The organism is Telmatospirillum siberiense (assembly GCF_002845745.1).
In the GTDB taxonomy this organism is placed as follows: domain Bacteria; phylum Pseudomonadota; class Alphaproteobacteria; order Rhodospirillales; family Magnetospirillaceae; genus Telmatospirillum; species Telmatospirillum siberiense.
On the sequence record NZ_PIUM01000004.1, the window covers coordinates 1 to 115,343 of the forward strand.

Below are 115,343 nucleotides of genomic sequence, written 5' to 3' on the forward strand. Positions count from 1 at the left end.
GATGCGACGACGGATCGCCGTCGCTCTGGCCAGACGACTGGCACGATGTCCCTGCTGTGCCAGGCCAATCAAGCCGACGAATCAACCAATTTTATGACGCAGTAAGACTAGCGGGCGGTATCCGCGCTTGACGTCTCGGCCGGCATTTCCCGATCCCAATAGGCCGGTTTGCCGAAGCGTTCCTCGATGAAGTCGAGAAAGGCGCGGACCTTGGGGGAGACGACTTTTTTCGGCGGATAGACGCCCCATATGGCGCGGTCGCCGGGGGCCAGTCGGGCTTGCCAGTCGGGCAGGGCCGCCGTGAGACGTCCGGCGGTCATGTCTTTTCCGGCGATCCAGGTGGGCAACAGCGCCAGCCCCAGGCCGGCCAGCGCCATTTCGAGCAGGGCTTCGCTGTCATTGGCCCGGAAGGGGCCGTCGACTGTTGTCGCCAGATCCTCGCCGGCCCGATGGAATTGCCAGCGGTCCGATGGTTTCAGCAGCGAAAAGCACAGGCAGGCATGGTCCTTCAATTCGTCGGGGTGGGTGAGTGGCGGATGGGCGGCCAGATAGGCGGGGCTCGCGCACAGCACGCGCCGGTGCGGCGCCAGTTTCTTGCCCACCAAAGTCGAGTTGCCCAGGGCGCCGATACGGATGGCCACGTCGGCGCCGGCCTCGATCAGATCGACCGTCTGATCGGTCAGGGTGGCGTCGACCCGGATGTCCGGATAGCGGGCCAGGAACTCGGGCAGCAGGGGCACCACATGGAGCCGCCCGAAGGCGCCGGGGATATTGATCTTGAGCAAGCCTTGCGGATGTTCGTTCAGTGAGGCGAAATGTTCACGCGCCTGTTCGACCTCGGCCAGGATGCGCTGGGCGCGTTCCAGGAAGTCCCGGCCGGCTTCGGTGGGATGGAGGCGCCGCGTCGAGCGGTTGAGCAGGGCGACGCCGAGATCCGCCTCAATCGCCGAGATCGCCCGCGATACCGAGGAAACCTTGACGGCGCGGTCACGCGCCGCCTTGGAAAAGCTGCCGAGTTCCACGGCCCTGACGAACAGCCGCATGGCACTGAGATAGTCCAAGGGAAAAATTTCCTTCCAGCGTGCCCCGATTTGCAAAAGACCATTATCGAGATGGGGCCTTCCGTGGACAAGGCGATCCTTATAACGTTGACCGGTTTATCATTCGCGGGAAGTGTCATGTCTGAAGCAAAAGCGAAAATCGGGTGGATCGGGTTGGGCCATATGGGTCTGCCGATGGTCCGCAATCTGTTGTCGGCCGGCTATCCGGTCAGTGTCTACAATCGCACTCCCGCCAAAGCCGACGCTCTCGGCTGTCCGGTGGCGGCGACGCCCGCGGCGTTGGCGGCGGCCTCCGACATCGTCATCACCATGGTCTCCGACGACGCCAGCCAGGAGGCCGTGCTTTTCGGCGCCGACGGAGTCGAACAGGGGCTGGCGGCCGGGCGGACGGTGATCAATATGGGCACCATCTCGCCGGATGCCAGTCGCGCCCATGCGAAGCGCTTCGCCGCCAAGGGCATCGATGTCCTCGACGCTCCCGTATCGGGATCGGTCAAGCCGGCCACCGATGGCACGCTGTTGATCCTGGTCGGTGGCGAGGCGGCCGTCTTCGAACGCTGCAAGCCGATTTTCGACCTGCTTGGCAAGCGCTCCTTTCATTTCGGCGGACATGGGCAGGGGGCCAATGCCAAGCTTGCCGTCAACATGATGCTGGGGCTCACCCTGCAGGCCTTGGGCGAGGCGGTGGTGCTGGGCACCAAGACGGGTCTGGATACCGCCATGCTGCTCGACATGATCGGCGATGCGGCGGTCGCGTCCCCGATCATCGCCATGAAGACGCCCTCCATCAAGGCGGGCAGCTTCCCGGCGGCCTTTCCCCTGAAGCATATGGCCAAGGATTTCCGGCTGGCCTCCGCCGCCGCGGCCAAGGCCGGCGCCGATCTGCCGATCACCCGGGCCGCCACCGAGACCTTCGGCGAGGCCGAGGACAGCGGTCTGGGCGACAGCGACATCATGGCGGTGCTTGCCCAATTGCGGAAGGCCAGCGGCCTGGTCTGACGGCGAATGCGCTTATCCGGTGCTTTTCTGGGCTGCCGGATAAGCGCATCTTAAATTTCGTAGTTTTATCAGTGCATTGTCTGCCACAAAACAGTGGCACCGGCCTCCGTGCCGGTGATCCGCCGACAGGCGGACCCTTTCCGGCTCCCGCCGGAACACCGGCAGGGACGCCCATATGCGCTAGCTGAAGCCCCAAATAAGCCCTAGCGGGAGGGGGGGGATCGGGCAAGATCCGAAGCGAAAACCAGAGGGAGAACACTGTCTCCCAACGCCTTTCCAGAGAAACACAGATGAACAAGATGAACACGGATGGGCACCGATAAAGAAAAAGCTCATCTGTGCTTATCTGTGTTCATCCCGTTCATCTGTGTTCCCGATAATGGCGCCACGGATCCGGCAAGATGCGGGATGCGGCCACCCCCTCTCTCCCGCTTGTCCGCGGGAGAGAGGCCTTAAGTTAGCGCCTATGGGCAGGGACGCCGGTGCCACTCGTAGGAGTGCTTCGTCTTTGGCTCGCGAACGGCAGATTTTTCTCCACCGAAAAAGATGTGTGAATGCCGTAGCCTTCCCCGGAAGAGGGATATCCGGTGGCCGTTCAGGCCGCCTTGACGTTTTCCAGGAAACTCTTCACCACGCCGTTCAACTTGCCGGCCTCGTTGGCCAGCAGATTGGACGACGACAGGACCTGGACGGCGGCGCTGCCGGTTTCCGCCGAGGCATCGGTGACGCCGACGATATTGGCTTCGACCTCCCGGGTGCCGGCGGCGGCCTGTTGGACATTACGGGCGATTTCGGCGGTGGCGGCGGTCTGTTCCTCGACGGCCGAGGCGATGGCGGTGGCGATCTGGTTGATCTCCTCAATGCGTCGGACGATGCCGCCGATGGCGGTGACCGCCTCCTGCGTGGCCGTCTGCACGCCGCCGATCTGGGAACTGATTTCCTCGGTGGCCCGGGCGGTCTGGTTGGCCAGGCTTTTCACTTCGTTGGCGACCACGGCGAAACCCTTGCCGGCGTCTCCGGCCCGCGCCGCCTCGATGGTGGCGTTCAAGGCCAGCAGATTGGTCTGGCTGGCGATATCGGTGATCAGGCTGACCACTTCGCCGATCCGGGACGAACTTTCAGCCAGGCCGCGCACGGTCCGGCTGGTCCGGTCGGCTTCGTCGGCGGCGTTGTGCGCCGTCAGGCTCGATTGTTCGACCTGGCGTCCGATTTCGCCGATCGACGAGGACAGTTGCTCGGCCGCCGCCGCGACCGTCTGAACGTTGTTGGAGGCCTCGGTGGTCGCCTCCGCCACCGTCGCCGCCTGCCGGCGGGTCTGTTCCGCGTTGGCCGACATGGCCTGGGCGGTGGAGCCGAGTTGCGTGGTGGTCTCGCTCAGGGTTGCCAGCACATGCACGACGGAACGGTCGAAATCGGCGGTCAGGGTTTCGATCTGCCGGGCGCGGGCGGTTCTCGCCTCCCTTTCCCTGGCCTGTTCGGCGTCCAGGCGTTCGGCCCTCATGCCGTTGTCCTTGAAGACCTGGACGGACTTGGCCATTTCACCGATTTCGTCCCGGCGCGACGATTCGTCGATCTCCACCGACCAGTCGCCGGTGGCCAGGTTGTCCATGGTGGACTTCAGATGTCCGAGCGCGAGCGTGATATTGCGCCCGATGGCCACGGACAATGCTCCCGCCACCGCCAGCAGAGCCAGGCAGCACAGGCCGAGGCGAAGCAGCGCCTGCTGGAAGGAGGCTTCGATGTCGTCGACATAGACGCCGGTACCGACGTAGATTCCCCAGGGCGCGAATAGCCTGACGAAGGCCAGCTTGGGCTGGGGTTGGGTTTCGCCCGGTCTGGGAAAGACGTAATCGACCACGCCCTGTCCCTGGCGCTTCACGAGATCGATCTGCACGACGGTGACTTTCTTGCCGTTCGCATCCGTCACCCCAAGATTGCTTCCGCCCTCCGAAGACGGATTGCCGCCGTTGACGACGCCGGTACCGGATAGATCGTTGGCGAACAAGTAGCCGCTGTCGCCGTCGTAACGGAAGCTGCGGACGGCGTGTCTCCAGACGTTGATGGCTTCGTCGCGACTGATCTTGCCGGCGGCGACGTCCTTTTCCTCGGTATCGGCGAGGCTGTAAGCGGCATCGACGATGCTGTGCAGCTTGGCGACGCGTTCATCCATGATCTTGTGATATTGGAGGGCCGCCGCGATCCAGCAGGCGATAACGAGGGACAGCGCGGTTACCCCGAGAAGCAGCCACAGTTTCGTCTTGATGCGGAAACGGTCCAGAAGCGGCATGTGACTCTCCTTGCCCTTGGCATTTCCAAAAACCGAAATGAAAAGCCCAGCATGGGGGGGAGTAGCCCGATATGCAAAATACCTAATAGGCATCGGCATGTGCCTCGGAGGATTGGATGGCGGCCGTTCCGTCCGGGCACGATCACCGGTGCGCGGGGACCGGAGGCGCCATCCGGTCAGGGAGCGTCTCGATTCCCTGACCGGACTTTCCCGGTTCTTCCCCGGAAGAGGGATATCCGGTGGCCGTTCAGGCCGCCTTGACGTTTTCCAGGAAACTCTTCACCACGCCGTTCAACTTGCCGGCCTCGTTGGCCAGCAGATTGGACGACGACAGGACTTGGACGGCGGCGCTGCCGGTTTCCGCCGAGGCATCGGTGACGCCGACGATATTGGCTTCGACCTCCCGGGTGCCGGCGGCGGCCTGTTGGACATTACGGGCGATTTCGGCGGTGGCGGCGGTCTGTTCCTCGACGGCCGAGGCGATGGCGGTGGCGATCTGGTTGATCTCCTCAATGCGTCGGACGATGCCGCCGATGGCGGTGACCGCCTCCTGCGTGGCCGTCTGCACGCCGCCGATCTGGGAACTGATTTCCTCGGTGGCCCGGGCGGTCTGGTTGGCCAGGCTTTTCACTTCGTTGGCGACCACGGCGAAACCCTTGCCGGCGTCTCCGGCCCGCGCCGCCTCGATGGTGGCGTTCAAGGCCAGCAGATTGGTCTGGCTGGCGATATCGGTGATCAGGCTGACCACTTCGCCGATCCGGGACGAACTTTCAGCCAGGCCGCGCACGGTCCGGCTGGTCCGGTCGGCTTCGTCGGCGGCGTTGTGCGCCGTCAGGCTCGATTGTTCGACCTGGCGTCCGATTTCGCCGATCGACGAGGACAGTTGCTCGGCCGCCGCCGCGACCGTCTGAACGTTGTTGGAGGCCTCGGTGGTCGCCTCCGCCACCGTCGCCGCCTGCCGGCGGGTCTGTTCCGCGTTGGCCGACATGGCCTGGGCGGTGGAGCCGAGTTGCGTGGTGGTCTCGCTCAGGGTTGCCAGCACATGCACGACGGAACGGTCGAAATCGGCGGTCAGGGTTTCGATCTGCCGGGCGCGGGCGGTTCTCGCCTCCCTTTCCCTGGCCTGTTCGGCGTCCAGGCGTTCGGCCCTCATGCCGTTGTCCTTGAAGACCTGGACGGACTTGGCCATTTCACCGATTTCGTCCCGGCGCGACAATTCGTCGATCTCCACCGACCAGTCGCCGGTGGCCAGGCTATCCATGGTGGACTTCAGATGCCCGAGCGCGAGCGTGATATTGCGCCCGATGGCCACGGACAATGCCCCCGCCACCGCCAGCAGCGCCAGGCAACACAGGCCGAGGCGAAGCAGCGCCTGGAAGAAAGCGTCATCGATGTCGTCGATATAGACACCGGTGGCGACATAAAGTCCCCAGGGCTCGAAAAGCTTGACGAAGGTGATTTTGGGTTTGGGTTGGGTTTCGCCCGGTTTGGGAAAGACGTAATCGATCACACCCTGTCCCTGGCGCTTGACCAGGGCGATCTGTTCTACGGTGATGCTTTTGCCGTTCGCGTCCTTCGAGCCCAGAACGTTGGCTCCTTCCGAGGAGGGGTTGCCGCCGTTGACCACTCCGATGCCGGACAGGGTGTTGGCGAACAGATAGCCGTTCCCTTCATCGTAACGCAGGTGGCGAACGGCGTCGCTCCAGATACTGATGGCTTCGTCGCGGCTGATCTTGCCGGCGGCGGCGTCTTTTTCCCCGGCTTCGGCAAGGCTGTAGGCGGCATCGACGATGTTGTGCAGCTTGGCGACGCGTTCATCCATGATCCGGTGATATTGGAGGGCTGCCGCGATCCAGCAGGCGAGGACGAGGGACAGCGCCGTCACACCGAGAAGCAGCCACAGTTTCGTTTTGATACTGAAACTGTCCAGAAACCGCATGAAATTTCTCCTTATGGTTTTGTATTTTTTCCCATTCAAGGAGGAAATACCTACCACAGGGGTGGGTGTGTCCCGCATACAAAATAACGCTTTGTCGTCCCGGGAGCGGGCGGAGGCGGTCGCCAAAACCGGCTCGGCGAAGTGGTCCCCGCTTTTGTTGCTTGCGGGGTCAGGGCTGCGGGGTTATCGGCAACAGGATGCGGACCAGCAGCCCGTGCGGTTCGGCGTCGAGCAGGAATAGCCGGGCGTCGTGCCGCCGCACCACGTCGCGAACGATGGAAAGGCCAAGGCCCAGCCCGCCGTCGGACGCCCTGGCGGAATCGAGCCGGGCGAACGGTTCGAGGACGGCGTCGCGCATTCCGGCGGGAATGCCCGGCCCGTCGTCTTGTATTTCGATCACGGCATGCCCGTCGTCGCGTCGGACGTCGGCCGAAACGTGGCGGCCGTAACGGCAGGCGTTTTCGACGAGGTTGTTCACCGCCCGTGTCAGGCCGGTCGGCTGGCAGGGGCAGATCAGGCCATAGGCGCCGACATAGGCGACGCTTTTTCCCGAATCGGCGAATTCGATGCAGATGCTCTCCACCAGGGCGCCCAGATCCACCTCCTCGAACGCCTCCTTGCTTTGCCGGTCGTTCAGGAACGACAGGGCGCCGTCGATCATCCGGTGCATCAGGTCGAGTTCGCGCAGCAGGACATGGCGCGGGGCCTGCTCGTCGTCCAGTTCGATCCGCAGTTTCAGGCGGGTGAGGGGGGTGCGCAAATCATGGCTGACCGCCATCAGCATCTGGGAGCGTTCGGTGACCAGTTGGGCGATGCGCCGTTGCATCCGATTGAAAGCCTGGGCCAGCCGGCGGAATTCCCGCAGCCCGGTTTCCGGGAGGGGGGCCACGGCGGCGTCCACACCGAATCGCTCGACGGTTCTCGCTATGCGCCGCAGGGGTTGGTTGACCCGCCACAGGGTCCATAAGGACAGAACGACCAGCAGAATCAGCAGAAAGCCCCCTCCGACGGCCAAAGGCAGGACGACGATGATGTTTTGGGCAAATCCCTCGTGGACGTTTATCCGCATGTTTACGGTTATCGCATCACTGGGGAATTCGACTTGAGTGATGAGCATTCCCGAAGGGGCTGCACAATTGCGGTGGACGAAAGGTTCCGGTCGGTCGGCCAGCAAAATGTCCAGAACCAGCCGCTGGCCGCGCGAATGGAGGGTTTCCGGTATCTCCGAACAGGGCGCCGGTGCGCCGACGAGGATCCGCATCTCCTCGTCCGACAGCGCGGTGCCGATCGTCGGCCGGGCGTCAGGGGGGGCGGCGTGCAACGCTTTCGCCGCCATGGCGACGCGAAGCGCGCCCGGCCATGGTCCCGGCGGCATCGGCGGAACCTCGGGTCTCAACAGATCCAGCACGACGGCGACAAAGACGAGGGTCGCCAACAGCGCTCCCACCAGGATGACCACGATCTGTCCTTGGACCGTATCGGGAAACCAGCGTTTCACGACGGCTTCTCCTCGCCGCCCGCAATGGTGGTGTCGAAGAGATAGCCGTCCCCGCGTATGGTGCGGATCAATTCGAGCTGGCGTCCGCCTTGTGCGAGTTTTCGCCGCAGGCGGCTGACCAGAAGGTCGATGGTGCGTTCGTCGATGGCGTCCTCGTCGCCGCGGGTCAGGACGATCAATTGACGCCGGCTGACCACCTGTCCCGCATGCCGGTAGAGCACCAGCAAGAGATCGGTTTCCGCGCCCGTCAGGGCCATTCTGACGCCCGTTTTCGTATAAAGGAGTCGGCGTTCCGGTTCGAAGCGCCAGCCGGAAAAATGCAAGCTATCGTGGATGACCTCGGGCGTTCCCGCTGTCTCGCTCTTTCTGGGCGCCCCCCGGCGCAGCACCGCTTTGATGCGCGCCGCCAGTTCGATCAGTTCGAACGGTTTGCCGATGTAATCATCCGCTCCCAGTTCCAGTCCGGCCACCCGGTCGGTCACTTCGGCCAGGGCCGTCACCATGATGACGCGGGCATCGCTCGTCGCGCGGATGCGCCGGCAGAGATCCAATCCCGTCTCGCCGGGCAGCATCAGGTCGAGAAGGACGAGGTCGAAGGGGTGCTTGGCCATCGCGACGTCCATCTCGCGGCCGTTGGCCACGCCCTCCGCCTGGTAGCCGGACTTCTTGAGGAAACGAGTGATCAGCGCATTGATATCGGGATCATCCTCAACGATCAGGATATGAATCGTCTGATCCGCCACGGAATTGCCTGAAGTCATCATTCCCATCCAGCTCGGCTCGATTGATTTTCAGTGGAAAAATACTGGGTTGTTGATCTCTCGTGAAGAGATATATCGCATATTTTTTCCAGTATATTTAAATAATAAGTGTTTTTGTCAAAATTGACATATTTGAAATGCCGGATTGAAGAAAATTGATTTTTAGTGTTTATATGTGGTCTGTGATTTTTTGTGTTGTGGCATTGTTTTGGAATATATGTTTTCTGAAATATGACCGTGACAAAGTTGAAACCGGCTGGTTACATTGATGAGCATGACTCCCGATTCGGTTCCGTCTTTCAATAAGAAGCGGCCGGTGCGACAGACGCGCCGCCGCCTGGTCATTTATGGCGCGGTTCTGATCGCGGCGGGTGTCGCGACGCTCCTCGTCACGACGCATCGCCCGGCGGCGCAAATGGGCGGGCCCGGCGCGATGAGGCCGGGCGGTGTCGAAAGCGTGGCGGTCGCCTCCGCCGAAACGCGCGACATTCCCATCATCCTCTCCGGTCTCGGAACCGTCACCCCGCTGGCGACGGTGACGGTGAAATCGCAGATCAGCGGTTATCTCACCAGACTGGCCTTCACCGAGGGGCAGATGGTCCGCAAGGGCGATCTGCTGGCCGAGATCGATCCCCGGCCCTACCAGGCGCTACTGGAGCAATATGAGGGGACCCAGGCCAAGGATCAGGCGTTGCTCGACAATGCGCGCCTCGACCTCAAGCGCTATCGGACGCTGGCCGAGCAGGATTCCGTCGCGGCGCAGACCGTCGATACCCAGGCCGCCACCGTGCGCCAGTATGAAGGGACGGTCCGCGCCGATCAGGGGCAGGTCAATACCGAAAAGCTGAACCTCATCTACTGCCGCATCACCTCGCCGATCGACGGCCGGGTGGGGCTGCGGCAGGTCGACATCGGCAATTACGTCACGGCATCCGACAGTTCGGGCGTCGTCGTGGTCACCGAAGTGGCGCCGATTTCGGTGCTCTTCGTGTTGCCCGAGGACAAGGTGCCGCAGGTCCGGGCCCGGCTGCGGGCCGGGGCCACCTTGCCGGTGATCGCCTATGACCGTTCCAATAGCACCAAGCTTGCCGAAGGTGTCTTGAGCACTCTCGACAACCAGCTTGATACCACCACCGGGACGCTGAAGTTGCGGGCGCTCTTTCCCAACAAGGACGACAGTCTGTTTCCGAACCAGTTCGTCAATGCCCGCCTGATGCTCGATACGGTCAAGGGGGCGCTCACCATTCCCCAGGCCGCCGTGCAGAACGGCGCCGACGGCCGATCCGTCTATGTGGTCGACGCAGAGAGCAAGGTGCATTTGCGAAAGATCGAAACCGGCGTTTCGGGATCCGGATTCGTCGCCGTCACCTCGGGCCTGGCGGCGGGCGACCGGGTGGTCACGGACGGGGTGGACCGCCTGCAGGACGGGGCTCAGGTCTCGATCACGGGCGATCGGTCCTGATGCGATGAATCCTTCGCGTATTTTCATCGAGCGGCCGGTCGCCACGACCCTGCTGATGATCGCCGTGATGCTGCTCGGCATGGTCGCCTACAGCTATCTGCCGTTGTCGGCCCTGCCGGCCGTGGATTATCCGACCATCCAGGTGCAGACCTTCTATCCGGGCGCCAGTCCCGACGTGATGGGTTCCGCCGTCACCGCCCCCCTGGAAAAGCAATTGGGGCAGATGGCCAATCTGCGCCAGATGTCGTCGCGCAGCGCCAGCGGCGTTTCGGTCATCACCTTGCAGTTCGATCTCGCGCTGGCCCTGGACGTCGCCGAACAGGAAGTGCAGGCGGCGATCAATGCGGCCAACAGCCTGCTGCCGTCCGATCTGCCGTCGCCGCCGGTCTATGCCAAGGTCAATCCCGCCGATACGGCCATCCTGACCCTGGCGCTGACATCCAATTCCATGCCGCTCACCGAGTTGCGGCGTATCGCGGAAACGCGCCTGGGGCAGAAGATCTCGCAGGTTCCCGGCGTCGGCCTGGTCAGCATCGCCGGCGGCAACCGGCCGGCCATTCGCGTCCGCTTCGATCCCCGCAAGCTCGCCGCCTATGGACTGGCCATCGACGACCTGCGGACCCAGATCGGCAATCTCAACGTCAATACCGCCAAGGGAACGCTGGACGGCCCGCACCGTTCCTGGACCATCGACAGCAACGACCAGATCCAGAGCGCCGACGAGTATCTTTCCTCGGTCATTGCCTACAAGAGCGGGCGCGCCGTGCTGCTTTCCGATGTCGCCGACGCCGTCGAGGGGCCCGAGGACACGCAACTCGGCGCCTGGATGGACAAGACGCCGGCGATTCTGCTCAATGTCCAGCGCCAGCCGGGCGCCAACGTCATCCAGGTGGTGGACGCCATCAAGGCGGTGTTGCCGAACCTGCAATCCTCCCTGCCGAAATCGGTGGTCATCACGCCTTTGACTGACCGCACCACCACCATCCGCGCCTCGGTCTCCGACGTGGAGATCGAGCTGTCGCTCGCCGTCGGCCTGGTCGTCGTCGTGCTGTTCCTGTTCCTGAGCGATCTCAGGGCGACGCTGATTCCCAGCCTGTCCGTGCCGCTTTCCCTGATCGGCGCGCTGGCCGTCATGTATCTCTGGGGCTTCAGCCTCGACAATCTGTCGCTGATGGCGCTGACCATCGCCGCCGGATTCGTCGTCGACGACGCCATCGTGGTGATCGAAAATATCGCCCGCTACGTGGAGAAGGGCGAGCCGCCGTTCCAGGCTGCGCTGAAAGGCGCCGGCGAAATCGTCTTCACCATCATCTCGCTGACCATTTCCCTGCTGGCGGTGCTGATTCCGCTGCTGTTCATGGCCGATGTGGTGGGCCGCCTGTTCCACGAGTTCGCCATCACCCTGGCGGCCACCATCGTGGTCTCCGCCATCGTCTCGCTGACCCTGGTGCCGATGATGAGCGCCCGGCTCCTGCGCTCGCCGGAGCAGCGGAAGGCCGGACCGCTGGCCCGCGCGATGGAAGGGACGATCTCGCGGAGCATTGCCGGCTACGGTCGCCTGCTGGACGTGGTCTTGGAACATCGGACGGCGACGCTGATGGTCGCCATCGGCACCTTCGCCCTGACGGTCCTTCTCGTGGTGACCGCGCCCACCGGCTTCTTTCCGACCCAGGACGTCGGCATTCTGCAAGGCGTCACCGTGGCGCCGGCGGGCGTCTCCCGCGCCGCGATGGCCGAACGTCAGCGAAAGGTGGCCGAGGTGCTGCTGGCCGACAAGGACGTCGTCAGCCTGTCCTCCTTCATCGGAGTGGATGGAACCAACGCCACGCTCAACAACGGCAGGCTGGTGGTCAATTTGAAGGGCAAGGGCGAGCGCGGCCCGCTTGGCTCGACCATCGCCCGTCTGCAGGCGGCGGCGGGCGCCGTTCCGGGAATCCATCTCACCTTGCAGCCGGTGCAGGATCTGACCATCGACACCAATGTCAGCGCCGCGCGCTATCAAATGATCGTGCAGACCACCGACCGGACGCTTCTCAATGTCTGGGTGCCCCGTCTGGTCGAGCGGCTGCGCGCCTTGCCCCAGCTCACCGACGTCGCCAGCGACGAGCAGGCCGATGGTCCGGCCCTTTATATCAGCATCGATCGCCAGACGGCCGGGCGCTACGGCATCACTCCGGCCAGCGTCGACAACGCCCTTTACGATTCCTTCGGTCAGCGCATCATTTCGACCATTTTCACCCAGTCGAACCAGTATCGGGTGATCATGGAGGCGGATAATTCGGTGGCGCGGGATGCCAGCGCCCTCGATTCCATCTATCTGCCGTCCTCCACCGCGACCACCGGCCAGGTGCCGTTGTCGTCCATCGTGCATGTCGAGGAAAGAAGAATGCCGCTGGTCTCCTCGCGGCTCAACCAGGCGCCGGCGGCCACCGTTTCGTTCAACCTGGCCTCGGGCGTGGCCTTGAGCGACGGCGTCCAGGCCGTCGAGCAGGCCAAGGCCCAGCTTCAGGCGCCGGAAAGCGTCCAGTTCATCTATCAGGGCACGGCCTCGGCCTATCGCTCCTCGCTGTCCAACGAACTGGCGCTGGTGCTGGCCGCGGTGGTCACCATGTACATCGTCCTGGGCGTTCTCTATGAAAGCTTCATCCATCCGTTGACGATCCTCTCGACGCTTCCCTCCGCCGCGGTCGGCGCCCTGCTGGCGCTGCGCCTGGCCGGAGCCAGCCTCGATATCGTCGCGGTCATCGGCATCGTGCTCCTGATCGGCATCGTCAAGAAGAACGCCATCATGATGATCGACTTCGCCCTGGCCGCCGAGCGGGGCGAGGGCCTGTCGCCGCTGGAGGCCATCCGCCATGCCTGCCTGCTGCGGTTCCGGCCCATCATGATGACGACCCTGGCCGCCCTGTTCGCTGCCTTGCCGCTGATGCTGGGCAGTGGCGTCGGCTCCGAGTTGCGCCGTCCGCTGGGCCTGGCCATCGTCGGCGGGTTGCTGGTCAGCCAGTTGCTGACGCTGTTCACCACGCCGGTGATCTATCTGGCCTTCGATTCCCTGGGCCGGCGCCTGCGCGGACGGGACGGATCGGCATGAGCATTACCGAACTGTTCATCCGCCGGCCGGTGGCGACCACGCTGCTGACCATCGGAATCGTCCTGGCCGGCGGCTTCGCCTTCTCCCATCTGCGGGTCGCCCCGCTGCCGCGTGTCGATTATCCGGTCATGCGGGTCCAGGCGCAGATGGCCGGCGGTAGTCCGGAGACGATGGCGGCGACCGTCGCGGCTCCGCTCGAACGCCATCTCGGCCAGATCGCCGGCCTGGTCACGATGACCTCGCAGAGCAGTTCGGCCAATACGCAGATCATTTTGCAGTTCGACACGGACCGCGATATCGACGGAGCCGCCCGCGACGTGCAGGCGGCGCTGAACGCCGCCCATGCCGATTTGCCGACAAGCCTCAAAAGCAATCCGACCTACGACAAGTTCAATCCGGCCGACGCGCCGATCCTGATCGTCGGACTGACCTCGAAGCGCTATACGCCGGGCCAGCTTTACGACATCGCCAACAGCATGATCTCCCAGCGCCTGGCCCAGCTCAAGGGGGTGGGCAATGTGCAGATCGGCGGCAGTTCGCTGCCGGCGGTCCGCGTCGATCTCAATGCCGACGCGCTCTTCAAATACGGCATCGCGCTGGAGGATGTGCGGGCCGCCCTGTCGGGGGCCAATGCCAACAGTCCGAAGGGGATCATCGAGGAGGGGGACAAGCGCTGGCAGCTCTACGCCAACGACCAGGTGCTCAAGTCCGACGATTACAGCGGTCTCGTCGTCGCCTATCGCAATGGCCGGGCGATCCAGTTGAGCGACGTGGCCACCTTGAGCGATTCGGTGGAAACCATCCGGGCTCAGGGTCTGGCCAACGGCGAGCCGGCGGTGGTGATGATCATCTTCAAACAGCCCAACGCCAACATCGTCGAAACGGTGGATGCCGCCAAGGCGCTGTTGCCGCAGTTGCAGGCCGGTTTGCCCGACGGCGTCAAAATGATCGTCGCCGCGGACCGCAGCGTCACCATCCGCGCCTCGCTCGCCGATACCGAGCGAACGCTGGTTCTGTCGGTCCTGCTGGTCATCCTGGTGGTCTTCGTCTTTTTGCGCAACGCCCGGGCTACCCTGGTTCCCAGCATCGCCCTGCCGGTCTCGCTGATCGGCACTTTCGCCGCGATGTATCTGCTGGACTACAGCCTGGATAATCTGTCGCTGATGGCGCTCACCGTCGCCACCGGTTTCGTCGTCGACGACGCCATCGTCGTACTGGAGAACGTGACGAGGCTGATCGAGGCCGGCAAGCCCCGCCTTCAGGCGGCCATCGAAGGGGCCCGGCAGGTTTCCTTCACCGTCATTTCCATGAGCGTGTCGCTGATCGCGGTCTTTCTGCCCATCATGCTGATGACCGGGCTGGTGGGGAAAATCTTCCGCGAATTCGCCGCCGTCATGTCGCTGGCCATCCTGATCTCCTTGGTGGTTTCGCTGACCACGACGGCCACCCTGTCGGCTTACGTCCTGCCGCCCGCGGCCGGCAAGCAACCCGGCCGTCTCTCGCGCCGGGTGGAAAGCGCCTTCATCGCGGTGCAGGATCTTTATGTCAGGTCGCTGGCGCATGCCATGCACCATAAACTGCTGGTGACTTTGTCCCTGCTGGTCACCATCGGGCTCAATGTCGTGCTGTTCGTCATCGTGCCGAAGGGATTGTTTCCCCAACAGGACGCCGGACTGCTGATGGGCGGCATCCAGGCCGATCAGGCCATCTCCTTTCAGGCGATGCGCGACAAGTTGAAGACGGCGGCGGCCATCGTTCAGGCCGATCCGGCCGTCGAAGCGACGATCGGCTTCACCGGCGGGCGCAGCACCAATTCCGCCAATGTGTTCGTCAGCCTGAAGCCCCGGTCCGAGCGGGATGGCGTCCAGCAGGTGATGGACCGGTTGCGCCCCCAGCTTTCCGCCATCGCGGGCGCTCGTCTGACGATGTTTCCCATGCAGGATCTGTTCATCGGCGGGCGCCAGAGCTTCTCCCAGTTCCAATATACCCTGCAATCGGACAGCACGGCGCTTCTCTACACCTGGACGCCCAAGCTTCTGGCCGAACTGAAGAACGATCCGATCTTCACCGATCTGCAAACGGACCAGCAGATAGGGGGCGTGCAGAGCAGGGTGGTGATCGACCGGCCGACCGCGGCGCGTTTCAACCTGACCCCCGAGATCGTCGACGCGACCCTTTACGACGCCTTCGGGGAGCGGCAGGTCTCGACGATCTACAAGGAGATCAATCAGTATCACGTGGTGATGGGGCTGGCCCCGCAGGACCTGGAAGATCCCTCGAGTCTGTCGAAAATCTATGTAAGCACGTCGGGGCTGTCGGCCAGCGGCTCGTCCTCGACCAATTTCGCCGGCGGGACCGCCACCAGCGGTTCATCGAGCAGCGGCACTTCGTCTTCCAGTGCCAAGAATCAATCGACCAATTCGATCGCCACCAGCAGTTCCAGCGCTTCCAGCGGCAGCGCTATTTCGACCTCGTCCGAGACGATGATCCCGTTGGGAGCCTTCGCCCGCTTCGAGGAAGGAGCGACCCCCGTCCAGGTCAACCATCAGGATGGTTTCGCCGCCAGCACCATTTCCTTCAATCTGGCCACCGGCCATACCCTGGACGAGGCGGTCACCGCCATAGCCCGGGCCGAGCAGACGATCCATCTGCCGACCTCCGTGCATGGCGCTTTCGCGGGGACGGCGTCGTCGTTTCAGCAAGCCCTGCGCGCCGAAGTGATCCTGATCATCGTCGCACTGTTTACCGTCTATGCCGTCCTCGGTATTCTCTACGAAAGCTGGATCCATCCGCTGACCATCCTTTCGACGCTGCCGTCGGCCGGCGTCGGCGCCGTGCTGGCCCTCCTGATCTCGGGTACGGAATTTTCGATCATCGCCTTGATCGGGGTGATTCTTCTGATCGGCATCGTCAAAAAGAACGCCATCATGATGATCGACTTCGCCCTGACGGCCACCCGCACCGAGGTCATGTCCGCCGAGGAGGCCATCTTGAAGGCCTGCCGCCTGCGCTTCCGCCCCATCATGATGACGACGTTTTCCGCCGTTCTCGGCGCCGTTCCGCTGTTGCTCGACAGCGGTGAGGGGTCCGAGCTGCGCCGGCCCCTCGGCATCGCCATCATCGGCGGGTTGCTCGTCAGCCAAGTATTGACTCTTTACACGACCCCGGTCGTCTATGTCCTGCTTGATCGTTTTCATCTGCGCGGCCGGTCGCCCCTGCCGCAAGCTCTTCCAAAGGCGGAATGATGATTCGCATTTCTCCCTACCTGCTGCCCCTGCTTCTGGCCGGTTGCGTGGTCGGTCCCGACTATGTTCCCCCGTCCGCTCCGACACCGGCCGTCTATAAGGAACTGCAGGGCTGGACGCCGGCCCGCCCGTCCGACGATATCGATCGCGGCGCCTGGTGGAGCGTTTATCAGGATCCGCTGCTCGACGAGCTTGAGCGCCAGATCGATATCGGGAACCAGAATCTCCGGGCCTATGAGGCGGCTTATCGCAGCGCCCGCGCGGTGGTTGACGAGGCCCGCGCCAACTATTTCCCGACCGTTTCGGCGAGCGGGTCGGGCCAGCGCCAGCGGACCAGCAGCCTCATCGCGTCGTCCAAGTCGGTGCAGGCGAGCGCGAGCTGGGATTTGGATCTGTGGGGCAAGGTGCGCCGCCAGGTGGAAAGCGACCAGTCGGCCGCCGAGGCCAGCGCCGCCGAACTGGCCTCCATCCGCCTGTCGGCCCAGGGCGAGCTGGCGACCTATTATTTCGAGCTTCGCTACCAGGACTCGCTGGCCCGGCTGCTGACCGAGACCGTCGACGCCTATCAGCGGTCGCTTTCCATCACGCGAAACCAGTACACGGCCGGCGTGGCGTCGCGTTCCGACGTCATCACCGCCGAGACGCAGTTGAAGTCGACGCAAGCCAGTCTGATCGTCACCGGCGTGCTGCGCGCGCAATACGAACACGCCATCGCCATCCTGATCGGCAAGCCGCCGGCCGAGCTGACCATTTCGGCGGGATCGCTGACCGCCGCAGTGCCGGATGTTCCGGTTCAGCTGCCGGCCACCCTGCTGCAGCGCCGTCCCGACATCGCCCAGGCCGAGCGGACCATGCAGCAGGAAAATGCGCTGATCGGCGTCAAGACCGCCGCCTATTATCCGGACATCAGCCTGTCGGCGGATTTCGGCTATTCCAGCGCCACCACCGCCTTGTTCAAGACGTCGAAACAGATCTGGTCGCTGGCCGCCAGCGGGTCCGAAACGCTGTTCGACGCGGGCGCGCGCGGCGCCGCGGTGGAACAGGCGGAAGCCACCTACGATCAGGCCGTGGCCAATTACCGCCAGACCGTTCTGACGGCCTTCCAGGATGTCGAGGATGGGCTGTCGGGCCTGCGCGTCCTGTCCGACCAGGCGAAGATGCAGGCCGAGGCGGTGGCCGCCGCGCGCGAGGCGCAGCGGATCGCCCTTAACGAATACAAGGCCGGCACCGCCAACTATACGACGGTGGTGACCGCCCAGGCGACCGCGCTGACCAACGAGCAGACGGCCCTGCAGATCCAGCAGAACCTGATGACCACCAGCGTCTCCCTGATCAAGGCCCTGGGGGGCGGCTGGTCGGTGGACTCGCTGCGGGAGGCGGCGCGCTGAGGCGCGAATATTATTGTATTATCAGCGTATTAAGTGTCATTGCAGTAAGAGGGGTAAAAGGGCGGGCTTCATAGTCTTCTCCCTCGCCCCTTGTGGGATCGATGCCGTCCGGACGTCCGCTGGACGTCCGGCGCGAACGCGCCAGTGGCGCGTTCGTCGGCAATCGATGGCGGGGCCCGCTCTCGCGGGAGGGTGAGGGGGGAAGTCGCACGACGCCTGAGAGTTTTCTTCCGCCTGTCGGCGGAATGCCCCTCATCCCAACCCTTCTCCCGCGAGGGGAGAAGGGCTTTTTCCCGACCTTTTGCCCCAATTACTCATTGCGAGGAGTAAGGCGACGCGGTAATCCAGGACTGCCCTGGACTGCTTCGCTTTGCTCGCAGTGACGGCATTATCTCCGCGACAAAGTCGCAAGCTACCGCAGGATATTCAGAAAACGGCGCTGCGAAAATTGCGGATGTTCAATAACGCAAGAGTGCTGAACGATCTCAAGGTGCCCCCGAACAATCACCTTGAGGGGTGAAGGATGATCTCGCCGGACATCACGGCATCCGGCGACAGGATGGGTGGCGTCCGGCCTTGCCTGACCGGTCAGCGGGTATCCGCATCGCCGCGTTTCCGGTGGCGATGTCCGCGTTTTCCTTCGATTACGGTTTGTCCCTGCCTGTTTCGCGGTCGATGAAGGCGATCTGGTTCGGATTGGTGATCGGGAAGCCGGCCTCGGCCGCGGTGGCCAGTGCCGCGTCCCTGTCCTTGACACCCAATGCCACGAGCGCCACCGCCGTGGCCCGGGGACCACCGGCGCAATGAAGGAAGACCGGACCTTTGGCTTCGTCCAATAGCTTCTTGAGCGCCGCCGCCTGCTCCGGCTGGAGGTCGTTTGGATCGACCGGGATATGGTGGTAGTCCATCCCGGCGGCCTGCGCCACTTGCCCCTCTTCAGCGGGGGAAAGCGGTTGGTCGGCCTCGCCATCGCGGCGCATGTTGATCACCGTGGTGAAGCCTTCGGCCTTGAGTCCCGTGACCTCGTCGGCGGTCGGTTGTCCAGCCACCTCGATTTTGTCAGTCAACTTGCCGCGTCTCATGGCCATTCTCCTTGGTTATGCCCCGCTTCGAGGTAGCACGAAATGACCTCCGCCGCCAGGAAGGCTAGCTAGGGCATGTGGAGATTCAGCAATTGGCCGGATGGAGTTCGTCCTCTTGATCGTTCCTGTGCGCTCCGGCTTTTGATGAACCACCAAGGCACCAAGGCACCAAGGTGGCGGAGTATACCACTGGCATTTTCCCGTCCTGTCATCGACTGTCGGCCGAATGCCTGCGGCGCAGATTAGCCGCCGCCGACTGATCCGAAAGACGCCTTGGTGTCTTGGTGCCTTGGTGGTTCAAAATATCCGGGGTTTCCTTTCATGCAATCGGGGAACCAGAGGCAACGGGAGCCCCCCTCAAGGGGGTATGGCCGTCTGAATGTCCACGCGCCCTAGTTGTGACTCGAGGTTTCTTTATTCCGGTCGGCCGACCGGTCGGGAAGCTGCCGGCTGGTCCGGAAATTGATCCCGATCCCGTTTCCCAACCCGGTCATAGCGCCCCCGGCCTGACAAGGCGGGCGAATTTCCTTGCCTCGCCGACATCGGCGGCATAGTCTGTCGAAACTACGACACTACTAGTCGGAGTTATGATGTCATTCATTAGTACCGGCGTCGAATATGGGTTGCACTGCCTCCTTTATTTGACGGCCCCGACACCTAACGCTCCGGCTCCGGGCGTTCGTGATCTTGCCGACCTGCAAGGCGTTCCCGCCGAGTATCTGGCCAAGGTCTTCACCAAACTGTCCAAGGCCGGCCTGGTGGTGGCCACCGAGGGGGCGAGGGGGGGCTTCGCTCTGGCGCGGCCGGCGGATGAAATCAGCTTCCTGGATGTCGTTCGTGCGATCGACGGAGACAAGGCGCTCTTCGAGTGCCGGGAAATTCGCGATCGTTGCGCCGTCTTCAATTCCGAGGCGCCGGCTTGGGCGACCAGGGGAGTTTGCTCGATCCACGCCATCATGCTGGCCGCCGAAAAGCGGATGAGGGACGAACTGGCCAGTCACTCATTGCAGGAACTTGCCATGCAGGTTGCCGCCAAGGTGCCGTCCAGCTTCAGCCTCCAAATCGCCAACTGGCTGGAGGAGAGAACCTTAAACCGTCGTGGCGATCACGATGCTCACCATTTGGAGAACCAATCATGACTCAACGGCTTGACCTGACGAAAATTTCTCCCGACGGCTACAAGGCGATGCTGGGAGTGCATTCATATGTGCAGAACAGCGGCCTGTCACTCGGGCTGCTGGAACTGGTGAAGATACGTGCGTCACAGATCAACGGCTGCGCCTTTTGTATCGCCATGCATGTTCCCTTGGCCCGCAAGCATGGGGTCAGCGACGATCAATTGCATCTTCTCGCCGCTTGGCGCGAAGCGCCGATCTATAGCCCGAAGGAACGCGCCGCCCTGGCCTGGTCGGAAGCCCTGACCCACCTTACCGGAGGCGACGTTCCCGACGCGGTATATGCCGAGATTCGCCAGCATTTCTCGGAGAAGGAAGTGGCCGATCTGTCTTTTGCGATCGCTGAAATCAACGCCTGGAATCGCCTGATGATTTGCACCCGGACCCCGCCCCAGTTTGGAAGCCCGGCGGCCTGAATCCTCTATGCCGGGAGGGAAATAGCTGCCGTCATCTGCGCTCGGCGCGTGCCATTCCGTTCATCAACCATCGTCTCATGCGGTGCTCTCACCGGTCAGGCGCCGCCAGTTTCCATGTGCAAATCCGGCCTTTGCCGGCTCGGCGAGTCCACAATTCTCCAGAAACCGCCTCGCATCCCCGCCGGGACGATATTGGTAAGGGAAGTCGGTGGAAAAGAGCAGGCGATCCGTGCCGACAACGGCGGCGGCGCGCTCCAGGTAATGAGGAAGGAACATACCGCTGGCCGTAACATAGAGATTCCGGCGCAGGTACGTCGCGATCGGATGGGCCAGCCCGGACACGCGGTCCATTGCCGCGAGACGCTCGGCATAGAACAGCACCAGCTCGCCCCAATGGCCCAGGATCACCTGGAGATTTGGCATGCGATCGAACGTGCCGGCGAGGACAAGGCGAAGGAACTGGATGCCCGCATCATAGTGCCAACCTAGGCCGTAGGTGGCGAATGCGGCATCGACCTCCGGCTTGAAGCCCGAATAATAGGCCGCCCTGACGGCCATGTCGGGTGCCCGGGGATGGAGGAATACCGGCGCGCCCAAGGCCTCCGCACTCTGGAAAATGGGCGAGAGGGTTGGATGGTCAAGGTTGCGCGCGCCGACCCTGCCGCACAGCATCGCTCCCTTGAAGCCGAGCGTCTTGACACAGCGTTCGAGTTCCAGCGCGGCTTCCTCAGGCATCGCCACCGGCAGCGTGGCCAGAGCCTGGAAGCGCGTTGGATGGCGGGCGATCGCCGCCGCCAGGGCGTCGTTGGCCCGCCGGGCCATGTCGACGCTTTCCGGCCCGAGGTCATGAAGCGCGGGCGTCGTCAGCGACAGGACCTGAACGTCAAGGCCCGTTTCGTCCATCAGGGCGAGCCGGTCCTCGGCGAGGTCGAGCAGTCGGCCCTCGATCGGGCCGGAATGGAAGGCCACGCTCGGGTCGACCGCGTCCAGCCCAATGGCCTTCCACGCGTCGCGTATCTCGGCGGTCAGGAAATGCTCTTCGATACCGATCAATGTCATGAATCACCTCGGTCACCAGGGGTGCGGTTTGCAGAGCCGTCTGGGGGAAGGAGGATCGTGCCGGCAGGGTAGCGTGACGTCGTTGGGTCCATGGGGATGCCTTTCACGAAGGGGGCGGCAACCAACATGATCGATCCATTCGGCTGGCACCAGACGCACAGGATACATAATATAGTTGCATAAGACGCCATGTTATAAGCGGTGAATGAGATAAGGCCTGGCCATGGACGATGTGGATCTGAATCTTCTTCCGGCGCTGGATGCGCTACTCACCGAAGGCAGCGTGACCGGCGCGGCCGGCCGTCTTGGCTTGAGTGTTTCCGCCATGAGCCGGACACTTGCGCGGCTGCGGTCCGCAACGGGCGACCCGCTGCTCGTGCGCGCCGGGCGCGGGCTTGTGCCGACTCCCCGGGCGGCCGAACTGCGCGAGCAGGTTCATAGGCTTGCTCGTGACGCGAGGATGGTTCTGAGCCCGCAGACCAGCCATCTGGACATCGGAACGCTTGAGCGGACTTTTACGATTTGCGCCAACGAGGGGTTCGTTGAACGGTTCTCAGCCTCCCTGGTGGTTGCCGTTACGAAAGCGGCTCCCGGGGTCAGGCTGCGTTTCGTGCCCAAGCCCGTCAAGAGCGCTCGTCCGCTCCGGGAGGGACGGATCGATCTCGAAATCGGGGTGCTCGGAGCATTCGCGCCGGAAGTGCGGGCACAGTCCATCTTTCGGGACAAATTCGTTGGCGCGGTGCGGGTGGGCCATCCGTTGCTGACCGGCCCCATGACCCCCGAACGCTATGCCGCTTGCAAACATGTCGTGGCATCGCGCAAGGAGACCTTTACGGGACCGGTTGACGAAGCCTTGGAGGTGTTCGGCCTTAGGCGGGAGATCGCGGCCGTCGTCCCCGGATTCCCCGATGCCCTGCGCATCACGCGCCAGTCGGACCTGGTTGCGCTGGTGCCGCGCTCCTGTCTCGGCGGCGCCCTGACGAGCGTGGAAGGGCTTGTCGGCTTTGAGCTTCCCGTCCGCACGCCTGAGATCACGATATCAGCCATGTGGCATCCTCGAATGGACGCCGACCCGGCACATCGCTGGCTGCGTGACACGGTGATGGGACTGTGCCGTGCGGCGACGCCACCACATTAAAGAAGAGAGCCGGCAGGCTTTGCCGGCGACCCGAGGCCACTCAATGAGGGTCCTTTTGTCTTTCAGCCCGCAATGCGAAACGGATTGACGATTCGCAAGCCCTCGTCGAACTCCATGCCGTGCTGCATATCCTCCGACCATAACCCATCGCAATCGGCTTGGAGGGCCGAAGCGACGATCATCGCGTCGTAGGTGGAGAGAGTGTAGCGCTTGGCGAGCGCGAGCCCGGTCTCGTGGGTCTCGACGGTGATCGGTTGGACGGTCAGCAGGCGGCGCAACACAGACAGAAAGCTGCGGGTGTCCGGCCACGTCAGGCGCATCTTGCGGCGCGCGACATTGGTCAGTTCGTTCAGGACCTGGACGCTGATCACGCCGCCGTTGCCGATGATCGCCTCCGCACGATCCGCCTTCACGGAATCGCCGGACGCGATATGGACAAGGACATTGGTATCGAAGAAGCTACCGGGCATTTACCTCATCCCGGTCGAACTTGAAATCGGGCGGTAGGCGACCACGGAAAGCGCGAAGCCGCTTCAGCAATTCATCGCGGCCCGGCTTGCGCGCGACGCCGAGATCCCGCAGGTCGGCGACATGGATTTCGATCTCGTCGCCTTCCTTCAGTTCAAGCGCTTCGACCACGGCGGCGGGGAGGCGAACCGCGAGACTGTTGCCCCATTTGGCGACCTGCAAGGCATTCACCATTCTATGGATAGACATTAGAGAAAATGTATATCTTGCAAGAACTCGGATCAAGGGCCGAGCATCGAGCGCTTTGCGCCCATACTTGTCATTCGAGACGATCGTTGGCATACCGCGAAAACAGACATACACCGCAGGTCAAAATCCTGCCCCTGGCCGCCTCATAATCTGCTGGCAACGAATATGCGCAGTTTTGGTCCGGCAAACTCGCTGAGTGCACCCTGATAGATCTGTACCTGCCGTTGGTCGCGACAAGAAATCAGCAAGCTCTTACCAGCCTGAAGCAGCGAAATGAGTTCAGGATGGACAGATTGTTTCTTCGAGCATGTGTAAACATCACCCGCCTCATAAAATAGCGTTTCGCAATCCGCATTAAATGCGAAAGCGGGCGCCGCAGCCCCCCCTTTAAAGCCGGAAGGAACGAGCATACAATTTCTTTTTGCGTTGCGAATTTCCGTGTCCAATAAGGCGAGAACAAATTTGTAAATATTTCCACGATGTTTCGTGCTAGACTGCGAGAGCGTAATCTTTCCCTGCTGAAGAAAGATTTGGTCTAGTTCCTTCCAGGCAGATGCGCCGCCGCGCGTCCCGGCCAGATCCAGCGGGCTATAGGCCGTCCCGTCGTCGGTGAGTGTGACGCACGTCTCGGTGAACGAGCAATTCGCGTAACTCGCGTCGCCATGAATGAAGGCATTTTGCGCTAACTCGGCGATCGCGACTGCTAATACCTCGGCTAAAATGCCATCCGCATCGCGATCCGACGCATAGCCTGAGAGTCGCTGAATGAGTTGTGGCACCTGAGCATTCATGGCGTCCATTATGGCGTTGCGTTCACCCGCCGGCCGCGAGATGCGAATTGCTTGACCGATCAACGCGTCAGTAAGGCGATCTGCCGCGGGATCATGTCGCGGCTCCGCGAGTTGGTATTCCTGTGTAAGAGCATCAAGCACAGGGGCAATAAGACTCGCAGCAGCCTGTGCTGCGTTCGATTGGCGCTCTCTTCCCACCTCATGGCCGCCATCGTCAGAAATCGCCTTGACGAGAAGCCAGGGTATCTCAAGATCACGGACAACATCGAATGCTTCCATCTCGCCGCCCAGGATTTCTGGTAGCTGAGCGATGATGTCGTCGCGCTCGTCGTCGTCTGCAAGGTAGAGCTCAGCAGAGGCAAGAGCTCCTGTTAATATTTTTCCACCATTCGTTAGGTCTGGCAACAGGACTATACAATTATCAATAGAAGACAGCGGGCTTTTGCAAGGAACGGCTCGCCTGCTTCGTTCTCCCTGCTTCACGCTTAGATAATTGATATTTTGAATTTGAGAAGAGACAAGGATATCGTTCGCCTCCACTCTTTCAGGATTACCCCAAGCGAACCCAACTATGATGACGAGTTGGGGCTGCGGCCTTGGCGGCTGCGTAATCCACCGGCAAATCGATCCGATCGAATCCCGGCCTTGCGCGCCGGCTGAACCGTTAAGATGAATACAGAAACGGCTACCGATCCTTCCGATCCGCGCTCCCCTGCAATCATGATAAATGATTGCTGGAGCATCATCAGCCAGGACGGCGCGCACAGCGTCTTGCTCAACGCTATTAGTCGTGAGCAGAAGCACGTAGTTATTATCGAGCGCAACCTTGCTGCAGATTATGTCGATCGGTTGCTTGGACATACAATATCCTATGAAAAAATAACTCCGGCTATGCTCTTCTTTGTCGGGGGAGCAGCGCGATTAGAGGCTTCGTATTAACGGCGGGGCCCGGACGGCGGAGCCGGTTGTATCAGTCATGCCGGCATCTTGCCATCAGTCAGAGCCCCAGGATAGGGGATCAGTGACCAAAAAGGGCCGTTTGTAATGGGATGTAAGTCATAATCCACCACGACAGCGCGCATTCAATGGGATGGTGCGCGCTTGCTCACCAGAATGAGGCTGCGTTACACCTCGAGTTGGTTGGTTGCGGGCACCCGATTGGAACTTACGCGAATATGCCTGCCTCGCGCCGATCACGGTCGTTCTGGAGCAAGATCGCGGCGTCCGGAAGCGGTCATTGATATTTCCGGTATTATGTAGCAAGCGCCACAAGCGCTACCTCCATACCCGCACTGCGGCGGCACGTCGACGCTGACTCATCGTAAGCGTAGTCGCCGCAATTGTATTTCTGATCGGCATCCCGATCGAAACCTTAATCGGCATATCCCCCTCCTATTGCTGCGGGATCAAATCCGAAATTTCGTTTATCGATGTCGCCAAGCCATTTTCCTTTAATGAGTATACGGGGAGTCGCCTCGACAGCGGGATTTTTAATCCGCAAGTAATACGATTCCGCGGTGCAATGGATAGTTGCGTCTCTGGCGGACTGATAGGTCACATGGAGAACGAGCATGCCACCGGTGAAGAGAGGTTCTTTAGCGCTACCGATATGTATTTCCTCCACGTTAGGAAATTTGGATGTCAGAGCAGTTTCAACGTCCTTTGGGTCGTTGGGGAACAACGTATTTCCAATGGATTTGGCGGAATCAGCATCGGGCAGCCTGGCAGTCAGACAACTCTTCTGAGCAATATTTGGCTCTTTAATCATGTTCATGAAAGCGTCAAATGTCATTGGTGTGTAGTCATAGTATGGGGAGATAACATTTGTAGCAGGAATGGTGCCGATATTAACTATCTTATAGCGGACCGGGAGAATAACATTTCCGCTTCTAACGTCTGTGGCCATGGGGTTGTTAGGAACAACTGGATTGCTAATTTTAATCCATGGGCGTTGTTCGTCTCTCATTTCGTCAATTTGACTTCTCATTACTGAGAGTTGCGCATTCATTGCGGTGATGGTTTTTTTAGTGGATTCGCTCGCCTCACGAATAGTTTTCTTCGTGTCGATATGCGCGACGCGCATGGAGGCGAAGGCAACGATGGCAGCGACGAAGAGGCCGATGATAGTCAGCCATTCCCGAAAGCATTTTTGCTTGTCGTCGGAACGCTGCTTCTTTGTGTAGGCGCTTATATGGTGGCGAAGGCGGTCAAGCGCAGAGACTATTGGTACATAGTGCTCGTACTGCTTGCGGTCCCAATATTTGGATTGGACCTTCTGTTGCTTTTTGAGGTTTCCGGACTGCCGGTGATGTGGTGGCATTAGCATCCACGGAGAATGCAGGAATCACCTACACTTCGTCTATTCGAATATGCTCCCGTACCAATAGCCTTCATTGCCGCCAAAAAGAACCACATTGGGAAGGCTCCATGGCTGATTTTCAAAGTTATTGACGGGGCAGTCTCGAAAATCCCCATCTCGGTTGGCCACCGCGCCAGCTCATCATAACCGCCCATCCATTTTCAGCACGGCGTCAATGTGGAACAACTCGGCGGTAAGCCGGTCGATCTGGCTTTGCGCCTCGATGATCTGCCCAGCAACGGTGCTGCGGTTCTCGTGGAGTCCCAATATGATGAAGGTGTTGCTCATACTGGATATTTTAGGAAGCCCAGGGGTTAGCCAGCAATATCCTGCTGGTGGCGCTTGCTACATAATACCGGATATTTCTGGTTCCTCGGCTCGGTATTCTCGACCGGCTGGCCAGCGGGAACGCACTCCGACCCCTTAAATTCCAGCAGCCGTCACTGGAGGCACATGACGAACCTGCCGTATGTGCTTCGTTGAATGACTGGATGTTCATTGCTTGAAGCAGTTTTCCCGATGCCATGCCAGAAACTGCGGATGAGGGCGATCTTTTAGATTGATCGGCGGCGCCGCATAACCCGACCGGTTGATGAAGGTGCGAACGCCATCAGGATCATTGGCTTGGCGTGAGATCAGAATTTGCAGATCATCGCCAAGGCTGATCAGACCCCGGTCAAACATCCAGTGGGCTGTTCCCGAAAGGGCCAGACCGTTGTGAACCGTATCGGGGCCATCAGCCTCTACCGGCCGGATATGTGCTGCATTCACTTCGGCGCGACCGCCACCATTGATCAGCTTGAGGCCAGTCACGGCACAGCGCTCGTCATAGGCCCGCAGCACGATCCTGCGGAAGACGCGATCCCGCACTGCGCGCGAAGTTAGTTGTAGAACTCGATCGCGCTGCGTTTCGAACACAAATGGCGCTTGGCTTTCCTCCAAGCCAGCCGGCTGGTCGAGGTCTCCCTCACGCGGTAGGAGTGGGGCGCGATCCTCAAGACCGCGATTAACGATCCGATTGAAGTCGGCATCAGAGATTGGCCGTACCGCCGATTGGGTACGACCTGAAAGCCTACCCCCATCATTCAGCAGGCCGCGCTCGATCGGTCCTTCAACGTCGTTAAATGGAACGGGGTTAGCAAAATCGAGATAGGTATTGGGTTCAATCAGCGCGAGATACATCTCCGGCGCTTTCGGATCGGGAATGATCTGTTGCACGCGGGCGACCGCGAAATAGCCGCGTGATGCCGGTACTTTCCTTGGTTCGAGATAAATAATCCAATCACCGGCGCTCTGTTTGGCCCGATCGAGATATTGCTTCGGAAATTGGTATTGCACGGCCGGGCTGTCGTCGTAGATCGAATCCGAACGATGCATGAAAACACTATGAGGCATAACGCGAGTATAACCCCGCCGCGAAGCCATCACCATAGCCCATCAATTCTTCACGATAGGAGTTCCGGTGGCACTGCACTGAATTTAGAGGTCCGATGTGACGCCACCATCTCCCAAACCCGCCCTTCCGCAATCGGCGCAACCCGGCCGTTAAACGACGCGTGCGACTCCGCTCACCCCTCAGAATCCCGCTTCCTTTGTGTGTCGCACGGCCAGGACGATGACATCCCGCCCATCATAATGATAACGCGCGACGTAACCGCCTTCGCCAAACTCGACGAGCCAATCACGGAATTCCGGCTCCATGTCGTCGACGGGCCGGCCGATTTCGGGATGCGCCGCCAAGGTCTTCACGCCATCGCGGATCGCCCGCACGGCGCGCGACGCGGCCTCCCGGCTTTTCGGCCTCAGAAACGCGTGGAGCCGCGCGATGTCTCGCAACGCCTGCGGCGACCAGATCAGCCGTGGCATTCAGGGGGAGGGGGATCGACGTCCTCGCCATCTTCAAGCCTGGCGAGCCAGGCGTCGGCTTCGGTGGCCGTGACATGCAAGCCGGTCGCCTGATAGTCGTTCCAGGCCGCGATGGCCGACTGTCGAAACTGTTCACGCTTTTCTTCGCGGTCCACATATTGTTCGATGGCTTCGCGCATGATCCAATGTGCCGAACGGCGCCTTGCCTCGGCAAGCCGCCGTATCTTGCCCTTTATTTCTTCGTCGAGTTTCAGGCTTGTCGTCGATGCGGCCACAATGCGGTGCTCCCAGGTGTTACCTTGGATCACTATATTGATTTTCCCAGGCTGATTTCAACGTTGCCGGGCCTCAAATCTTCCGTCCGGACGACGCCTTTTCTTTCACACCACCTGCCGGCCGCCCACCCAGACTTTCGCGATGTTGGCCTTCGACGCCGTATAGACGATCTTCTGGAGCAGATCCTCTCCCTGATCCAGGCCGTCCCACAGACGGATGGCGCCGGCTGGGGCTTCGGTGTCGATGGCCAGGGCGTCGAAGTGCTGGCCGGCGGTGAAGTTGCCGACGGGCAGGTCGAGGGCGATGCCGCCGCCGGTGGTGGCCAGATAGAAGGCGTCGCGGAAATCGATGCGCATCCCGTTTCGCCGGCCGCGCGTTCCGGCCGGCAGGTCGGGGTCGGTTCCGCTGTCGATCATGCGCGAGACCATCACCGCGCCCCGCATGGCCTCGAACAGCGAGGCGCCGGGGCCGCCCGAGATATCGGTGCCCAGGCCGACATGCAGGCCCTTTTCCAAGGCCGCCCGCAGGGGAAACACCGCGTCGGCGAAATAGGCGTTGGACAGTGGACAATGGGCGACGGCGGCGTGGCGGGCGCGGATGGTGTCCATGTCCGCCGCCGTCAGGAAGACGGAATGGGCGAGCACGCTGCGCCGTCCCAGAAGGCCGAAGCGGTCGAGGCTTTCGGTGTCGGTCACGCCATGCCGCGCCAGCACATGGGCGTGTTCCCAGTCGCTTTCGGAACAGTGGGTCTGCACATGCAGATCCGAACCATGGGCCAGGGATCCCAGGGCCGCCAGGGTTTCGTCGGTGCAGGCGGGGATGAAGCGCGGCGTGATCACCGGATGGACCAGGCGCTCGGCATTGTCCGGATGGGCACGGATATAGCCGATCAGGTCCTCGGTGCCGCGCAGGGCGGCGTCCGGCGAGGCGTCGCGGTAGGTCTCGGGACAAAGGCCGGGATGATCCATCGCCACCTTGCCGATCAGGGCGCGCTGGCCGCGTTCGAGGCAGATGTCGGCCAGAAGGCGGCTGGCCGGTTGATGGATCGTCGCGTAATAGAGCGCCGTGGTGGTGCCGTTGGCCAACAGGTCCTCGACCAGCAGCCCGTAGCCGCGCCGGGCGAAGGCAAGATCGGCGTATCGGGATTCCAGCGGAAAGGTGTAGCGGGTGAGCCAGGTCTCCAGGGGCACGTCCAGGGCCTGCCCCAGTTGCGGATATTGGGGGGCGTGCACATGCAGATCGATCATGCCGGGCAGCAGCAGGACGCCGGCGGGCAGGCGGTCGAGCCGGCCCGCCTCGTCGGCGGCCCGACGCCGCTCAAGATAGCCGTCGTCTTCGGGCCGGGTCAGCGCGGCGATCCGTCCGTCGGCGCCGATGCGGATCAAGGCGTCACGGAATTCCTCCACCCCGGTCCGTTCCGGCATGTGAAAGCCGGAGGCGAGAAGGGTTCTGTCCCGCAGGCCGCTCATGCCGCTTGCAGGGTCGTGCCGTAGCGCAATCCCTTCTCCTTCAGCCAGCGGCGGTAGGTGGCCGAGGTGGCGTCGGCGCGGGCGGGCATTTCGGCGCGGGGTCCCAAGGGCAGCAGCAAGGGGCGCTGATTTTCCAGAATGATGCGGTCCTGCAGGAAAATAAGCTGCTGGAAATGGATGAGGTCGGCCAGCGGCGAGGCGTCGTCGATCAGGAACATCACCGGATGGGCCCGGCAGCGGTCTTCTTCCAGCGGCTGGACGAACAGGCAGATGATATCCTGGCGGTCGGCGGCGTTGGGGCAGGTCTTGTAGAGGATGACCGCGAAGGGGTTGAGCACCCGGTAGACATAGTGGGTCATGATGCCGTCCTTGGCGGAAAGCGCCGCCTGCGGCTGGTAGAACCGGCAATCGGTCGCCCACACCTCGTCGACGTCCCGGCGGATTTCCGCCGTGTAATGGTCCACCTCGGTATGGGGCTCGACGCCCAGGATGTTGGTATGCACGAAGGGAAAATGCGCCAGATCGAGGAAGTTCTCGACGATGCGCGGACCCGACGACCTGACCGACACCGCGCCGCAGACGACGGAGCGGCGATCGGCCTCGAAGGCCTCGGGGATCGACGACAGATCCGCCGCCGGGGTTCCCAGCGTCGTCCACAGATAGCCGTAACGCTCGCGGGTGGGAAGGGGGGCCGGGCGGCCTTCGGCGGTGACGGCGATGCGTCCCGCCTCATCGCGGGCGATCGTGAGATCGACGCCCAGCAGGCGATTGGGCATGGCGCCGGGGCCGATGTCCTGCAGGGCCTCGAGGCAATACCATTGGTCGAGGGCCGTCCTGTCCGCCGTTTCGCTCATCGTTTGTCTCCGTCGCCGGTCATGGGGTGTAAAGCCGTTTCATCACCTTGCGGTGCGCCGCCAGGGCGCCGTCCAGGTCGAAGTCGCGGAAGGCGCCCCGGGCGATGATTTCGCGGCCGTTGATGAAGGAATAGTCGACCCGGAACGGTCCGCACATCACCAGCGCCGCCAGCGGATCGCGTTCGGTGCCGGACAGTCCCAGTTGGTTGAGCCGGACGGCGATGAAATCGGCGCTCATGCCCGGCGCCAGGGCGCCGATGTCGTCGCGGCCGAGCAGGCCGGCGCCGCCGCGCGTGGCCAGCCTCAGCGCCTCGCGGGCGGAAAGCGCGCTCGGCGTGCCGCCGAAGCCGCCGCGTCCGCCCGGCGCCTCGGACAGATAGCGCTGCGGCGCGACCCGCTGGAGCATCATGGCCTGCCTGGCCTCCATGAAGATGTTGGAGGTGTCGTTGGACGCCGAGCCGTCGACGCCGAGGCCGACCTTGACGCCGCCGTCCAGCATCTCGCGAACCTTGGCGATGCCCATGCCGCAGCGCATGTTGGCGGTCGGACAATGGGCGACGCCGGTGCCGGTTTCGGCGAAGCGGCGGATTTCGTCGCTGGACAGGAAGATCGCATGGGCGAACCAGACGTCGTCGCCCAGCCAGTCGACCGACTGGGCGAAATCGACCGAGCGCATGCCGTAGATTTGTTGGCAGTAGGTTTCCTCGAACAGATCCTCGGCCAGATGGGAGTGCAGGGTGACGCCGGGATGCCGGCGGGCGAGGGCCGCCGCGTTCCGCATCAGCTCGGGCGTGACCGAGAACGGCGAGCAGGGGGCCAGCACGATGCGGCTCATCGCATGGCGCGAGGCGTCGTGATAGCGGCCGATCAGCCGTTCGGCGTCGGCGAGGATGGCGTCTTCCGTCTCGACGCAGGCGTCCGGCGGCAGGCCGCCCTGGCTTTCGCCCCGCGACATGGCTCCACGGGCGGCGTGAAAGCGCAGGCCGATATCGCGGGCCGCCTCGATGGTGGCGTCCAAGGTGCAATTGTTGGGCAGGATGTAGAGGTGATCCGAACTGGTGGTGCAGCCCGAGGCGATCAGTTCGGCCATGGCGACGCGGGCCGAGACGCCGATGGCCTCGTCGTCCAGCGCCGACCAGATCGGATAGAGGGTTTTCAGCCAGACCAGCAGCTCCTCGTCCTGGACCATCACCCGGGTGAGGTTCTGATACATGTGGTGATGGGTGTTGATCAGCCCCGGCAATACCACATGGTCGGACAGATCGAGCACGCGGTCGGCCGCGCGGCCGGCCAGTTCGTCGGTGGTTCCCACCGCCTCGACGACATTGTCGCGGACGAGGATCGCCCCGTCGGCGATCTCGCGCCCCTCGTCGTCGAAGGTCGCCAGCCGGGCGATGTTCTTCACCAGCAGCGTCGGCATGGGAGTCCCTCCAGTGTACCGGCGTCCCTGCCCATAGACGCTAGCATAAGAAAAATCTTCCCTCGCCCGCTTTGCGGGAGAGGGGGCGAGCGAAGCGCGTGGGGCGAGGGGACTTACGCGCGTCGAGCGCGGAAAAAGTGTGCAGAAACAAACAAGTCCTTATGTCGCGCCGACGCGCGCACCCCTCACCCGCTCGCTCACGCTCGCCGCCCTCTCCCGCAAGGGGCGAGGGCTTTATGGGAGGTCGGCGCCACTGCACGTCCATCGGGTTAACGCACATCGCGGAAATAGGGCAGGCCGAGGGACGCCGGGGCGGCCATCAGCCGGCGCATCTTGTGCCAGGCCAGCACCGGCACGATGATCAGGGCGATGGTGCCGAGATAGGGCAGCATGGAAAGGATCGGCGCGGCGATCGGCCAGTTGCGGGCCTGTCCGACGAAACCCAGCGAGGTGATCAGGCCGAACAGCAAGGCCACCATGACGGCGTTCAGCGGGCGATAGCCGCCGAAGATGACCAGCGCCACGGCGATCCATCCGCGTCCGGCGATGACGCCCTCGGACCAGGAGGGGACAAAGGCCAGCGTCAGATAGGCCCCGGCGCCGCTGGCCAGGGCCGAGCCGGCGGCCACATACCAGAAGCGGATCCGTTGCACCGGGATGCCGGCGGCGTCGGCGGCGGCGGGATCCTCGCCGACGGCCCGCAGATTGAGGCCGTGTCGGGTGCGGAACATCAGGTAATGCAGGGCGAGCGGCAGAATGATGTAGATCAGATAGATCAGCACGTTTTGCGAGAAGACGGCGGGGCCGATGACGGGGATCTTGCTCAAATAGGGCACGGCGACGGGGGCGAAGGTGGCCGGCGCCGGCATGCCGGAATAGGCCTTGCCGATGGTGGCCGACAGCCCGGTGCCCATCAGGGTCAGGGCCAGGCCGCACAAGACCTGGTTGGCCCGGATATAGACGGTGGCCACGGCGAAGATCATGCCGGCGAACAGGCCGACGCCCAGCGCCAGGGCGAAGCCCAGGGCCGGATTGGGGTGGGCCACGACGGTGGCGATGGCGGTGATGGCGCCCAGCGACATCAGCCCCTCGACGCCGAGATTGACCACGCCGACCCGTTCGGCGAGCACCTCGCCCAGGGCGGCCAGGGCCAGCACGCCGCCGGCGAGCAGGGATGTTTGAAGAAGGCCGGTGATCAGATCCATGTGGGGACAATCCTCAAACGCTGGCCGTTTCGTTGCGGACGAAACGGTAATGGGAAAGCTCGTCGCCGATCGCCGTGAAGAACAGGATCAGTCCGGTGATGGCGAGAACGGTCGAGACGTTCAGGCCTTGCGTCTGCAAGATGATGCCGGAATTGAGGATGATGCCCATCAGGGCGGCGCCGGCCAGAACGCCTAGCGCCGACCCCCGGGCCAGCACGGCGACCATGATGCCCAGATAGCCGAAGTTGTTGGAGATGCCGCCCTGCAGCCGGTGCACGGTGCCGACCACCTCGAACATGCCGGCGATGCCGGCGATGGCGCCCGAAAGCAGCATGACCAGGATGAGATGGCGCCGGAAGGGCATGCCGGCATATCTGGCGGCCTGGGGATTGGACCCGCTGACGCGCACCTCGTAGCCCCAGCGGGTGAAGCTCAGGCCGGCCGCCACCAGGACCGTCAGCAGCACGGCCAGGGGGAAGCCCCAATGCACGGCGCCCCAGAATTCCGGCAGTTCGCAGGGCAGCCGCGCGGTGGTGGCCAGGGCATGTCCGTCGGGATCGAGCCAGGGACCGGTCGAGACGTAATAGACCAGCAGGACGGCTACGAAATTGAGCAGCAGGGTGGTGATCAGCTCGCTGACGTCGGCATAGGCCCGCGCCAGCGTCGGCACCAGGATCCAGGCCATTCCGCCCAGCCCGCCGGCGACGAAGGCGAGCGGCAGCAGGACGAAATCGGGGGCGGGAACGAACAGGGCGACGCCGGTGGCGGCGAAGGCGCCGGCATAGAATTGTCCCTCGGCGCCGATGTTCCAGGCGCCGATGCGCAAGCCCACGGCGACCGACAGTCCGGTCAGGATCAGGGGGGTGACGAGAAGCCCGACATCCTCCAGTCCGAAGCGCGATCCGAAGGTCGATTTGACCACCTGGGCGACCAGCTTCAAAGGGTCGGCGCCATTGGCGGCGAGGATGACGCCGGCGGTCAGCAGCGCCAGCAGGATGGCCGCGGCGCGGGCGAGCAGGGCGACGGTGGGATGGGCCGACGGCAGGCGTTGGATGCGACCGCTCACGATGTGATCTCCCGGGATGTTTGGGCAAGGGCGCCGGCCGGCCGGCCCCCCATCATCAGGCCGATGTCCTCGATGGCGCTTTCGGCGGTGTCGAGCACACCCATGATCTCGCCGTGGAACATCACGGCGATGCGGTCCGAAAGATTGAGCAGCTCCTCCAGCTCCTCGGAAATCAGGATGACGCCGACGCCCTGGTCCCGAAGCTCGACGAAATAGCGCATCATGGTGTTGATCGCGCCGACGTCGAGACCCCGGCTCGGATAGGCGGCGATCAGCACCTTCGTGGCGATGCGCATCTCGCGGCGCGCCACCAGCCGCTGCTGGTTGCCGCCCGACAGATTGCGCACCGGCATGGAAAAATCGGGAACCGTGACCGCCGCCGCCGCCGCGATGGACTGGGCCAGGGCGGTGGCCGCTCCGGGGCGGAACCAGCTTCCGATGGAGACCGGCGGCTTCTTATATTCGCGGATGACCGTGTTGTCGGTAATGCTCAAGGCCGGCGCCAGACCGCTTTTCAGACGATCCTCGGGAATGTGGCCGATGCCGGAGCGGGCGATCTCGGCGCCGCCGGCGGCGGAAAAATCCCGGCCGTCGACGAGGATTTTTCCCGACAGCGGCTTCTTCATGCCAGTCAGCACCTCGCTCAATTCCTTCTGGCCGTTGCCGGCCACGCCGGCGATACCCAGGATCTCTCCGGCGTGGATATCGAGGGACACCTTGTTGAGCGCGACATTGCCGAAATCGTCGCGGACGGTAACCTCGCGCAGGCTGAGCACCGGTTCGGCCGAGATGGGGGCCGCCTCCGCCTTCCGCGCGCGCAGATCGCTGAGCACGATCTCATGTCCGACCATCAGATTGGCCAGCATCGCCTGGTTGCAGTCGGCGGTGGCTTCCGTGGTCACCCGCCGCCCGCCCCTGAGGACGGTGATGCGGTCCGAGATCTCCAGGACCTCGTCCAGCTTGTGGCTGATGAAGATCACCGCGTTGCCGCGCGAGACGAACTCCCTCAACGCCCTGAACAACTCGCGCGCCTCGGCCGGGGTGAGGACCGCCGTCGGTTCGTCGAGGATGAGCACGCGGGCGTTGCGGGCCAGCACGCGCAATATTTCCACCCGCTGCTGCTCGCCGGTGGACAGATCGCCGACGCGGGCTTCGGGGCGCACCGCCAGATTGAGCGCGGCGGCCAGTTCGGCCGTCCGCGCCTCCAGCGCCTGGGCGCTGATCCGCTTCGGCGTCTCCGCCCAGCCGAGATGGATGTTCTCGGCGACGCTGAAGGCTTTGACCAGCTTGAAATGCTGATGGACCATGCCGATGCCGGCGGCGATGGCGTCGACCGGAGAGGCGAAGATCTTCGCATAGCCGTCGATGATGATCTCACCGGCATCCGGCTGGTAGATGCCGGTGAGAATGTTCATCAAGGTGGATTTTCCGGCCCCGTTCTCGCCAAGAAGCGCATGGATCTCCCCCGGCATCACCTCGATATCGACGTCCTGATTGGCGATGACGCCGGGGAAATATTTGGCGATCCCCTTGAGATAGACGATAGGCGGGGTGCCGGGCGCGACCTTGGCGCGCCCGGTTTCGAAAGATCGTCCGGTTTCGGAAAATCCATGCATCGGCGTTGCATCTCCGGAAGAGGCCAAGGCGATCAGAGTCCCTTCACCCCTTCGATCGACCAGTTCCAGTTGTAAAGCTCCTCCTCGGTCATGGTCTTGCCGGCGGCAACGCGCACCGCGCCCTTGGAATCCTTGATCTCGCCGGTGAACGGGCTCCATCCGCCCAGGATCTTGTCGCGGGCCGCGTCGGCCTGCTTGCGGACCTCCTCGGGCACCGTCTCGCCCCAGGCGTCGCGGTCGACGCCGGCCCCCATCGCCAGGATCGGCGTCGAGGGAACCCAGGTGCCGGCCAGCCGCTGACGGACCTGTTCGACGTAGAATTTCTTGAAGTCGACGACGATGGAGCTGATGTAGCCCTTCGGTCCGTAGCGGCGGATGTCGGTATTCCACATGACCGCCTTGGCGCCGCGCTTCTCGGCGACCTGGAGATAGCCGGCCTCGTCCATGATGCCGAACAGCAGGTCACAGCCGTTGTCGAGCAGCGCCGTGCCGGCCTGCGTCGCCGCCTGGGGATCGAACCAGGAATTGATGGCGATGGCCTGCAGCGTGGCATTGGGATTGACCGAGCGGGCCCCCATCAGGAAGGCGTTGGTGCCGGAATAGACCGACGGCACGGGGAAGGAGGCGACATAGCCCAGCTTGCCGGTCTTGCTCATCAGGCCGGCGGCGATGCCGGTCACGTAGGTCGGATACCAGTGGGCGACGTAATAGGTCCCCAGATTGTCCATCGGATGGCGGCCGTCGCATTCGAAGAAGGCGACGTTGGGCGAGCGCTTGGCCACGTCATAGAGGAAGTCGCCGTAGTTCGAGGTGGCGAAGACCATGTTGGCGCCCTCGGAGACGAACTGGCGGAAGGTGCGCGAGGCGTCGGCCGAATAGGGGATGCTTTCGACGAAGATCGTCTTCAGCTTGGGGAAGGCCTGTTGGACGGCCTTCATTCCCTGGTCGTGGCTCCAGGTCCAGCCTTCGTCGGTGACCGGGCCGGTGTGGCCGAAGGCGATGACGGCGTCCTTCTCCGCCACCGGGGCCAGCGGTTTGGCCGCCGCCAGGGCCGGACGGATGAGCCCGCCCGGCATCATCAGGCCGGCGCCGGCCGCGACCCCCAGATTGAGAAAACCCCGGCGGGAGAGGTTGCGCAAATCGATCATTGATATCCCCTCTGACTGTTGACGTTGGCGGTGACCGGTTTTGACCTCGCGTTCGACTCCGCCCCTATTCTGGAATGGTTCTAGCAAAAGCCGCGCCACACGGAGGAGCGGTGCGGGGAGGCGGCGATGGACCGGACCTCCCTCCGGCGGTTCAAAGCGGGTGTCCCGAACATCCGGGCTCCGGTCGACGTTATCGCCCGGCATGCGGTGCCGCCGCGATGGGCGTGAAGCCTCAGTTTGTTCCTCGGCAACGAACTGTTCCAGAGATGCGATGTCCCGAATAGGGCAAAATATATGACGATGTTGTTGCGTCTTGTGCAACGCTTGACGCCCCCGGTGCCGTGGGCTAAGAAGCTTATATGCACAAAAAGAGTGCATGCTTAAATTTTAAGCATTTGCCTTGTTGGGCGGCAGGAGAGTTCGGCTCGAACGGGAGTTACCGATGGATATGCAAGGTCACTGGTATCCGGTCTCATTGGCTCATTCGGTCGAGCCGGGAAGCGCCGCGGGCGTCCGTCTGGATGGGCGGGAATTGGTGGTCTGGCGCGACGGGGAGGGGGGCGCCCATGTCTGGGAGGATCGCTGTCCGCATCGCGGCATGCGCCTCAGCCTGGGGTTCGTCCGCGAGGGCCGGCTGGGGTGTCTCTATCACGGTTGGGAGTTCGGCGCGGATGGGCAGTGCTCCCACATTCCGGCCCACCCCGACAGCCAGGTGCCGAAGGCGATCCGGACCCGGCCCTATCCGAAGGAGGTGCGTTTCGGCATGATCTGGACGGCACTGTCCGCCGAGCCTCCGCCGCCGCTGCCGGAGGACGCCGCCGAGATCACCCCGGTGGCGAGCCTTTATCTCGATTGCGCCGCCGCCGCCGCGCTGTCGGCTTTGCGGGCGAGCCGCCTTCCGCCGTTCCGGGCGGGGGATCATGACGCCGGGACCGTTTTCGAAACCGTGGCCCCCACCTTGTTCCGTCTGTCCGCCGGGAGCGAGAGCATTCTCGTCGGCCTGCAGGCCGTCGCCGCCGAACGGACGGCCCTGCATATCGTTATCGAGGGGCCCGGCGTCGTCTATGCGGGGCAGGGACAGTCCCATTTCCTGCGCTGGGCGCAGGAGTTGCGCCATCGCATCGAAACACCGTCCTTGAATTCCGCCAACCGCCCCGGGGAGGCGCCGTGATGCCCGATCTCACCCTCTACAACTACGATCTCGACGAAAGCTGTTACAAGGCCCGCCTGCTTCTGTCCTTCCTGGGGCTCGACTGCAAGATCGTCGCCGTCGATGTCTTTCCCGGCCGGGAGCAGACGACGCCGCCCTTCCTGGCGCTCAATCCCCTGGGGCGCCTCCCCATCCTGACGGACGGCGATTTCGTCCTGACCGGGACCGAGGCCATCCTCGCGCATCTGGCGCGCGCCCATGATCCGTCGGAGCGGTGGCTGCCGATGGAGGGCGAGGCTTTCGCCCGGGTGATGTCCTGGCTCACATTCTCGGCCCGCGATCTCGACGTGACCATCACCGCCCGGCAACGCTCCCTGTTCGGCCCGCCGGGCGATGAAACATCCCTGGTCGCGGCCTCGCGCCGGCTGTTGCGGATCATGGACGAGCATCTGCTGGCCCGTGGGTACACGGGTGAGGAGTGGTTCGCCGCGCCGCATCCCACCATTGCCGATATCGCCCTGTTCCCGGCTTTCGCCCTGAGCCGGGACGTCGGCATCGACCACGACGAATATCCGGCATTGCGCCGGTGGAGCCGCCGTTTCCGGGGGCTTTCCGGTTTTCGCGTCATGCCGGGCATTCCCGAATATTTCTGAAGGAAGGCCCCGCCATGGATCCTTACCGACTGGGACTGGTTTCGCCCCGCATCCATTATTTCCAGCTCGTCGCGCGGCTGGGCTCCATCCGGCAGGTGGCGCAGATGCTGAACGTCGCGCCGTCGTCGATCAGCCGGGTCATCAAGAGCCTGGAGGAGGAACTCGGCACCCGTCTGTTCGAACGGGTCCGCCAGCGGCTGAAACTGACCAGCGCCGGCGAGTTGCTGCTCTATCATGCGCGGGCCAGCAGCGCCGAGTTGAACCGCGCCTGGTCCGAGATCAACGAACTGCACGGGCTGCATCGCGGCACCGTGTCGGTCGCCGTCATCGAGAGCGTGGCGCGGGGACTGATCCCGGCCGTCTTGCAGGAATTCTGGGCCCGCCATCCGCATATCACGGTCGACGTCAAGGTCGCCGGGTCGCAGCAGGTCTGCGATCTGGTGACGGCGGGCGATTGCGATCTGGCGGTGGCCTTCGACGTCCGCGTGCCGCGCAATGTGCGCAAGGCGGCCACCGCGCAATTGCCGTTGGGCGTGCTCGCCCGTCCCGACAGCCGTTTCGCCGGCAAGAAGGAATTGAAACTGTTCGATCTGTCGGGTGAGCGGGTCATCGTTTCGGACAGCAGTCTGACGCTGGGGATTTCCGTCGAGGATGCCTTCAGCCGCTCGCTGATCGATCTGGCCCGGCGCTCCAGGACCAATTCCATCGGCCTGATGGTCGACATGGCCAAGATGAACCTGGGCACCGTCCTGCAAACCCGAGTGGGGATCGAAAACGAGATCGCCGAGGGGTCGCTCACCTTCATTCCCCTGCGCGATCCGAAGATCAGTCCCCGGCGATTGATGCTGCTGGCCCGGTCGGAAAAGGAAATGTCCGACGCCGCCTCGGCCTTCGCCGCCCTGCTGGCCCAGGCGATCGAGAGGCTGAAGCGTTAGGGCATGTGGACGGGGTTATCACGGTCGCCTTCTTGATGGGGGTCCCTTTGCCTCTGGTTGCCCAATGGCATGAAGGAACCCCCTGATATTTTGAACCACCAAGACACCAAGGCACCAAGGCGTTTCGGGAAATGTCGGGCGACAGTTATGGGCATCAGCGCCGCAGGCCCCGTTTGCCCAATACCGAATCGGTGCCGGGACGGTGAATGCCTGCGGCGCCACCGCTCCCTTGGTGTCTTGGTGTCTTGGTGGTTCAAAAGTCCGGATGGTTCCCCGCCACTCATCCGGGGTGACGACATCGCATGCGCAACCAGGTTGTTGCATTAGACGCATCAAGTTCATCGGAAATAAGCGTCTATGCAGAACATCTGCACTTTGGGAACCTGTTCCTGCAACGGAGGACCCGGATGAAGCAAAGCGCAGTGGACGCCGTGATTCGCGGCTTGAAGAGGGCTGGGGTGAGCCTGGTGTGTTATCTGCCAGATTCGCTGTTCAAGGAGCTGTATCCGGCGCTGGACGCCGATCCGGACATCCGGACCGTCCGCGTCACCAACGAAGGGGAGGGGGCGGCCATTTGCGGCGGCGTCTTCCTGTCGGGCAAGCGTGCCGCGCTGGTCATGGAGAATTCCGGTTTGCGGGCGTCGGTCGAACCGCTGGCCCGCATGGGGCTGGGGGCCGGCATCCCGGTGGTCATGCTGATGAGCTATCGCGGCGAGACGGGGGAAAACAACTGGTGGGCCATTCCCCACGGCATCACCATGGAGCCGGTTCTCGACGCCCTGCGCATTCCCTATCAGGTGGTGCGGGACGAGGAAAAGATCGAGCGGGCGATCGTCGATGCCTATAGCTGGTCCTACGCGGCCTATTACCATTCGGCGGTGGCCCTGGGCGGCGAGGTGGTGCGATGAAGCGGTTCGACTGCATGAAGGCCCTGGCCGGCCGTCTCAAGGACGAACTGGTCATCCTGTCCCTGGGCGGCAGCGTCGACGAATGGTACAACGCGGCGCCCCACATGCGCGAAGCCAGCCTGTTCCAGCAGCAACTGGGCTGCGTGACGGCGCAGGCCTTCGGACTGTCCATGGGCTTGCCGCATCGCCGCGTCGTCTCGCTCGATACCGACGGCGGCATGCTGTTCAACCTCGGCATCCTGGCCACGCTGGGCAACGAACAGCCGAAAAATCTGTTCGTCGTCGTCTGGGACAACGAATGCTATCAGTCGATCGGCGGGCCGCCGACCCACACCGCCTTCGGCCGGGTCGATCTGGCGGCCATCGCCCGCGGCGCCGGCATCGAACAGGCCTACACCGTCCGCGATCTCGACGATTTCGACGCCCATTGCGCCAGGGGGCTGGCCGCCGCCGCCCCTTATGTGATCGTCGCCAAGGTCTCGGGTACCGTGCAGCCGGGCATCCGGCGCAAGCACAGCGACGGGCGCGAGGATAAATACATCTTCGTCCGTCATGTCGAAGCTTCGGAAGGGATCGTCATCATGGGCCCCAGCGAGCACAATTGATCATGACCGCGCCGACCGTTCCCCTACGCCCGCTGCGGCCCTCCTACGACCATATCGTCGTCGGCGCGGGCTCCGGCGGCGCGGCGGTGACCCGCCGCCTGGTCGATGCCGGGGCCGACGTCCTGCTGATCGAAGCCGGTCCGTCGGGCATCGGCGTCGCCGATATCGAGGAGCCGGCGCGCTGGGTCGCGCTTCCGCGCGGGCCCTACGACTGGGGATATGATTACGCGCCGGGTCCGCAGATCGACGGCCGCGTCATCGGCATTCCGCGCGGACGGGTGCTCGGCGGATCGTCGGCCATCAACGCGCTGATGTGGTATCGCGGCCATCCCCTCGATTACGATGCCTGGGAGGCGGACGGGGCGGAAGGATGGGCCTTCCGCGACGTTTTGCCCTATTTCAAGCGCTGCGAGGATTGGGAAGGGGGCGAGACGGCCTATCGCGGGGCCGGCGGTCCCTTGCGGATCGAGCGCAGTCACGATCCCCATCCCCTGGCCGACGCCCTGATCGCCGGGGCCGGCGCGCTGGGCGTGCCGATCATCGAGGATCCCAACGGCCGGGACAATGAGGGGGCCGCCTACGCCAATCTGAACATGTCGGGAGGGCGGCGCTGGTGTTCGGCGCGCGGCTATCTCTGGCCGGTTCTCGATCGGCTCAACCTGACCGTCCTGACCGATTGCCAGGCCCTCGATCTGGGATTCGAAGGCTCGCGCTGCGTCTCGGTGCGCCACGTCCGCAACGGGACGACGGCGGAGACGCGGGCGAGCGGCGGGATCGTCCTGGCCCTGGGCGCCATCGACACGCCCCGTCTTCTCATGATGTCGGGGATCGGCGATCCCGGAGAACTGAAGCGTCTGGGGCTGCCCGTCCGCCTGGGCTTGCCGGGCGTCGGGCAAAATCTTCAGGATCATCCGCTGATTCGCGCCGTCAATTTCCGCTCGAAGCGTCCCTTGGGGCCGGTGCGCGACAACGGCGGCGGCTCCATGGTCAACTGGAAGACCGACGCCGGCTTGCCCCAGGCCAATGTTCACGCCTTTCCCATTCAGGGCCTGAGCGCCGAGGATGCCCTGGCCGATCGCTACGATCTGTCGGGCGACGTCTTCGCCGTCGGCACCGGGCTGATGCGCTCGCGCAGCCGCGGCTATCTGCGGCTGCTGAGCGGCAAACCCGGCGGGGCGGTGGAAATCCAGCCCAATTTCCTGGCCGAGCAGGGTGACATGGACGATCTGGTCGCGGCGGTCGATTTCGTCATGGAGATGGCCGGCACCAGGGCCTACGCCGATTGGTTCGAAGGCTTTGCCGCCCCCGACCGCCGGCTCGGGCGGAGCGAAGCCGGAACCTTCATCCGCCGGGGCTGTTCGACTTTCTTCCACAGCTGCGGCACCTGCAAGATGGGGAAGGATCCCCTGGCGGTGGTCGATGCCCGTCTGCGCGTTCTGGGTATCGAAGGGCTGCGTATCGCCGATGCCTCGGTCATCCCCGTCATTCCAAGCTGCAATACCCATGCGCCCGTGACCATGATCGGCGAACGCGCCGCCGATTTCATCCTGGAGTCCCGATGATGACGCAACGACTGATTCTGGCGGGCGATTTTCTGCTGACCATGGATCCGGCCAACCGGACCATTTCCAAAGGCGCCCTGTTGATCGAGGACGGGCGGATCGCCGCCGTCGAACGGCTGGACGCGCTGGCGGCGTCCTATCCCGAGGTTCCCGTCAAGACGGTGGGCAACGCCATTCTGATGCCGGGCCTGATCAATACGCACGCCCATTCCGGCCTGTTGCGCGGCACGGCCGAACATCTGCCGGTGTGGGACTGGCTGACGCTGCACATCAATCCCATGCACCGCGTCCTCGAACCCGGCGAGGCCGAGGTTGCTTCGCGGCTGTGTTATGCGGAAAGCCTGCTGGGCGGAACCACCACCGTCGTCGATATGTGGCGTTTCATGGAGGGCAGCGCGCGGGCGGCCTCGACGATCGGCAACCGGCTGGTCGCCGTGCCTTACGTCGGGGCGCATCCGGATTACGACTATTTCGACAGTCTCGACATGAACGAGGCGCTGATCGAGAGCTGGCACCGCAAGGCCGGGGGCCGCATCAATGTCTGGGTCGGGCTGGAACATTTGTTCTACGCCGACGAGGCGGGCCAGCGGCGTGCCGTCGACATGGCGAAAAAGCACCATACCGGCTTTCACACCCATTGTAGCGAGGCCCGGATCGAGCGCGAGGAGTTCGCCAGCCGCTACGGCAAGGCGCCGATGTTCGTCCTCGACGATCTGGGATTTTTCGAGACGCCCCTTGCCATGATCGCCCATGCCGTCTGGCTCGATGCCTCGGAGATCGATCTGATCGCCCGGCGCCGGGTCTCGGTCGCCCACAATCCGGTCAGCAACATGAAGCTGGCCAGCGGCATGGCCCCCATCGCCGCCATGCTGGCCGCCGGGGTGCCGGTCGGCATCGGCACCGATGGGGAAAAGGAAAACAACAACTTCGACATGTTCGAGGAAATGAAGGTCGCCTCGCTTCTCGGCAAGCTGAAGGATCTGGACGCCGCCGCCATGGACAGCTGGCAGGTGCTGCGCATGGCGACGATCCTGGGGGCCAGGGCCATCGGGCTCGATGATGAGATCGGCTCCCTGGAGGTGGGCAAGCGCGCCGACGTCATCGCCGTGCGGACCGACACGCCGCGCATGGCGCCGCTGTTCGGCGAGGGCCCCCATTTCAACCTGCATCACAACCTCGTCCATGCCGTGCGGGGCGGCGATGTCGCGCTCACCATGGTGGACGGCGATATCGTCGTCGAGGATGGCCGGTTGAAGACCGCCGAGGTGACGGATCTGGTCGCCGAGGTTCAGCGATCGGCGCCGGGGCTTTTCGCCCGCCGCGCGGCATTTCTCGCCGCCAACGGCAGCGGCGTTCAATGGACGAAGGGGTGATACCAAGCGGCGTTTGCAGCTTGGGTTCGAAGCGGGGAGCGCGACGGTGAAAACGACGGACAAAGTGGCGCTTGATCAATGGTATGCGGTGGAAACAGCCGCGGACCTCGGTTCGCGGGCGATTGTCACCCGCCTTCTCGGCCAGGACATCGAACTCGGCCGCGATGGCGCCGGCCGGCCGACGGTCCGGGAAATCCGGGATGACGGAAAGCCGGGGACGCCGCTGCCGGTCCGCGAGCGTTACGGCTGCCTGTGGACGACCCTGGGGCGCCCGGTCGGCGACATCTTCGACATCGCGGAAGCCGGGGAGGCCGACCGCCGCTTCGTTCCCTGCGGCTGGGTGAGCATGCGGGCCTCGGGCCTGCGCGTGGTCGAGAATTTTCTCGACATGGCGCATTTCCCCTTCGTTCACACCAACATCCTGGGATCCGAGCCGCGTACCGAGGTTCCGGCTTACGCCAGCGAGATCCGCCGGGATGTGGACGAGGTCTGGGCGACCAACTGCACCTTTTTCCAGTCGCGCATCGCCGCGACCGAAAGCGCCGGCGATTTCGTCCATCTGACCTATCGCGTCCCCAATCCCTTCACCGTGATGCTCTACCGGATCTGTCCGACGGCGCCGGAACGGCTGGACGCCATCGCGCTGTTCATCCATCCCCTGGAGGAGGATCTCTGCCGGGCGCAGCCGGTGATGTATCTGGTCGACGCCCACTCGACCGACACGGCGCTGCTCAATTTCGAGCAGGTGATCTTCCTGCAGGACCGGATCATCGTCGAAAACCAGCGTCCGCTTCGTCTGCCGTTGGAGCCGCGAAAGGAAATTCCCACCTGGGCCGATTCCTCTTCGCTCACCTACCGGCGCTGGCTGAAGGAAAAGGGCCTGCGCTTCGGCACCACCCTGGGGGCCGCCTGATCATGGCGGGGCTGGGCTTCGACGTCCTGCGCCCCGCCTCGCCGGAGGAGGCTCTCAGGCTTCTCCTCCATCCGTCCGCCCGCCTCGCCGCCGGGGGAACCGCCCTGCAACTGGAATGGTCCAAGGGCCTTGCCGAACCCGAGCGGCTGATCGACCTGGGCGGCATCGCGCGGTTGCGGGGCGTCGCCGCCCAGGGGACCTTCCTGCGCATCGGCGCGATGACGAGACTGGGCGATCTCGAACGGGACCGGGATCTGCTTCGCGGCCAGCCGCTGCTGGCGGCGGCGCTCGCCACCGTCGCGGCCCCGCCGGTGCGGGCGCTCGCCACCATCGGCGGCAATGTCGCGGGACGGACCGGTTGCCTGCTGCCGGCGCTGTTGGGGCTCGACGCCCATCTGGAGATTTTCGGCTCGAACGGACGGCGGCGGGAGGCCTTGTCCGACTGGTTGGCGCAGCCGGATCCCGACCCGTCCCTCATCGAGGCCATCCTTCTGCCAAAGGCAAGCGGGGAAAGGCTGTGGACCCATCGCAAGACCGGTCTACGGGCCGCTTTCACGCCCAGCGTCATCGGCGTCGCCGGCCTATTGGACCTTCATGACGAGCGGATCGCGGCGGCGCGTCTCGCCGTCGGCGGCGGCATCGTGCCGGCCGCCCGGCTGCCTGGAATAGAGGCCATGCTTCGGGACCGGCTTCTGGCCGAGGTCGACTGGGCGGCGGTGCATGCGGCCATTCTGGAGGCGGTCGTCGCTCCCGACGACGTTTTCCGCACCGGCGGGTACCGGCGGCGGGTGGCGGCCAATGCCCTGGTTTACGGCCTGGGCGGTGGGCTGCCGGGACGGCGGCCGGCGACGGGACCCCGGATCTTCCCGCGAGCCGTCTCCCCGGTCGGCGAGAGCCCGCTGAGCCGGAACGCCGCCGGCGGGCGGTGGCATGTCCGCCCGGACGGGCCGGATAAGATCATGGGACGGCTCGCCTATCTGACCGATCGGCGGGAGCCCGACATGCTGGTCGGGCGCATCTTGCGAGCCGGCATCCCGCATGCCGGCATCCTGTCCATCGACGTCAGCCGGGCGGAGGCGCTGCCGGGGGTGGCCGCGGTGGTCACCTGGCGCGACGTGCCGGGCGAGAACGGCTTCGGCATCGTCGTCCAGGACCAGCCGGCGCTTTGCCGGGACAAGGTGCGCTATGTGGGCGACGCCGTTGCCGCCGTTGCCGCGCGGGACGCCGAGACGGCGGCGAGGGCGCTGGAATTGATCGAGGTGGATTATCGGCCCCTGCCGGTGGTGGGCGATCCGGTGGCAGCCTTGGCCTCTGGCGCCGAGGAGGTTCACCAGGGCGGCAATCTGCAATGCCGGCTCGATTATGCGCGGGGGGACGTGGAGGGGGCCTTCGAGGGCGCGGCCCATGTGGTCGAGGCGGTCTATGCAATGTCCCGTCAGATGCATGGCTTCATGGAAACGGAAGGGGGCCATGCCCGGATCGAGGCGGACGGCGGCCTGCTGATCTGCGCCGGCGGTCAGCACGGCCGGCGCGACCGCCTTCAGCTTTCGCGCATCCTCGCCATGCCCGAGGAGAAAATCCGCGTCGTCACCAGTCCGACCGGCGGCGCATTCGGCGGCAAGGACGAATTGACCGTGCAGCCGGCGCTGGCCCTGCTGGCCTTGAAAAGCGGCCGGCCGGTGCGGCTTCAGCTCGACAGGGCGGAATCGGTGCAGGCCGGGATCAAGCGCCATCCGATGACCATCCGGATGCGGACCGCCTGTGACGCGGCCGGGCGCCTGCTGGCGCAGGACGTCGACGTGCTTTCCGATGCCGGCGCCTATGCCTCGCTGGGCCCCCATGTGCTGGAGACGGCGCTGGAGCATGCCTGCGGGCCTTATGTGGCCGCCAATGTGCGCGCCGCCGGCCGGCTGGCCTACACCAACAACGGCGTCTGCGGAGCGTTCCGGGGGTTCGGCGCCAACCAGATGACCTATGCCATCGAATGCCAGATGGACCGGCTCGCCGCGGTTTCGGGGCTCGATCCGTTCGAAATCCGCCGTCGCAACCTGCGCCGGCCGGGCACGCCCGGCTATCTGGGGCAAAGGGTGGCGCCTTCCGAACGGCTGGCCGAGATGTTGGCCGCCGCCGAGGCCGATCCGCTGTGGAGCAAACCGCGCGGTCCATCGTCCGATGGCATGGAGATCGTCGGGGTCGGCATGGCGATGAATTACCAGGGAAACGGGCTGGGTTCCCTGCCGCCCGATCCCGGCGGCGGCATTCTGCGGCTGGCTGCCGACGGCGCCATCGAAGCCCTGATCGGGCTCGACGAAATGGGGCAGGGGCTGCTGACATCGGTGATGGCGGAGGTGTCCCGGGCGCTCGGCTGCGGTCGCGAGGAGGTGCGGCCGGTGGTGGGCGATACCGGCCGGGTGCCGGAATCGGGTTCGACCACGGCCAGCCGGGGCGGCTTCGTCGTCTGGAAGGTGGCCCAGGCGGCGGCCCCGCTTCTGCGGGCCCGGATTCTCGCCGAGGCCGGACGCCTTTTGCGGCGCGAGACCGGCGACTTGTTGCTGGCGCCGGGGGGGATCGCCGGACGCGGATCGAACAAGGGCGATCTGTTGCTGAGTTTCCGCGATCTGGCCGCCGCCCTGCCGCCGGAGAGCCTGCCCGAGGCCGGCGCCGGCTTTGAATTTCCCAAGACCGATTACGTCAAGGGCAATGCCCGTTTCCTGTTCGCCTTCGGCGCCACCCTGGCGCGCGTCGCGGTCAGCCGGTTGAGCGGAGAGGTTCGCGTCCTCGATCTGACCCAGCATACGGCGGCGGGGCCGGTCATCGACGTCGCGGCCTATCTCGGGCAAATCGAGGGCGGCGGCATCCAGGGACTGGGTTTCACCCTGACCGAGCATGCCGACATGGAGGACGGCCGCTATCTGGCGGCCAACCTCGACGGCTACATGCTTCCCGGCATCCAGGACACGCCGGCCTCGATGATCGTCCACGCTCTGGAGGGGCTCGACGAGGGCGATCCCTTCGGTCCGCGCGGTGTCGGCGAGATCGGCATCGGGGCCGTCACGCCGGCCATCGCCAATGCGGTGGCCGATGCCATCGGCGCCTGGCCGGAGCGCACGCCGATCGAGCCGGAATGGATTTTGGACGCGATGGAGAGGTGCCCATGAGCGATATCGCCCTCTGCCGGCCGACCTTCCGGCTGAACGGCGAGGTCCGCGGCCTGGCGGTGCCGGCCGGCCGCCGGCTGATCGACATCCTGCGCGACGATCTGGGCCTGATGGCGGCGAAGAAGGCCTGCGGCATCGGCCGTTGCGGGGCCTGCGGCGTTCTGGTGAACGATCGCGCCGTCAATGCCTGTCTGCTGATGGCCTGGCAGTTGGACGGGCTGGAGATCGTCACCCCCGAGGGATTGGACGGGCTGCCCGAGGCGGCGGCGATCCGCCGGGCCCTCATCGAGGAGAACGCCTTCCAGTGCGGCTATTGCGCGCCCGGTTTCACCGTGGCGCTGATCGGGCTTTTGCGGCGGACGCCACGGGTTTCCGAGGCCGAAATCCGCTCGGCGCTGGAAGGCAACCTGTGCCGCTGCACCGGCTATCATTCCATCATCCGCGGCGCGTTGGCCGCAGCAAATGCGCTGGAAAGCCGGCGCTCTGGAGACAAGCAATGACGGTCATCATCCGGAACGATTCGCCGGTTTGCGACGGCGCGCGGGCGTTCCTCGCGGTCGCCCGCAAACGGCATCTGATCGGCGGTCGCTGGGTCGATGCCGGCGGAAACGAGACTTTCGAGACCACCGATCCCGCCACCGGCCGGGTCCTCGCCCATCTGGCCAAGGGCACGGCCGAGGATGTGACGCGGGCGGTGGCGGCGGCGCGGACCGCCTTCGAGGACGACCGCTGGCGGGCGATGACGCCGTCGGCCCGTGGGCGGCTGTTATGGCGCATTGCCGATCTGATCGAGGCGCACGCCGACGAACTGGCCGAACTGGAAACCCTAGACCAGGGCAAGTCGCTGAAGACCGGCCGCCTCGGGGAAATTCCGGCGGCCGCCGGCCAGTTCCGCTATTTCGCCGGATTCGCCGACAAGATCCTGGGGACGACGATTCCCACCTCCATCGGGCATCAGCCTCCGGGTAGGCAGATCTTCGCCTATACCACCCGCGAACCGGTCGGCGTGGTCGCCGCCATCACACCGTGGAACTCACCACTTCTGATGGCGGCGATGAAGCTGGCCCCCGCATTGGCCGCCGGCTGCACCGTCGTTCTGAAACCGGCCGAGGAGACCTCGCTGACGGCCTTGCGGCTGGGCGAACTGATGTTGGAGGCGGGGGTGCCGGACGGCGTCGTCAATATCGTCACTGGTTTCGGCGAGACCGTCGGCGCCGCCCTGAGCGCGCATGAGGATGTCGACAAGGTGGCCTTCACCGGCTCCACCGAGGTGGGGAAAATGATCGTCGCGGCGGCAAGTGGCAATTTGAAGAAACTGACACTGGAACTGGGCGGAAAATCGCCGGCGATCGTCATGGCGGATGCCGAGCTGGATTTGGCCATCCCCGGCATCGCCCGGGGCATCTTTTCCAACGCCGGGCAGGTGTGCGTCGCCGGGTCGCGGGTCTATGTCCATCGGTCGATCTATCAGCGGCTGACCGATGGACTGGCGCGCGCGGCCTCCGGGTTGCGGCTGGGTCATGGCCTGGATCCGGAAACCGACCTCGGGCCCCTGGTCAACGGCAAGCAGGCCGAGCGGGTCGCCGGTTACGTCGCCGAGGGCGTGGCGGAAGGTGCCGAGGTGGTGGCCGGGGGGCGGCGCGACGGGGCCCTGGGCACCTTTTTCGAGCCGACGGTGATCACCGGGGCGCTGGCCGGCATGCGCATGATGCGCGAGGAGATCTTTGGCCCGGTGGTGGCCGTCACCCCGTTCGACGAGCCGGAGGACGCCCTGTTTTACGCCAACGATTCTCCTTATGGTCTGGCTGCCAGCGTCTGGACGCGCGATCTGTCCGCCGCCCATCGGCTGTCGGCGGGCATCCGTTCCGGTACCGTCTGGATCAATTGCCATTCCTATTTCTCACCGGAACTGCCGAAGGGCGGCCACAAACAGTCGGGGTGGGGTTATGAGAACGGCGCTCCGGGCCTGGAGAATTATCTGGAAAGCAAGACGGTGTGCGCCCTGATCTGACGGTATCAGTCCCGGGGCGGTTCCTTGGCGAGGACCGAGACCCGCTCACCCCAACGCTCTTCCGGAAAGTAGTCCCAGACCGCATGGTGCTGTGATGCCCAGTTATCCCATAAAAGCAGGGAATTTTCCGACCATTGGACACGGGTCTGGAAGGACAGGCCCTTTTCCACATGGCGGAAGAGGAGTGTCAGGATCGCGTCGCTTTCATCGCGACTCAACTGCACGATGCGGGTGGTGAAGGCGGGGTTGACGTAAAGAAACCGCTGTCCGGTTCGCGGATGCCTGACCACCACGGGATGTTCGGCTTGCGGGTAGCTTTTTCCCGGATCCGGTTGAGCCCCGTATCCGGCCGTCCAGGCCTGAGATCCGTCATGGATCGCCGTCAGGCCGGACAGGAAGTCCTTCAACGGCGCGGATAGCGATTCAAAGGCGAGATATTGGTTGGAAAAGGCGGTATCGCCGCCGCCGGATGGCGGGAGCCTGGTCAATCTCAGCAGGGAAATGGCGATGGGAACCGGATCGCAGGTGACGTCGGCGTGCCAGGCGTCGCCCGCCGTGTAGCGCGAGTCTGCCCCGGTCTTCCATCCCAGGATTTCAGGGTCTGCGCTGCGTCCGGCGATGACGGTATTAGCCGCCAGCGCGTGGCGGTGCAACGTGCCGAAGCGACGGGCGAAAGCCTTGTGCTGTTCGGAGGTCAGGGGCTGATCGCGGAAGATGATGGCCAGATTCTCGTCCAGCGCCCGCTGGATTTCGGCGATTTGCCGCTCCGAGAGGTCTCTCGACAGATCGATCCCGGAAATCTCGGCGCCGATGGTGGGCGAGAGACGCTTGACGGCTATCGTTTCATAAGCGGATCGGTCCTGGCCATTCCATGCCTCGATGGCGATCTTGTCGTTGAAATCCCGGTAAAAGCTCATTGCCTGTCATGCTCCGTGCCGAGGGGCCGCGAATGTGATTTCCGCGAAATCTACATGGACGGATTCCATATTCCAATAGTTTATAGACTGAATGTGTTGAATGAGGTTACCTTCGCCGGGTTTTCCTTATCCTCGTCACGGAGTTCGCTGATGACGTTTCCACGCCTGCTGTCCGGCCTCGTCCTTCTCGCCGCTTTCGGTTCCGCCGCCGCGGCCGAGGAGGTGCGCGTCGCCACCCAGCCGATTCCCCTTTACGCGCCGCTTTACGTGGCCCAGCACAAGGGATGGCTGGAGGAGGAGTTGAACAAGGCTCGCCCGGGCACGACGGTGAAGCTGTCCTATTTCAATGCCGGCGCTCCCATCAACGAATCCTTCGCCTCCGGCTTGCAGGACATCGGCCTGCTGGGCGACACGCCGGCGTTGATCGGCAAATCGGCCGGGATCGACACGCGCATCATCGGCAAGCCGTCGGCCGGGCCGAAAACCATCGCTGTCATCGTCGGCGTCGATTCGCCGATCACCTCGGCGCGCGATCTGAAAGGTCGGAAGGTCGGCGTGCCGAAGGCGTCCTACACCGAACATCTGCTGTCGCTGGTTTTGCAGGGCCAAGGGCTGACCTTGAAGGATGTCGAGCAGGTCAACCTGACCAATGGCGACATTCCGCCGGCCATCGTCGCCGGAAGTATCGATGCCGGCGCCGTCTGGGAGCCCATCCTGACCAAATTCGAGGCGCAGAAAGCCGTGCGGGTCCTCGCCGACGGCACCGGTTTGAAGTCGGGTCTTCTGGCCATCGTGGCGGGAAGCGATTTTCTGAAGAACAGGCGGGACCTGGCCCGGGCCTTTCTGCGGGCCTATGCCCGTGGCGCCGACTTCGTCAAAGCCAATCCCGCCGAGGCGGCGCGCCTGGTTTCCGACGATGTGAAGCTGCCGCCGGATCTGGCCGAGAAGGTATTCGCCAAGCTTGATTTCAACCCGGTCCTGACCGCCGAGGACATCGCCGAATTCAAAAAGACCGAGGAATATATCCGCGGTATCGGATTGATCCGTTCGAGCGTCGACGTCGACGCCTTCGCCGATCGCGCGGTGGCCTCGGAAGCCGGCCTGAAATAATCCGGCCGAGTTCGCCCGTGACAGTCTCGCACGTCCGCCCCTCCGCCGTTATCGCGGCGGGGGCGGACGTGCGTCTTGTCAGCCGCCTTCGGCCGGCCCGTCGACGACGACCGTCTCCAGGGCGGCCAGATAGGCCGCCAAGCCCGATCGGCGGACGGGCACGAAGGGCTTTTGCCATTGGCGGCACAGTTGCTTGACGGCGTTCTGGGCCGAGTGGCTGACGCAATCGACAGGAAACAGAACCGCGTCGGCTTGACCGAACAGGCCGTGCAGGCGGCTCATGCTCTCCTCGACACCGCCGTCGTGATGGGAGAAGACGCCGTTGCAGTCCTCGACCAATCGCCTGACATGGGTCATCTGCTGGTGGCGTCCGCCGACGAAAAGGATGCAGCGTCCGCACAGATCCAGCTTGGCGCAGTCCCAGCCGCAGCGGCCCACGCCGTCCTGCGGGGCGAGGCTCTCGGCCAGCCTGCTTTCGTAAAGGCGAACCTCGTCGGCCAGGTGCGCGTTTTCCTCGGTCAGACGATCCAGCCGCTGATTGGTTTGGTCGAGCGTCTCCGTCGCCGTCCGGCGCTTGCGTTCCGTCTCCCGGTGGCGGGCGGCTTCCTCGGCCAGTTGCGAGCGCAACTCTTCGACGGCGGTCTGCAGATCGCGGGTTTCGGCGGCGGCTTCCGCCGCATGGGCGAACTTTCTGGCTTCGGTCTCGGCGCTGGCGAGCAGGCGGCGCAGATCCTGGTTTTCCGCGTCCCGGCGGCCGATTTCCAAAAGGAAGTTCGCCTGGAGCCGTTCGATCCTTTCCTCCAGCTCGATTTTCTCGCGTTCCAGGCGGTCGAGACGGTGGAGTTCGGCGCGGGCGGTCGCCCCCATCTGATGGGACAGCATGTGAATGTCGCGAAAAATCAGCCGACGGGTGTCTTCGCTGGCGGCGGGATGGCTCATTACCGCCCAGCCGGCGCCGGCGACGTCGCCCCTTTCCAGCGCTTCCGACCATAATCCGGCGAGTTCCGCGTCGGTGCCCACCTTGGAAAAGCGGTTCACCGCGACGAGGTGACGGCGATCGAGCCTTTTCGTCAAAGCCTTGGCGACGGCGCGATGATGAGAGGCCATTTGAACCATGCTGGCGTGCAGATTGTAGCCGCTCGGCCCCGAGGCGAGCGTTATGCCCATTTTCACCGCCAGCGATTTCAGTTCCGCCAGGGGCAGGCAGGTGCCGATGATGGCGCAATGCCACTGGCTGTCGATCTCATCGATTCTCAGGCGTTTGCGCCGCGGCGAGAGCGGAGGCGCCGGGTCCGGTTTCGCGGCGGTCAGCGTGTCGCACATGCCGTCACCTTTCGATAGGAAAGCCGGGAGGGATCGGAAATGCCGCATTCGGCCGCCATGCTGTGGAGCAACGACAGGTCGCTGCGCAGCCGGTCGGTTTCATGGTCGAGCCATTTCCGTGCGAAGGGTCCTTGGATCGCGCAATGGCGGCATCGTTGCTCGCAGGCCTCGATTTCACCCTCATAGGCCCGGATGGTGTCGCTCAGATAGAGATGGCGGGCCTCCATGGGGGCAAGATCGATGAAGGCGAGTTTCAGGCGGAAGCCGACCTCGCCCAGCAGGCATCCCGGACGTCCGGAGGGGCGGGCGAACATCGCGGCGAGAATTTCCCAGCCGGCATCGGTGGTCTCGAAGGTTTCCGAGGCACGGTGCGACGGGCGCAGCGCGCCGTCGGCCAGCATTTCGGCAATGGTGCTGGCGACGACGTCGCTCACCGGGGTCCAGCGCTGGTCGGCGACATCATCGATGACCAGGCAGACGTCATCGATGCTGGCCGGACTGCGGGCGGCGATACCCAGCGCGGCGATCCATATGAATTCCTTGGGACCCAACGGCTGGCTGAGGGGACGTGCGGCGGGCGGAGAGGAGAGACCCATCTCGGATCCTTTCGTATGTGCAATTGAGAATTAATCGCAATAACGAGCAGGATGCCAGGATCGGTGAAAAAATCAAGACCTCAAGTGGGGCTTTCGTCGGCCGAGGCCAGGCTCGGCAGCCGGTTCCGCCAATTGTCGGCGCGTTCGATGCGGTTCCGGCCGTTCCGCTTGGCCCGATAAAGGGCGCGGTCGGCGCGTCCCAGCCAGCTCTGTAACAGTTCGCCGGGGGCGTATTCGGCCACTCCGATGGAGACGGTCAGGGTGATGTCCTGACCGTCCACCGAAAGCGGTTGGCAGCAAACCGAAAGCCGGATCCGCTCGGCGACGCTCAATGCGGCCTCCTCCGCGGTGTTCGGCAGGATGCAGACGAATTCCTCGCCTCCGTAGCGGGCCAGAGTGTCGATGCTGCGAATTTGCGTTTTGACGAGGGCGACGACGTCCTGCAAAACCCTGTCGCCGGCCGGATGTCCGTGGGTGTCGTTGATTTTCTTGAAGTGATCGACATCGAGGAGAACGATGCTCACCGGCGTCAGATGGCGATGATGGTTGTCGATTTCCCGCTGTAAGACGTCGATCAGGTGGTAGCGATTATAAATTCCGGTCAAGGCGTCGCGAATGGCGAGTTGGCGCACCTGATTCAGGGCTTCTTGCAGGGCGACCACCAGGCGGGCGTTTTCGAGACGCAGCAGAAGGGACCCTTCCACCCGATTGCCGATCCTCCACGACAGGCGGACGAGATTGACCAGCCAGGCGAGCTCGCAGACGATCAGCAGGGGGGACAACGGACTCCAGCTCGTGCAAAGTCCGGCCAGGATCATGCCGGTCGGAATGACGATCTGGATGGTCTGCATCAGGGGGAGCGGAGCGAATATGGGAATGCGGGCCGAGCAAATGATGTTGATCAGGAGATAGAGGGCGATCTGGTGGGAGAGTTGGGTCGGGCGGAAGGCCAGCACCGCTCCTCCCCACAGGTTCGCGTCGATCAATGTGATGATCAGCAGTCCGCGTGCCGACCAGACGAGGGATCTTTTCCTCTGCGCCCAGCGGATGAACAGATAGCGTATCGTCTGACACACCGCTTGTGCTCCGCCCCACGCGGCCAGCAGCGCGGAGGGGACCATGCCCGCCATCACGCAGAGGAGCAGGATGACGGTCATCATCGTGCTGGGCATGGAGCAACGGATACTCAGAAGGACGTCCAGCACCTTCTCGAGTTTCAGTTCCTCTTTCGAAATCTGGCTTTCGATTTCGATCGTCTCAGTCGCAGGAAGCGGCCGTTCGACTGAACGCTCCGGCGTCTCGGGCGGATTGGGTTTCCAGTGCAAGAGGCGCTCCGCGTCGTCGGCCGGCGCATGATCTGATTATTTTAAATAAGAATAATCCCTTCATTCGCGGGACGGAAATCGTTTTGCGCGAAGAATGAAACCCTATCGATCTTTTTCCGCTTCGTGACGTAGTTTGCCGCCCAGCGTGAAAGCGAACGTGGCGCCTTGATCGCGCGCGGCGGTCGCCACGATGATGCCGCCGTGGCGGTGGATGATGCGCTGTACCGTGGCGAGCCCGATGCCCAGTCCGGGAAACTCGTCCTGCCGGTGCAGGCGTTGAAAGGGTTGGAAGAGGCGATCGGCATGGGCCATGTCGAAGCCGGCCCCGTCATCCGAGACGCAGTATCGGATACCCCCGGTAACCTCCTCGGTGAAAAAGCGAATATGGGCTGGGCTTTTCAAGGCGGTATATTTCCAGGCATTGCCCAGCAGATTGTCCATGACGGCCTGTAACATGCGCGGGTCGCCGTCAGCCATGACGCCGGGCTGAATATCCCAGACGACGTGGCGGTGGGGAGCGGTTAGGGCGAGTTCTCCGCGGATCTGTTCGGCCATGATGGAGAGGTCGGTCGTCTCGTATCGCGGTTCGTTGCGGGTGACGCGCGAAAGCGCCAGGATGCCTTCCAGCAGGTTTCCCATCTTTTTGCTGGCCAGGCCTATTTCATCGAGGAAAAGGCGGGCCTCGGCGGTCAACTGCTCGCCATAATCCTCGGCCAGGGCTTGCGAAAAACCGCTCATGGCGCGCAAGGGGGCGCGCAGGTCATGTGACACGGCATAGGCGAAAGCGTCCAGCTCATGGTTCGCCGTCCGCAATTCCCTGGTGCGTTCCTCGACTCGTCGCTCAAGGTCGGCGTTCAACTGCTTGATTTCCCTTTCCGCAGCTTTTCTTTGCGAAATGTCGCGGGCGATTTTCGATGCGCCGATCACCAAGCCCTGCCGATTCTTGATCGGCGAAATGGTGACGGAAATGTCGATGTTATGTCCGTCCTTGTGACGCCGGATCGTTTCGAAATGTTCGACGTTCATGCCCTGGACGATGAGGGCCATGATGCGCGTCTCCTCCTCCGCGCGGCCCTCGGGGAACAGCACGACGATGGCTTTGCCGACCATCTCGTCTTGCCGGTAACCGAAAAGCTTTTCGGCGCCGCGGTTCCAACTGGTGATGATCCCGTTCAGGTCCTTGCCGATGATGGCATCGTCCGAATATTCGACGATGGCGGCCAGTTCCAGGCGGGTCCGCTCGATTTCCCGACCGCTTTGCACCAGATTGGCCAGGCGAGCCCGCAGTTCTTCGAGGGAGAAGGGCTTGCCGATATATTCCTGAACGCCGGCCGCCAGTAATTTGACCTGTTGCTCCTCATCGGTCTTGGCAGTCAGGACGACGATGGGAACAGTGCTCATCGAGGGGTGCCTGCGCAGTTCCTCCACCATCCGATCTCCGCTCATCTTGGGCATCATGAGATCGGTGAGAATGAGATCTGGTCGCAGATTCAAAGCCTTATGCAGTCCCTCCTCGCCGTCATAAGCGGTCGCGATACGAAACTGCCGGTTCAAGGCTTCCGCAATATAGGCGTTCATGTCCGGATTGTCCTCGACCACGAGAACCAGCGGTCCGGAGCCGCTTTCCGGGGTGGATTCGGCGTCATGCCGGCCGCTCATGCCCTCGATCCGCAATTCGTTCAGGATCTGTTGGCCGATTGCCGGGTCGCGAAAATATTCGTCCGAGCCATCGGCGACAACCGCGCCCGCCGGGGCCGCGATCGGCAGGGTGACATTGAATGTGGCGCCGCCGCCTGGCGTTTCCGAGCAGGTGATGTTTCCGCCGTGCAGTTCGACGAATTCCTTCACGATGGACAGGCCCAATCCGGTACCGCCATGGCGGCGGTCCAGCCCGCTGTCCAATTGGCGGAAGCGTTCGAAAATGGTCTCTCGCGAGTCTGGCGGTATTCCCGGACCGTTGTCGGAGATTTTCAAGACAACCTGATGCTCGTCCCGATATCCGAGAAAAACGTCCACTTCGCCGCCGTCGGGCACGAATTTGAAGGCGTTGGACAGCAGATTGAGCAATATCCGCTCAAGCTTTTCGTCGTCGGCCTGAATATCGAGCCGTTCCGGCGCATGGATTTCGTAGCGGATCTTGCGCTTCCCGGTGACGGATTCGAAATGCGACGCCATCACCCGGGTCAGATGGGCCAAATCCAGGCTGACGTAGCGCATCGGCATGCGATCCGCTTCCACCTTGGCGACATCGAGCAGATCGCTGATGTGACGATATAAAAAGCGGGCATTGCGCTCGATGACTTCGAGATGACGGCGGTTATCGGGCGAAAGGTCCGTCTCCTTCAAAATCGTTTCGACGGGTCCCAGGATCAAGGTGAGCGGAGTGCGCAATTCATGGCTGATATTGGAAAAGAACTCCGTCTTCATGTGGTCGAGCTCGAGAGTCCTTTCATAAAGATCGTTGATCCGCTGATTGGCGGTCTGGGCCTCCTTGAGGGCACTGCTCAATTTCTGTCCGGTGTGGCGCAACCGTTCCTGGGAACTGCTGAACAGGCAGCCCATGACAATGAAAAGAAAAATCGACGCCACATTGTTGAGGTTGGTGATCTCCCAGGAGAATTGGGGTGGAATAAAGAAATACCAGACAAAATTAACGGAAATGAATGTTGAGATCAGGCCGCCGATCAGACCACTAAATCTTGCCGAAAAAAATACTGCCGGGAAGAAAAGAAACCAGACAAACGGTTGAAGCCATGGCCACAAAATCCATTGAAGGGCAAGCGCCGTCACCGGAATGCCGATCGCGATCAGTAGAGTAGTGAATTTCGAGATCTTTTTTTGCGTCGGCATTGATTTCGACCTGTAACTCACGGCGGGGAATCACATCCGCGTTCGGTTCAGCGCAGCCATTTGTCGGTCAGATCTATTGCTGAAAGCGGTCGGTCGAAGAGGTAGCCCTGGGCCGTATTGCATCCCAGTCTTTGTAAAAGGTCGCACTGTGCTTTGGTTTCCACGCCTTCCGCCAGGACCTCCAGATGCAATGTCTTGCCGAGAGCCACCACCGCAGCGGCGATTTCGATGGCGGCGGAATCGGCGGGGATGTCGCGGACGAAGCTTTGGTCGACCTTCAGCTTGTCGATGGGAAAGCGTCTCAGATAAGCCAGCGACGAATAGCCGGTTCCGAAATCGTCGATGGCCAGGCGGACGCCCAGCATTTTCAGGGCATCGAGCTTGGCTTCGGCCTCGGGGCCGAATTCCATCAAGCCGCTCTCGGTGATTTCAAGTTCGAGAAAATGTGCGGGCAAACCGCTTTCCTCCAGGGCTGATTCGACCCTTTCCGCCACATCGGGTTGCCGGAATTGCACCGAGGAAAGATTGACGGCCATGCAGGTCAGCCGGTTGTCCTCCTTCAGCCAGCGCATCATTTGCCGGCAGGCCGTTCGCAGAACCCAATCGCCCAGGGGGACGATCAGTCCGGTCTCCTCGGCCAGCGGAATGAAACGCGCCGGTGGGACCAGTTCGCCTTCCGCCGGGGAACGCCAGCGGACCAGGGCCTCCACTCCGGTGATGCGACTTTCCGCCATTGAGATCAGTGGTTGGAAGTGCAGAACGAATTCCTGTTGTTCGATGCCTCGGCGGAGTTGAGTTTCCAGTTTGACCCGGGCATTGGCGGCGATGGTGAGCGCCTCGGTATAGAAGCGGAATGTGGCGCGACCCCCTCCCTTGGCTTGATAGAGCGCGGCATCGGCATTGCGAATGATTGGATCGCTGGCATTGCCGTCGTCGGGGAAGATGCTGATGCCGATGCTGGTGCCGACATAAAGCTTATGTCCGTCGAGCAGAAGGAAGGGGCGTTTCATCTCCTCGATCAGAGATTGGGCGACCGACGCGGCCTCCTGCGGGCTGGGCAGATCCTCGATCAGCACGGCGAACTCGTCGCCACCCAGGCGGGCCAGCGTGTCGGTCTCGCGCAGGCGGCTCAAAAGGCGCTCGGCCACCATCTGCAACAGCAGGTCACCGGCGGGATGTCCCAGGCTGTCGTTGACGTTTTTGAAACGATCGAGATCCAGAAACAGCAGAGCCCCCTGACCGCCGTCGCGTGTCGTGCGGTCGATGGCGTGATCGAGGCGGGAGCGCAGGAGCAATCGATTGGGCAGGTCGGTCAGGGGATCGTGGTGGGCCAGATGTTCAAGCTGCCGTTCGGATTGCTTGATTCGGCTGATATCGGTGAAGGTGCCGACGTAATTGAAGGTGCGGCCGCCTTCGTCGCGGACGGAACTGATGGTAAGCCAAGCCGGGAAGATCTCACCGTTCTTGCGGCGGTTCCACATTTCGCCCTGCCAGAAGCCATCTACCGCGATGGTCTCGAAAATACGCCGGTAGAACGCCTTGTCATGACGTCCCGAACGGACGACCCGCATGTTGGATCCAATCAGTTCCTGCTCGTCATAGCCGGTGATGGAGCAAACGGCTGGATTGACCGCAAGGATGGTTCCTTCGATGTCGGTAATGGTGACCCCTTCCTGGGTGTTGGTGAAGACCGCCGCCGAACGGCGCAATTGCGCCTCGGATTCGCGGCGCTCCGTGATGTCTTGGACCGTTCCGACCATGCGGATCGGACGGTTCGATCCATTGTAATGGGGCTGGCCGAGATTGGAGACCCATCGCGTCTCACCGGTCGAGGAGATGATTCTGAATTCGGCGCTGAATGTCTTGCGCGCGGCCAGGCAGTGGGCGATCTCGCGCTTGACCCAGGGGGCGTCGTCCGGATGAAGAAGTTTCATGAAATCGCGCAGTACGGGCGTGGAGGTCTGCATGTTGGCGATCTTGAGACATTCCTCCGACCAGAATGTTTCGTGGCTGTGAATGTTCCATTCCCAGACGCCTGTTTTCGATGCGGTCAAGGCCAGGCGGAGGCGTTCCTCGCTTCTCCTCAGTTCCTCTTCCGCGGCGCGGCGCGCGGCGCGGTCATCGGCTTCGCGCAAGCAGCGTTCGACGGAGGGCACGAGGCGGGTGAGGTTTTCCTTCAGAACGAAATCCCATACGCCGCGTTTCAGCAATTCGACGGCCTTCTCCTCGCCGACGTTGCCGGATACCAGAAGGATCGGCGTATCCGGGCAAAGTTTTCGGAACAATGGCAGGTTGTCCTCGAAGCTCATTCCCGGGACATTGTAGTCCGAGAGGACGAGTGCCCATGAATGGCCTTCCAGCGCCTTCTCAAGATCCTGCCGGCTGTCGACGCGCAAGGAGTGGTGATGGATTGACGCCTTGGTGAACTCCCGTTCGATCAGGAGAAAATCGGAAGGGCTGTCTTCCACGACGAGAAAATTGGGTGGGGCTTGCGTATCGCCGTCGACGATAGGGATGGTTCTGTCCATCATGTTTTCCCGCCGATCCGGAGATATCCTACGATAGAATATTACGGTATTACAATAGTATTCAAAGGATAGGTTTGTCAGTCTTTTTGCATGTTTGGCGGGAGACCGCTTGGCGTTCGGACATTCTTTCAAGTTGAATTTTGACGCTTTTGCCGTCCGCGTATGACGGCAAAATATCGCGCGGGTGCGAGAAATGGGGATTAAGCGAGAAGGTCGCTCGGCAACGGCAGTTCGGTGGTTTCCTTGACCGTGGAAACGGCCATCATCGAATTGATTTCGCGAACACCGGGGAGCCGGGACAGTCGTTCGAAGAACAGGCTTTCATAGGCTTCGACATCCCGCGCGACGATACGCAGCAGGAAATCGACCTGCCCCATCAATACGTAGCATTCCTGGACTTCGGGAATGTCGGCGATGGCGGTGCGGAAGGCGTCCATCGAGTTGCCACCATGGGCTTCCAGTTTGACATGGGCGAAAATCAGCAGATTGAGGCCCAGTTCACGACGATCGAGCAGCGCCACGCGGCGCTTGATCAATCCTGCTTGCTCCAGCCGTTGGATCCGGCGCCAACAGGGCGACTGGGACAAGCCGACCGCTTCACCGACATCGGCGGCCGAAGCATCGCCCTGGCGTTGCAGGACGGCGAGAATTTTCCAGTCGAGCTGGTCCAGCTTTGGCTGCATTAAATTTCCAAAAAATAATATTTTTCTGCATGAAGAATGCGAATTTTATGCAAAAACAACCAACTTCGCAAAGACTATGTGCGCCACCGGGGATACTCTTGCCACATAACGGTTGTTCCGTTCCTCTTTCGAAAGAGCGTTGTCCGATGAATGCCGCCTTGCCGCCCACACTGACCACCCATCTGGTCTCCGTCGTCGCCGACGCGGATCCGGGCTTGTTGGCCCGCCTGAGCGGCGTTCTGGCCAGACTTGAGATTCTGCCGCTGCAGATCTATTCCCGACTGCATCAGGATGCCGAGCGCCGGGGTGGGCAGGCGGACGACAATTCCGCCCATCTGGAGATCGATCTTTATCTTTCCGCGGCTTCCGCCGGCAACAAGGACCGGCTGGTCGCGCTTCTGCGCGCCATGGTCGGCGTGGAAAGCGTGGCGACGTCCGCCTGATGATAAGTGGGCTGGGAACGCCCGCTCCCGACGGGTGATCGGGGGAGCGGACGTCCCGCCCGTATTTTCAAAGACGGGTCATCTTGCGAAGCATCGGGTCAGTTGTGCCCCGATGCCGCTGGTCACGCGTTTTACCGCGCTTTTGAATGCCGGAATGTAGAGCAGCATTGTGAAAATGGTGATGCTGGCGAAGGCGATGCAAATAGGCCGGGTGAAGAAGGGAAGCAGGCTTCCGTCCGACAGCACCAGACCGCGGCGCAGGCTTTTGTCGAGTAGTCCGCCCAGAACCAGGCCCAGGACGAAGGGCGCCATCTGATAACCGTGGCGGCGCAGGAAGAAGGCGCCGATGCCGATGGCCAGCATGGAATAGATGTCGAACAGACGGGAAGCCCCGGCGAAGGCGCCGACGGTGCAGAGCAGGAAGATGATGGGCATCAGGATCGTTCGCTTGACCCGCATGATCAGGAGGAGCGGCCGCACCAGAAACAGGCCGAAGATCAGGATGCTGCACATGGCCAGCGTCGTCATGGCGACCACGTCGTAAACGAACTGGGGATGTTCGATCATCATCATCGGTCCGGGTTGGATGCCGTGGATGATCATGGCCGCCATCAGCACGGCCGATGGCGCCGAGCCGGGGATGCCGAGCGCCAGGCAGGGGATGATATGTCCGGGGATCGATGCCATATCGCCGGTTTCGGCGGCCATCAATCCATCGATCGATCCCTTGCCGAACTGGTCTTTCTCCTTGCTGGCGGCGCGGGCCGCGGCATAGGACATCCATGATCCGGCATCTTCGCCGACGCCGGGCATCAAGCCCGTCAGTACGCCGATGACACCCGAGCGGAGAACCGTCGGCCAGTATTGAACGATTTCCCGGAAGCGCGGCAATACGGAATCTTTCATTTCCACCAGCTTGCGCTCGATCGGATCGGCAAGCGTGGTCAGGATTTCGGCGAAACCGAAGGCCCCGACCAAGGCGGGAATGAGGGCGATGCCGCCGGAGAGCTGACTCCAGCCGAAGGTGAAGCGGTCATGGGAGTAAAGCCCGTCCTGGCCGATCTGTGCGACGAAAAGGCCGAGCGCTCCCATCAGCCAGCCCTTCAGCGGGTCATTGCCGACGATGCTGCCCGACATGGTGACGCCGAACAGGGCCAGCCAGAAGAATTCGAAAGCGCCGAACGACAAGGCCACCTCGGCCAGAAGGGGGGTGACGGTAGCCAGGCAGAGGACGCCGAACAAGGTGCTGGTGAAGGCGCCGGAGGTGGCGATGCCGATCGCCCGGCCGGCTTCGCCGCGCAATGCCAGGGCATGGCCGTCGGCGCAGGACGCCGCATTGGCCGCCGTGCCGGGAATGTTGAGAAGAATGGCCGTCCGCGAGCCGCCGTAGAGGGTTCCGACATAGGAACAGATCAGGATGAGAATCGCGTTGTTGGCTTCCAGCTTGATGGTGAGCGTGGTCAGAAGCGCGATGCAAAGGGTGGCCGACAGTCCGGGAAGGCAGCCGACGCAGATGCCGATCAATGCCCCTCCCAGCCCATAGACGATCGAGGTGAAATTGAGGAAGCCCAGATAGGCGTTACCGAGTTCGGCGAGACCAGCCAGCATGTGACGTTCCCCTCAAGGAAGATGAACCAGAAAGATTTTCTGGAAGACGAGGGTGATCATCCCTCCCGCTCCAAGGCCGATGACGGCCGAGAGCGCGACCGTGCGCAGCGTCAGTTTTTGCCCCGTCGCGCGGCGTTGCGGACCTTGCAGCAGCGGAATGGTCGTCGAGACGAAGAGTGCCGAGGCCAGCCAGAAGGGCAGCCCATGGCCGACGAGCAGGACGCCGTAGGTCAGGCACAGCGCCAAAACCAGGGCGAGATGCTTGATTTCGGCGCCGCGCCGCCCGGTATCCGGGCACGACGGGCGGTCCAGTCCCCGCCGCCAGCTACGCAAGGCAAGCAGGCTGCCCAGGATCATCATGGCGATGCCGAGAAGGCCCGGCAGTAATCCTGGAATGGTATAGGGATTGACGTCCTGGGCTTCCAACCGGTCCATTCCAATGGAGCCGACCAGAATGGCCAGTCCGAGGCCGATCCAGGCCAGGGCTCCAAAAAAATCCGCCCGGCCGGGACCATGGACGTCACCACTGGCTGAATCCGGGGACGAGGGGGGGACGGTTACGGTCATGGCGTTTTGTTCCCGTTGATGGTCGGTCATTGCGGATCCTCATGCCTCCTTCGAGACCCTTCGAAGCCGGTTTTGGCCGGCTCCGAAGGGGGGCCGATCAAGGGGCCGGAATGCCGACCGTGTCCGGAGAAACCTTGGCTTTGCCGCTGTTGAACAGAGACCAGGCGTTGGATTGCACGGCCGGCCAGGCGGCTTTTTGCGCCGTTTCGCCAAATGTCGGGGCGAACATGGCGCCACGGCTGGCCGCGTATTTTTTCACCACCTCACTGGTGGAGATATTTTCCTTCCAGATCTTCTCGACGGTCTGGATGACCTCGTCCGGCACGCCTTTCGGGATGAATATGCCGAAATAATTGGCGGGGGCGGTGAAGCCGGGCAGGGTTTGCGACAGCGGCTGAATGGTCCCGTAGCCTTCGAGTTCCAGCGGTTTGTCGCTGATGGCGGCCAGCGGGCGTAACCGTTTTCCGCGGATCATGTCGGCTTGTTCGACCGCCAACTGGCTGGTCGCGTCGGTTTCCCCGGCAACCGTGGCGACCACCGCCGGATTGCCGCCGTCATAGGTGACATGGCGATATTTGACGTTGGCCGCCTTGGCGACCAGATCCATCGCCGTATGACCCGACGAGGTGACGCCGGCGGTCGCCACCGAGATCTTTCCCGGTTGTGCCGTCATCGCGTCGAGCAGTTCCTTCGTATCCTTGTAGGGGGCCTTGGCATTGACGCTTAGCACCGACACATTGGCGACGCTGAGGAACAGGTGCCAATCGGAAAGCCGCGTCTTCAACGCCCCCATGGTCTCGTAGGCGCCAAGATCCTGGGCGGCTCCGGCCGTCCAGGTGTACCCGTCCTTGGCGGCTTCGAGCGCGCTCATGGTGCCGATCGAGCCCGAGGCGCCGGGCTGGTTGACGATGACGATGGTTTGACCCAGGGCTTTTTCCATCTCGGCGGCGACGACGCGCGTGACCTGATCGGTCGAACCGCCGGCGGCCCAGGGAACGATCAGATTGATCGGCCGGACCGGCTTCCAGTCGGCGGCGTGGCCGGCATGGGGGGCGAACAGGGAAACGCCGGCCGTCATTACGACGGCCAACAATGACCTCCGGGTCCAAAAGCGGGTTTGTCCTTTCTTCCTGGTCATGGTCTCCTCCATTTTTTTCATCGAGACTTGGTATTACAAAGAAATGCGCCGCCCTTCCTCCGCCGACCAATATCCGGCGTAATTGACTTTGATGGTTTCGAACGCCAGATCGACATCGGACAAAGGCTGGCGCCCGAAAGCCACGCATTCCATGAAGTCCTGTATTTCCTGCAGATATCCGCGCGTCCACTCCTCTTCCAGGCAAATGAATTGCCATCCCGTTTTACGGTCAACCTTTTCCGTTATGTAGACACCCTCCAGCTTGGATTCGTCCGTGAGGTAGGTCGTCATGTGGTCGTTCGGCGCGATGTTGGCGAACAGCGATCCGCCGCTGGTGTAGGCTTCGAGCAGATTGCGCACCCCTCCCATCATCATGTCGCCCGAGAAGATCGTGCTTTTGGTGCCGTCCGAGAAGGTGAGGGTAAGCATGCCCCAATCCTCGACATCGACCGGCCTGGCTTGGATATAGCTGCGTTCCTCGGCTGAAAGACCGGCCGCCACGTTGCCGACGTCGGCTGTGACGCTGGCGACCGAGATCGTCTCTCCCCGTGCGGCGGCTTCAACCTGTTTCAGGTAAAGGATGGCCGACAAGGGATGACAGCCCATGCGGATCAACGGACCGCCGCCGGTCATTCCCCATTGGGCGGCATGGGCGGCATGCGAGCCGTTGTGGCTTTCCTCGCCCTTCATGAACAGGATTTTGTCCTTCGTCGCCCGCAGGATTTCGGCGATCTTGCTCACCGCCGGGGCATAGACCCAATCCTCGGCGTACATGAACAGCTTGCCACTGGTGCGGATGGCCGCCCGGGTTTCGGTCATCTCCTCCATGACCCGCTCATACATTACCGACTTGGCGACATGCCTGCCGATCGGCGTTTTGTCGTCTTGCCGTCCGAAATAGCCGGTGAAGGGTTTTTCGCAAATCACATGTTTGCCGGCCCGCATGCATTCGACGATCATTTCGGTATGCAATGATGGCGGCGTGCAGATGTCGATGACGTCGATGTCCTTGTCGGCGAGCAGGGCGCGGTAATCCCGGTAGGTCGTGGCGATTCCGTGCTTCCGGGCGAAACCGACGACATGGTCGCCGCGCGAGACCACCGCCGTCACGGTGGCGTCGAGACCGTAGACCCGCTTATAAGCGTACATGTGCAATTCCGCGACAAAGCCGCTACCGATAATGCCGACGTTCACTTTTCCCATCTCTTGGGCTCCTCCACAGGGCTTTGGGCATTCCTCATCATGAAATCGAGCGGATCGAGCCGCCCTCCAGGAAGGTGACCGGCAGAATGCTGCGCGGCTCCCGATGCCGGGGATCGTGCAGCTTCTTGAGCAGCAAGGTCGCGGCCGCTCGTCCCATTTCCTCTTCCGGGCGCTGGATACAGGCGAGGCTGGGGCGTAGCAGGTCATGCCATTCCGGCGTGCCGATCAAGACCAGGGACAGGTCGCGGGGCCAGGAGATCCCCCTTTCCTGCAAGGTGAGCAGCGTTCCCTTGGCCATCTCATGGTGATGGGCGATCACCAGGGCGGTGATCTCGGAAAAAGGCAGCCGCTCGGCCGCCCGGCGGCCTCCCTCCACCGTCAGTTCATCGAGGTGGAGCCACCCGTCGGAAGGGGTGAGGCCGCAATCGCCCATCGCGGCCAGATAGCCGTTTTTGCGGTCGTGAATATTGGGAATGGGCGAATCCCATCCGATGAAGGCGATCCGGCGATGACCGGCCTCGATCAGCTTGCGGGTCGCCAGATAACCGGATTGAAAATTATCGTGTCCGACGAAATCGAAATCGGGTGTCGCGGCGTCCAGGGTCCGCTCGAGGATGATGCAGGGGACCTGATGGCGTTCGAGGAGTATCGCGGTTTCACTCCGCGACAGGGCCGGGCTCAGGATGCAGCCGTCTATTCTTTGCGCCAGCAGCCGATCGAGGATGCTGCGTTCCTGGGCGGGATTCTCGTCGCTGTTGCAGATGGTGACGACGAAACCGGCCCGTTGGGCGATGGCCTCGACTTCGACGCAGATGCGGGTGAAGAAGTTGTTGCCGAACTGCGGGACCAAAACCGCCAGGATACCCCGCCGCTGCCCCTTGAGGCTGCTTGCCATGGCGTTTTTCACGTAGCCGAGTTCTTCGGCGGCCAGCAAGACCCGCTCGCGCAATTCGGGGCGCAGGTAACGGTCTTTGTTGTTGAGAACGTAGGATACCGTGGCGATCGATGTGCGGGCTCGCTTGGCGACTTCCTTGATCGTAGGAGTTTTGTCCGAATCGGCGAGCGGTCGGTTTTTCATGACGCGCTTCCGGGCCGGAATCGGCGTTTCCCGCATGCAAATCGGGAAACGTTTACATACTGTTGGGATCCATCATCGTGTCGGTACACCGGCGGCTCCCCTCCGTTCGGTGATGGAACAGTCCCGCCGGACGACTGCTGCCCTTGCGGGAGAACGACGACAAAGATGCCTGTAAACGTTTAACTAGGCACTAATGCTGGTTCTTTTGAAAGGTATGGTAGAAGGCTCGCCGCCGTCTGTCAATCTTCGGCGGTGGTCGATTTTTCGGCGCTGGCCATTCCGTAATGCTCGGAAATGCGTTGCGCCAGGGTCCGGGCCGTTGCCCCGCAATTCCGGCTTTGCACGACCGCCACTTCAATCTCGCCGATAGGAAGAAAGTCCAGCTCCGGAAGCTGCTCGTCGGCAGAAGGCAAAATCTGGCGTGGCAGGGCGCTGAGGCCCAGTCCCTGGCGGATGGCCAGTTTCAGATTTTCCAGGGAGGCGCAGGAATAGGCGATCCGCCAATAGCGACCGGCCGCCTCAAGGGCGGCAAAGATCTGCGAGCGGACGATGCTGCCTTCCGGAAACAAGATCAGAGGTACGGGATCCTCGATCGGGGGGACGCGGGTATCCGGGCCGCTGATCCAGACGAGTTGTTGCCGGCAAATCACCGATCCGGCGCCTTGCCCAGGAAATTGCTTGAAGAAGGCGACATCCAGGGCCCCGTTCTGGACCTGTTCCAACAGGCGTCGTGAGACATCGGACACCACCTCGAGCTCGACGCCGCAATTTGCTCCACGGAAGTCCTGCAAAAGATCGAGAAAGGCTTTGCTCATGAAGTCTGCGGGGATGCCGAGCCGGATACGTGTCGGGATGGTCGACTGGGCCACGGCGCGATAGGCGGCGTCGTTGAGTGCGATCAGTTGTCTGGCGTAATGGAGAAGCTCCCGGCCGTCATCGGTCAGGCCCAAGACCCGGCCTTGCCGGCGAAGAACCAGCATTTTGCCGAGCGAACGCTCCAGTCGTGCCAGTTGCAGGCTGACAGCAGACTGCGTGCGACCAACTCTCTCGCCGGCACGGGAAAAGCTCGATGTTTCTGCCACGGCGACAAAGGATCGCAGGCTGTCCAGATCCAGGGAAACCATATAATCAATATATTCAATGATCAAATGGTGAGAAACTAATTTTGCATATCATAGTGGTTGTGAGAGCCTGATTAGGGCCATGAAGATGGGGGTATAGCCAAAACGAACGCTATTGGGAAATGAATAATCCTTGTGAAGGCGCTCGTTAGAAGTGGTTTCCCGCCCCCCATTGGTTATGCCGGTAAATGATGATGACTATATGCGGTCATAATGTTGGCCGCTGTAGAGTCATGTCTTTATTTATAGTGGGATTGGACGCGGACGAAATGAGCTGGCAGGTCGACAGCGGTACGTTGATCGAATTGATCAGCGAAGATCTTCGAAAAGAAGCCAACGACAACCTTGCCGCTGACCGAACCAAACTGGTTGATCAGGTCCTCAGGGCGAGCTCAGCCGCGTCAGAAAAGGGATTATGGTCACTCGCCGAGTTGTTCCGCGAATGGGCGTACGAGTTGCATTGCGGGCCGCAGTCGTCGCTCTATCCGGCCGGCGGCGGAGATTCCACGTTTCCACGATAGAATTCCACTTTGTCGCGTCCGGCCTGTTTCGCGCGGTACATCGCGTCGTCGGCGTTCTTCGATAAGGTGAGGGCATCTCCGCCGTCTTCAGGAAAAACCGCGATGCCGATGCTGGAGGAGATCGTGATCAACCGTCCGGCCACGTCGTAGGGGTGGCCGATGGCTTGACGAAGCTTTTCGGCGACCTGGAAAGCGTCTTCGCGCGAACAAGGCGACGGCAGAAGCACGACGAATTCATCGCCGCCGATTCGGGCGACGGTATCGGAATTTCGAATGCTGCGACGCATGCGCGACGACACTTCTCTCAGCAGAAGATCGCCGACATCGTGTCCGTGGATGTCATTGACGGGTTTGAATTTGTCGAGATCGACGAACATCAGGGCGATCATCTGCCGGTCGCGTTTCGCCCTGGCGATGGCCAGATGCAGCCGATCCGAAAATAAAATCCGGTTGGGAAGATTGGTCAGCGGATCGTGCTGGGCCATGTGGCGGATTCTTTCCTCGGTCGCCCGCCGCTCGGAAATGTCTGAAATGGTGCCGATCATTCTCTGGGCGATGCCGTCGCCGTCTCGGCTCACCACCATGCCGCGGACCGACATCCAGCGCCAATTTCCGTCGGTCCAGCGTATCCGGTGTTCGCTCAGATAGATTGGAGTCGTTCCGGCGAGGCATGCCTGAAGGCTTGCTCGTTCGGCCTTCAGATCATCGGGATGAATGCGCGAAATCCACCGCTCGAGGCCGCTCCGGCGATCATGCTCGTCATGCCCGAGGATCTCCCTCCATCGTTCGGAATAGCGTAAGTCGCCCGTCATGATATGCCAATCCCAGACGCCGTCTCCGGCACCCTCAAGGGCGAATTTCCAGCATTCCTCGCTTTCCTTCAGTTCGCGGGTCATCGTCTCGGCGATGCGCTGGGCCCGCATCTGCGCCGTGGCCATCTGCCAACTGACCAGGGTGAGCAGGGCGCCGATGCCCAGTCCGGCCAGGGCCACCAACGCCGATTTGTCCTTGCCGAACAGGCTCGCGAATGTCGGTGTGCCGCTCACGCTGACCGTCCAGGTATGTCCGGCGATCACCACGAACTCGCTGGACGAAAGTCGGCGTTCGGATATCGGGGGAACTTGAGCGTTGGATGGAAACAGGCGTGTCGCATCGGATGGCTGAACACCATCGAAAATTTCCGTGACGATCCCCTCCAGTCCGTCTCCGTAGAGGCTGGCCATCAGATCGTTCATCCTGAAAAGGGTGAGAATCCAGCCGATGGTATTTTGACGGCGATCCTGGACGCTGTCGCGCGGAGCCCCCTGCGGAAAAATGGGCAAGACCAGTAGAAATCCGGGTTCGAGGTCGCCAGGCGGTTGCAGCGCGTTAAAAATTTTTCCGGACAACGTGATCTGTCCAGACTCCCGGGCCTGGTCCATCGCTTGCCGGCGAGGGGCCTCGGTATAGGGATCAAACCCCAGCATCTGCGGGTTTCTTCTGACCGTGGGTTCGATCTGGGTGATGGGGGTGTAGACGGGTCTTTGCCCTTCCGGCCATATATGAAAATCGGGATGCCCGCCAAGGCGCATCTGCCGCACGAAATCATCGGCCTTGTCGATGGGCACGAGGCGCGTCAGTTCGATTGCCTGAAGGCCTGCAAAGTCGGCGCCCAGCTGCAAGGCCTGGACATAGGTGGTGAAATCGCCGCGTTGAAGATCGTCGGTGGCGGCGAACAGTCCTTGTATGCCGCGTGCGATTTCCTCATAGGAGGCCATGCGCTGCTCGATGCGGCTGATGGTCTGTTGAAGTTGAAAATCAAGGATGGATTGCAAGTCCCGCTGGGACGTTTCTCTTTCATTCCGCCACGCAAGATAGGTGGCAGCCAGAGATATTGTGAATACAAGGAATGGATATAATTTCACCCTTAGATTTTTCACTGTATATCTCAAATATTAATCATTGCATCTGCGATTTCTTTCGGAAGATATTTCAATAATATCCCGTATAATGTTCCATCAGATCTCATTTCATCGACTATTTTTCTCCATTTTTTCTGTTCTTCGTCTGAAACAGATTTTTTTGACATGATCAATCCATGCGGAATAGACGGATCATCGAATTCCAGGATTGTCGTTATTTCTCGAATACGGTCTTGCTGCAAAACCGGATAATCGAAAGGTTCGACGATCATTCCCTGGATCTGGTTGTTCAGCAGTGTTTCGTAGAGGGGGGCGAGGCCCGTGGCGTAAATGACGCGGCGTTCCTCTTGCAGTCTGTCGACCATGCGGTTGGCGTTTTCGCCGAAGCGGAAACTGCGGATAACGCCCAGCCGCAGGCGGTCGCCGCGTTCGAAGTCCGCTATGCGGCGGACGTCCGTGTCATTGCGCAGGAGAAGATAATATTTATTCGAGAAATACCAGGCGAAGGCCGCGAAGCGGTTGCGTTCGGCATTGGCGATGCCGGACAGACTGAAATCCATCGCCCCCGATTCGATCAGTTGCCAGATCCTGGCCCTGGGCATCACCAGGGTCGTGATGGCGCAGCCGCTGCGGCGAATCAGTTCGTCGCTTAAATCCTTGTCGATTCCGCTATCGGTCTCGGCCGAATAGAGCAGGCCATGTTCATGCAGGCCAAGCGTGAGGGAGCGTGAGCAGTCAGGGGAATCGGTTGCCGCGCGCGGAGTGCCACCCCCGGCCGACAGGATGAGTGCCACCAACAGGATTCGCGACGCGCGCAGCATGAAAAGGTGATCTCCCCCACGACCATAACGAGGGTAAAGCCCTTTTCTTCGGAAACCTAGCATTGCGACTCAATCCACGACGCGATTCGGGCATGTCGTCAAAAAAGACATGCCCGAATACATCCCATCCGAAGCCGGGACTTTCAGCTCAAACGGCGTTCGGGATCAGAAGGCGGGGATGACGGCGGAGCCAAAACGTTCCTTGATAAAGGCCTTGATTTCCGCCGACTGATAAAATTTGACCAGCTTGATCAGCGCCGGCTTGTCCTTGTCGGCGGTGCGCACGGCGATGATGTTGGCATAAGGCGAGTCGGTCTTCTCGAGTACCAGGGCATCGCGATCCGGTTTCAGGCCCACTTCGATGGCATAGTTGGTGTTGATGGCGGCCGCTGTCACGTCGTCGAGCGAACGCGGCAATTGCGCGGCCGGCAATTCGACGATCTTCAGTTTTTTCGGGTTGCCGACGATGTCGAGCGGGCTTGCCTTGATGCCGGCGTCCGGGCGGAGCGTGAGCAGGCCATTGGCTTGCAAAAGCAGAAGCACGCGCCCGCCGTTGGTCGGGTCGTTCGGAATGGCGACCTTGTCGCCTTCCTTCAGGTCAGCCAGGGATTTGATCTTCTTCGAGTAGATGCCGATCGGAAAGATCACGGTCTTGGCGATCGACGTCAGCGGATAGCCGCGGTCTTGAACCTGGGCGTCGAGGAAGGGTTGATGCTGGAAGGAATTGGCGTCCAGGTCGCCGTTGACCAGGGCAGCGTTGGGCAATTGATAATCGTCGAATTCGATGATCTTGATATCAAGTCCGTCCTTGGCGGCCAGCGCCTTGACCTGTTCGAGAATTTCGGCATGCGGTCCACCGGTGGCGCCGACCTTGATGGTTTCGGCCTGGGCGAGGGGGATGGAGGCGGCAAAAAATACAAAAGCCGTCAGTATATTTTTTAAAAAGCGGGAAGTCATGGCCACTCTCCATGTGAATTAAGGTGCTGTGGTAACGTGCGGCGGGAGGGCAGGTCAAGCCCCTTCGTATTTTTGGTTTCCAACGGCTTGGATTCCTCGGGCGCCTCGTCCCGAACGATCGGTCGGCTGCTGTCAGAGCTTCTCATACGAAATCTCGGTGATCGGAACCGATCACCTCTGCCCTCAATCGCCGGGCGGGTTTCTCCGAAACCCTGGGCTTCGCGCCAACGATGGCGCGGGCCCTCAAGGGGCCAGCCAAGCCTCCATCCTCATCGAGGCTTGGTATCAGATGCCCGATGGCCGCTCATCGCCGCGCCGGCATTCCTCGGCAATCGGGCGCAGACCGGCGAGGCCAGCAGGGAGATCGCCGTTACGACCAGGAAGGCCGTGGTGAAATCCGCGAGAGCAGCATGCTGACGCCCCGAGGCCAGGACCGACAGATGCAGCGCCGCGGCCGATACGCAGATGCCGAGTGACAGCATCAATTGCTGGAAGGTCGTGTAAAAGCTGATCGCGTCTCCCATCCGCTGGCTGGGGATGTCGGCATAGGCGATGGTGTTGTAGGCGGTGAATTGCAGCGACTGGAAAAAGCCGCTGACCAGCAGGACGCCGTAAATGGCCGCCAACGGCCATTCGGGACGGAAGGCCGCGCAGAGGGCGACGCAGCCCGTGGCAAAAAGTCCGTTCCAGACCAAGGTGGCGCGAAAACCGAAACGCCGCAGAATGGGTGTGGCCGACGCCTTCATGAGGAGCGATCCGGCGGCGCCGGCGAAGGTGATCAGGCCGCTATGCGCCGCCGACATGCCGAACCCCAATTGCATCATCATCGGCAACAGGAAGGGGAGCGCCCCGCCCGTGATACGGGTCAGAGAGCCGGCAATGACCGAAAGGCGGAAGGTCTGGATGCGCATCAGGCGAATGTCGAGGATCGGCGCCGGATGGCTTTTGGCATGCAGCAGATAAATGCCGCCGCCGACCAGCCCGATGCCGATGAGCGAAAGGGTGGCGTAGGGCGACGTCACACCCCGGCTGATCATTTCCAGGCCGAACATCAGGCAGGCCAGGGACACGCCGGAGGTGACCAGGCCCAACCAATCGAAACGGGCGCGGATTGGTTCGCTTTCGTCCTTGATATAAAGGAGCGCCAGGACGACGCCGGCCAGACCGATGGGAATGTTGATATAGAAGATCCAGCGCCACGACAGATAGGTGACGATGGCCCCTCCCAAGGGCGGACCCAGCACCGGACCGATCAGCGCCGGCACCAGGAACCAAGCCATGGCCGCGATCATTTCCTCTTTCGGAACGCTGCGAAACAGGATCAGGCGGGCCACCGGAACCATCAAGGCTCCCCCAAAGCCCTGCAGCAGCCTGGCGATCACCAGGACGGGCAGATTGCCGGCCTGGCCACAAAGAATCGAGCCCAGGGTGAAAATGGCGATGGCGGAACAGAAGACCTTGCAGGCGCCGAATCTGTCGGCGATCTTGCCACTGGCCGGAATGAAGATCGCCAGGCTGAGCAGATATGAGGTCAGGGCGACGCTCATATAAAGCGGCGAGATATGAAAGGTCTGGGCCATGGTCGGCAAGGCCGTGGCCAGGACGGTCCCATCCAATTGCTCCATGAACAAGGCGCTGGCGACGATCAGGGCCGTCGTTCGGAAATGCGGCGTGTTCGGCATGTGGGGATCGGAACTCTGGCTATTTTGTGACGGAGCATGTTCCGCCGGATTGCAAAATAGCGCCTTCCTTATCGCGCGCAAGGATGGGCGCCGCATGACAGCTTTGTCGGAATTACCGGACCAGCAGATCGGCCAGAAAACGCCCCGCCTCCTCGATGGCCTGGCGGCCCTCGCTCAGCATCGGCGCATAGGCTTGCCAGACATGGACCATGGCGGGCCACACGTCCAGGCGGACTTTCACGCCGGCATGCGCGGCCCGCGTGGCCAATCGGGTGGCATCGTCGAGCAGCAGTTCGTCCGAGCCGACCTGGATCAGGAACGGCGGAAGTCCCCCCAGACGCGCATAAAGGGGCGAGGCGAGCGGAGTTTGCGCATCGCGCCCGGCGAGATAGGCGTCCTGATAAATCTGGAGGACCTGCCGCGTCATGCGCGGGTCGGCGGCCGCCTTGCTTTCAAAAGAGTCGCCGGCGAGAGCGAGATCGACCCAGGGTGAAAACAGGCAGGCGCCGCGCGGGAGGGGGGCGCCTGAGTCACGAAGGGCCGCGAGGCAGGAAATGACCAGATTGCCACCCGCAGAATCCCCCGCCAGAACGATGGAATCGGCGGAAACGCCCTGTTCGAGCAGCCAGCGGTAAGCCGCAAGGCAGTCGTCGAGAGCCGCGGGAAAGGGATGCTCCGGCGCCAGGCGATAGTCGATCGAGAGTGCCCGGGTTCCAGCCGCCTTCGCCAAGTCTCCGGCAAGTCCGCGATGGGTCTTGTGATTGCCGATGACAAACCCACCGCCATGAAAGAACAGCAAGGTGCGCGATAAAGACGCTCCGGGCGGTGTCAGCCAAGCGGCCGCACGGTCGCCGATATGGATCTCTTGGAATTCGATATCGGCCGCAATGGGCATCGCGGCCATGAAAATCTCGAAATTCCGCCTGGCCTCGGCGACCGTGGGAATCGGCTGATCGCGTCGCGCCAGCCAAATGGCGCGCAGAGAGTTCAGTTCTTCCTGGCTCATGCTTTTGGCAGACCGTGAATAGGAAAACGGATGGAAGTCTCAACCCAGAAGATATGACTTGATCAACGTCGCGCTGGCCGACTGAATCATTTCCTGGACGACGGTGTGGGCCTTGACCACGGACGTCATGTCTCCGGTGATGGAGGCGGTGCCGGCGGTGGTGTCGGAATTGCTCCAATCGCCCGGCGTGGACAGTCCAAGGCTGGCGGCATTGCCGGCGGCGCCGTTGATGGTGCTTGAAGATTGATCGAGCGAATCGTAAAGCGTCTGATAGCTCTCCAGCGCCTGGGCGCGCGCGGTGGTGCTGGTCGTCGTCAGGGCGGACTGGGCCGTCTTGGCCATGGCATTGAGAGTACTGCCGAGAGCGGCGAGATTTTGAGCCGTCTGCCCTGAATCGCTTCCGCCCAGCAACGCATTGGTGACGGCGTTGCGTAATGAAGGCGTCGTGGTGGCGTCGGAAAGAAAAGGCGACAGCCGGTCACTTGATGTGGCGCTTTGGCCGCTCACGCCGAGCAGCTGGCTGCCGATGGCGTTGCCGAGGTCGGCGACATCGCTGACCGTCGTCTTTCTTTTGCTGGCCGCCCCGCCGCTCAGGATGGAACTCCCCAGTGAATTGAGGAAAGCGCCGGTGGTCGGAACGCTCGACGCCGCATCGGACATATTTGCCAACCCTGGCTAAAGGAATACTCGGATCATAGTGATCCTAACTCCAGGGGCTGTCCAGATACAACAAACCGGCCGCCGGGGCGCCCCGGCGGCCGGTAGTCATGTTCCAATGCACTGAAGACGTTAGTAGGGGGCGGGCATATTCGGATCCGGCGCCGGAACCGCTCCGGGCGGCGGAGCGTAGACGACGCCCGGAGGAGGGGCGTAGATCACTGCGGGTGGCGGAGCGTAGACAACCGGGGGTGGTGGCGCGGCATAGATGACCGTCGGGTGGACGACGACCGGCGCCGGCGGCTGGACGACCTGATTGCCCTTGGCATACATGCATTGCGAATAGGCGTTGTCGTACTGCTGCTGAATGGTGGATTGGGTATGGTTCGACCCGCTGGCTCCGATCGCGGATCCCACGACGGCGCCACCCGCCGCACCGACGCCGGCCCCCTTTCCGCCGCCGACCGCGGCGCCGAGACCGGCACCGAGCGCGGTGGTCAGCAAGCCGGCGCCGACGGCGCGCTGGTTGGCTTCCTCGGCCTGACCGCTGACTTGTTGGGTGGCGTATTGCTTGCAGGTCGCCTGTTCCTGGGCAAAGACATCGAACGGTTTATTATTAGCGGGCATGACCTGTACCGTCGGACCGAGAGGTGTGGCTGCGCAACCTTCGAGGAGAAGAAGGGCTGACAATCCCGCCGCTGCCGCTTTTAATTTATATGCCATAGTCCTACGCCGATTTTTACGGCGCCTCCGTAAACTCTGTTCGCATCGGATATCATTCTCCCTTGAAAAGGTGACGAGAAAATGGCGGCTTGGTTACAAGTTGTTTCAGGGTAGAGGGGGAATTAATAACATTAAAAATATGTTAAAACTATAATTTAACAATTTTTGTTTCTCAAACTACTAAATTAGTGATCTAATAACCGTCGTTGTGAACGATTGAGGAGGTGTTCCATGTCGGAGATCGGCAAGGACGCGAGAGAGTCAATCGGAGATGGCATTTGCCCCCGCTTCGATCTCTGCGGTCGATGCATTCTGGTCGTTGGCGGGCGGCATCAGCATGTTTCGCATCTGCGGCGTATGGTGGAAGAATTCAACGGCTGTTTCGTCCACCATGACGGCGGTACGGAGCAAAGCATGAGCAAGCTCGCCAACCTGTTCGGGCGGGCCGACGCGGTGCTCTTCCCCGTCAAATGCATCAGCCATGCCGCGCAAAGCAAGGTCAAGACGCTATGCCGCCGCTACGACAAGCCTTTCGTACCGCTTCGAAAGTCGGGTATGGAGGCTTATATCGAGGCACTGGAATCGTTGGCTGACGGTCGTTTGGCGGGGTAAATCGCGAGCGACGACTCTGACGATTCAGTGTGAATGTCGCGCGCTGTCGGCTGAATGATTTTTCTGCCGCAGGTCGTGCCGTCCGCACTGAAAGGCGACAGTGTGGCTGTGATCATGGCGGCGTGGTCGAAGCCGGGCAACCAACTGGCCGTCCGCATGATTGCGCAGCGCAGGAGCGATTTTCCGTCGCTCCTGCGGCGTGCCCATTTTTCGGCCCGCTCGGCGCAACGGCGAAGCGCCAGCCGGCCATATTGCTTCTTAAGTTCCGGGTGATCCTGGAAGAAGAGGGCGAGAGCCAGATTGTAATCGTGCAAGACTTGCTGTTCGCGGGCAATTCCGATCCGTTCGGAAGTGTCGGTTGGGCCATAGGCCGTCATCTTGTCGAGCAGAATGAACGGTCCAAGCAAAGCAAGTCGGAGTGCAAGCGAGAAGTCTTCGGTGAAAACCCGTGGATCGCAACCGCCGCCGGCGCGCACGGCGGCCGTGCGGAATAAGCTCTGACTCAAGCCCGTGATGGTCTGATCGATGACGATGGCCAGAGGGTCTTCGATCAGACTTACGGATTTCCGGTTGTCCACCGTGAAGGCGACCTCGCTGATATCGCCGTAATAGGCCTTGCGGCTATAGGCGGCGACCGCTCCCGTGCTGTCGAGGCATTCCAGAAGCTGGTCCGTGGCGAATGGGGCCAAGATATCGTCACAGCCCAGAAATTTCAGATAGTCGCCGGTGGCATAGGAGATGCCGGTGTTGGCGCATCCCGCCGGGCCGGTATTGTCTTGGCGGATATAGACGCAGTTGCTCCAATGCTTCGTCATGGCTTTGACGAGATTGAACGAACCATCGGATGATCCGTCATCGATGAAGATGAATTGTCGTTCGTGTGTCGGCGCCTGCCTTTCCAGGGCGGCGATGGCGCCCAGCAGATATCGGCTTTTGTTCTGGAGTGGGCAGACGAAGGAAATGGACGGCATCGGCGGCTGCTTTCTTGTCGACACGCCGGCGACGGTCCGCCGCCGGGCATTCATTCGACAGGAAGTATCGCGCTTTTGCTTTTCAGACTGATTGCCTGCGGTGAACCCTTTGGTAACAGTTGATTTCGTTTTGCGGTCCCATCGATCAGGCTTTGCCGCGAGGAACCTTCTTGTTGAGCCGGCGGGCTATCAGATCGCCGGCGCTTTGCACGGCCTGGACGAGGACGATCAGGACGACGACCACGGCGAGCATCACTTCCGGCTGGAATCGTTGATAGCCATAGCGTATTCCCAGATCGCCCAGGCCGCCGCCGCCCACCGCGCCGGCCATGGCCGAATAGCCGATCAGGCTGACCACGGTGATGGTAATGCCCGCCACGATGCCGGGCCAGGCTTCCGGTAGGAGAACCTTGGTGACGATCTGCCAGGGGGAGGCCCCCATGGCTTCCGCCGCTTCGACCAGGCCGGCATCGACCTCGCGCAGCGAGGATTCGGCTAGGCGTGCGACGAAAGGCGTGGCGGCGATGGTCAGGGGCACGGTGGCGGCGGCCGTTCCGATCGAGCTGCCGACGATGAGGCGGGTCACCGGAATGATGGCGATCAACAGGATGATAAAGGGCGTCGAACGGGTGGCGTTGACCACGGCGCCCAGAATCCGGTTGATCGGCTTGTTCTGAAGAATCTGTCCGTTTCCCGTCACCACCAGGACGACGCCCAGCGGCACGCCGGCCAGAGCCGCCAAGCCGGCGGAGATGCCGACCATGAAAATGGTTTCCTTGAGGCCGTCAAGCAACAGCCCGATGAGCATCGGCGACATGGCCGAGAACCTCCACGCGAAGATTGTTATCACGGATATGGTCGATGACTTCCTGCACCGCCTGGGGCTGGCCGACGGCTTCGACGACGATGTTTCCGTAGGGAGCGCCTTGAATATACTCCACATTCCCCTGGAGGATGTTGAGCAGCACGCCGTAGCGTTGCACCACTTCGGAGATGATCGGACTGTTGGCCGTGGGGCCGGTGAAGACGATGCGCAGGACGACGTTGCCCTGGGTCAGCGGGGTTGCCTGCAGGCGTTCAATCAACATCGATGGCAGCGGGCGATCAATGACGTCGCTGACGAATCGGCGGGTGATTTCGGCCTGGGGCGCGGTGAAAATCTCGAAGACGGTGCCCTGTTCGACGACGCTGCCCTGATCAAGGACGGCGACGCGATCGCAGATTTCCTTGATGACGGGCATTTCGTGGGTGATCAGGACGATGGTAAGGCCAAGCTTGCGATTGATGTCCCGCAGCAGGGCGAGGATCGACTTGGTGGTTTCCGGATCGAGGGCCGAGGTCGCCTCGTCGCACAGCAGAACCGCCGGTTTCGAGGCCAGGGCGCGGGCGATGCCGACACGCTGCTTCTGGCCGCCGGAAAGCTCCGAGGGATAGCGATCCCGTTTGTCGGTGAGGCCGACAAGATCGAGCAGTGGGGTTACTTCCCTGGCGATCTCCGCCTTGCTTCGACCGGCCAGTTCGAGGGGAAAGGCGACATTGTCGAAGACGGTGCGCGAAGACAGCAAATTGAAGTGCTGAAAAATCATGCCGATTTCCCGCCTCGCTTCGCGCAGGGCGGCGCCGCTCAATGACGAGATCTCGCGGCCGTTGACCGAGATGCGACCGGCGCTCGGCCGTTCGAGAAGGTTGATGCAGCGGACCAAGGTGCTTTTTCCCGCGCCCGACCGTCCGATGATGCCAAAAATTTCCCCTTGCTTGATCGACAGGGAGACGTCCTTCAGCGCCGCCGTCGGATTGTCTCCGGCCGAAAAGGTTTTTTGCAGGCCTTCGATTTCGATCATCTGACAATCCCGACACGAGGCCGGCCCAATCTGTAAACAAACATGGCAACTACCTTACGATCTTCGAGGGCTCGTCCGGAAACAACGGCGTCATCTCCGTGCGGGCCCTTCTCCGCCGGACAAGACGATCTTGACCCTTGGAAATCAGGTTCCAGATGGTATGGCTGACATTTCGGAACAAGGCATTGCGCCAAGGCGTCGGTCACGCGGCCACACCCCGCCGGGATGATCCGTCAGGGAAACCCCATTCGTTCTGCGATCGGAACCGTATTTTACCGACCATGAATGTGTCAACGAAATGAAACGCATTGCGGAGATGTGATCTGTTCGGGGACATCGCTCGTCAAAGACGAGCCAATGCCTGATCCAGATCGGAGATGAGATCGGCGGCGTCCTCGATACCGATGGAAAGTCTGATCAGATTGGGGGTGATGCCAAGTTCGGCCCGGCGCTCGGCGGGCAGGGAGCCGTGACTCATACTGACCGGATGCCCGACCAGGCTCTCGACGCCCCCCAAACTTTCAGCCAAAGCAAAAATCTTAAAGGATTCAAGAACTTTAACAGTTTGTTTGGCGGTTGCCTTCAAGAAGACCGAGACCATTCCACCGCCGCCTTGCATCTGGCGGAGGGCCAGTTCGTGTTGAGGGTGGCTGGGCAGTCCCGGATAGAGTACGCGTTCGACGGCCGGATGATTTTCCAGCCAGCCGGCGACGGCCAGGGCATTCGCGGAATGTCGTTCGACGCGCAAGGGCAGCGTCTTGATGCCGCGCAAGCCCAGGAAGCTGGAGAAGGGATCGAGGATGCCGCCGGTGGCGTTCTGGATGAAGCTGACTCGATTCTGCAAGTCGGCATCCCCGCCGACCACCACGGCGCCGCCGATGATATCGGAATGACCGCCGATGTACTTGGTCACCGAATGCACCACCAGATCGAAACCATGCTGGAGAGGGCGCTGAACGGCCGGCGAGGCGAAGGTGTTGTCGGCCACGGTGAGGATGCCGTGCTTCCTGCCCAAGGCGGCGAGGGCCGAAAGATCGGCCAGCTTCAGCAAGGGGTTGCTGGGGGTTTCGACCCAGAGAAGGGCGGTCCGGGGAGTAATCGCCGCTTCGATGGCGTCGGGATCGGAGAAATCGACGTGGGTGAGGGCCAGATTGGCCGAATGGGCCCGGATGCGGTGAAACAGGCGCCATGTGCCGCCGTAGAGGTCGTCCGAGGCGACGATATGGCTGCCGTGTTCCAACAGGTCGAGGATGGCGGCTTCGGCCGCCAGACCCGAAGCGAAGGCGAAGCCGGCGGAGCCGCCTTCCAATTCCGCCAGGGATGCCTCGAAAGCCGCGCGGGTGGGGTTTTGCGAGCGGGCATATTCCCATCCCGTGGTCACGCCGGGCGAACTTTGCACGAAGGTCGAGGTGGCGAAGATCGGCGGAATGACTGCGCCGGTCGACGGCTCGGGCTTTTGGCGGCCATGGATGGCCCGCGTGGACAGACCTTGCGGATGGGACGTGGTTTTTTTTGCGATTTTATTCATATCAGTCGACCTTGCGGCGCAAGTGGTTGATGAGGTCGATACGGGTGATCAGACCCAGGAACTGGCCCGATTCCAACACGATGGCGACATGCCCTTTATCGAAGACGGCGATCAGTTCGGTGAGCGGCGCCCGGACGTCGATGGTTTCGATGCGAGGCGTCATCGCGCTTTTCACCGGTTCGGAAAAATGGCCGTGGTCGTTGAATACGGCCAGCAGAACATCCGATTCGTCCAGGATCCCGACGACCTTCCCGTCGTCCAGCACGGGCAATTGGGAAACGTCGTAGAGTTTCATCCTGGCGTAGGCGACGTTCAGAGTGTCTTCGGAGCCGACGGTGATCGCCGCGCCCTCGTCATGACGACGCGTGACGAGATCGCGCAGATCGCCGTGACGCGGACGCTCGATGAATCCCTGATCGGTCATCCAGAAGTCATTGAACATCTTGGAAAGGTATTTGTTGCCGCTGTCGCAGATCAGCGTGACAACCCGCTTGGGACTGCTTTGTTCGCGGCAATAGCGCAGCGCGGCGGCGACCAGCGTGCCGGAGGAGGACCCGGCCAGGATACCTTCCTTGCGCAAAAGATCCCGGGCGGTTTCGAAGCTTTCCCGGTCGGAAATGGCATAGCCTTTCCGGACACCGGCGAAATCGGCGATCGGCGGGACGAAATCCTCGCCGATTCCCTCGACCAGCCAGCTTCCCGCCTCACCGGGGTGGCGCCCTTCGATCACGTCGAGAAGAACCGAGCCGGCCGGATCGGCCAGGACGATTTCGGTCTTTGGCGAGACTTTGCGGAAGAACCGGTTGATACCGGTCAGGGTGCCCGACGAGCCGACGCCGCAAACGACGGCGTCGATGTCATGGTTCATCTGCCGCCAGATTTCCGGCGCGGTGGAGGTTTCATGGGCCAGCGGGTTGGCCGGGTTGGCGAATTGGTTGACGAAGACGGCCCCGGGAGTCTGCCGGGCGATCCGTTCGGCCAGATCCTGATAATAGTCCGGATGGCCTTTGCCGACATCCGAACGCGTCATCACGATGTCAGCCCCCATCGCCTTTAAATGAAAGACTTTTTCCCGGCTCATCTTGTCCGGAATGACGAGGATCAGGCGATATCCCTTGATCGCGGCGACCAACGCCAGCCCCAGGCCGGTGTTGCCGGCGGTGGCTTCCACCAGGGTGCCGCCCGGCTTCAGGCGTCCTTCCTTTTCAAAGGCGGTGATCATCGACAGCGCCGGTCGGTCCTTGATCGAACCGCCGGGATTTTGGTTTTCCAGTTTGACGAACAGACGGCTATTGCCGGTGTCGAGCCTTGTCAACTCGACCAGCGGCGTATTGCCGATGAGATCGAGGAGATGCGCGGCTCCAGCCGTAGCCGCCGGAAGAGGCGACGTCAGTGTCCCGGTGCTCATGACAGCTCCATATATCTACATTTCAAATGATATTAATCCGGAAATTAAAACACAACACCAATATACATTTTTACATAATAACAAATTATATTTGTTAAATATGGGTGGGATAAAGCCATCCCCGGGTGACGCGTTTCCTGGGGATGGCTTGCCGGTGCGGGAAAAGTTCAGGAGCCGGTGTTGATGTGAGGTCTGGGTTCGCTGATGGTGAGAAGCAGCAGGAAGGTGGTGAAGGAACAGGCGGAGAGGAACAACCAGACCTCATCCCAACCGTATCGGTCGAGAATGATTCCGGTGAGGAGAGCCATGCAGGCGCCGCCCAGTTGCCCGCCGGTATTCACGATGGAGCAGGCAATGGGGTAGGCTTTCTTCGTCGTCAGTCCCATTGGATAGACCATGTAGGCGGAAAAGCCCAGATTGAGCAGGATGCCCGTGACGAACAGCAGTCCTCCCAGAAGATAAGGGTCGTTTGGCGCATGGACGAGACCGTACATCATGATCGTGGTGCTGAGCGCGGTGATCATCATGTTGGGTTTACGGCGCTTGTCGATGACCTTATCCGAAATGAAACCACCGACGATGTTGCCGATCACCGCGCCGATCCAGGGAGCTGCGGCGACAAGTCCCATGTTCATGACCGAGAAATGCTTAACCGTCATCAGATAGGTCGGTATCCATGCCAGAAGAACGTTGACGATGCCGATCATGAAGAAATAGCCCAGCGTACTGCCCCAAATGTCCCAGGAGGCGAAGACTTCGTTGGTGTCGTCCAAAAGCGTGACGGGCCGGCTGCGGATAAGTTTGTCCAGCCATGCCAATGACCTGGTCGGCGAGGAATGCCGGACGTCCTGCGTCGTTTCCTTTCGAGCCGTCTCGGTGATGAAGGCTAATTCGGAGGCCGAGCAATGAGGGCTTTCCGAAGGGTGGTTGGTGACGAGGAAATACCAGGCGACCGAAAGAAGAAGGCCGGGTAAGGAAAAGACGAAAAAAATCTCTCGCCAGCCGAACATCATGATGACGACGGAGCAGACCGGCGGGACGATGACCGGGCCGAATTTCACCGCGGCCAGGAACAGTCCGGTGGCCGTTCCCTTTTCCTGAGGGGGAAACCAATTGTTGATGGTCGAGGTGATGCCCACCGGCAAGGGGCCCTCGGCCAGTCCGAGGCCGAACCGGCAGATCTTCAACATCAAGGCTGATCCGACGGTTCCGATCATGCCTGTGAAAAGGGACGTCATGATCATCGAGAAGGAAAAGATCTTGCGGACGCGGAATTTGCTATAGGCGAAACCGGAGGGAATTTGCGCGATCGCATAGGCGAAGAGGAACAGGCTGGACAGCGCGCCCGCCTCCGTGTTCGTCATATGAAATTCCTGCCTGATGAAGGGCAGGGCGACTCCGAGATTAGCGCGATCGGCCGCCGCGACAGTGTAAATGACGAAGATAAGTCCGCCGATAAACCAACGATATCTGCTCGTCTTTTTGGAAGAAGACGCAATAATGGCGTCATTTGTTATGATGGACATTTGGTTTCCTCTTCACGTATCGTAAATCAACCGTTTATTGTTGATTTACTTATTGTTTTTATTTTTGACGTGAAGTTCCGTTAATGAGAATGGCGTATAAGCAATGGTGAAACATTATCTTATCCATTCTATTTTAAAAACGGACACTCCACGGGTCGGCGATATCGATTCCCTTTTTAAGAATCGATGCAGCTGTGGGCCAAAGCTTTGGCTATCCAGGATTGTTCGGGATTCCCCGTGGCGATTTCCGCTTTGATGGCATCTTCGCAGGCGGCGGTTTCCCTGGCTTTTGCAATCAGCTCCCCGGCGATGTCCCGCGGAAAACTGACGATGCCGTCCTCGTCCCCGACGAGAACGTCGCCCGGTTCGATGACTTGTCCCCCGACGGCGACAGGTACGTTGATTTCACCTGGTCCGGATTTGTAGGGGCCGCGATGGGTATTCCCGCGCGCATAACAGGGAAACTCGCCTTTTTCGAAGGTGGCGACATCCCGGATGGCGCCGTTCACCACGAAACCGGCACAACCGCGCTGTTCGGCGTAGAGCTTCATCAACTCGCCGATGACGGCGTTGTTGGTGTCACCTCCCAGATCTACGACCAGCACATGGCCCGGTTGCAGCATGGTCAGGGCTTTGTAGATATAGACATTGTCGCCCGGCCGGGTTTTGACCGTGAAGGCGGTGCCGAGCAGCTTTCCCCGGCGGCTATAGCGGGTCAGCCCGACGATTCCGACGCTACGGCTGAGATTGTCACTGAGATGGGGCGTGGCGATGGGGCGGAGCGCCTCGATGATCTCCCTGTCGACCGGAGTGGCCGCCGGAAAGATCCTTTGTCCGATGAATTGCATGGTTTCTTCCCTTTTTTACATCTCCGAGATCCGGCATCGGACCTTGGGAGCCATGACTTGCGTCATAGCGTTGGGAAGACGTTAGCGCTGCTCATCTAGGCGGAATAGCGATATAAAATTATGGTAATTGATCGTATTTTTTCATATTTCGTTAGGTGTGGCGAATGATCACGTTCAAACAGTTGGAGGCTATTTATTGGATAGGACGGCTTGGTGGTTTCGACGCCGCCGCACGCCAACTGAACACGACCCAGTCGGCTGTTTCAAAAAGGGTGCAGGAGTTGGAGACGGCGTTGCAGGTCGCCTTGTTCGAGCGTTCCGGCAGGGTTTCGCGCCTGACCGAGAAAGGCGTCGAATTGCAGGCCTTCGCCGGCGAGTTGCTGGACCGCCGCGATCTGGTCGTCGAACAGATGAGCGCCAGGACGGCCGTCGTCCGCAGGTTCCGGCTGGGAGTGACCGAGTTGACCGCCTTGACGTGGTTGCCGCGTCTGGTCGACGAGATCCGTCGGAGCTACCCGCGGGTCACCCTGGATGTCGAGGTGGAGTTGAGCGCCACGCTCCGCAAGCGTTTGGCCGAGGACACCATCGATCTGGTGATCGTGCCCGAGGAGCATGACGATCCCCGCTTCATCATCCGTCCCCTGGGAGCCGTCACCAACGATTGGATGTGTACTCCGGGGTTGATCGACGGCCGGCGCGAAATGTCGCTGGCCGACCTTAGCCGTTATCCGTTGTTGACGCAGGGCGAGGCTTCGGGAACGGGAAAGTTCTACATGGGATGGCTCAGGGCCAATGGCCTTGGTCCGGAACACGTCATCTCCAGCGACAATCTGATCGCACAGATTGGTCTCACGGTATCGGGATTGGGCATCAGCTATCTGCCCAGAGGATGCCTGGGGCATCTTGTCGAACGAGGTGTTCTTCAGGTCGTCAAGACCGTCCCCAGCCTTCCCCCTGTTGCTTATGTCAGCCTTTATCGCTCAGATCGCGTAAGGGGAATCAACCGGGAGATTTCGCAGATGACCGAAATATGCTGCGATTTTTCCGCGCTTCTGTTTCAGCAATGACGGTGCGGCAGCTTGCATTATGTTAAACTGATGTACTTTTGATAAAACAACAGTGTATTGATGTTCTATGGAAGCCAGCCGGTCAAATGGGACGGCGCCACCTGGACGAGGATCAAGGAAAAGCATGTCGACGACCAAAGACCCCAGTTGTTCCGAGTGCGGATTGCTCAATTGCTATCGGCAGGACAAGAAATTTCCCGACTTTTGCCTGACCGAGGCGCTCGATCCGGCTGAGATCGCGGAAACGGTCGAGAACTACCGTGGCGACGGGCTGGATGCGAAACTGTTCCATGCGGCGGCCGAGGTGGAGGGGCTTTATTATGGAAAGCTCACCCGCGTCGAGGAAACCCTGGCCTTCGCCAAGCGGATCGGCGCCAAGCGGGTGGGCATCGCCACCTGCGTCGGTTTGATCGAGGAAACCAGAATTTTCGCCCGTTTCCTGCGTCAGGCCGATATCGAGGCCCATACGGTGCTTTGCAAGGTCGGCTCGGTCGATAAAAGCGAAGCCGGCATCGCCGAGGAATTGAAGGTAAAGCCCGGCAACATGGAGGCTTGCTGCAATCCGGTGCTGCAGGCGCGCATGCTAAACGCCCTGCATACCGGCCTGAACGTCATCGTCGGCCTGTGCGTCGGCCATGATTCCTTGTTCATCCGCCATTCCGAGGCGCCGGTGACCACCTTGATCGTCAAGGACAGGGTGCTCGGCCACAATCCGGCGGTGGCGCTTTATACCGCCAAGAGCTATTGCAGCAGGCTGTTTGACGAGGAAAGGGTCAAGGGGTTGTAATAGGCGGTCCATCAAGATCCGGAAGGAGTTCATCTTGCGCCGCCGTATTTACGTCACCTGTCCGCTTCCCCCCAGCGTCAAGGTTTTGCTGAGTGACGGTTGCGACGTCACTTTCGCCGGAGAGGAACGGGTCCCGACGGCCGAGGAGATCGTGTCCGGAACATTAGGCCACGACGCTTTGCTGGTGACGACGCCAACCCGCGTCGATCGTCCGCTGATCGAGCGGTTGCCGCCCAGCGTCAAGGCCATCGCCACCTATTCGGTGGGCAACGACCATATCGACGTCGACGCCGCCGCCGAGCACGGTCTGGCGGTGTTTTCCACGCCCGACGTGCTGACCGACGCCTGCGCCGAGGCGACGATGCTTCTGATGCTGGGGGCAGCCCGGCGCGCTACCGAGGCGATCGCGCTTTTGCGGGAAGGGCGATGGCAGGGCTGGACTCCGGTCCAGTTGAATGGCGTCGGATTGACGGGGAAACGGCTCGGTATCGTCGGCATGGGGCGTCTCGGCCGGGCGATCGCCGACCGTGCCCGGGCTTTCGGCATGGCTGTGGATTATCACAATCGCAGTCGTCTTGAACCCGGACTGGAGGCCGGGGCCGGCTATCATGCCTCCCTTGAGGATTTGCTGCGGGTGTCGCAATTTCTCGTGCTCGCCTGCCCGGCGACCGAGCAGACGCGCGGGCTTCTGAACGCCCGGCGCATCGGGTTGCTGCCGCCGGGCGCCATCGTGGTCAATATCGGACGCGGCAGCGTGGTGGTCGACGACGACCTGATCGCCGCGCTGGGCGACGGCCGGGTGGCTGGCGCCGGTCTCGATGTTTTCGATGGCGAACCGTCGGTGCATCCGGGTTATTTCCGCTTGCCCAACGTCTTCATGCTGCCCCACGTCGGCAGCGCCACCATCGAGACGCGCGAGGCCATGGGGCAGATCCTTCTCGATGGCTTGCGGGATTTCTGGGCGGGGAGGCCGGCGGTCAATCGGCTGGTTTGATCCGTCAGATTTTCACCTCTAGGTCAGTAGGCCGCCACGGCGCCGTCGCTGCGCGGATCGGTGGCGCCTTCCAGCATGCCGTCCGGGCGACGGACGATCATGCCGGCATGGCCCATCTGGCTGGTGAAGGCGGGAACCATCTCGATCGCGTGGCCGGCCATGCGCAAGGCGTCGACGAGCCCGGGATCGAAGCGTGATTCCAGCTTCAGGCTGACGCTGTCCTCGCCCCAGGTGCGGCCCAGCAGCCAGCGCGGGGCGGTGACCGCCTGCTGCGGCGTCTGTCGGAAGAAGGCGTAACGCGAGAAGATCGCCGCCTGGGTTTGCGGCTGCCCCTCGCCGCCCATGGTGCCGTAGACCAGGGTGCGTCCGTCGGTGAAGCGCGCCATGGCCGGATTGAGGGTATGAAAGGGCTTGCGTCCCGGTGTGAGGGCATTGAGCGCCTCGGGGGCCAGGGAGAAGCTGGTGCCGCGATTCTGCCAGGTGATGCCGGTCTGCGGCAGGACGAGGCCGGACCCGAATTCGAAATAGACGCTTTGGATCATGCTGACTGCCCGTCCGGCGGCGTCGATCACGCCCAACCAGACGGTATCTCCGCCGGCGGGCGGCGCCGGCCAGGGCAGGGCGCGGCGCGGATCGATGGCGTCGGCCAGGCGGTCGAGCGCATCCGGGGCCAGGCAGGATTGGGGATTCTCGACGGCGAAGGCGGGGTCGGTGACCACGCGGTCGCGCAGCAGGAACGCCTGTTTTGTGGCTTCGACGAGGCCATGCAGATGAGCGAAGCCTTCCGCCTCCTCCACATGCAGCCGCTCGAAGAGGGCGAGGATGGCCAGGGAGGCCAAGCCTTGTGTCGGCGCCGGTGTATTGAACAGCCGGGCCTCACGCAGGGGGACCTGGAGAGGCAGGCGTATTTTCGCGGCGTGGCGGGTCAGGTCTTCCGCCGTCAGCGGTGAGCCGGCGGCCATCAGATCCTCGGCGATCATGCGTGCGGTCTCGCCGTGATAGAAATCTTCCAGGCCCCGCTTGCCCAGGCGGCGCAAGGTGCCACCCAAGGTCGCCAGACGCATGACGCCTCCTTCCGCCGGGGGACGGCCGTCGTCGAGAAACTGTTCGGCGAAACCCGAGACCGGACTCAATTCGGCGAATTTTGCGGCGGTCAGTTCCGCTTGGCTGGCCGAAACGGCGAAGCCGCGTTCGGCGTAGTGAATGGCGTCTTCGAAGAGCCGGGACAAAGGTAGGGGGGGACCCCAATGGGCGGCGAGGCCGAGGGCCATGTCCCAACCGGACACGGTTCCGGCGACGGTGTTGGCCGCCAGCGGCCCCCGCCAGGGCATGGCGGTCCGCTCTCCATAGATTTCCCGCGACACGCCGAGTCCGGCGGCGCCGGAAGCGTCGATGGCCACCGGGTCGCAGTCCGGCTCGGCGATCAGCCAAAAGCCGTCTCCCCCAATTCCCGTCATATGGGGATAGACCACGGCGAGGGTGGCTGCGGCGGCGACGGCGGCTTCCACCGCGTTGCCGCCATCACGCAGGACGCGCAGTCCCGCCTCGCTGGCCAGATGATGCGGGGCCGTGACCATGCCCCGGCGGCTGCGCGGCGTCTGCGGCATCAGACCGTTCCGGAAGCGAAACCAGTGGAGCTTGTCATTTGAGGGGGCCTGTCAAACGAGGGGCGGGGACGCCGACGCGCGCCTGATAGGCGCCGCCCAGGCGGAGCAGGGTGGTTTCGGCATAGGGTTTTCCCAGCAGTTGGAAACCGTTGGGCATGCCGTTGGCGTCCTTTCCCGTCGGCAAGGCCATGCAGGGCAGGCCCAGATAGCTCAATGGACGGGTGAATCGCAAAAGGCTGGCGATGGTCTTGGTCATGGCCTCGCCGCCGCCCACGTCGGTTTCCGCCAGGGTCGGAATGCCGCGACCGAGGGAGGGCAGGAACAGGACGTCGGCCCGGTCGAAGGGGCCGGTCAGCCAGTCGTTGAGAATCAACGGCCGGGCGCGCAGCCCCTGGATGTAATCGACGGCGGAAACGGCGTAGCCGTCCTGCAACCGGGCCCGCACCTGATCGGAATAGTCTTCCGGACGGTCCCGCATCCATTTGGCATGGAAGGCCGAGGCTTCGCCGAATTGCAGCAACTGGGCATAGCGGTCGAGTTCGAGAAGATCGGGGATGGTCACCGATACTTCTACGGCACCGGCGTCGAGCAGCACGGAAAGGGCCTGGTCCAGCAGTCGGGCGATCTCTGGATCTATGCTTTCCCACAGCGTGCGGTCGACACCGATTCGCAAGCCTTCCGGCGTCTCGGCAACCGCCGCCCGATAGTCGGCGGCCGGAGCATGGGCCGTGGCGTCGGCGGGATCGGCTCCCGCCAGCACCGACAGAACCAGCGCCAGATCGGCGACGTCGCGGGCGAGCGGGCCGATGGTGTCGAGCGAGGGCGCCAGGGGCATGGCGCCGGAACGACTGATCAATCCCCAGGTCGGCCTGATGCCGGCGATGCCGCAGCAGGAGGCGGGTACTCGGATCGAGCCCCCGGTGTCCGATCCCAGGGCGAAGGGAACGATTCCGGCGGCCACCGCCGCGGCGGAACCGCTCGACGAACCTCCGGTGATGCGGGCCGGATCGTGCGGATTGCGGCAATGTCCGATGTGATAGTTATGGCCGGTGATGCCGAAGGCGAACTCCGCCATGTTGAGGCTGGCGAATTGAACGGCCCCGGCGTCCCTCAGGCGCGCGATGACCGTCGCGTCTTGAGATGCCGGGGCCGTGGCACGGATCTTAGCCCCCCAGCTTGCGATCCGGCCTGTCCGGTTGAACATGTCCTTGTGGGCGAGCGGCACGCCGAACAGCGGTCCGCCCTGGAAATGGGGGGAACGGCGCGCCTGGTCGGCCTTCTCGGCCGCGGCCAGGGCCTCGTCAGTCTCAAGGGAAACGACGGCGTTGAGGGTGGGATTGGCGGCCTCGGCGCGGGCGATGGCGGCTTTGGTCGCCTCCAGCGCGGTAATGTCGCCTTTTCGCAAAAGGGCTGCCAGCGCATATGCCGGCAACATTCCCAGATCGGTTTCTGTCATCAGGATGTCGCCCGTTGCCGCAACGCCGTCAGGAATCCGTGAACGTCGTTGGCGAGGGTAAGCCGCTCTTCCAGCAGGCGGCTGGTCGCGGTCAGTTTCGATGCGGTCTGCGCAACGTCGGCCCGGCGCTCCGGCGGCAGGGAAACCCCCTGCCGCCGGAGCGCTTCGATGACGAACTGCAAACCTTCGGAAGAAGAAGCGCTCATCTGTTCCTCATTTATCCAGGCTGACCGGGGTCAGGTCCTGGAACCAGCTGCGGGCCTGCACGAAGCCCTTGACCTTGGGCGACAGGGCCCGCGGACCGACGTCATGGGCGATGAACAGCCATGTCGCATTGTCCACCTGCCGTTCGTGCAGCTTGGCCAGGAGGGCATCCTGTTTGGCAGGATCGAAGGTTGCGCGCGCCTGGTCAAGCAGGGCATCGCTTTCGGGGTCCTTATACCAACCCCAGTTGAACCCGTTGGGCGGGATCATCGAGGTGTGGATGAAGCGATAGAAGGCGACCATGGGATCCTGCCAGGCGAAGGAGACGTTGGTGGCCGTGCCGCCACGGCTGGCCGGATCCTTGGCGCCCTGGCGCCAATTGGCGTAAAGCGTCTGCCATTCCAGAACCTCGAATTCGAGGGCGATACCCACTTCGGCAAGGTTCTGCTGGATGAATTCGTTCATCGCCAGCGGCAGCATCTGACCGGAACCGGACGCCGAGATGAGGATCTTGGCCTTGATGGGATGGTCCTTGGAATAGCCGGCTTCCTTCAGAAGGCGCTTGGCCTCGGCCGGATCGTATTTGACCTTGAAGGTCGGATGGCCGAACCAGGGATGATCTGCCGTGACCATGCCTTCCGCGCCAACCATCATGCCGCCCAGAAGCTGCTTCAGGCCTTCGCGGTCGACCGCCAGATTGGCCGCCTTGCGGATACGGATGTCATTCCAAGGACTGCCTTCCAGAAAGCTGAACTGATAGGGCCAGGTATGCGGGTAGACATTCGAGGTGATCTGCATGCCCTGGGCCTTGAGATTGGGGATCATGTCCGGCGCGGGCGCCTCGATCCAATCCACCTGTCCGGACAACAGGGCCGCCGTGCGGGTGTTGGGATCGGGGATCGGCATCAGAATCACCTTGTCGGTCTTGGGAATGCGGTTTTTGTCCCAATAAGCCGTGTTGGGTTCCAATTGCGCCAGTTCGCGGGGGACCAGCTTGGTCAGCTTGAAGGGCCCGGTGCCCGAAGGCTGCATGGCGAATTTGTCCCAGCTTTTGCCGAGCTTTTCCCATTGCGTCGGGCTTGAGAAGAACATCCAGGCCAGTTCGTAGGGCATCCAGGCGTCGGGCGCCTTGGTGCTGATGGAAACGGTGTTCTCGTCGATCTTTTTCACTTCCTTGATGCCGGGGAAGCGACCGCGGACGTTGCCCGACTGCTTGGCGTCGAATTGCGGAGACTGGTCGTTCAGCACTTTTTCGAAGTTCCACACAACCGCATCGGCATTGAAGGCCGAGCCGTCGTGGAAGGTGACGCCCTTGCGCAGGTTGAAGATCCAGCGCGTGTTGTCCTTGGGGTCGATCGACCAGGAGGTGGCGAGGCCGGGCGTCAGGCTGGCCGGCTGGTCGGCCTTCGACAGATCCCAGTTCACCAGGGCGTCGTAGATCGTATAGCCGGTGAAGCGGTAGCCCTCGGCGCCGTTGTCGGGCTGACCGGTGGTCAAGGGGATGTCGCTTGCCGTCATCGCGATGCGCAGAGTGCCGCCAGCCCAGGCGGGCTGGGCCACGATGCCCAAAGCTAGAAACAGACCGGCGAGGGCCGGTGCCAGTCGACGCATGGTGGTTCTCCTCGTCTATGAAAGCATCAAAAGGAATTTCGGCGTTAAGAGACCTTGGCGGTGACGGAAGGGGGAACCCCCTCGTCGTTCAGGGAGTGGAAACAGGCCACGCCACGGCCGGCGTGTGTTTCGTAAGCCGGAATGGAGGCCAGGCAGGTCGCCGAGGCATGGCTGCAGCGCGGCGCGAAGGCGCATCCGGGGGGAAGGTCGGCGAGATCGGGGGGCGCCCCGGGAATGGCCTCCAGACGTGTTCCCCGCATGTTCTGTGTGACCGTCGAGGCGAGCAGTCCCCGGGTATAGGGATGCGCCGGTCCACCGATGATTCCGGCGATGGGACCTTCCTCGATGATGCGCCCGGCATACATGACGGCGACCCGGTCGGAAATCTCGACGGCGACGCCGATGTCGTGGGTGACGAAGATGATCGACAGGCCCATTTCGCGCTGCAATTCGCGAAGCAGAAGCAGGATCTGGATCTGCACCGTGGCGTCGAGCGCGGTGGTCGGTTCGTCGGCCAGCAGTAATTTGGGCCGGCAGGACAGGGCCAGCGCGATCATCGCGCGCTGGCGCATGCCGCCCGACATTTCATGGGGATAGGCATGGTAGCGCCTGGCGGCTTGGGGAATCTGCACGCGGTCGAGAAGACGGATCGCTTCCGCCTCGGCGGCCGTGCCGTCCATCGCCCTATGCCGTCGGATGGCTTCGGAGATCTGCCGGCCGATGGAATAGACCGGATCGAAGGCCAGCAGGGGTTCCTGGAAGATCATCGAGGTGACGGAACCCCGGTATCGGCGGAGCTGTTCCTCGCTCATGGAGAGGATATCATGCCCGTCGACCTCGATACGGCCGCCATAGGTCGTCCGCCGAGGCGGATGCAGGCGGAGCAGCGAGCGCAGAGTGACGCTTTTTCCGCATCCCGATTCACCCAGCAGGCCCAGCACTTCGCCGGTGCCGACGGTGAAGCTGACCCCATTGACGGCATGCACGGGACGGCTGCCGCCGAAAGTCACGGTGAGATCGGAAACGGAGATGAGAGGATTGCTCATGAGCCGTTCCTTTTAAGATGCGTCTGGATGGCCCGAGGCCGGATCGGCCATCAGGCAGGCGACCCGATGATCCGCGCCGACGGCCACGCTGGGCGGGGCGATTTCGGCGCAGACGGCATGGGCCTTGGGACAGCGGTCGCGGAAACGGCAACCGGGCGGCGGATTGATCGGGTTGGGCGGATCGCCGGTGAGCGGCGTGCGTTCGGTCCGCCGCGCGGGATCGAGGGAGGGGACCGCGGACAGCAGGGCCTTGGTGTAAGGATGCCGGGGGTGTGCGTAAACCTCCTCGACGGGGCCGACTTCCACCACCTGACCCAGATACATCACCATCACATGGTCGCTGATATATTGCACCACGTTGAGGTCGTGCGAGATGAACATGTAGGTGAGCTTCAACTCGTCCTTCAGATCCATCAGCAGATTGAGCACCTGCGCCTGCACCGATTTGTCGAGAGCCGAGACCGATTCGTCCAGGATGATCAGACGGGGATTGAACGCCAGGGCCCGGGCGATATTCACCCGCTGGCGCTGACCTCCGGACAGCTCATGCGGGTAGCGTCCGCCGAAGCGCCCGGGTTCGAGGCCGACGCGGTCGAGAAGATGGCGGGAGCGTTCGATGGCCTCACTGGCCGGCAGGCCATGGACTTGCGGGCCGAAGGCGATGGCCCGTTCGATGGTCATGCGGGGATTGAGAGAGGCGAAGGAATCCTGAAACACAAGCTGAAGATTGCGCCGTAACTCCTTGAGGGGCATGCCTCCCGGCACACCGACCGCCTCGCCGTCGAAGATCACCTCGCCTTCGTCCGGTTCGATCAGGCGGGTCAGCAAACGGGCCGTCGTCGATTTGCCGCAGCCGGATTCGCCGACGATCCCCAGGGTCGTCCGTTTGGGCACGGTGATATTGACGCCGTCGACTGCGTGGACGGCGCCCTTGTTGCCGCCGAAAAGACCGCCGCCCAAGGGGAAATGCTTGCGCAAGCCGTTGACGATGAGGATCGGCTGGGCCGGACCGCCACGGTCCTCAGCGGAGGGAAGGGGCAGGTCGTTGCTCATTCGGTAACCTCCATCGCCGAGCGAATTCCGTCGGCCATCAGATTGAAACACATGGAGGTTATGAAAATCATGGCTCCCGGCAGGGCGGCGACCCATGGATTGACGTAGATGGCGCTGCGCAGCGTATTCAGCATCAGGCCCCATTCCGGCTCGGGCGGCTTGACGCCGAGACCGAGGAAGGACAGGCCCGAGGCCAGGATCATGCTGACGCTGACCAGGCCGGTGGCGTAGACGAAGATCGGTCCCAGGACGTTGCCCAGGATATGGACCCGGATGATCGTCAGGCTGGAGGCGCCGCTCATGCGCGCCGCCTCGACATAGTCAAGCGTTCTGACCTGGGTGGTGACGCTCTCGGCGATGCGGGTGAGTTGCGGGATGAAGATGAGCGTCAGGGCCAGGATGCTGTTGGAAATGCCCTGTCCCAGGGCACCGGCGATGGCGACGGCCAGAAGCACCGAGGGGAAGGCGTAGAAGACGTCGAGCAGGCGCATGATCGCCATATTGATCCGTCCGCCGGCGTATCCGGCGAAGATGCCGACCACGCTGCCGATGACGAAGGCGATGAACACCGGCATGACGCCGATCAGGAGGGACATGCGGCCGCCGTAGGCCAGGCGGGCGATCATGTCCCGGCCCAGTTCGTCGGTTCCCAGCAGATACCCCGGCGAGCCGATCGGCAACAGGCGGCGGATCATGCTGGTCTTATAGGGGTCGGCCCCGATCAGCCATGGGGCGAGAAGAGCGAGGAGGACGATCAGCAGCAGGATGGCGGCGCAGACCACGGTCAGCTTTTCCCGACCGATGCGGCGCAGGACGCCGACCCAATAGTTGCGTGAGGCCTGCTTGATCGAAGCGGGGACGGTGGGTTGGGTGAGGGCATTCGACATGGCGGTTCTCAACTGCGCCGCATTCTGGGATCGATGAGCGGTTGCAGCACATCGACCATCAGATTGAGCAAAACGAAAATCAGGCAAAGGATGAGGATGGTGCCCTGCAACAGCGGCAGGTCGCGCTGGAAGATGGCCGTGTTGAGCAGGAATCCGCTGCCGGGCCAGGCGAAGACGGTTTCGACCAGGATCGAACCACCCATCAGATAACCGAGCTGGAGGCCCATGACGGCCAGCGCCGTCGGCGCCACATTCTTGACGACGTGCAGGAATACGGCGCGGTCGCTCAATCCCTTGGCCCTGAGGGCCTGGACGAAATCCTTCGACAGGGTGTCGGCGACCAGGGCGCGAATGGTCCGGGTGACGATACCCAAGGGGATCACCATCAAGGTCGCCACCGGCAGAACGAGATAGCGGATGTGTTCGCCGTCCCACAACCATTCCTTCGAGCCGCCGGGACCCGCGCCCATGGCCGGAAGCCAGTTGAGGCGCGTCGAGAAGATGATGGTGAGCACCATGCCCAGCCAATAATGCGGCACGCTGACGCCGACCACCGAAAGCGCGGTGGCCAGACGGTCGACGATGCCGCGATGACGGTAACCGGCGACACCCCCCAGGAGCGCGCCCAGGGCGAAGCCGATGATGGCGGCGATCACCGCCAGCAGGATGGTGTTGCGGACCGCCGAGAGCACTTCGTCGGCCACCGGACGGCCGGTGGCGACCGAGGTGCCGAGATCGCCGGTCAGGGCGCGGCCCAGCCAGCGGACATATTGCACCGGCAGCGGTTTGTCGAAGCCATAGGCCGCTTTCAGCGCATTGACCACTTCGGCCGGGGCATCGGCCGGGACGACCGCGTTCAGCGGATCGCCCGGAGCGATGTGGACCAGCAGAAAACAGACCAGGGTGACGCTGAGCGCGATGGGAAGCGCGTAAAGGAGTCTTTTGAGGAGATAGACAAGCATGCTTATCGCATTCCGATGGTGGTCAGATCCTGGAACCAGGATTGGGCCTGAATGAAGTCTTTGACCTTGGGCGACAGGCCGTGCGGATTGACGTCATGGACCACCCAGAGCATCAGGGCCTCGTCGACCATCTTCTGATGCACCTTGGCGAGATATTGGTCCTGCAGCCTGGTGTCGAAGGTGACCCGCGTCTTGGCCAGCAGATCGTCGACCTCGGCGTCGGCGTAGTTGCCCCAGTTGACGCCGTTGGGCGCGACGTAACGGCTGTCGACGAAGCGGGTCAGGGCATAGAAGGGGTCCGACGTCACATAGCCCAGGTTGATGGCGGTGATGCCCTTGCCCAGATTCATGTCGGCCTTGGCGCCGTTGCGCCAATGCAGATAGAGCGTCTCCAGTTCGACCACCTCGAAGTCGACCTGAATGCCGATTTCCGCCAGGCTTTGCTGAACGAATTCATTCATCGGCAGGGAAAGCATCTGGCCGGTGCCGCCCTGGGCGATGATGACCCTGGTCTTGAGGGGTTTCTCCTTCGAATAGCCGGCCTCCTTCATCAATTTTTTCGCCGTCTCCAGGTCGTATTTGATGTCGAAGGTGGGCTTTCCGAACCAGGGCGAGGTCGGATCGAGCTGGCCCTTGGCCGGCTTGGCGAGGCCGTTCATCAGGGCGACGACGGCGTCGCGGTCGATGGCGAGATTGGCCGCCTTGCGCACGCGGATGTCCGTCCAGGGCGAGCCCGGCAGCAGGCTGAAATGATAGGGCCAGACATGCGGCGTGACATTGCTGACCACCAAGAATCCTGCGCTTTTGAGCTGCGGCAAGGTGTCGGGAGCCGGTGATTCGATCAGGTCCACTTGTCCGTTCAGCAAGGCGTTGGTCCGGGTGACGGCATCGGGAATGGGAATCAGGACGATGCGGTCGGTCTTGGCCAGGCGGGTCTTATCCCAATAATCCGGATTGCGGACCAGGTCGGCCCGCTCGCGCGGCACCAGCTTGTCCAGCTTGAAGGGGCCGGTGCCGGACGGCTGATTGGCGAATTTGTTCCAATCCCGGCCCAGAGCCTCGAACTGCGCCGGGCTCGAGATGAGAAACCAGGGGAGCTGATAGGGAAAGAGGGTGTCGACTTCCTTGACGGTGATTTCGACGGTGTCGTCGCTGATCTTGCGGTAGCTGGCGATCGACGGGATGCGCGGGCGGACCTGCGCGCTCTGCTTGGCGTCGAATTGCGGGGATTTGTCGTTCAGGACCTTGTCGAGATTCCAAATCACCGCATCGGCGTTGAAGGCCGAGCCGTCATGGAATTTTACGCCGTGACGCAAGGTGAACAGCCATTTCGTGGCGTCCTTGGCATCGGGTTTCCACTCGGTTGCCAGGCCCGGCACCAGCTTGCCGGGGCGGTCGGCGACATTGGCTTCCCAGGCGACCAGCGGGTCGTAAAGGGTGTGGCCGGTGAATTGATAGGCGCCCGCCCCACGGTCCGGCTGGCCGGTGGTCAGCGGGATGTCGGCCATCGAAATACCGTATCGCGCGACGGTTTCCGCATTCGCCGGCAAACTCGCCAGAATGAGGAGGCCGATCCCGCCGAGGCGACGGAGCATTCGTGAGGGGTGCGGGGGCATCAAACATTCTCCTGGGGCGAAGTCTCGGCGGCGTATCAAACCGGGCAGGATCGCTGCCGGCAGGCGATTGAGTGCAAAAGCGATGCCAGGGAACGGGACTGTGCGTGATGCGCACTCTTTCTGACGAGTGGAGCGCAGCGCCGGTGGGAGGTGATGGAAAAAAGCTCAAAAATTAGGCAGATATTGATATATGCCTATGTCTTGAGCGATATCTCTTTTGGCAAGAGTATTGAAACTCAAGGACTTCCTCCGCAGTCGATTTTTTCAAGGATCTTGCCGTATACACGTCCCGGGCTGAGGTCTCCCGGTATTCGTAGGTGTTAAATTTTTATATTTTTCTATCATAAATTATTGCCAGTCATTGATACCCTCCTCAAACGGGGATAGCCCGAGCTTGGGAAAAGAAGAAAAGTGGGCGGGAGCGCAGGGTTTAAAAAAAGACGGTCGACGGCGTCGGGGGCGAGGAGAGCGATATGATGAATTGGCGGATCGGTACGCGGATTTATGCCGTGGTTGCCATGTTGTCCCTGGTTTCCATCGTCCTGGCGGTGATTGGGCAGTGGGCCATGCAATCTTACGAACGCCACGTTCGGGATATCGTGATCGCATCGGATCGCGCCTTTATCGGCGAGCGTATCAACGGCGATATCTATGCGGTGGTGATGGATTCCCGCGGCGTCTACATGGCGCGCTCCGCTGCCGAGGTCGAAAAGTTCGCCGTGCCCTTGCTGAAGACCCTCGATGATCTGGAAAAACAGGCTGATGCCTGGAAAGCGCTCACCCCTGAGTCGCAAAAATCCCGGATGGCGGAATTGGATACCGAACTTCGCAGGTTTGTCGCCTTCCGCAAGGAACTGGTCCAGATCGGTCGTCAGCAGGGCAATCCGGCGGCCAGGGAGTATGGCGACAACGATCAGAACAGGGTCAATCGCCAGAAGCTGGGAAAGCAGGTGGCGGAGTTCGCCGAAGCGCACAATCGTGAGATTACCTTCCTGCGCGATGATTTGACGAAGTTTGGCCGGTGGCTGGAGATGCTTATTATGGGCGCGACCATCGCGGGCATCATCACCGGGGTGGTCTTGTCGGTGCTGACGGTCAGGCGCTCGATCGTGGCGCCGTTTCATCGTCTGAAGGAGGCGACGATCACCCTGGCCGGGGGAGCGCTGGACGGCGTGACGCTCGATCTTGGGCGGCGTGACGAGATTGGCGAAATGGCCGCGGCGGTCGACGTGTGGCGGCGTAACGCCCTGACCCGCAGGGAACAGGTGGCGGAGATCGAGACGGATCGGCGCGCACGGGCCGAGCGGGCCGTGCAGGTTCGGACTTTGACGCGGGAATTCGACGGTATGGCGGGGGCGACCATCAAGGAACTGGTCGCATCGGCGAGCGCCTTGGAGAAGAGCGCCGAATCCATGGGCAATGTCGCCGAGCGGACGGCTGCGCGGGCCAACGCCGTAACCCAGGCATCCAATCTAGCGTCCGACAATGTGCAGGCGGTGAGTGTTGCGGCCGGGCAGTTGAATTCGTCGATTCGTGAAATCGCCGCCCTGGTCGAGGCCTCGCAGGACGTCGCCGAGGCGGCGACGGCCGAAGCCTCGAAGACCGACGCCCTGGTGCAAAATCTGGCCGGTTCGGCGCAGAAAATCGGCGATGTCATAAAATTGATCGAGGATATTGCCGGGCAGACCAATCTCCTGGCCCTGAACGCCACCATCGAAGCGGCGCGGGCGGGGGCCGCCGGCAAGGGGTTTGCCGTCGTCGCCAACGAGGTAAAGCATTTGGCGACGCAGACCGCGCAGGCAACCGGCAACATCGCCTCGCAGATCGCCGAAGTGCAAACGCAGACCGTCGAGGCGGTGGCGGCTTTGGGGGAGATCTCCTCCATCATCGCCAAGGTCAAGGAATTTTCCGGCTCCATAGCCTCGGCCGTTCAGCAGCAGACGGCGGCAACCCAGGACATCGGGCGAAGCGTGCAAGGCGTGTCGGAATGTACCGGTGACGTCGCGGCCAATGCCGGCGAGGTTCTCGACGCCGCCAGCGCGGCGGACGAGGCGTCGACGGTCGTCTCGGAAGCGGCTGGCATCTTGCTCACGCGCGCCCGCTCATTGCAGGACGGAGTGCAGGGCTTTCTCAGCAAAGTGGGGGAAATTTCCAGAAAAGACGAATCCTCGGCTTTCTAATGGGATGGATAATCAGAATGACGTATTTTTCAATTTCTATTTTTACGAGATTTTTTTCGCTTAACTTATATCAACGGTGAGTTGATCAATATTTAAACATATGAGTGCCTTGAATATGAATGTCTTTTCTTCTTTTACTTTGTAACAATACGGGTATTGTGCGGTCTGCGTGGATTTTCATACACGAGTCAAAGGGCTGGGTGAAGGGAGCCTGAAGATGCTTTCGAACATGAAAACGCAGCATAAGCTACTATCCTTGGTTGCTGTCATGCTGGCGTTTACCGTAGCTATTACCCTGTTGGGTCTTCATGGTATGCGCGTAATGCGTGAAGGGCTGCGAACCGTTTACGAAGAAGCCATGGTGCCGATGGTCCAGTTGGATGCGACGATGGATGGCCTCAATCGTATCCGCTACTTCAATCTTCTCGACATCGTTTCGGAGAAAAACGATCCCATTCGGGCCGATAGCGCGGGCCGTATCGCGGATTATCAGAAAATCGCGACGAAACAATGGACGACCTATTTCGGAACGGTTTCGGAAGGGCGTGAAAAGTCGATCGCGGACCGGATCAACCAGTCGATGTCGGAATATTTCCGGCTGGTCGATGAAGCCCATCGCTTGGCCGAACTGGGCGAGCGCGAGAGGGCCACGGTCATTTCCTCGGTCGACAGCCGCAAGATCTTTCTGGTTTTGTCCCAGGATCTGCGAGATTTGATCGCCATGCAGGACAAGGAGGGCAAGGCGCAATATGAAAAAGCCCTCGACGTTTATCAACAGACCTTCACCGAAAATCTGATAGCCCTCATCGCCGGTCTCACCGGCGCTTGCCTGTTCGCCTTCGTCATCGGCCGCTCGATCGTCGCTCCCATTGGCGGCATCACCAGGGTGATGATGGCCCTTTCGGGCGGTGAGCGGCTGATCGACGTGCCCTTTACCGAAGGCCGGAACGAGATCGCCGACATGGCGCGCTCGGTGCAGGTGTTCAAGGACGGTTTGATCAAGGCGGAAAAACTCGAGGTCGAAGCCAAGGAAAAACTGCGGCAGGACATGGAGAGGGCGAAGCAACGCGAGATTCTGACGCAGTCCTTCGATCAGGAGGTCTCCTCGCTCCTCGAATCGGTGGGGGGGACCGTCGAACAGGTCCACGACACCTCGGACAAGCTCAGCGACGCGGCCAGTGCCTCCAGCGCGCAGAGCACCCGCGTCGCTTCGGCCGCCGAGGAAGCCTCGGCCAATGTCCAGACGGTCGCCTCCGCCACCGAGGAATTGAGCGCGTCGACCAGGGAAATCAGCAGCCAGGTGACAGACACCTCCCGTATATCGCAGGAGGCGGTGGTCGAGATTTCGGCCGCATCGGAAACAGTCGAGGCGCTTCGCCAGTCGGCCGAGAAGATCGGCGATATCGTCAAGCTGATCGAGGATATCGCCGGACAGACCAATCTGCTGGCGCTGAATGCCACGATCGAGGCGGCGCGCGCCGGAGAAGCCGGAAAAGGATTTGCCGTCGTCGCCAACGAGGTCAAGAACCTGGCGACGCAGACGGCCAAGGCCACCGGCGAGATTCAGGAGCAGATCGGCTCGGTCCAGGTGTCGACCAGGGAAGCCGTTACCGCCATCGATCGGGTCCGCGCCACCATCAGCCGGGTTGACCAGGTGGTTACCTCGATCGCCAGTGCCGTTGAGGAACAGAACGCCGCAACCCAGGAAATCTCGCGGAACGTCCACGAGGTGTCGGCGGCCAACGGAGAGGTCAGCCACAGCATCGTCGACGTTTCCCGCGCCGCCCAGGCGACCGGCGACATGGCCGGTGAAATGCGGGACGCCGCCAACGGATTGAAACAGGAAGCCAGCGGCCTGCGGGACAGCGTGGCCGACTTTCTGTCCAAGATGCGGGCGGTCTGAGGAGGGGCCCGGCGTTCGCGGGCCAAAGGGCGAAGCAATCCGGAAGAGGATTGCTTCGCCGCCCGTCCGCCCGTTGCCGGCGTCTGGTCGCTTCCGTTCTATCGGGTTAGCCGCTCCAACCAACCCAAACCATCCTCGGTACGTCCACGCGGACGATATTCGCAGCCCACCCACCCTTGATAGCCAAGCTCATCGAGAAGACCGAACAGATAGCGGTAGTTCAGCTCCCCTTCGTCCGGTTCATGGCGGTCAGGCGCGCCGGCGATCTGGATGTGGCCGATCTGCTCGATATATTTGCGGATCTTGACCGCCACATCCCCCTCGGTCACCTGCACATGGTAGAAATCCATCTGAACCTTGAGATTGGGTTCGCCGACTTCTTCGCGGATGGCGTGGGCCTGGGCCTGGTTGTTGAGGAAGAAGCCGGGCATGTCGCGCGGGTTGAGCGGTTCGATAAGAAGGGTGAGGCCTTCCTTGGCCAATTGCCGCGCGGCGTAGCGCAGGTTGCGGACGAAAACCTCATGATGCAGGGCCGGATCGGCTCCTGCCGGCGGATATCCGGCCATGGCCAGGATGCGCGGAGTGCCGAGGGCCTTCGCATAGATCAGCGCGGTGGCGACATTCTCATGGAATTCCTCCTCGCGGCCGGGCAGGGAGGTGATGCCCCATTCCTTCGCGGCGACGTTTCCCGGCGGCATGTTGAACAACTGGTTCGTCAGCCGGTTGGATTTCAGCCAGCCGGCGACCTCCTCGGGCGGGTAATCATACGGAAAAAGAAATTCCACGGCGTTGAAACCCGCCTTGGCGGCGTTCACGAAACGCTCGGGAAAGGGGACCTCATTGAACATCATCGACAGATTGGCGGCGAACTTGGGCATGGCTATTCGTTTCCTCGTCCTAGTGGTGAAAATCTGATTACGCTTCTATTTCAATAAAGTAGAGGGCGATTCAGACTTTAGAGTTCCAGTTTGAACGTTGTTTTCAGGTCTTCTATCTGCAGGTCCGTCAACGGCCGGGTGGGAAGACCCTGCAGCAGCAGGAACAGTTTGGCTGTCTCTTCCAGTTCCTCCATGGCGTAAACCGCCGCCTCAAGGGAGACGCCTGAAACCACCGGTCCGTGATTGGCGAGCAGAACGGCGCTGTGTTTGCCCGCGAGCCCGCGGATCGCGCCACCCAGCGCCGGGTCGCCGGGCCGATGATAGGGAATGAGCGGCAGTCGGCCGATTTTCATGACGAAATAAGGGGTCAGTGGCGGCAGACAGTCATGACAGTCCAACCCATGCATGCAGGAAACGGCGGCGGAGTGCGTCGAATGCAAATGGACGATGGCGCCGCTGCCGCTTCGTTCCTCATACATGGCCCGGTGCAGGGGGGCCTCCTTGGAGGGAGGGTCTCCCGCAATCAGGCGGCCGGTCCAATCCAGTTTGGCGATCCGGGCCGGATCGAGGCGACCCAGACAGACATTTGTCGGAGAGAGCAGCCAGCCATCGTCGAGGCGCACGCTGATATTGCCGCTGCTGCCGGCGGTCAGTCCTCGTTCGAAGATGGACCGGCCGAACTCGACGATTTGTTCGCGCAACCGGTTTTCATCGCGTTTCGTGGCGGGCGAGGCGCTCATGACAGATGGCTCCAGGCCTTGAGGAAGAAATCAGGGGTTCCGAAATTGCCTGACTTGAGCGCCATGGCCAACGGTTTCCCGCCGGTTTCGGAAGAACGCAGGGTGACCGTCCAGGGCACGCCGGGATCGATCTCCCGGCCGATGCGCAAGCCTTTTACGTCAAGTGCCTTGACGACGGCGCCCGAGGTTTCTCCCCCGGCGACGATCAGCCGATCGACGCCCAGCACCACCAAACCTTTGGCGATCGCCGCCAGGGCCTGTTCGATCAGCATTCCGGCCCGGTCGACACCCAGTGCCGTTTGCGCCGCCTTGACCTCGGCCGGCGAGGCGGTCGCATAGATCAACACCGGACCGTCGGGTAGCAAGGGTGCGGCCCATGACAAGGCCCTGCCGACGACGTCCACGCCCTTGGCCAGTTCGAGCGGATCGATCAGGAAGGAAGGGTGCCGGGTCCGCATCGCCGCCACCTGGCCGAGCGTCGCGCTCGAACAACTGCCGGCGATGACGGCCCGTAGACCGGTGCCGGCGGAGGGCGTGACCGCCGCGCCGTCAAGGTCGATCGCATCGGTGAAGTTCTGCGGCAGTCCGACGGCGATTCCCGAACCTGCCGTTACCAGCGGCAGGTCTGCGCAAGCCGCGCCGATGGTCAGCAGATCGCCATCGTCGAGCGCATCGACGATGGCGATGCCGATCCCGTCTCCTTTGAGGTCGGCGAAACGGGCGCGCACCGCATCGCTGCCGCGGCGGACCGTCTGATAGTCGACGAGGCCGACTTTTCGCTTCACCTGCGCCTGCAATGTCCGGACGAGATTGGCGTCGGTCATCGGGGTGAGGGGGTGGTGCTGCATGCTGCTTTCATCGAGCGGCACGTCGCCCACGAACAGTTGGCCCTTGTAGATGGTTCTGTGATTGGCTGGGAATGCCGGACAGGCGATGGTGAAGTCGGTGTCCAGGGCATCCATCAAGGCCTCGGCCACCGGTCCGATATTGCCTTTCGGCGTCGAATCGAACGTCGAGCAATATTTGAAATAGAATTGCCTGCACCCCGCCTGGCGCAGCCATCGAAGGGCCGCCAGCGAATCGCTTACGGCCTCTTCGACCGGGCAGGTCCGCGACTTCAGCGCGATGACCACCGCGTCGACGTCGTCAGGCAGGGGATGGTCGGGAACGCCGATCATCTGGATCGTGCGCATACCACTCTTGACCAGCATGCCGGCCAGATCCGTTCCACCGGTGAAATCGTCGGCAATGCAGCCGAGTATTGGCGCCATGGTCTCCTCCTTATTGAACCGCGCGCGAATTCCGAAGGTTTTTGCCTGCGAGAAAGGGGGCGCGATGCCGATGGTTGCGGCTGTTATTTTATGTTTCGGACTTTGAACGCCGATGAGCGTAATGGAAATTGGCAACGCTGCCAAGTCGAATTGGCAGCGTTGCCAATTTCCAGGCGAAAAGCCAGAAAGGCCATTTCAAACAAGCCTTTGGTATGATTCAACGCATCCCTTCCGACAGGGTTATACGCTATTTCCTCCTCCCCTTTTCAACGAAGCCGGCATCACCATCACCCGCGCCATGGCCCCGGTGGCGTCCGCCGGCACGAAAATATCGGCGGACTTGGCGGTCGCAACCATGAAGGGGCGGCAGGGCATCTACGATATAGAGACGCGGGATGGCGTTCTTACCAAGACGGCACTGGTCAAGCTGCCCTCTTGGAACCTGTCGATTGCGATCGGCGTTCCGGTCGACAGTATCAATGCTCCCGTTCGACAGGCGATGTTTCGCCTCGCGTTTGGTGGCGTGACATTTCTCGCCCTCAGTCTGGCCGCCGCGGGATGGTTGTCTCGTCGTCTGGCCAAAGACATCGCGCGCTTCGCGGAGGCTTCATCCGCCATTGAGCAAGGGAAGAAAGCTGAAATCCCCAGCACAATCATCAAAGAAATTCATATGGTGGGAACCGTTCTTTCCGTAACCAGAGAAAGAGAAAACAAGATGGCCGAAGCCCTTGAGGCGGCCGTGGAAACACAACAAAAAATCTCTGAGGCTCTTGACTTGGCCAAGCGCGACCACTGACTGGACTTGCGAGCAGAGTTTCTTTTTTAGAAGCAATTTAATTAATTCATTAAAATATTAAAATAAATGAAGATGGAGTAGCTATTCTATTTATTGATCTAGATAATTTCAAACAGGTCAATGACACTCACGGGCCCGAAAAACGGGACGAAATATTGAGGAGCGTAGGGAAAATACTGCGTTCAATTCTCAGGGATAAGGACGTCGCCGGAAGAATGGGGGGCGATGAGTTCGTCATTTGCGTCAGCGCCCGCCGTGAGGTGATTCAGAAAACGGCTATGTCCATCGCTCAACGAATCATTACCGGCACAAACGGCGTTGGGTATGGCATCGGGTGCAGCATCGGGATCGCGTTGATCACCTCTCCGCAGGATACCATCGCAAGCACGATCAAATGCGCGGACGCAGCCATGTATGAAGCCAAAAAACTCGGCAAGAACCGCTTCATTCTGTTCGGAACCTCAAATTAGAAACGGCAATGACGTAATTTCATCATGATCACCACAACTTGGTGTTTAGGGAACGAGGCGGCGCAATGCCGCCGCGATGCCGTCGCCGTCGTTGGTTCCGGTGACCCAGTCGGCACTGGCTTTCACATCGTCCGTACTGTTTCCCATGGCGATGCCGACGCCCGCCCGCGATAGCATGCTGATGTCGTTTTCACCGTCTCCGAACGCCACCACCTGGTCGAGATCGATCCCCCGCGAGGCGGCCCATTCCGCCAGACGGCCGCCTTTGCTATTGCCGCTTCGGGCGATATCCACGCGGTTGTGCCAGGACCATTCGTAACTGGCGCGCACGGCCTCTTTCATCTCGGCGATACAGCCGGCGAGCACCGCATGATCAGGGTGCGAGGCGACTATTTTCCAGATCACTGTCGCTTTTTCGACTTCCTCTTCGAAAGTCTCGACCCGCCTTAAGGCGGGTCTTACCCTTTCCGGCAGTTTGTCGCGCCAGGCCAGCAGGCTTTTGACATGCTCGTTTTCCGTTTCGAACGTCATGGCGTCCCTGACATAGACGAGGCAATGCACCTTGTGACGGCGGGCAATGGTCAACAGGGCGAGAACCTGTTCCCGTTCAAGAGGATCGGCGGCCAGCACCTTCGATTCGGCATAGTCGAAGATATAGGTGCCGTTGCAGCAGATGATCGGAGTCTCCAGCCGTAATTGGTCGTGGTAGGCATGGGACGCCACATGATGCCGTCCGGTCACGAGGATGATCCCGAGGCCCTTGACCCGGACTTCTTTCAAGGCGGCAATGGTGTCATCGCGGATCGCTTGGTCGGAGTCGAGCAGGGTGCCATCGAGGTCCAGCGCAACAAGCTTGTATGTCATGATCGGTCCTTCTCGCGGCAGTGGTTGTCTCTAGTGATGAAAATCTGACGGATGGTGCCCCCGCCATCCATCAGATTTTCATCACAATTCAATTAGTTGGTGGGCCAACTTATCCAGACGCTTGGGCACTAAGCGTCTGGGTTGGACCACTAGCAGGCTGCGGAAAAAGTCGGAATTTCTTCGTCATTCCCGCGAAAGCGGGAATCCATGCTCTATCGGAATCAGTATTTGGTATCCCGATAATGCGCTTACCACAATATGGATCCGCTTTCGCGGGGATGACGACGGAAATGATATCACGACGACTTTTTTTGCAGCCTGCTAGGATGTTTTGTACCCGCTTTAAGGAGCCAAGTCTCGCGCATGGTCGGATGGCCCCGCCCGGCAATTGTGGGGAACGATGAATGAATTACGGCAATCCGCGTTCAAGCGATTGCTGTGGCCGTGTTGATCCGTGCCAAGGATCGTGCGACAAGAGCGACTAGGTCTTAAAAGGGGAGCCGGGCCGATGGGTGTCAAAAGGTCACAGTTGACCTTGAGGGATGTCGCGCGGGAAGCGGGTGTCGGGGAAAGCACGGTTTCACGCGTTTTACGTAATCATGGAGCGGTATCGGCCGAAACCCGCCGACGGATCGAGACTGCGGTGGCGCGGTTGGGCTATGTCCCAAATCGGATCGCCGGTCTGCTGGCCTCGGAGGGGTCGACCCTGGTCGCCATCATCGTTCCCTCCTTGACCAACAATGTGTTTCCCAATGTGTTGGCGGGGGCCAATTCAGCTCTCGATGCCGGTGGCTTCCAGTCGGTGGTGGGGGTCAGCGAATACCAGATCGACCGCGAGGAAAGCCTGATTCGCGCCATGCTGGCATGGCGGCCCGCCGGGTTGATCGTGACGGGATTGGAACATAGCGAAGGTGCGATCGCCTTGATGCAGGGATCCGGCGTCAGGGTGGTCGAATTGATGGATCTCGACGGCGACGGGCTCGACGGGGTCGTCGGCTTTTCAACGCATGCCGTCGGTCGCACCAGTGCGTCTCACCTGATCGGGCGCGGCTATCGACGGATTGGCTATGTCGGGCATAACATCCAGCGGGATGCGAGAGCGGGAAAACGTCTGGCGGGTTTCAGGGAGGCGTTGGCCGAGGGCGGTTTGACGCTGGTGGACAGCGAACTGGTCGACGGCATGTCTTCCATCGAGGCCGGGCGCGATGCATTGGCCCGACTCCTGGTACGCAGCCCCGCGCTCGATGCGGTTTATTTTTCCAACGATGATATGGCTTTGGGGGGATATTTCCATTGCCTGGGGCAGGGAATTGCCATTCCCGATCGTCTCGCCCTGTTCGGTTTCAACGGACTGGAAGCGGGGCGGTGTCTGCCGCAGCCGCTTTCCACCATCAAGACGCCCCGTTTTCTGATCGGCGAAACCGGGGGAAAGCTGGTCTGCGCCGACAATGGCCCAAGCCGGGTCGATGTCGGATTCGAACTGATCGAAGGCGCTACCGCCTGAAGTTCGTCGGCTAACCGCCTTTCATTCCATCAGTTTTCTCGCGGTACATCCTGAGCCGCCATGCATGGCGGCATTTCCGCATAAATTTTGTGTGGCAGCGCTTCCATTTTGGATTGGCAGCGCAGCCAATGGCATGTTATAGGGAATGGCAGCGTTGCCAATATAAAAAATTATAAGACTCCCGCCGAACGCTCCGGGTTTCCGGTTGGTGGGATTCCGTTCAGGAGGATATGCCGATGCCTGTTCAACGACTCGGTATTCGCTGGAGGCGCGCGTTCCATCGTCGTCGTCCATCCGGCTTCCACTCGACATATGAGCGGGAACGTCTTTCGTTCCCGATGCGCTTTTCCTGATTCGGGCGGCGTCCCAAGGGACGCCGGGTTCCCCGTCATTCAAGGCTTGCCGTCCAGGTGCCATCGCACCTGGGCGAACGGTGAAACCATGCCCGGCGCGCGTGTGTTTCCGGGATGGTCATCTCCGTTTCCATAACACACGGAAAGGATTGCTCCATGAGTACAAACCTATCGAAGTCGAAAGTCGCCGTCATCGGTCTGGGGTCGATGGGACTCGGCATGGCGACATCGCTTCTGCGTGCCGGGTTCGACGTGGCGGGATGTGACGTCTCCGCCGAAGCCGTCGAGCATTTCGGCTGTGCCGGCGGTCGTGCCGTGCGTTCTCCCGCCGAGGCGGCAAGGGATGCGGAGGTGGTCGTCTCGGTCGTGGTCAATGCGGCGCAGACCGAAGCCGTCCTTTTCGGTGAGAACGGCGCGGCGGAGACCATGGCACCGGGAAGCGTTTTTGTCTCCGCCGCCACCATGGACCCTGAGATCGCCCGCCGCCTGGGAAAAGGCCTGGAGGCCACAGGCCGGCTTTATCTCGACGCCCCGATTTCGGGCGGGGCCGTCAAGGCCGCGGCCGGCCAACTGACGATCCTCGCCTCGGGCTCGTCCGCCGCTTTCGCCAAGGCGCGTCCCGCGCTCGATGCCATGGCGGGAACCCTCTATGAACTGGGGGATTCCGCGGGCATCGGGGCGGCCTTCAAGATGATCAACCAGCTGCTGGCCGGCGTCCATATCGCCGCCGCCAGCGAAGCCATCACTTTCGCCGCCCGCCAGGGCCTCGATCTCAGAAAGGTCTACGAGGTGATCACGGCCTCGGCGGGAAACTCCTGGATGTTTGAAAACCGGGTGCCGCACGTGCTCGACGGCGATTACACCCCGCGGAGCGCGGTGGAAATTTTCGTCAAGGACCTGGGCATCGTCCAAGACATGGCGCGCGGCGCGAGATATCCGGTCCCGCTTGCGGCCGCGGCCCTGCAAATGTTCCTGGCCGCCGCCGGGTCGGGCTTCGGACGTCAGGACGACAGCGCCGTCGCACGTATCTACGCGCAGCTGGCCGGCGTCGAATTGCCTTCGGGAAAGTAGGCATCTCCCGCCGAGCAGGGGGCTGCGGCCTCTGTTTAAAACGAGGTGAATTTCACGCCCCTGGCCGGCAACCACCCAAAGGTGATGTCGCCGGGGGTGAAATTCAACATGACTGGGAATTTATAATAAAAATAAACAAAAACAAAAATCTCAAAAATAGAGAGGAACGACTATGCCTATATTATTTGTTATTTTTGGCGTTGCGGCACTCCTGTTTTTAATTGTGCGATGCAGAGTGAACGCTTTCGTCTCTCTTGTGCTCGTATCCTTCGTGGTTGCCTTGGCACTCGGAATTCCGGCCGATAAAATTGTCAAGTCGATTGAAAGCGGTATCGGCGGAACGCTCGGGCATATCGCCTTGATATTCGGGCTGGGCGTGATGCTGGGGCGTCTGATCGCCGACGCCGGAGGGGCCCAGCGGATAGCCGTGACGCTCATCGATAAGTTTGGCGAAAAGAATGTGCAGTGGGCCGTCCTCGTCTCATCATTCATCATCGGTATCGCCCTGTTCTTCGAAGTCGGCGTCGTTCTGTTGATTCCCATCGTCGTGACGATGGCGCGGCAGATGAAAATACCGGTGATGACGCTCGGCGTGCCGATGGTTGCGGCCCTCATCACCGCGCACGGTTTCCTGCCGCCACACCCCGGGCCGACCGTCGTCGCGGGGGAATATCATGCCGACATCGGCAGGGTTCTGGTTTTCGGCATTGTCATTGCCATTCCCTCCGTGTTGTTGGCCGGTCCGGTCTTTACCGTTCTGTCCAAACGGATTGTTCCCTCCGCTTTTGAGAAGATAGCCCGCGCCGAATCGGTTGACGGGACTTCCTTACGCGATCTTAACGATACGCCCGCTTTCGGAATTAGCGTCCTGACGGCCATGCTGCCCGTCATCATGATGTCGGTGGCGGCGCTGGTGGCCATTGTCCGTTCCTCGCTGGGACTGTCCGACAATCTGGCGTTTACCGTCATTCGTTTCGTGGGCGATGCCTCGATATCCATGCTGGTGTCCCTGCTTTTCGCCGCCTACACGATGGGCCTCAAGCGGAACAAATCGATCGATGCGATCATGAGCTCCTGTTCGGGGGCGGTGAGGGATATCGCGATGATGCTGCTGATCATCGGCGGGGGCGGCGCGCTCAAACAGGTGTTCATCGACGGTGGCGTGGGGACCTATCTCGCGCATCTGTTCGCCGGCAGTTCGGCATCCCCGCTGCTTTTCGCCTGGACCGTGGCGGCGATCCTGCGTATTGCCTTGGGGTCGGCGACGGTGGCGGCCATTTCGACGGTGGGTCTGGTGCTGCCGATGCTGACGACGCAACACGTCGACCTCGCCCTCGTCACCCTGGCGACCGGCGCCGGGAGCGCGACCTTCTCCCACGTCAACGACGCGGGTTTCTGGATGGTCAAGGAATCGTTCGGCCTTACGGTGAAAGAGACCTTTGGAACCTGGTCTTTGCTTTGCGCGATCGTGTCTGTGGTGGGGCTCGTCGGCGTGCTGGTGCTGGAACGGCTCATCGCGTAACGATCGGGCCTGGAGCCTGTCGCGACATTGTCGCGACAGGCTCCAGGATTCCAAATGACGCCTGCGCTCCGCTACGGCGGGCTCAAACGCCGCTCGGGCTTGGGGGCTGTTGATTCGATAATTTATCAACAGGTCCTAACGCGAGGGGCGCGACTGGCTCGGCCGCTTTACCGCCCCCAGATCCGAAAGCGTTGGTGCCGCCAGGATCAGGCGGACCAATTCCGCCTGCCGGGTGACGTCGGTTTTGCTGAAGATGCGTTTCAGATAAGTCCGCGCGGAGTTGACCGTGATTCCCAATTTTTCCGCGGCATCCTCGATGCGCTGGCCTTCGCTCAAGGCCAGGGCCAGACGTGCTTCGGCATCGGTCAGGTCGAACAATTTGGTGACGGTATCCACCGAGGGGAGGCTCTGGCGTTCCGGGTCGTTGATCAGCAGAACGGCCACGCGGCCATTGCTGTGTTCGGCCGGTAACGGGGCGATGACCACGGACAAGGGGCGGTCGGCCTCCTCGCGCGTTACCGCCAGGGCGTGCGCCATGGCGTCGCCACCGGCATCAACCGCCAGTTTCACCAAACGATGCAACTCGGCCGTTTCAGCTTGGCGGTTGGTTCTGCAAAGACCCGTCGGGCTCATGGTGAGGCCGTCGCCGCTGGCCAGATATTCCGTCCCCAGGCTGTTCATGAAGAGAATATTGGCGTCGGCATCGACCACGACGACACCCGTGGGAAGCCTGTTTAGCGTCGCCAATCCCAGGGTGGCGTCCGGAGACATCATGGCCGGATTGGCATTTTTCTGCGCCGTTTGAATCAGGGCCTGATCGATGCCGGCGGCCAGAACCTCGGCCGAGCAGGGCTTGGCGTAGAACCGGAAAACGTTGGCCTCGTTGATGGCGGCGATGGCCGATTCGATGTCGGTGGCGCCGGTCAGCACGATGGCCGTGGTTCCCGGGCACAAGGCGCCCAATTCCTTGATCAGTTCGACGCCCGACATCACCGGCATGCGCATGTCGACGACGGCGACGTCGAAGGGAAGGCGGCGCTGTTCGGCGATGGCCTCGATCGGCGATACCAGGAAGGACATCTGCCAACTGTTGCAGCGGCTGCGCAACGCCCGTTGCAACCCGTCGAGCACATGAGGTTCGTCATCGACGAACAGAATGCGTGGTTTTGTCACCTTGTCGCCTCCGTTCCCGTGTCCCGATTCCTCCAGCCGGTACCTGATGCGAAGTCTTCGTCATCTGGTCCCCAAATGGGGATATCGATGAAGGCGCGGGTATCGCTACGGTTCACTATTAACGACACACCAAAGTAGTTCGCGCAAGGGTTAGGGCCAAATGAAGAAAGAGCGGCCGGCAAGACAAACGCAGTCCATCATTGCGGCCATATCATGTCCCTTGCTGATCCATGGCGACGGTATCGTGAGTTGGGGCAATCAAGCGTTTTCCCAGCAATTCGGAATCCGTCCGGCAAAAGTCAAAAGTTTGAAGGTCCGGGAACTCCTCTGGTGCCTGGGAATCCAAGATCCCCTGGCGGGCATGATCGCTGAAGGCGTGACATTCGATCACTGGGAAATTCCTCCGCTCAATGCCGCTCTTTCCGCGCTTTATCTTCGCCAGGTTCGTCTATTCGACGAGGAGGAAAGCGGAAAAAAATACATCCTGATGATTTCCGATTCCCCGGAAATACCCGTCTTCGATGATTCCACCGATGAAGGCGGTACATGCTGAAGCCGGGAACTCCCACGTAACAGCGACATCAACCCCTGATTTGTCTTGCGCCACTGACTGGCTCTTGTTTTGCTATTGAATCGGCGGGACGGTCGATCCATCCGACAGGATTGCCGTGGCGACCGGCCCAGGCGGCGATTCTTGCCCGCCGGGGAGAGGGATAGGCAGAACCATGCGGTCGAAGATATTGCTGCTGTCGCAGGAGGGGCAGGCTCGGGTCGCCGACATGCTGGCGTCGCGGCCGGGGTTCGAAATTCGGATCGAGTCGGTCGGAACGATTCATCAAGCCAGAGAGATCCTGGCGGTGGAGAGTTTCGACGCGATTCTTTTCGATACCGGTTTGGCCGGCTCCGGCTTGCAGGAGGATATCCAGGCGATCGTAAGCGCCTGCGGCCCCGCTCCATTGATATTGCTTACCGACAAGGAGGATGAGGACATCGGGGCCGCGGCCGTCCATGCCGGTGCTCACGACTATCTGGTCAAGCGGCGCATCAACCCGGATGCCTTGCGACGGATTATTCGTTACGCCATCGAACGGACGCAGTTTCAACGCAAATATGATCGGCTGACCAGGCTGAACAGCGAGCGCAGGCGCATGGAGGAGGCCTTGCGGGAGAGCCAGGATCG

Annotated in this window: 101 protein-coding genes (1 of these 101 running past the window's edge); 36 read left to right on the forward strand and 65 right to left on the reverse strand. The window is 62.0% G+C overall.

From position 1 onward, the window contains the following. Positions 1-107: 107 nt before the first annotated feature. Complete coding sequence (locus CWS72_RS05060) at positions 108-1,061, reverse strand: LysR family transcriptional regulator (protein ID WP_101249726.1); 954 nt, start codon at positions 1,059-1,061, stop codon at positions 108-110. Positions 1,062-1,178: 117 nt separating this feature from the next. On the opposite strand from CWS72_RS05060, the gene CWS72_RS05065 reads away from it, so the two are divergent. Beyond that, on the forward strand, positions 1,179-2,060 hold the full coding sequence (locus CWS72_RS05065; RefSeq protein WP_158240513.1) for an NAD(P)-dependent oxidoreductase: 882 nt from the start codon (positions 1,179-1,181) through the stop codon (positions 2,058-2,060). Positions 2,061-2,655: 595 nt separating this feature from the next. Here the strand turns inward: CWS72_RS05065 and CWS72_RS05070 are convergent. From CWS72_RS05070 to CWS72_RS05085, 4 genes are all read right to left on the reverse strand, one after another. Continuing rightward, positions 2,656-4,347 (reverse strand): methyl-accepting chemotaxis protein, encoded by a 1,692-nt coding sequence (locus tag CWS72_RS05070; RefSeq protein WP_158240514.1) that lies wholly within the window; start codon positions 4,345-4,347, stop codon positions 2,656-2,658. A gap of 247 nt (positions 4,348-4,594) precedes the next feature. Further along, entirely contained in the window at positions 4,595-6,286 is a 1,692-nt protein-coding gene (locus CWS72_RS05075; protein ID WP_158240515.1) for a methyl-accepting chemotaxis protein, read from the reverse strand. Between the two features lie 169 nt (positions 6,287-6,455). After that, positions 6,456-7,784: an ATP-binding protein gene (locus tag CWS72_RS05080; RefSeq protein ID WP_101249502.1), complete on the reverse strand. Its 1,329-nt coding sequence runs from the start codon at positions 7,782-7,784 to the stop codon at positions 6,456-6,458. Continuing rightward, positions 7,781-8,548: a response regulator transcription factor gene (locus tag CWS72_RS05085; RefSeq protein ID WP_199175545.1), complete on the reverse strand. Its 768-nt coding sequence runs from the start codon at positions 8,546-8,548 to the stop codon at positions 7,781-7,783. Before CWS72_RS05085 ends, CWS72_RS05080 begins: the two co-directional genes overlap by 4 nt. A gap of 313 nt (positions 8,549-8,861) precedes the next feature. Here CWS72_RS05085 and CWS72_RS05090 point away from each other — a divergent pair, with 313 nt between their 5' ends. The 4 genes from CWS72_RS05090 to CWS72_RS05105 are packed head-to-tail and all read left to right on the forward strand — an operon-like array spanning position 8,862 to position 17,731. Next, positions 8,862-10,007, forward strand: coding sequence for an MdtA/MuxA family multidrug efflux RND transporter periplasmic adaptor subunit (locus CWS72_RS05090; protein ID WP_199175546.1), 1,146 nt, complete (start codon positions 8,862-8,864; stop codon positions 10,005-10,007). A 4-nt stretch (positions 10,008-10,011) separates the two neighbouring features. Next, the gene (locus CWS72_RS05095; protein ID WP_101249504.1) at positions 10,012-13,098 is read left to right on the forward strand and encodes an efflux RND transporter permease subunit; all 3,087 of its coding nucleotides are present in this window, start codon (positions 10,012-10,014) and stop codon (positions 13,096-13,098) included. Then, positions 13,095-16,343, forward strand: a complete 3,249-nt coding sequence (locus CWS72_RS05100) for an efflux RND transporter permease subunit (RefSeq protein ID WP_101249505.1) — start codon at positions 13,095-13,097, stop codon at positions 16,341-16,343. The genes CWS72_RS05095 and CWS72_RS05100 overlap by 4 nt, the downstream gene beginning before the upstream one ends. Continuing rightward, positions 16,340-17,731 carry an efflux transporter outer membrane subunit gene (locus tag CWS72_RS05105; protein ID WP_101249506.1) on the forward strand — a complete coding sequence of 464 codons (1,392 nt, stop codon included), beginning with the start codon at positions 16,340-16,342 and terminating at the stop codon, positions 17,729-17,731. The genes CWS72_RS05100 and CWS72_RS05105 overlap by 4 nt, the downstream gene beginning before the upstream one ends. Positions 17,732-18,375: 644 nt before the next feature. Here the strand turns inward: CWS72_RS05105 and CWS72_RS05110 are convergent. Then, positions 18,376-18,813: a protein tyrosine phosphatase family protein gene (locus CWS72_RS05110; protein ID WP_158240516.1), complete on the reverse strand. Its 438-nt coding sequence runs from the start codon at positions 18,811-18,813 to the stop codon at positions 18,376-18,378. Positions 18,814-19,400: 587 nt separating this feature from the next. Here CWS72_RS05110 and CWS72_RS05115 point away from each other — a divergent pair. Next, positions 19,401-19,952, forward strand: coding sequence for an RrF2 family transcriptional regulator (locus tag CWS72_RS05115; protein WP_241911591.1), 552 nt, complete (start codon positions 19,401-19,403; stop codon positions 19,950-19,952). Beyond that, on the forward strand, positions 19,949-20,404 hold the full coding sequence (locus tag CWS72_RS05120) for a carboxymuconolactone decarboxylase family protein (protein WP_101249508.1): 456 nt from the start codon (positions 19,949-19,951) through the stop codon (positions 20,402-20,404). Before CWS72_RS05115 ends, CWS72_RS05120 begins: the two co-directional genes overlap by 4 nt. A 75-nt stretch (positions 20,405-20,479) precedes the next feature. On the opposite strand, the gene CWS72_RS05125 is transcribed toward CWS72_RS05120, so the two are convergent. Further along, entirely contained in the window at positions 20,480-21,463 is a 984-nt protein-coding gene (locus CWS72_RS05125; protein ID WP_101249509.1) for an amidohydrolase family protein, read from the reverse strand. Between the two features lie 223 nt (positions 21,464-21,686). On the opposite strand from CWS72_RS05125, the gene CWS72_RS05130 reads away from it, so the two are divergent. Beyond that, the gene (locus CWS72_RS05130; protein ID WP_101249510.1) at positions 21,687-22,601 is read left to right on the forward strand and encodes a LysR family transcriptional regulator; all 915 of its coding nucleotides are present in this window, start codon (positions 21,687-21,689) and stop codon (positions 22,599-22,601) included. Between the two features lie 62 nt (positions 22,602-22,663). Here the strand turns inward: CWS72_RS05130 and CWS72_RS05135 are convergent, their stop codons facing one another. The 16 genes from CWS72_RS05135 to CWS72_RS05200 form a co-directional block, all read right to left on the reverse strand. Continuing rightward, positions 22,664-23,071: a PIN domain-containing protein gene (locus CWS72_RS05135; RefSeq protein ID WP_101249511.1), complete on the reverse strand. Its 408-nt coding sequence runs from the start codon at positions 23,069-23,071 to the stop codon at positions 22,664-22,666. Further along, on the reverse strand, positions 23,061-23,318 hold the full coding sequence (locus CWS72_RS05140) for an AbrB/MazE/SpoVT family DNA-binding domain-containing protein (RefSeq protein WP_241911592.1): 258 nt from the start codon (positions 23,316-23,318) through the stop codon (positions 23,061-23,063). Before CWS72_RS05140 ends, CWS72_RS05135 begins: the two co-directional genes overlap by 11 nt. Before the next feature lie 143 nt (positions 23,319-23,461). Then, on the reverse strand, positions 23,462-24,970 hold the full coding sequence (locus tag CWS72_RS05145; RefSeq protein WP_101249512.1) for a hypothetical protein: 1,509 nt from the start codon (positions 24,968-24,970) through the stop codon (positions 23,462-23,464). Positions 24,971-25,481: 511 nt separating this feature from the next. Further along, positions 25,482-26,429, reverse strand: a complete 948-nt coding sequence (locus tag CWS72_RS05150; protein ID WP_146002629.1) for a hypothetical protein — start codon at positions 26,427-26,429, stop codon at positions 25,482-25,484. Further along, complete coding sequence (locus CWS72_RS28740; RefSeq protein ID WP_420824049.1) at positions 26,429-26,623, reverse strand: DUF6471 domain-containing protein; 195 nt, start codon at positions 26,621-26,623, stop codon at positions 26,429-26,431. The genes CWS72_RS05150 and CWS72_RS28740 overlap by 1 nt, the downstream gene beginning before the upstream one ends. Next, positions 26,610-26,756, reverse strand: coding sequence for a hypothetical protein (locus CWS72_RS27680; protein ID WP_158240517.1), 147 nt, complete (start codon positions 26,754-26,756; stop codon positions 26,610-26,612). The genes CWS72_RS28740 and CWS72_RS27680 overlap by 14 nt, the downstream gene beginning before the upstream one ends. 207 nt (positions 26,757-26,963) lie before the next feature. Then, a complete protein-coding gene (locus tag CWS72_RS05155) occupies positions 26,964-27,845 on the reverse strand; it encodes an HNH endonuclease (protein WP_241911593.1) in 882 nt (293 codons plus the stop codon). A 198-nt stretch (positions 27,846-28,043) separates the two neighbouring features. Next, positions 28,044-28,334, reverse strand: a complete 291-nt coding sequence (locus tag CWS72_RS05160; protein ID WP_101249515.1) for a type II toxin-antitoxin system RelE/ParE family toxin — start codon at positions 28,332-28,334, stop codon at positions 28,044-28,046. Further along, positions 28,322-28,609 (reverse strand): CopG family ribbon-helix-helix protein, encoded by a 288-nt coding sequence (locus CWS72_RS05165; RefSeq protein ID WP_199175547.1) that lies wholly within the window; start codon positions 28,607-28,609, stop codon positions 28,322-28,324. The genes CWS72_RS05160 and CWS72_RS05165 overlap by 13 nt, the downstream gene beginning before the upstream one ends. 105 nt (positions 28,610-28,714) lie before the next feature. After that, entirely contained in the window at positions 28,715-30,079 is a 1,365-nt protein-coding gene (gene guaD / locus CWS72_RS05170; RefSeq protein ID WP_101249516.1) for a guanine deaminase, read from the reverse strand. Next, positions 30,076-30,933, reverse strand: a complete 858-nt coding sequence (locus tag CWS72_RS05175; protein ID WP_101249517.1) for an aromatic ring-hydroxylating oxygenase subunit alpha — start codon at positions 30,931-30,933, stop codon at positions 30,076-30,078. The genes guaD and CWS72_RS05175 overlap by 4 nt, the downstream gene beginning before the upstream one ends. A gap of 19 nt (positions 30,934-30,952) precedes the next feature. Beyond that, the gene (locus tag CWS72_RS05180; RefSeq protein WP_101249518.1) at positions 30,953-32,353 is read right to left on the reverse strand and encodes an 8-oxoguanine deaminase; all 1,401 of its coding nucleotides are present in this window, start codon (positions 32,351-32,353) and stop codon (positions 30,953-30,955) included. Positions 32,354-32,622: 269 nt separating this feature from the next. Further along, positions 32,623-33,558 carry an ABC transporter permease gene (locus CWS72_RS05185; RefSeq protein ID WP_101249519.1) on the reverse strand — a complete coding sequence of 312 codons (936 nt, stop codon included), beginning with the start codon at positions 33,556-33,558 and terminating at the stop codon, positions 32,623-32,625. A gap of 13 nt (positions 33,559-33,571) precedes the next feature. Beyond that, a complete protein-coding gene (locus CWS72_RS05190; RefSeq protein ID WP_101249520.1) occupies positions 33,572-34,624 on the reverse strand; it encodes an ABC transporter permease in 1,053 nt (350 codons plus the stop codon). Then, entirely contained in the window at positions 34,621-36,240 is a 1,620-nt protein-coding gene (locus CWS72_RS05195) for an ABC transporter ATP-binding protein (RefSeq protein ID WP_101249521.1), read from the reverse strand. The genes CWS72_RS05190 and CWS72_RS05195 overlap by 4 nt, the downstream gene beginning before the upstream one ends. Positions 36,241-36,272: 32 nt before the next feature. Then, the gene (locus CWS72_RS05200) at positions 36,273-37,388 is read right to left on the reverse strand and encodes a BMP family ABC transporter substrate-binding protein (protein WP_101249522.1); all 1,116 of its coding nucleotides are present in this window, start codon (positions 37,386-37,388) and stop codon (positions 36,273-36,275) included. A gap of 442 nt (positions 37,389-37,830) precedes the next feature. Between CWS72_RS05200 and CWS72_RS05205 the strand changes: the two genes are divergently transcribed. The 11 genes from CWS72_RS05205 (at position 37,831) to CWS72_RS05255 (ending at position 50,656) form a co-directional block, all read left to right on the forward strand. Continuing rightward, positions 37,831-38,559, forward strand: coding sequence for a Rieske (2Fe-2S) protein (locus CWS72_RS05205; RefSeq protein WP_241911594.1), 729 nt, complete (start codon positions 37,831-37,833; stop codon positions 38,557-38,559). After that, entirely contained in the window at positions 38,559-39,191 is a 633-nt protein-coding gene (locus tag CWS72_RS05210; protein ID WP_101249523.1) for a glutathione S-transferase family protein, read from the forward strand. The genes CWS72_RS05205 and CWS72_RS05210 overlap by 1 nt, the downstream gene beginning before the upstream one ends. Positions 39,192-39,205: 14 nt before the next feature. Then, on the forward strand, positions 39,206-40,126 hold the full coding sequence (locus CWS72_RS05215) for a LysR family transcriptional regulator (RefSeq protein WP_101249524.1): 921 nt from the start codon (positions 39,206-39,208) through the stop codon (positions 40,124-40,126). A gap of 407 nt (positions 40,127-40,533) precedes the next feature. Beyond that, complete coding sequence (locus tag CWS72_RS05220; protein ID WP_101249525.1) at positions 40,534-41,034, forward strand: thiamine pyrophosphate-binding protein; 501 nt, start codon at positions 40,534-40,536, stop codon at positions 41,032-41,034. After that, positions 41,031-41,639: a thiamine pyrophosphate-dependent enzyme gene (locus CWS72_RS05225; protein ID WP_101249526.1), complete on the forward strand. Its 609-nt coding sequence runs from the start codon at positions 41,031-41,033 to the stop codon at positions 41,637-41,639. The genes CWS72_RS05220 and CWS72_RS05225 overlap by 4 nt, the downstream gene beginning before the upstream one ends. 2 nt (positions 41,640-41,641) lie before the next feature. Next, positions 41,642-43,201 (forward strand): GMC family oxidoreductase, encoded by a 1,560-nt coding sequence (locus CWS72_RS05230; RefSeq protein WP_101249527.1) that lies wholly within the window; start codon positions 41,642-41,644, stop codon positions 43,199-43,201. Further along, positions 43,198-44,574, forward strand: a complete 1,377-nt coding sequence (locus CWS72_RS05235) for an amidohydrolase family protein (RefSeq protein WP_199175548.1) — start codon at positions 43,198-43,200, stop codon at positions 44,572-44,574. The genes CWS72_RS05230 and CWS72_RS05235 overlap by 4 nt, the downstream gene beginning before the upstream one ends. Positions 44,575-44,620: 46 nt before the next feature. Next, positions 44,621-45,487, forward strand: a complete 867-nt coding sequence (locus tag CWS72_RS05240; RefSeq protein WP_101249528.1) for a (2Fe-2S)-binding protein — start codon at positions 44,621-44,623, stop codon at positions 45,485-45,487. Between the two features lie 2 nt (positions 45,488-45,489). Beyond that, entirely contained in the window at positions 45,490-48,645 is a 3,156-nt protein-coding gene (locus CWS72_RS05245) for a molybdopterin cofactor-binding domain-containing protein (protein WP_101249529.1), read from the forward strand. Further along, positions 48,642-49,145, forward strand: a complete 504-nt coding sequence (locus CWS72_RS05250; protein WP_101249530.1) for a (2Fe-2S)-binding protein — start codon at positions 48,642-48,644, stop codon at positions 49,143-49,145. The genes CWS72_RS05245 and CWS72_RS05250 overlap by 4 nt, the downstream gene beginning before the upstream one ends. Next, positions 49,142-50,656: an aldehyde dehydrogenase family protein gene (locus tag CWS72_RS05255; RefSeq protein ID WP_101249531.1), complete on the forward strand. Its 1,515-nt coding sequence runs from the start codon at positions 49,142-49,144 to the stop codon at positions 50,654-50,656. Before CWS72_RS05250 ends, CWS72_RS05255 begins: the two co-directional genes overlap by 4 nt. 5 nt (positions 50,657-50,661) lie before the next feature. Here CWS72_RS05255 and CWS72_RS05260 read toward each other — a convergent pair whose 3' ends face one another. After that, a complete protein-coding gene (locus CWS72_RS05260; RefSeq protein WP_101249532.1) occupies positions 50,662-51,573 on the reverse strand; it encodes a TauD/TfdA dioxygenase family protein in 912 nt (303 codons plus the stop codon). A gap of 150 nt (positions 51,574-51,723) precedes the next feature. Between CWS72_RS05260 and CWS72_RS05265 the strand changes: the two genes are divergently transcribed. Continuing rightward, a complete protein-coding gene (locus CWS72_RS05265; RefSeq protein WP_101249533.1) occupies positions 51,724-52,683 on the forward strand; it encodes an aliphatic sulfonate ABC transporter substrate-binding protein in 960 nt (319 codons plus the stop codon). 78 nt (positions 52,684-52,761) lie between these two features. On the opposite strand, the gene CWS72_RS05270 is transcribed toward CWS72_RS05265, so the two are convergent. From CWS72_RS05270 to CWS72_RS05295, 6 genes are all read right to left on the reverse strand, one after another. Beyond that, complete coding sequence (locus tag CWS72_RS05270) at positions 52,762-54,006, reverse strand: DUF2325 domain-containing protein (protein ID WP_101249534.1); 1,245 nt, start codon at positions 54,004-54,006, stop codon at positions 52,762-52,764. Continuing rightward, positions 53,991-54,602 carry a hypothetical protein gene (locus CWS72_RS05275; protein WP_101249535.1) on the reverse strand — a complete coding sequence of 204 codons (612 nt, stop codon included), beginning with the start codon at positions 54,600-54,602 and terminating at the stop codon, positions 53,991-53,993. Before CWS72_RS05275 ends, CWS72_RS05270 begins: the two co-directional genes overlap by 16 nt. A gap of 80 nt (positions 54,603-54,682) precedes the next feature. Then, a complete protein-coding gene (locus tag CWS72_RS05280) occupies positions 54,683-55,927 on the reverse strand; it encodes a GGDEF domain-containing protein (protein WP_101249536.1) in 1,245 nt (414 codons plus the stop codon). Positions 55,928-56,029: 102 nt separating this feature from the next. After that, on the reverse strand, positions 56,030-58,777 hold the full coding sequence (locus tag CWS72_RS05285; protein WP_101249537.1) for an ATP-binding protein: 2,748 nt from the start codon (positions 58,775-58,777) through the stop codon (positions 56,030-56,032). Positions 58,778-58,824: 47 nt separating this feature from the next. Continuing rightward, positions 58,825-61,308, reverse strand: coding sequence for an EAL domain-containing protein (locus CWS72_RS05290; RefSeq protein WP_101249538.1), 2,484 nt, complete (start codon positions 61,306-61,308; stop codon positions 58,825-58,827). 197 nt (positions 61,309-61,505) lie between these two features. After that, positions 61,506-61,988, reverse strand: coding sequence for an Lrp/AsnC family transcriptional regulator (locus CWS72_RS05295; protein WP_101249539.1), 483 nt, complete (start codon positions 61,986-61,988; stop codon positions 61,506-61,508). A 146-nt stretch (positions 61,989-62,134) separates the two neighbouring features. Here CWS72_RS05295 and CWS72_RS05300 point away from each other — a divergent pair, with 146 nt between their 5' ends. Continuing rightward, positions 62,135-62,431: a hypothetical protein gene (locus tag CWS72_RS05300; RefSeq protein WP_101249540.1), complete on the forward strand. Its 297-nt coding sequence runs from the start codon at positions 62,135-62,137 to the stop codon at positions 62,429-62,431. 78 nt (positions 62,432-62,509) lie between these two features. On the opposite strand, the gene CWS72_RS05305 is transcribed toward CWS72_RS05300, so the two are convergent. From CWS72_RS05305 to CWS72_RS05330, 6 genes are all read right to left on the reverse strand, one after another. Continuing rightward, positions 62,510-64,039, reverse strand: a complete 1,530-nt coding sequence (locus CWS72_RS05305; protein WP_101249541.1) for a tripartite tricarboxylate transporter permease — start codon at positions 64,037-64,039, stop codon at positions 62,510-62,512. 12 nt (positions 64,040-64,051) lie between these two features. Further along, entirely contained in the window at positions 64,052-64,636 is a 585-nt protein-coding gene (locus tag CWS72_RS05310; protein WP_101249542.1) for a tripartite tricarboxylate transporter TctB family protein, read from the reverse strand. A gap of 67 nt (positions 64,637-64,703) precedes the next feature. After that, a complete protein-coding gene (locus tag CWS72_RS05315; protein ID WP_206747693.1) occupies positions 64,704-65,696 on the reverse strand; it encodes a Bug family tripartite tricarboxylate transporter substrate binding protein in 993 nt (330 codons plus the stop codon). An 81-nt stretch (positions 65,697-65,777) separates the two neighbouring features. Next, positions 65,778-66,947 carry a Gfo/Idh/MocA family protein gene (locus tag CWS72_RS05320; protein WP_101249543.1) on the reverse strand — a complete coding sequence of 390 codons (1,170 nt, stop codon included), beginning with the start codon at positions 66,945-66,947 and terminating at the stop codon, positions 65,778-65,780. 37 nt (positions 66,948-66,984) lie between these two features. Then, positions 66,985-68,025 carry a LacI family DNA-binding transcriptional regulator gene (locus tag CWS72_RS05325; RefSeq protein ID WP_158240518.1) on the reverse strand — a complete coding sequence of 347 codons (1,041 nt, stop codon included), beginning with the start codon at positions 68,023-68,025 and terminating at the stop codon, positions 66,985-66,987. Positions 68,026-68,264: 239 nt separating this feature from the next. Continuing rightward, the gene (locus CWS72_RS05330) at positions 68,265-69,149 is read right to left on the reverse strand and encodes a LysR substrate-binding domain-containing protein (protein ID WP_146002630.1); all 885 of its coding nucleotides are present in this window, start codon (positions 69,147-69,149) and stop codon (positions 68,265-68,267) included. 266 nt (positions 69,150-69,415) lie between these two features. Here CWS72_RS05330 and CWS72_RS05335 point away from each other — a divergent pair, with 266 nt between their 5' ends. Then, entirely contained in the window at positions 69,416-69,667 is a 252-nt protein-coding gene (locus CWS72_RS05335; protein ID WP_101249546.1) for a hypothetical protein, read from the forward strand. Here the strand turns inward: CWS72_RS05335 and CWS72_RS05340 are convergent. From CWS72_RS05340 to CWS72_RS05375, 7 genes are all read right to left on the reverse strand, one after another. Continuing rightward, positions 69,628-71,481: a GGDEF domain-containing protein gene (locus CWS72_RS05340; protein ID WP_101249547.1), complete on the reverse strand. Its 1,854-nt coding sequence runs from the start codon at positions 71,479-71,481 to the stop codon at positions 69,628-69,630. The two genes, CWS72_RS05335 and CWS72_RS05340, sit on opposite strands and share 40 nt — an antisense overlap. Before the next feature lie 113 nt (positions 71,482-71,594). Continuing rightward, a complete protein-coding gene (locus CWS72_RS05345) occupies positions 71,595-72,389 on the reverse strand; it encodes a substrate-binding periplasmic protein (RefSeq protein ID WP_101249548.1) in 795 nt (264 codons plus the stop codon). Between the two features lie 165 nt (positions 72,390-72,554). Next, positions 72,555-73,346, reverse strand: coding sequence for a MetQ/NlpA family ABC transporter substrate-binding protein (locus tag CWS72_RS05350; RefSeq protein ID WP_101249549.1), 792 nt, complete (start codon positions 73,344-73,346; stop codon positions 72,555-72,557). A gap of 269 nt (positions 73,347-73,615) precedes the next feature. Continuing rightward, positions 73,616-75,028 carry an MFS transporter gene (locus CWS72_RS05355; RefSeq protein ID WP_101249550.1) on the reverse strand — a complete coding sequence of 471 codons (1,413 nt, stop codon included), beginning with the start codon at positions 75,026-75,028 and terminating at the stop codon, positions 73,616-73,618. 112 nt (positions 75,029-75,140) lie between these two features. Further along, positions 75,141-76,034, reverse strand: coding sequence for an alpha/beta hydrolase (locus CWS72_RS05360; RefSeq protein ID WP_101249551.1), 894 nt, complete (start codon positions 76,032-76,034; stop codon positions 75,141-75,143). Positions 76,035-76,073: 39 nt separating this feature from the next. Beyond that, entirely contained in the window at positions 76,074-76,694 is a 621-nt protein-coding gene (locus CWS72_RS27685; protein WP_158240519.1) for a hypothetical protein, read from the reverse strand. A 129-nt stretch (positions 76,695-76,823) separates the two neighbouring features. Then, positions 76,824-77,318 (reverse strand): glycine zipper family protein, encoded by a 495-nt coding sequence (locus CWS72_RS05375; protein ID WP_241911595.1) that lies wholly within the window; start codon positions 77,316-77,318, stop codon positions 76,824-76,826. Positions 77,319-77,645: 327 nt separating this feature from the next. Here CWS72_RS05375 and CWS72_RS05380 point away from each other — a divergent pair, with 327 nt between their 5' ends. Next, positions 77,646-78,026, forward strand: a complete 381-nt coding sequence (locus CWS72_RS05380) for a DUF2325 domain-containing protein (protein ID WP_101249554.1) — start codon at positions 77,646-77,648, stop codon at positions 78,024-78,026. Here the strand turns inward: CWS72_RS05380 and CWS72_RS05385 are convergent. The 6 genes from CWS72_RS05385 to CWS72_RS05410 all read right to left on the reverse strand — a co-directional run bounded on the left by CWS72_RS05385 (position 77,978) and on the right by CWS72_RS05410 (position 85,231). Beyond that, positions 77,978-78,997, reverse strand: a complete 1,020-nt coding sequence (locus CWS72_RS05385) for a glycosyltransferase family 2 protein (RefSeq protein WP_158240520.1) — start codon at positions 78,995-78,997, stop codon at positions 77,978-77,980. The genes CWS72_RS05380 and CWS72_RS05385 overlap by 49 nt on opposite strands. 145 nt (positions 78,998-79,142) lie before the next feature. Continuing rightward, positions 79,143-79,814 carry a methionine ABC transporter permease gene (locus tag CWS72_RS05390; protein WP_101249556.1) on the reverse strand — a complete coding sequence of 224 codons (672 nt, stop codon included), beginning with the start codon at positions 79,812-79,814 and terminating at the stop codon, positions 79,143-79,145. Next, the gene (locus CWS72_RS05395) at positions 79,783-80,838 is read right to left on the reverse strand and encodes a methionine ABC transporter ATP-binding protein (protein WP_101249557.1); all 1,056 of its coding nucleotides are present in this window, start codon (positions 80,836-80,838) and stop codon (positions 79,783-79,785) included. Before CWS72_RS05395 ends, CWS72_RS05390 begins: the two co-directional genes overlap by 32 nt. Positions 80,839-81,181: 343 nt before the next feature. Next, complete coding sequence (locus tag CWS72_RS05400; protein WP_101249558.1) at positions 81,182-82,366, reverse strand: trans-sulfuration enzyme family protein; 1,185 nt, start codon at positions 82,364-82,366, stop codon at positions 81,182-81,184. Between the two features lies 1 nt (position 82,367). Further along, positions 82,368-83,774 carry a pyridoxal-phosphate dependent enzyme gene (locus tag CWS72_RS05405; protein WP_101249559.1) on the reverse strand — a complete coding sequence of 469 codons (1,407 nt, stop codon included), beginning with the start codon at positions 83,772-83,774 and terminating at the stop codon, positions 82,368-82,370. Positions 83,775-83,941: 167 nt separating this feature from the next. Further along, positions 83,942-85,231 (reverse strand): MFS transporter, encoded by a 1,290-nt coding sequence (locus CWS72_RS05410; RefSeq protein WP_241911605.1) that lies wholly within the window; start codon positions 85,229-85,231, stop codon positions 83,942-83,944. Between CWS72_RS05410 and CWS72_RS28305 the strand changes: the two genes are divergently transcribed. Beyond that, on the forward strand, positions 85,139-85,384 hold the full coding sequence (locus CWS72_RS28305) for a hypothetical protein (RefSeq protein ID WP_241911609.1): 246 nt from the start codon (positions 85,139-85,141) through the stop codon (positions 85,382-85,384). The two genes, CWS72_RS05410 and CWS72_RS28305, sit on opposite strands and share 93 nt — an antisense overlap. A gap of 92 nt (positions 85,385-85,476) precedes the next feature. Here CWS72_RS28305 and CWS72_RS05415 read toward each other — a convergent pair whose 3' ends face one another. After that, positions 85,477-86,148 (reverse strand): RraA family protein, encoded by a 672-nt coding sequence (locus CWS72_RS05415; RefSeq protein WP_101249561.1) that lies wholly within the window; start codon positions 86,146-86,148, stop codon positions 85,477-85,479. A gap of 164 nt (positions 86,149-86,312) precedes the next feature. Here CWS72_RS05415 and CWS72_RS05420 point away from each other — a divergent pair, with 164 nt between their 5' ends. From CWS72_RS05420 to CWS72_RS05430, 3 genes are all read left to right on the forward strand, one after another. Next, positions 86,313-87,215 carry a LysR family transcriptional regulator gene (locus tag CWS72_RS05420; protein ID WP_101249562.1) on the forward strand — a complete coding sequence of 301 codons (903 nt, stop codon included), beginning with the start codon at positions 86,313-86,315 and terminating at the stop codon, positions 87,213-87,215. A 124-nt stretch (positions 87,216-87,339) separates the two neighbouring features. Beyond that, a complete protein-coding gene (locus CWS72_RS05425) occupies positions 87,340-88,002 on the forward strand; it encodes a DUF1847 domain-containing protein (protein ID WP_101249563.1) in 663 nt (220 codons plus the stop codon). Positions 88,003-88,036: 34 nt separating this feature from the next. Then, a complete protein-coding gene (locus CWS72_RS05430) occupies positions 88,037-88,996 on the forward strand; it encodes a 2-hydroxyacid dehydrogenase (protein ID WP_241911596.1) in 960 nt (319 codons plus the stop codon). Positions 88,997-89,019: 23 nt separating this feature from the next. Here the strand turns inward: CWS72_RS05430 and CWS72_RS05435 are convergent, their stop codons facing one another. The 9 genes from CWS72_RS05435 to CWS72_RS05475 are packed head-to-tail and all read right to left on the reverse strand — an operon-like array spanning position 89,020 to position 99,438. After that, entirely contained in the window at positions 89,020-90,603 is a 1,584-nt protein-coding gene (locus CWS72_RS05435) for a gamma-glutamyltransferase family protein (protein WP_101249564.1), read from the reverse strand. Positions 90,604-90,637: 34 nt separating this feature from the next. Further along, complete coding sequence (locus CWS72_RS05440) at positions 90,638-92,059, reverse strand: amidase (RefSeq protein WP_101249565.1); 1,422 nt, start codon at positions 92,057-92,059, stop codon at positions 90,638-90,640. Next, positions 92,059-92,265 carry a hypothetical protein gene (locus CWS72_RS05445; protein WP_146002631.1) on the reverse strand — a complete coding sequence of 69 codons (207 nt, stop codon included), beginning with the start codon at positions 92,263-92,265 and terminating at the stop codon, positions 92,059-92,061. Before CWS72_RS05445 ends, CWS72_RS05440 begins: the two co-directional genes overlap by 1 nt. A 7-nt stretch (positions 92,266-92,272) precedes the next feature. Further along, positions 92,273-93,874, reverse strand: coding sequence for an ABC transporter substrate-binding protein (locus CWS72_RS05450; protein WP_101249567.1), 1,602 nt, complete (start codon positions 93,872-93,874; stop codon positions 92,273-92,275). Between the two features lie 44 nt (positions 93,875-93,918). Then, positions 93,919-94,920: an ABC transporter ATP-binding protein gene (locus CWS72_RS05455; RefSeq protein WP_101249568.1), complete on the reverse strand. Its 1,002-nt coding sequence runs from the start codon at positions 94,918-94,920 to the stop codon at positions 93,919-93,921. A gap of 12 nt (positions 94,921-94,932) precedes the next feature. After that, the gene (locus tag CWS72_RS05460; protein WP_101249569.1) at positions 94,933-95,973 is read right to left on the reverse strand and encodes an ABC transporter ATP-binding protein; all 1,041 of its coding nucleotides are present in this window, start codon (positions 95,971-95,973) and stop codon (positions 94,933-94,935) included. Then, positions 95,970-96,860, reverse strand: coding sequence for an ABC transporter permease (locus CWS72_RS05465; protein ID WP_101249570.1), 891 nt, complete (start codon positions 96,858-96,860; stop codon positions 95,970-95,972). The genes CWS72_RS05460 and CWS72_RS05465 overlap by 4 nt, the downstream gene beginning before the upstream one ends. 8 nt (positions 96,861-96,868) lie before the next feature. Then, positions 96,869-97,822 (reverse strand): ABC transporter permease, encoded by a 954-nt coding sequence (locus tag CWS72_RS05470; protein WP_101249571.1) that lies wholly within the window; start codon positions 97,820-97,822, stop codon positions 96,869-96,871. A 2-nt stretch (positions 97,823-97,824) separates the two neighbouring features. Further along, entirely contained in the window at positions 97,825-99,438 is a 1,614-nt protein-coding gene (locus CWS72_RS05475) for an ABC transporter substrate-binding protein (protein ID WP_199175551.1), read from the reverse strand. Positions 99,439-99,911: 473 nt separating this feature from the next. Here CWS72_RS05475 and CWS72_RS05480 point away from each other — a divergent pair, with 473 nt between their 5' ends. Both CWS72_RS05480 and CWS72_RS05485 read left to right on the forward strand, forming a co-directional pair. Further along, the gene (locus CWS72_RS05480) at positions 99,912-101,618 is read left to right on the forward strand and encodes a methyl-accepting chemotaxis protein (protein ID WP_101249573.1); all 1,707 of its coding nucleotides are present in this window, start codon (positions 99,912-99,914) and stop codon (positions 101,616-101,618) included. Positions 101,619-101,847: 229 nt separating this feature from the next. After that, positions 101,848-103,521 carry a methyl-accepting chemotaxis protein gene (locus tag CWS72_RS05485; RefSeq protein ID WP_274540584.1) on the forward strand — a complete coding sequence of 558 codons (1,674 nt, stop codon included), beginning with the start codon at positions 101,848-101,850 and terminating at the stop codon, positions 103,519-103,521. 98 nt (positions 103,522-103,619) lie between these two features. Here CWS72_RS05485 and otnI read toward each other — a convergent pair whose 3' ends face one another. The 3 genes from otnI to otnK form a co-directional block, all read right to left on the reverse strand. Then, entirely contained in the window at positions 103,620-104,399 is a 780-nt protein-coding gene (gene otnI / locus CWS72_RS05490) for a 2-oxo-tetronate isomerase (RefSeq protein ID WP_101249575.1), read from the reverse strand. Between the two features lie 77 nt (positions 104,400-104,476). After that, the gene (gene otnC / locus CWS72_RS05495) at positions 104,477-105,139 is read right to left on the reverse strand and encodes a 3-oxo-tetronate 4-phosphate decarboxylase (protein ID WP_101249576.1); all 663 of its coding nucleotides are present in this window, start codon (positions 105,137-105,139) and stop codon (positions 104,477-104,479) included. Next, complete coding sequence (gene otnK, locus CWS72_RS05500; protein ID WP_101249735.1) at positions 105,136-106,410, reverse strand: 3-oxo-tetronate kinase; 1,275 nt, start codon at positions 106,408-106,410, stop codon at positions 105,136-105,138. Before otnK ends, otnC begins: the two co-directional genes overlap by 4 nt. Positions 106,411-106,522: 112 nt before the next feature. On the opposite strand from otnK, the gene CWS72_RS05505 reads away from it, so the two are divergent. Beyond that, positions 106,523-107,206 carry a PDC sensor domain-containing protein gene (locus CWS72_RS05505; protein WP_146002633.1) on the forward strand — a complete coding sequence of 228 codons (684 nt, stop codon included), beginning with the start codon at positions 106,523-106,525 and terminating at the stop codon, positions 107,204-107,206. A gap of 62 nt (positions 107,207-107,268) precedes the next feature. Further along, positions 107,269-107,676, forward strand: a complete 408-nt coding sequence (locus CWS72_RS05510) for a GGDEF domain-containing protein (protein ID WP_274540585.1) — start codon at positions 107,269-107,271, stop codon at positions 107,674-107,676. A gap of 45 nt (positions 107,677-107,721) precedes the next feature. Here CWS72_RS05510 and CWS72_RS05515 read toward each other — a convergent pair whose 3' ends face one another. Continuing rightward, the gene (locus CWS72_RS05515) at positions 107,722-108,540 is read right to left on the reverse strand and encodes a pyridoxal phosphatase (RefSeq protein ID WP_101249579.1); all 819 of its coding nucleotides are present in this window, start codon (positions 108,538-108,540) and stop codon (positions 107,722-107,724) included. A 508-nt stretch (positions 108,541-109,048) separates the two neighbouring features. Between CWS72_RS05515 and CWS72_RS05520 the strand changes: the two genes are divergently transcribed. Continuing rightward, positions 109,049-110,044: a LacI family DNA-binding transcriptional regulator gene (locus CWS72_RS05520; RefSeq protein ID WP_101249580.1), complete on the forward strand. Its 996-nt coding sequence runs from the start codon at positions 109,049-109,051 to the stop codon at positions 110,042-110,044. A 21-nt stretch (positions 110,045-110,065) separates the two neighbouring features. Here CWS72_RS05520 and CWS72_RS27355 read toward each other — a convergent pair whose 3' ends face one another. Next, positions 110,066-110,338 carry a hypothetical protein gene (locus CWS72_RS27355; RefSeq protein WP_146002634.1) on the reverse strand — a complete coding sequence of 91 codons (273 nt, stop codon included), beginning with the start codon at positions 110,336-110,338 and terminating at the stop codon, positions 110,066-110,068. A 215-nt stretch (positions 110,339-110,553) separates the two neighbouring features. Here CWS72_RS27355 and ltnD point away from each other — a divergent pair, with 215 nt between their 5' ends. Both ltnD and CWS72_RS05530 read left to right on the forward strand, forming a co-directional pair. Continuing rightward, entirely contained in the window at positions 110,554-111,468 is a 915-nt protein-coding gene (gene ltnD, locus CWS72_RS05525) for an L-threonate dehydrogenase (RefSeq protein ID WP_101249581.1), read from the forward strand. A gap of 172 nt (positions 111,469-111,640) precedes the next feature. Continuing rightward, a complete protein-coding gene (locus CWS72_RS05530; protein ID WP_101249582.1) occupies positions 111,641-112,990 on the forward strand; it encodes a gluconate:H+ symporter in 1,350 nt (449 codons plus the stop codon). 135 nt (positions 112,991-113,125) lie between these two features. On the opposite strand, the gene CWS72_RS05535 is transcribed toward CWS72_RS05530, so the two are convergent. Continuing rightward, positions 113,126-114,163, reverse strand: a complete 1,038-nt coding sequence (locus tag CWS72_RS05535) for a DNA-binding response regulator (protein ID WP_158240521.1) — start codon at positions 114,161-114,163, stop codon at positions 113,126-113,128. A 160-nt stretch (positions 114,164-114,323) separates the two neighbouring features. Between CWS72_RS05535 and CWS72_RS05540 the strand changes: the two genes are divergently transcribed. Both CWS72_RS05540 and CWS72_RS05545 read left to right on the forward strand, forming a co-directional pair. Further along, positions 114,324-114,716, forward strand: coding sequence for a nitrogen regulation protein NR(II) (locus CWS72_RS05540; RefSeq protein WP_146002635.1), 393 nt, complete (start codon positions 114,324-114,326; stop codon positions 114,714-114,716). 172 nt (positions 114,717-114,888) lie between these two features. Next, positions 114,889-115,343, forward strand: partial view of a hybrid sensor histidine kinase/response regulator gene (locus CWS72_RS05545; protein WP_101249585.1) — the start only. 1,210 nt of this gene lie beyond the right edge of the window; the window shows 455 of its 1,665 coding nt (coding positions 1-455); it begins with the start codon at positions 114,889-114,891; the stop codon falls past the right edge of the window.

What these genes read in the sequence shown, in the direction of transcription:
- CWS72_RS05065 (WP_158240513.1), top strand. Translation starts at nt 1,179, where the DNA reads ATGTCTGAAGCAAAAGCGAAAATCGGGTGGATCGGGTTGGGCCATATG.
- CWS72_RS05070 (WP_158240514.1), bottom strand. Translation starts at nt 4,347, where the DNA reads ATGCCGCTTCTGGACCGTTTCCGCATCAAGACGAAACTGTGGCTGCTT.
- CWS72_RS05075 (WP_158240515.1), bottom strand. Translation starts at nt 6,286, where the DNA reads ATGCGGTTTCTGGACAGTTTCAGTATCAAAACGAAACTGTGGCTGCTT.
- CWS72_RS05085 (WP_199175545.1), bottom strand. Translation starts at nt 8,548, where the DNA reads ATGATGACTTCAGGCAATTCCGTGGCGGATCAGACGATTCATATCCTG.
- CWS72_RS05095 (WP_101249504.1), top strand. Translation starts at nt 10,012, where the DNA reads ATGAATCCTTCGCGTATTTTCATCGAGCGGCCGGTCGCCACGACCCTG.
- CWS72_RS05100 (WP_101249505.1), top strand. Translation starts at nt 13,095, where the DNA reads ATGAGCATTACCGAACTGTTCATCCGCCGGCCGGTGGCGACCACGCTG.
- CWS72_RS05105 (WP_101249506.1), top strand. Translation starts at nt 16,340, where the DNA reads ATGATGATTCGCATTTCTCCCTACCTGCTGCCCCTGCTTCTGGCCGGT.
- CWS72_RS05110 (WP_158240516.1), bottom strand. Translation starts at nt 18,813, where the DNA reads ATGAGACGCGGCAAGTTGACTGACAAAATCGAGGTGGCTGGACAACCG.
- CWS72_RS05115 (WP_241911591.1), top strand. Translation starts at nt 19,401, where the DNA reads ATGATGTCATTCATTAGTACCGGCGTCGAATATGGGTTGCACTGCCTC.
- CWS72_RS05120 (WP_101249508.1), top strand. Translation starts at nt 19,949, where the DNA reads ATGACTCAACGGCTTGACCTGACGAAAATTTCTCCCGACGGCTACAAG.
- CWS72_RS05125 (WP_101249509.1), bottom strand. Translation starts at nt 21,463, where the DNA reads ATGACATTGATCGGTATCGAAGAGCATTTCCTGACCGCCGAGATACGC.
- CWS72_RS05130 (WP_101249510.1), top strand. Translation starts at nt 21,687, where the DNA reads ATGGACGATGTGGATCTGAATCTTCTTCCGGCGCTGGATGCGCTACTC.
- CWS72_RS05135 (WP_101249511.1), bottom strand. Translation starts at nt 23,071, where the DNA reads ATGCCCGGTAGCTTCTTCGATACCAATGTCCTTGTCCATATCGCGTCC.
- CWS72_RS05140 (WP_241911592.1), bottom strand. Translation starts at nt 23,318, where the DNA reads ATGTCTATCCATAGAATGGTGAATGCCTTGCAGGTCGCCAAATGGGGC.
- CWS72_RS05145 (WP_101249512.1), bottom strand. Translation starts at nt 24,970, where the DNA reads ATGTCCAAGCAACCGATCGACATAATCTGCAGCAAGGTTGCGCTCGAT.
- CWS72_RS05150 (WP_146002629.1), bottom strand. Translation starts at nt 26,429, where the DNA reads ATGCCACCACATCACCGGCAGTCCGGAAACCTCAAAAAGCAACAGAAG.
- CWS72_RS28740 (WP_420824049.1), bottom strand. Translation starts at nt 26,623, where the DNA reads ATGGGCGGTTATGATGAGCTGGCGCGGTGGCCAACCGAGATGGGGATT.
- CWS72_RS27680 (WP_158240517.1), bottom strand. Translation starts at nt 26,756, where the DNA reads ATGAGCAACACCTTCATCATATTGGGACTCCACGAGAACCGCAGCACC.
- CWS72_RS05155 (WP_241911593.1), bottom strand. Translation starts at nt 27,845, where the DNA reads ATGCATCGTTCGGATTCGATCTACGACGACAGCCCGGCCGTGCAATAC.
- CWS72_RS05160 (WP_101249515.1), bottom strand. Translation starts at nt 28,334, where the DNA reads ATGCCACGGCTGATCTGGTCGCCGCAGGCGTTGCGAGACATCGCGCGG.
- guaD (WP_101249516.1), bottom strand. Translation starts at nt 30,079, where the DNA reads ATGAGCGGCCTGCGGGACAGAACCCTTCTCGCCTCCGGCTTTCACATG.
- CWS72_RS05175 (WP_101249517.1), bottom strand. Translation starts at nt 30,933, where the DNA reads ATGAGCGAAACGGCGGACAGGACGGCCCTCGACCAATGGTATTGCCTC.
- CWS72_RS05180 (WP_101249518.1), bottom strand. Translation starts at nt 32,353, where the DNA reads ATGCCGACGCTGCTGGTGAAGAACATCGCCCGGCTGGCGACCTTCGAC.
- CWS72_RS05185 (WP_101249519.1), bottom strand. Translation starts at nt 33,558, where the DNA reads ATGGATCTGATCACCGGCCTTCTTCAAACATCCCTGCTCGCCGGCGGC.
- CWS72_RS05195 (WP_101249521.1), bottom strand. Translation starts at nt 36,240, where the DNA reads ATGCATGGATTTTCCGAAACCGGACGATCTTTCGAAACCGGGCGCGCC.
- CWS72_RS05200 (WP_101249522.1), bottom strand. Translation starts at nt 37,388, where the DNA reads ATGATCGATTTGCGCAACCTCTCCCGCCGGGGTTTTCTCAATCTGGGG.
- CWS72_RS05205 (WP_241911594.1), top strand. Translation starts at nt 37,831, where the DNA reads ATGGATATGCAAGGTCACTGGTATCCGGTCTCATTGGCTCATTCGGTC.
- CWS72_RS05210 (WP_101249523.1), top strand. Translation starts at nt 38,559, where the DNA reads ATGCCCGATCTCACCCTCTACAACTACGATCTCGACGAAAGCTGTTAC.
- CWS72_RS05215 (WP_101249524.1), top strand. Translation starts at nt 39,206, where the DNA reads ATGGATCCTTACCGACTGGGACTGGTTTCGCCCCGCATCCATTATTTC.
- CWS72_RS05220 (WP_101249525.1), top strand. Translation starts at nt 40,534, where the DNA reads ATGAAGCAAAGCGCAGTGGACGCCGTGATTCGCGGCTTGAAGAGGGCT.
- CWS72_RS05225 (WP_101249526.1), top strand. Translation starts at nt 41,031, where the DNA reads ATGAAGCGGTTCGACTGCATGAAGGCCCTGGCCGGCCGTCTCAAGGAC.
- CWS72_RS05230 (WP_101249527.1), top strand. Translation starts at nt 41,642, where the DNA reads ATGACCGCGCCGACCGTTCCCCTACGCCCGCTGCGGCCCTCCTACGAC.
- CWS72_RS05235 (WP_199175548.1), top strand. Translation starts at nt 43,198, where the DNA reads ATGATGACGCAACGACTGATTCTGGCGGGCGATTTTCTGCTGACCATG.
- CWS72_RS05245 (WP_101249529.1), top strand. Translation starts at nt 45,490, where the DNA reads ATGGCGGGGCTGGGCTTCGACGTCCTGCGCCCCGCCTCGCCGGAGGAG.
- CWS72_RS05250 (WP_101249530.1), top strand. Translation starts at nt 48,642, where the DNA reads ATGAGCGATATCGCCCTCTGCCGGCCGACCTTCCGGCTGAACGGCGAG.
- CWS72_RS05255 (WP_101249531.1), top strand. Translation starts at nt 49,142, where the DNA reads ATGACGGTCATCATCCGGAACGATTCGCCGGTTTGCGACGGCGCGCGG.
- CWS72_RS05260 (WP_101249532.1), bottom strand. Translation starts at nt 51,573, where the DNA reads ATGAGCTTTTACCGGGATTTCAACGACAAGATCGCCATCGAGGCATGG.
- CWS72_RS05265 (WP_101249533.1), top strand. Translation starts at nt 51,724, where the DNA reads ATGACGTTTCCACGCCTGCTGTCCGGCCTCGTCCTTCTCGCCGCTTTC.
- CWS72_RS05270 (WP_101249534.1), bottom strand. Translation starts at nt 54,006, where the DNA reads ATGTGCGACACGCTGACCGCCGCGAAACCGGACCCGGCGCCTCCGCTC.
- CWS72_RS05275 (WP_101249535.1), bottom strand. Translation starts at nt 54,602, where the DNA reads ATGGGTCTCTCCTCTCCGCCCGCCGCACGTCCCCTCAGCCAGCCGTTG.
- CWS72_RS05285 (WP_101249537.1), bottom strand. Translation starts at nt 58,777, where the DNA reads ATGCCGACGCAAAAAAAGATCTCGAAATTCACTACTCTACTGATCGCG.
- CWS72_RS05290 (WP_101249538.1), bottom strand. Translation starts at nt 61,308, where the DNA reads ATGATGGACAGAACCATCCCTATCGTCGACGGCGATACGCAAGCCCCA.
- CWS72_RS05295 (WP_101249539.1), bottom strand. Translation starts at nt 61,988, where the DNA reads ATGCAGCCAAAGCTGGACCAGCTCGACTGGAAAATTCTCGCCGTCCTG.
- CWS72_RS05300 (WP_101249540.1), top strand. Translation starts at nt 62,135, where the DNA reads ATGAATGCCGCCTTGCCGCCCACACTGACCACCCATCTGGTCTCCGTC.
- CWS72_RS05305 (WP_101249541.1), bottom strand. Translation starts at nt 64,039, where the DNA reads ATGCTGGCTGGTCTCGCCGAACTCGGTAACGCCTATCTGGGCTTCCTC.
- CWS72_RS05310 (WP_101249542.1), bottom strand. Translation starts at nt 64,636, where the DNA reads ATGACCGACCATCAACGGGAACAAAACGCCATGACCGTAACCGTCCCC.
- CWS72_RS05320 (WP_101249543.1), bottom strand. Translation starts at nt 66,947, where the DNA reads ATGGGAAAAGTGAACGTCGGCATTATCGGTAGCGGCTTTGTCGCGGAA.
- CWS72_RS05325 (WP_158240518.1), bottom strand. Translation starts at nt 68,025, where the DNA reads ATGAAAAACCGACCGCTCGCCGATTCGGACAAAACTCCTACGATCAAG.
- CWS72_RS05330 (WP_146002630.1), bottom strand. Translation starts at nt 69,149, where the DNA reads ATGGTTTCCCTGGATCTGGACAGCCTGCGATCCTTTGTCGCCGTGGCA.
- CWS72_RS05335 (WP_101249546.1), top strand. Translation starts at nt 69,416, where the DNA reads ATGAGCTGGCAGGTCGACAGCGGTACGTTGATCGAATTGATCAGCGAA.
- CWS72_RS05345 (WP_101249548.1), bottom strand. Translation starts at nt 72,389, where the DNA reads ATGCTGCGCGCGTCGCGAATCCTGTTGGTGGCACTCATCCTGTCGGCC.
- CWS72_RS05350 (WP_101249549.1), bottom strand. Translation starts at nt 73,346, where the DNA reads ATGACTTCCCGCTTTTTAAAAAATATACTGACGGCTTTTGTATTTTTT.
- CWS72_RS05355 (WP_101249550.1), bottom strand. Translation starts at nt 75,028, where the DNA reads ATGCCGAACACGCCGCATTTCCGAACGACGGCCCTGATCGTCGCCAGC.
- CWS72_RS05360 (WP_101249551.1), bottom strand. Translation starts at nt 76,034, where the DNA reads ATGAGCCAGGAAGAACTGAACTCTCTGCGCGCCATTTGGCTGGCGCGA.
- CWS72_RS27685 (WP_158240519.1), bottom strand. Translation starts at nt 76,694, where the DNA reads ATGTCCGATGCGGCGTCGAGCGTTCCGACCACCGGCGCTTTCCTCAAT.
- CWS72_RS05375 (WP_241911595.1), bottom strand. Translation starts at nt 77,318, where the DNA reads ATGCCCGCTAATAATAAACCGTTCGATGTCTTTGCCCAGGAACAGGCG.
- CWS72_RS05380 (WP_101249554.1), top strand. Translation starts at nt 77,646, where the DNA reads ATGTCGGAGATCGGCAAGGACGCGAGAGAGTCAATCGGAGATGGCATT.
- CWS72_RS05385 (WP_158240520.1), bottom strand. Translation starts at nt 78,997, where the DNA reads ATGCCGTCCATTTCCTTCGTCTGCCCACTCCAGAACAAAAGCCGATAT.
- CWS72_RS05390 (WP_101249556.1), bottom strand. Translation starts at nt 79,814, where the DNA reads ATGTCGCCGATGCTCATCGGGCTGTTGCTTGACGGCCTCAAGGAAACC.
- CWS72_RS05395 (WP_101249557.1), bottom strand. Translation starts at nt 80,838, where the DNA reads ATGATCGAAATCGAAGGCCTGCAAAAAACCTTTTCGGCCGGAGACAAT.
- CWS72_RS05400 (WP_101249558.1), bottom strand. Translation starts at nt 82,366, where the DNA reads ATGAATAAAATCGCAAAAAAAACCACGTCCCATCCGCAAGGTCTGTCC.
- CWS72_RS05405 (WP_101249559.1), bottom strand. Translation starts at nt 83,774, where the DNA reads ATGAGCACCGGGACACTGACGTCGCCTCTTCCGGCGGCTACGGCTGGA.
- CWS72_RS28305 (WP_241911609.1), top strand. Translation starts at nt 85,139, where the DNA reads ATGAAATTCCTGCCTGATGAAGGGCAGGGCGACTCCGAGATTAGCGCG.
- CWS72_RS05415 (WP_101249561.1), bottom strand. Translation starts at nt 86,148, where the DNA reads ATGCAATTCATCGGACAAAGGATCTTTCCGGCGGCCACTCCGGTCGAC.
- CWS72_RS05420 (WP_101249562.1), top strand. Translation starts at nt 86,313, where the DNA reads ATGATCACGTTCAAACAGTTGGAGGCTATTTATTGGATAGGACGGCTT.
- CWS72_RS05425 (WP_101249563.1), top strand. Translation starts at nt 87,340, where the DNA reads ATGTCGACGACCAAAGACCCCAGTTGTTCCGAGTGCGGATTGCTCAAT.
- CWS72_RS05435 (WP_101249564.1), bottom strand. Translation starts at nt 90,603, where the DNA reads ATGCCGCAGACGCCGCGCAGCCGCCGGGGCATGGTCACGGCCCCGCAT.
- CWS72_RS05440 (WP_101249565.1), bottom strand. Translation starts at nt 92,059, where the DNA reads ATGACAGAAACCGATCTGGGAATGTTGCCGGCATATGCGCTGGCAGCC.
- CWS72_RS05445 (WP_146002631.1), bottom strand. Translation starts at nt 92,265, where the DNA reads ATGAGCGCTTCTTCTTCCGAAGGTTTGCAGTTCGTCATCGAAGCGCTC.
- CWS72_RS05450 (WP_101249567.1), bottom strand. Translation starts at nt 93,874, where the DNA reads ATGCGTCGACTGGCACCGGCCCTCGCCGGTCTGTTTCTAGCTTTGGGC.
- CWS72_RS05455 (WP_101249568.1), bottom strand. Translation starts at nt 94,920, where the DNA reads ATGAGCAATCCTCTCATCTCCGTTTCCGATCTCACCGTGACTTTCGGC.
- CWS72_RS05460 (WP_101249569.1), bottom strand. Translation starts at nt 95,973, where the DNA reads ATGAGCAACGACCTGCCCCTTCCCTCCGCTGAGGACCGTGGCGGTCCG.
- CWS72_RS05465 (WP_101249570.1), bottom strand. Translation starts at nt 96,860, where the DNA reads ATGTCGAATGCCCTCACCCAACCCACCGTCCCCGCTTCGATCAAGCAG.
- CWS72_RS05470 (WP_101249571.1), bottom strand. Translation starts at nt 97,822, where the DNA reads ATGCTTGTCTATCTCCTCAAAAGACTCCTTTACGCGCTTCCCATCGCG.
- CWS72_RS05475 (WP_199175551.1), bottom strand. Translation starts at nt 99,438, where the DNA reads ATGCCCCCGCACCCCTCACGAATGCTCCGTCGCCTCGGCGGGATCGGC.
- CWS72_RS05480 (WP_101249573.1), top strand. Translation starts at nt 99,912, where the DNA reads ATGATGAATTGGCGGATCGGTACGCGGATTTATGCCGTGGTTGCCATG.
- CWS72_RS05485 (WP_274540584.1), top strand. Translation starts at nt 101,848, where the DNA reads ATGAAAACGCAGCATAAGCTACTATCCTTGGTTGCTGTCATGCTGGCG.
- otnI (WP_101249575.1), bottom strand. Translation starts at nt 104,399, where the DNA reads ATGCCCAAGTTCGCCGCCAATCTGTCGATGATGTTCAATGAGGTCCCC.
- otnC (WP_101249576.1), bottom strand. Translation starts at nt 105,139, where the DNA reads ATGAGCGCCTCGCCCGCCACGAAACGCGATGAAAACCGGTTGCGCGAA.
- otnK (WP_101249735.1), bottom strand. Translation starts at nt 106,410, where the DNA reads ATGGCGCCAATACTCGGCTGCATTGCCGACGATTTCACCGGTGGAACG.
- CWS72_RS05505 (WP_146002633.1), top strand. Translation starts at nt 106,523, where the DNA reads ATGAGCGTAATGGAAATTGGCAACGCTGCCAAGTCGAATTGGCAGCGT.
- CWS72_RS05515 (WP_101249579.1), bottom strand. Translation starts at nt 108,540, where the DNA reads ATGACATACAAGCTTGTTGCGCTGGACCTCGATGGCACCCTGCTCGAC.
- CWS72_RS05520 (WP_101249580.1), top strand. Translation starts at nt 109,049, where the DNA reads ATGGGTGTCAAAAGGTCACAGTTGACCTTGAGGGATGTCGCGCGGGAA.
- CWS72_RS27355 (WP_146002634.1), bottom strand. Translation starts at nt 110,338, where the DNA reads ATGGACGACGACGATGGAACGCGCGCCTCCAGCGAATACCGAGTCGTT.
- ltnD (WP_101249581.1), top strand. Translation starts at nt 110,554, where the DNA reads ATGAGTACAAACCTATCGAAGTCGAAAGTCGCCGTCATCGGTCTGGGG.
- CWS72_RS05530 (WP_101249582.1), top strand. Translation starts at nt 111,641, where the DNA reads ATGCCTATATTATTTGTTATTTTTGGCGTTGCGGCACTCCTGTTTTTA.
- CWS72_RS05540 (WP_146002635.1), top strand. Translation starts at nt 114,324, where the DNA reads ATGAAGAAAGAGCGGCCGGCAAGACAAACGCAGTCCATCATTGCGGCC.